The sequence below is a fragment of the Chitinimonas violaceus genome (assembly GCF_052601015.1).
In genome coordinates this window covers 1-115,343 of the sequence record NZ_JBQXDJ010000002.1, presented here as the reverse complement: position 1 = coordinate 115,343, position 115,343 = coordinate 1, and the positions used below count along the sequence as shown (strand labels likewise).

Annotated in this window: 102 protein-coding genes and 2 tRNA genes (1 of these 104 running past the window's edge); 62 read left to right on the top strand and 42 right to left on the bottom strand. The window is 55.2% G+C overall.

The annotated features are described in order from the left end of the window. Positions 1 to 4,196: the 3' portion of a DNA repair ATPase gene (locus tag ACUHMQ_RS01570; RefSeq protein ID WP_445293683.1), read on the top strand. 1,030 nt of this gene lie to the left of the window's left edge; 4,196 of the gene's 5,226 nt are visible here — the last part of the coding sequence; its start codon lies off the left edge, out of view; its stop codon occupies positions 4,194 to 4,196. Between the two features lie 34 nt (positions 4,197 to 4,230). Here the strand turns inward: ACUHMQ_RS01570 and hpnE are convergent, their stop codons facing one another. The 4 genes from hpnE to ACUHMQ_RS01550 all read right to left on the bottom strand — a co-directional run bounded on the left by hpnE (position 4,231) and on the right by ACUHMQ_RS01550 (position 7,825). Next, complete coding sequence (hpnE, locus tag ACUHMQ_RS01565; protein ID WP_445293682.1) at positions 4,231 to 5,517, bottom strand: hydroxysqualene dehydroxylase HpnE; 1,287 nt, start codon at positions 5,515 to 5,517, stop codon at positions 4,231 to 4,233. Continuing rightward, entirely contained in the window at positions 5,518 to 5,967 is a 450-nt protein-coding gene (locus ACUHMQ_RS01560) for a hypothetical protein (protein WP_445293681.1), read from the bottom strand. It abuts the gene before it with no gap. A gap of 10 nt (positions 5,968 to 5,977) precedes the next feature. Then, positions 5,978 to 6,814: a presqualene diphosphate synthase HpnD gene (gene hpnD / locus ACUHMQ_RS01555; protein WP_445293680.1), complete on the bottom strand. Its 837-nt coding sequence runs from the start codon at positions 6,812 to 6,814 to the stop codon at positions 5,978 to 5,980. A gap of 72 nt (positions 6,815 to 6,886) precedes the next feature. Next, a complete protein-coding gene (locus tag ACUHMQ_RS01550) occupies positions 6,887 to 7,825 on the bottom strand; it encodes a DMT family transporter (RefSeq protein WP_445293679.1) in 939 nt (312 codons plus the stop codon). Positions 7,826 to 7,922: 97 nt separating this feature from the next. Between ACUHMQ_RS01550 and ACUHMQ_RS01545 the strand changes: the two genes are divergently transcribed. After that, complete coding sequence (locus ACUHMQ_RS01545; protein ID WP_445293678.1) at positions 7,923 to 8,822, top strand: LysR substrate-binding domain-containing protein; 900 nt, start codon at positions 7,923 to 7,925, stop codon at positions 8,820 to 8,822. 143 nt (positions 8,823 to 8,965) lie between these two features. Here ACUHMQ_RS01545 and ACUHMQ_RS01540 read toward each other — a convergent pair whose 3' ends face one another. The 5 genes from ACUHMQ_RS01540 to ACUHMQ_RS01520 all read right to left on the bottom strand — a co-directional run bounded on the left by ACUHMQ_RS01540 (position 8,966) and on the right by ACUHMQ_RS01520 (position 14,165). Beyond that, the gene (locus ACUHMQ_RS01540) at positions 8,966 to 9,946 is read right to left on the bottom strand and encodes an L-threonylcarbamoyladenylate synthase (protein WP_445293677.1); all 981 of its coding nucleotides are present in this window, start codon (positions 9,944 to 9,946) and stop codon (positions 8,966 to 8,968) included. Between the two features lie 184 nt (positions 9,947 to 10,130). Then, positions 10,131 to 11,720 (bottom strand): DHA2 family efflux MFS transporter permease subunit, encoded by a 1,590-nt coding sequence (locus ACUHMQ_RS01535; RefSeq protein WP_445293676.1) that lies wholly within the window; start codon positions 11,718 to 11,720, stop codon positions 10,131 to 10,133. Between the two features lie 186 nt (positions 11,721 to 11,906). After that, positions 11,907 to 12,167, bottom strand: a complete 261-nt coding sequence (locus tag ACUHMQ_RS01530) for a DUF2164 domain-containing protein (protein WP_445293675.1) — start codon at positions 12,165 to 12,167, stop codon at positions 11,907 to 11,909. 264 nt (positions 12,168 to 12,431) lie between these two features. Then, entirely contained in the window at positions 12,432 to 13,490 is a 1,059-nt protein-coding gene (locus ACUHMQ_RS01525) for an HlyD family secretion protein (RefSeq protein WP_445293674.1), read from the bottom strand. Between the two features lie 48 nt (positions 13,491 to 13,538). After that, positions 13,539 to 14,165, bottom strand: coding sequence for a TetR/AcrR family transcriptional regulator (locus ACUHMQ_RS01520; protein WP_445293673.1), 627 nt, complete (start codon positions 14,163 to 14,165; stop codon positions 13,539 to 13,541). A 375-nt stretch (positions 14,166 to 14,540) separates the two neighbouring features. On the opposite strand from ACUHMQ_RS01520, the gene ACUHMQ_RS01515 reads away from it, so the two are divergent. Next, positions 14,541 to 15,392 carry an alpha/beta hydrolase gene (locus ACUHMQ_RS01515; RefSeq protein ID WP_445293672.1) on the top strand — a complete coding sequence of 284 codons (852 nt, stop codon included), beginning with the start codon at positions 14,541 to 14,543 and terminating at the stop codon, positions 15,390 to 15,392. After that, a complete protein-coding gene (locus ACUHMQ_RS01510) occupies positions 15,389 to 15,994 on the top strand; it encodes a C40 family peptidase (RefSeq protein WP_445293671.1) in 606 nt (201 codons plus the stop codon). Before ACUHMQ_RS01515 ends, ACUHMQ_RS01510 begins: the two co-directional genes overlap by 4 nt. A gap of 172 nt (positions 15,995 to 16,166) precedes the next feature. Here ACUHMQ_RS01510 and ACUHMQ_RS01505 read toward each other — a convergent pair whose 3' ends face one another. Further along, positions 16,167 to 19,148, bottom strand: coding sequence for an Rne/Rng family ribonuclease (locus ACUHMQ_RS01505; protein ID WP_445293670.1), 2,982 nt, complete (start codon positions 19,146 to 19,148; stop codon positions 16,167 to 16,169). A 578-nt stretch (positions 19,149 to 19,726) separates the two neighbouring features. Between ACUHMQ_RS01505 and ACUHMQ_RS01500 the strand changes: the two genes are divergently transcribed. The 5 genes from ACUHMQ_RS01500 (at position 19,727) to motD (ending at position 23,564) form a co-directional block, all read left to right on the top strand. Then, a complete protein-coding gene (locus ACUHMQ_RS01500) occupies positions 19,727 to 20,677 on the top strand; it encodes an RluA family pseudouridine synthase (protein ID WP_445293669.1) in 951 nt (316 codons plus the stop codon). Beyond that, positions 20,670 to 21,326: an HAD-IA family hydrolase gene (locus ACUHMQ_RS01495; RefSeq protein ID WP_445293668.1), complete on the top strand. Its 657-nt coding sequence runs from the start codon at positions 20,670 to 20,672 to the stop codon at positions 21,324 to 21,326. The genes ACUHMQ_RS01500 and ACUHMQ_RS01495 overlap by 8 nt, the downstream gene beginning before the upstream one ends. Continuing rightward, complete coding sequence (locus ACUHMQ_RS01490; protein ID WP_445293667.1) at positions 21,319 to 21,678, top strand: Rieske (2Fe-2S) protein; 360 nt, start codon at positions 21,319 to 21,321, stop codon at positions 21,676 to 21,678. Before ACUHMQ_RS01495 ends, ACUHMQ_RS01490 begins: the two co-directional genes overlap by 8 nt. 64 nt (positions 21,679 to 21,742) lie before the next feature. Beyond that, complete coding sequence (locus ACUHMQ_RS01485; protein ID WP_445293666.1) at positions 21,743 to 22,690, top strand: S49 family peptidase; 948 nt, start codon at positions 21,743 to 21,745, stop codon at positions 22,688 to 22,690. Between the two features lie 55 nt (positions 22,691 to 22,745). Beyond that, positions 22,746 to 23,564 (top strand): flagellar motor protein MotD, encoded by an 819-nt coding sequence (gene motD, locus ACUHMQ_RS01480; protein WP_445293665.1) that lies wholly within the window; start codon positions 22,746 to 22,748, stop codon positions 23,562 to 23,564. Positions 23,565 to 23,607: 43 nt separating this feature from the next. Here the strand turns inward: motD and ACUHMQ_RS01475 are convergent, their stop codons facing one another. Together ACUHMQ_RS01475 and flgM are read right to left on the bottom strand one after the other, a co-directional pair. Then, complete coding sequence (locus ACUHMQ_RS01475; RefSeq protein ID WP_445293664.1) at positions 23,608 to 24,090, bottom strand: flagellar protein FlgN; 483 nt, start codon at positions 24,088 to 24,090, stop codon at positions 23,608 to 23,610. A 123-nt stretch (positions 24,091 to 24,213) separates the two neighbouring features. Continuing rightward, positions 24,214 to 24,519, bottom strand: coding sequence for a flagellar biosynthesis anti-sigma factor FlgM (gene flgM, locus ACUHMQ_RS01470; RefSeq protein WP_445293663.1), 306 nt, complete (start codon positions 24,517 to 24,519; stop codon positions 24,214 to 24,216). Positions 24,520 to 24,717: 198 nt separating this feature from the next. On the opposite strand from flgM, the gene fliW reads away from it, so the two are divergent. The 3 genes from fliW to tilS all read left to right on the top strand — a co-directional run bounded on the left by fliW (position 24,718) and on the right by tilS (position 27,539). After that, complete coding sequence (gene fliW / locus ACUHMQ_RS01465) at positions 24,718 to 25,134, top strand: flagellar assembly protein FliW (RefSeq protein WP_445293662.1); 417 nt, start codon at positions 24,718 to 24,720, stop codon at positions 25,132 to 25,134. Between the two features lie 133 nt (positions 25,135 to 25,267). Next, positions 25,268 to 26,236, top strand: a complete 969-nt coding sequence (locus tag ACUHMQ_RS01460; protein WP_445293661.1) for an acetyl-CoA carboxylase carboxyltransferase subunit alpha — start codon at positions 25,268 to 25,270, stop codon at positions 26,234 to 26,236. A gap of 10 nt (positions 26,237 to 26,246) precedes the next feature. Next, on the top strand, positions 26,247 to 27,539 hold the full coding sequence (gene tilS, locus ACUHMQ_RS01455; RefSeq protein WP_445293660.1) for a tRNA lysidine(34) synthetase TilS: 1,293 nt from the start codon (positions 26,247 to 26,249) through the stop codon (positions 27,537 to 27,539). A 118-nt stretch (positions 27,540 to 27,657) separates the two neighbouring features. Here the strand turns inward: tilS and ACUHMQ_RS01450 are convergent, their stop codons facing one another. Continuing rightward, on the bottom strand, positions 27,658 to 28,611 hold the full coding sequence (locus tag ACUHMQ_RS01450; RefSeq protein ID WP_445293659.1) for an SPOR domain-containing protein: 954 nt from the start codon (positions 28,609 to 28,611) through the stop codon (positions 27,658 to 27,660). Positions 28,612 to 28,818: 207 nt separating this feature from the next. Between ACUHMQ_RS01450 and ndk the strand changes: the two genes are divergently transcribed. The 18 genes from ndk to ACUHMQ_RS01360 all read left to right on the top strand — a co-directional run bounded on the left by ndk (position 28,819) and on the right by ACUHMQ_RS01360 (position 46,218). Beyond that, complete coding sequence (gene ndk / locus ACUHMQ_RS01445) at positions 28,819 to 29,241, top strand: nucleoside-diphosphate kinase (RefSeq protein WP_445293715.1); 423 nt, start codon at positions 28,819 to 28,821, stop codon at positions 29,239 to 29,241. 15 nt (positions 29,242 to 29,256) lie between these two features. After that, entirely contained in the window at positions 29,257 to 30,369 is a 1,113-nt protein-coding gene (gene rlmN / locus ACUHMQ_RS01440) for a dual-specificity RNA methyltransferase RlmN (protein ID WP_445293658.1), read from the top strand. Between the two features lie 3 nt (positions 30,370 to 30,372). Next, positions 30,373 to 31,122, top strand: a complete 750-nt coding sequence (pilW, locus tag ACUHMQ_RS01435) for a type IV pilus biogenesis/stability protein PilW (protein WP_445293657.1) — start codon at positions 30,373 to 30,375, stop codon at positions 31,120 to 31,122. Between the two features lie 46 nt (positions 31,123 to 31,168). Beyond that, positions 31,169 to 32,167, top strand: coding sequence for a RodZ domain-containing protein (locus ACUHMQ_RS01430; protein ID WP_445293656.1), 999 nt, complete (start codon positions 31,169 to 31,171; stop codon positions 32,165 to 32,167). Between the two features lie 7 nt (positions 32,168 to 32,174). Then, positions 32,175 to 33,449 (top strand): flavodoxin-dependent (E)-4-hydroxy-3-methylbut-2-enyl-diphosphate synthase, encoded by a 1,275-nt coding sequence (gene ispG / locus ACUHMQ_RS01425; protein WP_445293655.1) that lies wholly within the window; start codon positions 32,175 to 32,177, stop codon positions 33,447 to 33,449. An 11-nt stretch (positions 33,450 to 33,460) separates the two neighbouring features. After that, the gene (hisS, locus tag ACUHMQ_RS01420) at positions 33,461 to 34,717 is read left to right on the top strand and encodes a histidine--tRNA ligase (RefSeq protein ID WP_445293654.1); all 1,257 of its coding nucleotides are present in this window, start codon (positions 33,461 to 33,463) and stop codon (positions 34,715 to 34,717) included. A 4-nt stretch (positions 34,718 to 34,721) separates the two neighbouring features. Next, positions 34,722 to 34,970 (top strand): hypothetical protein, encoded by a 249-nt coding sequence (locus ACUHMQ_RS01415; protein ID WP_445293653.1) that lies wholly within the window; start codon positions 34,722 to 34,724, stop codon positions 34,968 to 34,970. A 147-nt stretch (positions 34,971 to 35,117) separates the two neighbouring features. Further along, positions 35,118 to 35,756, top strand: a complete 639-nt coding sequence (locus tag ACUHMQ_RS01410) for a YfgM family protein (RefSeq protein WP_445293652.1) — start codon at positions 35,118 to 35,120, stop codon at positions 35,754 to 35,756. Beyond that, entirely contained in the window at positions 35,753 to 36,907 is a 1,155-nt protein-coding gene (gene bamB / locus ACUHMQ_RS01405; RefSeq protein ID WP_445293651.1) for an outer membrane protein assembly factor BamB, read from the top strand. Before ACUHMQ_RS01410 ends, bamB begins: the two co-directional genes overlap by 4 nt. Before the next feature lie 256 nt (positions 36,908 to 37,163). Next, entirely contained in the window at positions 37,164 to 38,576 is a 1,413-nt protein-coding gene (gene der / locus ACUHMQ_RS01400; protein WP_445293650.1) for a ribosome biogenesis GTPase Der, read from the top strand. A gap of 122 nt (positions 38,577 to 38,698) precedes the next feature. Continuing rightward, on the top strand, positions 38,699 to 38,956 hold the full coding sequence (hfq, locus tag ACUHMQ_RS01395; RefSeq protein ID WP_445293649.1) for an RNA chaperone Hfq: 258 nt from the start codon (positions 38,699 to 38,701) through the stop codon (positions 38,954 to 38,956). Positions 38,957 to 39,289: 333 nt separating this feature from the next. Next, a complete protein-coding gene (gene hflX / locus ACUHMQ_RS01390; protein WP_445293648.1) occupies positions 39,290 to 40,414 on the top strand; it encodes a GTPase HflX in 1,125 nt (374 codons plus the stop codon). A 7-nt stretch (positions 40,415 to 40,421) separates the two neighbouring features. After that, positions 40,422 to 41,612, top strand: coding sequence for an FtsH protease activity modulator HflK (gene hflK / locus ACUHMQ_RS01385; protein WP_445293647.1), 1,191 nt, complete (start codon positions 40,422 to 40,424; stop codon positions 41,610 to 41,612). A gap of 1 nt (position 41,613) precedes the next feature. Continuing rightward, a complete protein-coding gene (gene hflC / locus ACUHMQ_RS01380) occupies positions 41,614 to 42,483 on the top strand; it encodes a protease modulator HflC (RefSeq protein ID WP_445293646.1) in 870 nt (289 codons plus the stop codon). A 5-nt stretch (positions 42,484 to 42,488) separates the two neighbouring features. Further along, a complete protein-coding gene (locus ACUHMQ_RS01375; protein WP_445293645.1) occupies positions 42,489 to 42,671 on the top strand; it encodes a DUF2065 domain-containing protein in 183 nt (60 codons plus the stop codon). Between the two features lie 12 nt (positions 42,672 to 42,683). After that, entirely contained in the window at positions 42,684 to 43,835 is a 1,152-nt protein-coding gene (locus ACUHMQ_RS01370) for an ATP phosphoribosyltransferase regulatory subunit (RefSeq protein WP_445293644.1), read from the top strand. 236 nt (positions 43,836 to 44,071) lie between these two features. Beyond that, complete coding sequence (locus ACUHMQ_RS01365; RefSeq protein ID WP_445293643.1) at positions 44,072 to 45,367, top strand: adenylosuccinate synthase; 1,296 nt, start codon at positions 44,072 to 44,074, stop codon at positions 45,365 to 45,367. A gap of 86 nt (positions 45,368 to 45,453) precedes the next feature. Then, positions 45,454 to 46,218: a pyridoxine 5'-phosphate synthase gene (locus ACUHMQ_RS01360; RefSeq protein ID WP_445293642.1), complete on the top strand. Its 765-nt coding sequence runs from the start codon at positions 45,454 to 45,456 to the stop codon at positions 46,216 to 46,218. A 183-nt stretch (positions 46,219 to 46,401) separates the two neighbouring features. Here ACUHMQ_RS01360 and ACUHMQ_RS01355 read toward each other — a convergent pair. Together ACUHMQ_RS01355 and ACUHMQ_RS01350 are read right to left on the bottom strand one after the other, a co-directional pair. After that, positions 46,402 to 46,488 (bottom strand) — tRNA-Leu (locus ACUHMQ_RS01355). 187 nt (positions 46,489 to 46,675) lie between these two features. After that, positions 46,676 to 46,762 (bottom strand) — tRNA-Leu (locus ACUHMQ_RS01350). A gap of 183 nt (positions 46,763 to 46,945) precedes the next feature. Between ACUHMQ_RS01350 and rnr the strand changes: the two genes are divergently transcribed. Further along, a complete protein-coding gene (gene rnr / locus ACUHMQ_RS01345) occupies positions 46,946 to 49,093 on the top strand; it encodes a ribonuclease R (protein WP_445293641.1) in 2,148 nt (715 codons plus the stop codon). Positions 49,094 to 49,162: 69 nt separating this feature from the next. Here rnr and ACUHMQ_RS01340 read toward each other — a convergent pair whose 3' ends face one another. Together ACUHMQ_RS01340 and ACUHMQ_RS01335 are read right to left on the bottom strand one after the other, a co-directional pair. Beyond that, positions 49,163 to 49,936: a substrate-binding periplasmic protein gene (locus tag ACUHMQ_RS01340; protein WP_445293640.1), complete on the bottom strand. Its 774-nt coding sequence runs from the start codon at positions 49,934 to 49,936 to the stop codon at positions 49,163 to 49,165. A gap of 156 nt (positions 49,937 to 50,092) precedes the next feature. Further along, entirely contained in the window at positions 50,093 to 50,437 is a 345-nt protein-coding gene (locus ACUHMQ_RS01335; protein ID WP_445293639.1) for a hypothetical protein, read from the bottom strand. A 111-nt stretch (positions 50,438 to 50,548) separates the two neighbouring features. Here ACUHMQ_RS01335 and ACUHMQ_RS01330 point away from each other — a divergent pair, with 111 nt between their 5' ends. The 3 genes from ACUHMQ_RS01330 (at position 50,549) to ACUHMQ_RS01320 (ending at position 52,601) form a co-directional block, all read left to right on the top strand. After that, positions 50,549 to 50,908 carry a hypothetical protein gene (locus tag ACUHMQ_RS01330; protein ID WP_445293638.1) on the top strand — a complete coding sequence of 120 codons (360 nt, stop codon included), beginning with the start codon at positions 50,549 to 50,551 and terminating at the stop codon, positions 50,906 to 50,908. Between the two features lie 174 nt (positions 50,909 to 51,082). Continuing rightward, entirely contained in the window at positions 51,083 to 51,790 is a 708-nt protein-coding gene (locus tag ACUHMQ_RS01325) for an SIMPL domain-containing protein (RefSeq protein ID WP_445293637.1), read from the top strand. 391 nt (positions 51,791 to 52,181) lie between these two features. Continuing rightward, a complete protein-coding gene (locus ACUHMQ_RS01320) occupies positions 52,182 to 52,601 on the top strand; it encodes a protein YgfX (RefSeq protein ID WP_445293636.1) in 420 nt (139 codons plus the stop codon). 82 nt (positions 52,602 to 52,683) lie between these two features. Here the strand turns inward: ACUHMQ_RS01320 and nadB are convergent, their stop codons facing one another. Beyond that, entirely contained in the window at positions 52,684 to 54,267 is a 1,584-nt protein-coding gene (nadB, locus tag ACUHMQ_RS01315) for an L-aspartate oxidase (RefSeq protein ID WP_445293635.1), read from the bottom strand. A gap of 321 nt (positions 54,268 to 54,588) precedes the next feature. On the opposite strand from nadB, the gene rpoE reads away from it, so the two are divergent. From rpoE to ACUHMQ_RS01245, 14 genes are all read left to right on the top strand, one after another. Continuing rightward, the gene (gene rpoE, locus ACUHMQ_RS01310; protein ID WP_445293714.1) at positions 54,589 to 55,194 is read left to right on the top strand and encodes an RNA polymerase sigma factor RpoE; all 606 of its coding nucleotides are present in this window, start codon (positions 54,589 to 54,591) and stop codon (positions 55,192 to 55,194) included. A 22-nt stretch (positions 55,195 to 55,216) separates the two neighbouring features. After that, positions 55,217 to 55,738, top strand: a complete 522-nt coding sequence (locus tag ACUHMQ_RS01305; RefSeq protein ID WP_445293634.1) for a sigma-E factor negative regulatory protein — start codon at positions 55,217 to 55,219, stop codon at positions 55,736 to 55,738. Between the two features lie 39 nt (positions 55,739 to 55,777). After that, the gene (locus ACUHMQ_RS01300) at positions 55,778 to 56,761 is read left to right on the top strand and encodes a MucB/RseB family sigma factor regulatory protein (protein WP_445293633.1); all 984 of its coding nucleotides are present in this window, start codon (positions 55,778 to 55,780) and stop codon (positions 56,759 to 56,761) included. A 210-nt stretch (positions 56,762 to 56,971) separates the two neighbouring features. Then, positions 56,972 to 58,492 (top strand): DegQ family serine endoprotease, encoded by a 1,521-nt coding sequence (locus ACUHMQ_RS01295; RefSeq protein WP_445293632.1) that lies wholly within the window; start codon positions 56,972 to 56,974, stop codon positions 58,490 to 58,492. Beyond that, the gene (locus ACUHMQ_RS01290; RefSeq protein ID WP_445293631.1) at positions 58,485 to 58,745 is read left to right on the top strand and encodes a glutaredoxin family protein; all 261 of its coding nucleotides are present in this window, start codon (positions 58,485 to 58,487) and stop codon (positions 58,743 to 58,745) included. Before ACUHMQ_RS01295 ends, ACUHMQ_RS01290 begins: the two co-directional genes overlap by 8 nt. A gap of 126 nt (positions 58,746 to 58,871) precedes the next feature. Further along, positions 58,872 to 60,665, top strand: coding sequence for a translation elongation factor 4 (gene lepA, locus ACUHMQ_RS01285; protein ID WP_445293630.1), 1,794 nt, complete (start codon positions 58,872 to 58,874; stop codon positions 60,663 to 60,665). 141 nt (positions 60,666 to 60,806) lie between these two features. After that, a complete protein-coding gene (gene lepB, locus ACUHMQ_RS01280; RefSeq protein WP_445293629.1) occupies positions 60,807 to 61,781 on the top strand; it encodes a signal peptidase I in 975 nt (324 codons plus the stop codon). A 92-nt stretch (positions 61,782 to 61,873) separates the two neighbouring features. Next, a complete protein-coding gene (locus ACUHMQ_RS01275; protein ID WP_445293628.1) occupies positions 61,874 to 62,239 on the top strand; it encodes a DUF4845 domain-containing protein in 366 nt (121 codons plus the stop codon). Further along, a complete protein-coding gene (gene rnc, locus ACUHMQ_RS01270) occupies positions 62,223 to 62,936 on the top strand; it encodes a ribonuclease III (RefSeq protein ID WP_445293627.1) in 714 nt (237 codons plus the stop codon). The genes ACUHMQ_RS01275 and rnc overlap by 17 nt, the downstream gene beginning before the upstream one ends. Next, entirely contained in the window at positions 62,933 to 63,826 is an 894-nt protein-coding gene (gene era / locus ACUHMQ_RS01265; protein ID WP_445293626.1) for a GTPase Era, read from the top strand. The genes rnc and era overlap by 4 nt, the downstream gene beginning before the upstream one ends. Before the next feature lie 169 nt (positions 63,827 to 63,995). Next, entirely contained in the window at positions 63,996 to 64,739 is a 744-nt protein-coding gene (gene recO, locus ACUHMQ_RS01260; protein WP_445293625.1) for a DNA repair protein RecO, read from the top strand. Continuing rightward, positions 64,736 to 65,119, top strand: coding sequence for a holo-ACP synthase (acpS, locus tag ACUHMQ_RS01255; protein WP_445293624.1), 384 nt, complete (start codon positions 64,736 to 64,738; stop codon positions 65,117 to 65,119). The genes recO and acpS overlap by 4 nt, the downstream gene beginning before the upstream one ends. A 143-nt stretch (positions 65,120 to 65,262) precedes the next feature. After that, positions 65,263 to 65,625 carry a SpoIIAA family protein gene (locus ACUHMQ_RS01250; RefSeq protein WP_445293623.1) on the top strand — a complete coding sequence of 121 codons (363 nt, stop codon included), beginning with the start codon at positions 65,263 to 65,265 and terminating at the stop codon, positions 65,623 to 65,625. Continuing rightward, on the top strand, positions 65,625 to 67,337 hold the full coding sequence (locus tag ACUHMQ_RS01245; RefSeq protein WP_445293622.1) for a cyclic-di-GMP receptor FimW-related protein: 1,713 nt from the start codon (positions 65,625 to 65,627) through the stop codon (positions 67,335 to 67,337). The genes ACUHMQ_RS01250 and ACUHMQ_RS01245 overlap by 1 nt, the downstream gene beginning before the upstream one ends. A 67-nt stretch (positions 67,338 to 67,404) precedes the next feature. On the opposite strand, the gene ACUHMQ_RS01240 is transcribed toward ACUHMQ_RS01245, so the two are convergent. The 4 genes from ACUHMQ_RS01240 to ACUHMQ_RS01225 form a co-directional block, all read right to left on the bottom strand. Next, positions 67,405 to 68,079: an alpha/beta hydrolase gene (locus tag ACUHMQ_RS01240; protein WP_445293621.1), complete on the bottom strand. Its 675-nt coding sequence runs from the start codon at positions 68,077 to 68,079 to the stop codon at positions 67,405 to 67,407. Further along, positions 68,076 to 68,660 carry a DNA-3-methyladenine glycosylase I gene (locus ACUHMQ_RS01235; protein WP_445293620.1) on the bottom strand — a complete coding sequence of 195 codons (585 nt, stop codon included), beginning with the start codon at positions 68,658 to 68,660 and terminating at the stop codon, positions 68,076 to 68,078. The genes ACUHMQ_RS01240 and ACUHMQ_RS01235 overlap by 4 nt, the downstream gene beginning before the upstream one ends. After that, complete coding sequence (locus ACUHMQ_RS01230; protein WP_445293619.1) at positions 68,657 to 71,959, bottom strand: S41 family peptidase; 3,303 nt, start codon at positions 71,957 to 71,959, stop codon at positions 68,657 to 68,659. The genes ACUHMQ_RS01235 and ACUHMQ_RS01230 overlap by 4 nt, the downstream gene beginning before the upstream one ends. 66 nt (positions 71,960 to 72,025) lie before the next feature. Continuing rightward, entirely contained in the window at positions 72,026 to 72,820 is a 795-nt protein-coding gene (locus ACUHMQ_RS01225) for a thymidylate synthase (RefSeq protein ID WP_445293618.1), read from the bottom strand. Between the two features lie 239 nt (positions 72,821 to 73,059). On the opposite strand from ACUHMQ_RS01225, the gene ACUHMQ_RS01220 reads away from it, so the two are divergent. Then, positions 73,060 to 74,160, top strand: coding sequence for an extracellular solute-binding protein (locus tag ACUHMQ_RS01220; protein WP_445293617.1), 1,101 nt, complete (start codon positions 73,060 to 73,062; stop codon positions 74,158 to 74,160). A 69-nt stretch (positions 74,161 to 74,229) separates the two neighbouring features. Here the strand turns inward: ACUHMQ_RS01220 and ACUHMQ_RS01215 are convergent, their stop codons facing one another. After that, entirely contained in the window at positions 74,230 to 75,126 is an 897-nt protein-coding gene (locus tag ACUHMQ_RS01215) for a LysR family transcriptional regulator (RefSeq protein WP_445293616.1), read from the bottom strand. Positions 75,127 to 75,227: 101 nt separating this feature from the next. Between ACUHMQ_RS01215 and ACUHMQ_RS01210 the strand changes: the two genes are divergently transcribed. Further along, positions 75,228 to 76,265: an NADP-dependent oxidoreductase gene (locus ACUHMQ_RS01210; protein WP_445293615.1), complete on the top strand. Its 1,038-nt coding sequence runs from the start codon at positions 75,228 to 75,230 to the stop codon at positions 76,263 to 76,265. Between the two features lie 69 nt (positions 76,266 to 76,334). Here the strand turns inward: ACUHMQ_RS01210 and argS are convergent, their stop codons facing one another. The 4 genes from argS to glnE form a co-directional block, all read right to left on the bottom strand. Continuing rightward, on the bottom strand, positions 76,335 to 78,050 hold the full coding sequence (gene argS / locus ACUHMQ_RS01205; protein ID WP_445293614.1) for an arginine--tRNA ligase: 1,716 nt from the start codon (positions 78,048 to 78,050) through the stop codon (positions 76,335 to 76,337). Between the two features lie 266 nt (positions 78,051 to 78,316). Further along, positions 78,317 to 79,627: a 3-phosphoshikimate 1-carboxyvinyltransferase gene (aroA, locus tag ACUHMQ_RS01200; protein WP_445293613.1), complete on the bottom strand. Its 1,311-nt coding sequence runs from the start codon at positions 79,625 to 79,627 to the stop codon at positions 78,317 to 78,319. 162 nt (positions 79,628 to 79,789) lie between these two features. After that, positions 79,790 to 81,925: an AsmA family protein gene (locus ACUHMQ_RS01195; protein ID WP_445293612.1), complete on the bottom strand. Its 2,136-nt coding sequence runs from the start codon at positions 81,923 to 81,925 to the stop codon at positions 79,790 to 79,792. A gap of 76 nt (positions 81,926 to 82,001) precedes the next feature. Then, positions 82,002 to 84,701, bottom strand: a complete 2,700-nt coding sequence (gene glnE / locus ACUHMQ_RS01190; RefSeq protein WP_445293611.1) for a bifunctional [glutamate--ammonia ligase]-adenylyl-L-tyrosine phosphorylase/[glutamate--ammonia-ligase] adenylyltransferase — start codon at positions 84,699 to 84,701, stop codon at positions 82,002 to 82,004. A gap of 231 nt (positions 84,702 to 84,932) precedes the next feature. Between glnE and ACUHMQ_RS01185 the strand changes: the two genes are divergently transcribed. The 4 genes from ACUHMQ_RS01185 (at position 84,933) to tldD (ending at position 92,148) form a co-directional block, all read left to right on the top strand. Then, complete coding sequence (locus ACUHMQ_RS01185; RefSeq protein ID WP_445293610.1) at positions 84,933 to 88,769, top strand: YhdP family protein; 3,837 nt, start codon at positions 84,933 to 84,935, stop codon at positions 88,767 to 88,769. 265 nt (positions 88,770 to 89,034) lie between these two features. Continuing rightward, positions 89,035 to 89,895, top strand: a complete 861-nt coding sequence (locus ACUHMQ_RS01180) for a carbon-nitrogen hydrolase family protein (protein WP_445293609.1) — start codon at positions 89,035 to 89,037, stop codon at positions 89,893 to 89,895. After that, positions 89,889 to 90,686, top strand: a complete 798-nt coding sequence (locus ACUHMQ_RS01175) for a substrate-binding periplasmic protein (protein WP_445293608.1) — start codon at positions 89,889 to 89,891, stop codon at positions 90,684 to 90,686. The genes ACUHMQ_RS01180 and ACUHMQ_RS01175 overlap by 7 nt, the downstream gene beginning before the upstream one ends. Positions 90,687 to 90,696: 10 nt before the next feature. After that, entirely contained in the window at positions 90,697 to 92,148 is a 1,452-nt protein-coding gene (gene tldD / locus ACUHMQ_RS01170; protein WP_445293607.1) for a metalloprotease TldD, read from the top strand. Positions 92,149 to 92,445: 297 nt separating this feature from the next. Here the strand turns inward: tldD and ACUHMQ_RS01165 are convergent, their stop codons facing one another. Beyond that, positions 92,446 to 92,751 (bottom strand): hypothetical protein, encoded by a 306-nt coding sequence (locus tag ACUHMQ_RS01165; protein WP_445293606.1) that lies wholly within the window; start codon positions 92,749 to 92,751, stop codon positions 92,446 to 92,448. A gap of 129 nt (positions 92,752 to 92,880) precedes the next feature. On the opposite strand from ACUHMQ_RS01165, the gene ACUHMQ_RS01160 reads away from it, so the two are divergent. Both ACUHMQ_RS01160 and ACUHMQ_RS01155 read left to right on the top strand, forming a co-directional pair. Further along, the gene (locus ACUHMQ_RS01160; protein WP_445293605.1) at positions 92,881 to 93,657 is read left to right on the top strand and encodes an enoyl-CoA hydratase; all 777 of its coding nucleotides are present in this window, start codon (positions 92,881 to 92,883) and stop codon (positions 93,655 to 93,657) included. A gap of 112 nt (positions 93,658 to 93,769) precedes the next feature. Then, positions 93,770 to 94,846: an enoyl-CoA hydratase/isomerase family protein gene (locus ACUHMQ_RS01155; protein ID WP_445293604.1), complete on the top strand. Its 1,077-nt coding sequence runs from the start codon at positions 93,770 to 93,772 to the stop codon at positions 94,844 to 94,846. A gap of 124 nt (positions 94,847 to 94,970) precedes the next feature. On the opposite strand, the gene ACUHMQ_RS01150 is transcribed toward ACUHMQ_RS01155, so the two are convergent. The 13 genes from ACUHMQ_RS01150 to hemP all read right to left on the bottom strand — a co-directional run bounded on the left by ACUHMQ_RS01150 (position 94,971) and on the right by hemP (position 107,660). After that, entirely contained in the window at positions 94,971 to 97,571 is a 2,601-nt protein-coding gene (locus ACUHMQ_RS01150) for a M1 family metallopeptidase (RefSeq protein ID WP_445293603.1), read from the bottom strand. A gap of 214 nt (positions 97,572 to 97,785) precedes the next feature. Then, positions 97,786 to 98,124, bottom strand: coding sequence for a P-II family nitrogen regulator (locus ACUHMQ_RS01145; RefSeq protein ID WP_445293713.1), 339 nt, complete (start codon positions 98,122 to 98,124; stop codon positions 97,786 to 97,788). Positions 98,125 to 98,199: 75 nt separating this feature from the next. Beyond that, a complete protein-coding gene (locus ACUHMQ_RS01140; protein WP_445293602.1) occupies positions 98,200 to 98,988 on the bottom strand; it encodes a peptidylprolyl isomerase in 789 nt (262 codons plus the stop codon). Positions 98,989 to 99,048: 60 nt separating this feature from the next. Beyond that, positions 99,049 to 99,318: a BolA family protein gene (locus tag ACUHMQ_RS01135; RefSeq protein ID WP_445293601.1), complete on the bottom strand. Its 270-nt coding sequence runs from the start codon at positions 99,316 to 99,318 to the stop codon at positions 99,049 to 99,051. After that, the gene (locus ACUHMQ_RS01130) at positions 99,315 to 99,617 is read right to left on the bottom strand and encodes a YciI family protein (protein ID WP_445293600.1); all 303 of its coding nucleotides are present in this window, start codon (positions 99,615 to 99,617) and stop codon (positions 99,315 to 99,317) included. The genes ACUHMQ_RS01135 and ACUHMQ_RS01130 overlap by 4 nt, the downstream gene beginning before the upstream one ends. A 34-nt stretch (positions 99,618 to 99,651) precedes the next feature. Then, positions 99,652 to 100,386, bottom strand: a complete 735-nt coding sequence (locus ACUHMQ_RS01125; protein ID WP_445293599.1) for a VC0807 family protein — start codon at positions 100,384 to 100,386, stop codon at positions 99,652 to 99,654. Positions 100,387 to 100,536: 150 nt separating this feature from the next. After that, positions 100,537 to 101,337, bottom strand: coding sequence for an ABC transporter ATP-binding protein (locus tag ACUHMQ_RS01120; protein WP_445293598.1), 801 nt, complete (start codon positions 101,335 to 101,337; stop codon positions 100,537 to 100,539). Continuing rightward, positions 101,334 to 102,344, bottom strand: a complete 1,011-nt coding sequence (locus ACUHMQ_RS01115) for a FecCD family ABC transporter permease (RefSeq protein WP_445293597.1) — start codon at positions 102,342 to 102,344, stop codon at positions 101,334 to 101,336. The genes ACUHMQ_RS01120 and ACUHMQ_RS01115 overlap by 4 nt, the downstream gene beginning before the upstream one ends. A gap of 15 nt (positions 102,345 to 102,359) precedes the next feature. After that, positions 102,360 to 102,731, bottom strand: a complete 372-nt coding sequence (locus ACUHMQ_RS01110; protein ID WP_445293596.1) for a VOC family protein — start codon at positions 102,729 to 102,731, stop codon at positions 102,360 to 102,362. Between the two features lie 26 nt (positions 102,732 to 102,757). Continuing rightward, a complete protein-coding gene (locus ACUHMQ_RS01105) occupies positions 102,758 to 103,555 on the bottom strand; it encodes a heme/hemin ABC transporter substrate-binding protein (protein ID WP_445293595.1) in 798 nt (265 codons plus the stop codon). Then, positions 103,545 to 104,570 (bottom strand): hemin-degrading factor, encoded by a 1,026-nt coding sequence (locus ACUHMQ_RS01100; RefSeq protein ID WP_445293594.1) that lies wholly within the window; start codon positions 104,568 to 104,570, stop codon positions 103,545 to 103,547. The genes ACUHMQ_RS01105 and ACUHMQ_RS01100 overlap by 11 nt, the downstream gene beginning before the upstream one ends. 558 nt (positions 104,571 to 105,128) lie before the next feature. Next, positions 105,129 to 107,309, bottom strand: coding sequence for a TonB-dependent hemoglobin/transferrin/lactoferrin family receptor (locus ACUHMQ_RS01095; protein ID WP_445293593.1), 2,181 nt, complete (start codon positions 107,307 to 107,309; stop codon positions 105,129 to 105,131). A 183-nt stretch (positions 107,310 to 107,492) separates the two neighbouring features. Then, entirely contained in the window at positions 107,493 to 107,660 is a 168-nt protein-coding gene (hemP, locus tag ACUHMQ_RS01090) for a hemin uptake protein HemP (RefSeq protein WP_445293592.1), read from the bottom strand. 422 nt (positions 107,661 to 108,082) lie between these two features. Between hemP and ACUHMQ_RS01085 the strand changes: the two genes are divergently transcribed. After that, positions 108,083 to 108,535 (top strand): Hsp20 family protein, encoded by a 453-nt coding sequence (locus ACUHMQ_RS01085; RefSeq protein WP_445293591.1) that lies wholly within the window; start codon positions 108,083 to 108,085, stop codon positions 108,533 to 108,535. Between the two features lie 60 nt (positions 108,536 to 108,595). On the opposite strand, the gene ACUHMQ_RS01080 is transcribed toward ACUHMQ_RS01085, so the two are convergent. Next, positions 108,596 to 109,873: a vWA domain-containing protein gene (locus ACUHMQ_RS01080; RefSeq protein WP_445293590.1), complete on the bottom strand. Its 1,278-nt coding sequence runs from the start codon at positions 109,871 to 109,873 to the stop codon at positions 108,596 to 108,598. A 19-nt stretch (positions 109,874 to 109,892) separates the two neighbouring features. Here ACUHMQ_RS01080 and ACUHMQ_RS01075 point away from each other — a divergent pair, with 19 nt between their 5' ends. From ACUHMQ_RS01075 to ACUHMQ_RS01055, 5 genes are all read left to right on the top strand, one after another. Further along, positions 109,893 to 110,735, top strand: coding sequence for a ChaN family lipoprotein (locus ACUHMQ_RS01075; protein WP_445293589.1), 843 nt, complete (start codon positions 109,893 to 109,895; stop codon positions 110,733 to 110,735). 316 nt (positions 110,736 to 111,051) lie between these two features. Then, positions 111,052 to 112,479 carry a coniferyl aldehyde dehydrogenase gene (locus ACUHMQ_RS01070; RefSeq protein WP_445293588.1) on the top strand — a complete coding sequence of 476 codons (1,428 nt, stop codon included), beginning with the start codon at positions 111,052 to 111,054 and terminating at the stop codon, positions 112,477 to 112,479. Between the two features lie 10 nt (positions 112,480 to 112,489). Then, positions 112,490 to 113,044: a hypothetical protein gene (locus ACUHMQ_RS01065; RefSeq protein ID WP_445293587.1), complete on the top strand. Its 555-nt coding sequence runs from the start codon at positions 112,490 to 112,492 to the stop codon at positions 113,042 to 113,044. Continuing rightward, the gene (locus ACUHMQ_RS01060; protein WP_445293586.1) at positions 113,037 to 114,671 is read left to right on the top strand and encodes a GMC family oxidoreductase N-terminal domain-containing protein; all 1,635 of its coding nucleotides are present in this window, start codon (positions 113,037 to 113,039) and stop codon (positions 114,669 to 114,671) included. Before ACUHMQ_RS01065 ends, ACUHMQ_RS01060 begins: the two co-directional genes overlap by 8 nt. Positions 114,672 to 114,806: 135 nt before the next feature. After that, positions 114,807 to 115,343 (top strand): transposase (locus ACUHMQ_RS01055; RefSeq protein WP_445293585.1); only part of this gene is annotated, 537 nt, incomplete at its 3' end.

Here is a 115,343-nt window from a genome sequence, read left to right as displayed (position 1 = left end):
GCTCACCCAATGGCGAAGACGTGCTGTATGTGTTTTCCGATCGTGAAGCCGGCCGTTATGGTCTATTCCCTTACAACATGATTCACAAGCGGTTAGCCAACCCCATCGTGGCGCATGGCTACGCCATTTACCCTGATGGGCGCATGCTGGTTTTTGCGGCAGACAGCGCTGAAGCCACCCGTTTGCACCCGATGCAGATTTGGGCCACGCCATTCCATAGCGACGAGCATGCGGCGGGCGCGGCAGAACGGCAGAGTTTTCTGGGCCGTCTGGGTAATAGCGAGCTGGTGCGCGGTATTGCCGAGTTGTTTGGTCTTGCGCGGTCGGCGCAGGTCTCGTCACCGGCGCGGGTATTGTATGAAGACCTGGAAAAGCGCGCCGGCAAGGTAGCCAATGGCTATTTCTGGTTGGCGTCACCTGAAGTCGACTTGGCCGAGACGCTTAAGACGTTGGCGAATACCGCTAGGTTGATGCTCGATGAGTTCGACAAGGTCGAGCACTACCGGCGTGCTGCGGCACAGGCGATGGCAGAAGCAGAAGCTGGCCAGACTGTGCTGGTGGCAGAAATCAAACGCACCATTTGGAAGCATCCGCGCCAGTTCACCGAGTTCCTGGATAAGCTGCGCCAGATGCGCGGTAAGCTGCTGACCTTCAAAGACCTGCGTTATATCGACAGCGCCCGCTTGGCGACACTTGATGCAGCCTTGGCAGCCGAGCAGGATTCGCTGGGCGAAAGCACGGTACGATTTCTATCCGAACCCGCCGCGCTGACGGTATTCGATGAACAGCTGGACGAGATTGCCACCAAGGTGCCCGGTGCGGGGAGCGTGGCAGAACTACGCCCGCAGCTGGAAGCGCTGGATGGCGTGGGCGACAGCTTGGACCTGCTTACCGAAACACTGGGTGCGCTCAAAGTAGGCGATGCGGTTCTGCGCACTCAGTTGCTCGATACGATTTCCAGTGTCTACGCCCGTGTGAATCAGCTACGGGCCGAGGCTGGTAACCGTAGCAAGCAGCTGGGCGTGACCGAGGCGCGTGCAGAGTTTGGTGCGCAGCTGAAGCTGTTTGGCCAAAGCCTTGATAATGGGCTGAATCTGGCAGCCACCCCGGAAGCCTGTGACGAGCAATTGGCTCGTCTGGTTGGCCAGCTGGAAGAGCTGGAAGGGCGTTTTGGCGAGCATGATGCTTTCCTGGGCGATATTCTGGGCAAGCGCGAAGCGGTGTTCGAAGCGTTTGAAGCCAAGCGTCAAACGTTGCTGGCGGAGCGTCAGCAACGTCTGGGTACACTCAGGTCTGCGGCGGAGCGTCTAGCTGCTGGCGTCAACAAGAAAGTCGGAAAATTTGCTGATGCTGCTGCATTACAGACTTTCTTCGCTGCCGACCAACTTGTACTCAAGTTGCGCGAGCTGATTGCCGGATTGCGTGGTGCGGGCGACAACGTCAATGCTGACCAGCTCGAAGGCCAGCTCAAAGCAGCGCAAGATCAGGCGGTGCGGGCACTGCGCGATCAGTCCGATATCTTCGAAGATGGTGGCAAGCTGATCCGGCTGGGCAAGCATCGTTTCAGCGTCAGCCAACAAGCCATGGAATTGGCATTGGTGGTGCAGGGCGACCAGCTGTGTGTGCATCTGGCAGGTACGGATTACACCGAGCCGGTGAACGATGCGCGGCTCGATGCATTGCGTCCTTATTGGGGGTTGGTGCTGCCATCCGAGAGCCCTGATGTGTACCGTGCCGAATTCCTGGCGTGGCAGATGTTGCAAGCCGCCAGCGAAGGGCGCGATGCATTGAGCAATGCTTTACTGGATCAGGCCGTGGTGGATGGAACGCTGGCGCAACAGGTTCAGCGTTTTGCCGCACCGCGCTACCAGGAGGGGTACCAAAAAGGGGTGCATGACGAAGATGCTGCCAAGATATTGGCAGCGCTGTTACCTATGCGCACAGCGGCTGGCGCACTGGCGATTCCACCGCTGGTACGTGCTGTTGCGCAGCTGTTCTGGTCGGGCTGCGACGAGATGCAACGGCACGCGTTGAACTTGCGAGCCCGCCAAGCCTGTCTGCTGCAAACCGAGTTTGACGAGCGTGGGGCGTACAAGCAACTGGTGGGTGAGCTGACCGGCCACTTGGACTGCTGGTTGAACGAGCAAGGCTTTGGGGAAGGCGATGCATTGCCTCCATCAAAGGCGGTTGCTGCTTACTTGGTGGATGAGCTTGGGCAGACCAGCTTGAGCTTTGTACTGTCGGCTGAGGCAGATGACCTCGCCCAAGCCTTTGTCCGTACCCTGACCGAACGCGGCCACTTTGGCGACTGGCGCGATGCGCTGGACCATGCAGATTTGTCGCAGCGCTGGCGTACAGTTTTGGCCTGGATTACAGGTTTTGCGCGTCGCCAGAGTATGTCCAACCATTTCGCAGCCGAAGCAGTTGCTGTACTGCTGGCCGAGCTGCCGCGGCAACGGGTGAATGCCGTGTTGGAGGCCACTGTGGAAGGTCTGTTGGGCCAACATGCAAAGATTTTAGAGGGCAAGCTGGTGCTCACCCTGGACGATTTTGCCCAGCGTCTGCGCCATCATGTCGAGGACCTGCTGCCGGGTTACGAACAGTATCAGCATCTGCGTAGTGAACTGCTGGCGGTAGAGCGTGAACGGCTGCGGCTTAAGGACTTTCAAGCTAAACCCTTGAACAGCTTTGTGCGTAATAAGCTGATTTTCGATGTTTATCTGCCATTGGCTGGTGCAAATTTCGCCAAGCAGATCGGCACGGTGGGGGATAGTCGCCGTGTGGATCAGATGGGTTTGTTGCTGCTGATTTCACCGCCGGGCTATGGTAAGACCACCTTGATGGAGTACTTGGCGAACCGGCTGGGGTTGGTGTTTGTGCGGGTGAATTGTCCCTCACTGGGCCATGAGGTCACGTCGCTCGACCCGGCGGATGCGCCCAATGTTACGGCCCGGCAGGAGTTGGAAAAGCTCAATCTGGCGCTGGTGATGGGCAATAACGTCATGCTTTATCTTGATGATATTCAACATACCAACCCGGAGTTCCTGCAGAAATTCATCAGCCTGTGCGATGCCACGCGGCGTATCGACAGCGTCTGGAATGGCCAGCCGCGTACCTGCGACCTGCGTGGCAAGAAGTTCGCCATTGTTATGGCTGGCAACCCTTACACCGAGTCGGGCGATGTATTCAAGATCCCCGATATGTTGGCCAACCGGGCGGATATCTACAACCTGGGTGATGTGCTATCTGGCAAGGACGCGTTGTTCGCGCTCAGTTATATCGAAAACTGCCTGACGAGCAATGTGGCTCTGGCGCCATTGGCTAACCGTGACCCGGAAGACCTGCATCGCTTTCTGCGCATGGCGGCAGGCGAGGAAGTATTGACGTCTGAGCTATCCCACCCCTATGGACAAGCTGAAATCGCCGAAATTGTCGGCGTGCTGCAGCGGTTGCTGAGCCTGCGCAACACGGTGATGAAAGTGAATGCAGCCTATATCGCATCGGCAGCGCAGGCCGATGCCTATCGCACCGAGCCGCCCTTCAAATTGCAGGGTAGCTATCGCAATATGGCCAAGCTGGCTGAGAAGGTGAATGCGCTGCAGAACGAACAGGAGTTGGCCCAGCTATTGGCCGACCACTACCAGGGCGAGGCACAGACTTTGACGGCGGGTGCGGAAGAAAATCTGTTGCGGTTGTCCGAGCTGCGAGGTGGTATGACGGCTGATGAACTTGATCGCTGGTCGCAGATCAAGCGTGATTTCCAACATAAGAAGCGTATGGGTGGTGATGAGGCCGATGGTGCCACCAAGCTGGCGACACAGTTATCGCTTATCACTGGGCAGCTTGGCGATATCCACGGTACGTTGCAGGCAGGCCATAAGCCGCAGTGGGCAAGCGATGTACGTGCTGCGCTTGCTTCCCTGGGTGAGGTGCTGGCTGCCCAGCGGACGACAGTGAACGTGGCACCGCCCGACCTGGGTGAGTTCGCCGCCACCTTGCGTGCTTTGGCGCAAAGTTTCGATACCGGCTTGGTGCCGGTGGTGCGCGCTATGAATCACAAGGCGCGGCTCGACCACGATATCTGGGATCGAGTGCAGGTACTGAACGAGCAATTACAGGCCGTGGCGGGCAAGGTGGGTGCACCTCAGGTGAATATCCGCTTCCGTACGGATGAGCCACTGGAGGATGAGCTCTGATGATGCGCTGAAAGGCATCATCCCTTCATCTCGGTTAAGCCAATACCCCGCGAGCGGCCGCAATGCCGCTACGTATCGCACCTTCCAAGGTGGCGGGGTAGTCGCCCGCGGTATAGTCGCCCGCCAACCACAGGGTTGGGTCGCTGGTGGCGTTGCCAGGGCGCTGAAGCTGAGGGAGGCACGCGAAGGTGGCGCGTTTTTCCGCAATCACCCGGTGCCATAAAGGCGGGGGTAGATGAGGCAGGCAGCGCTGTATTTCCCTTGCGATTGTTGTGGCCAATACATCCTGCGACCACGACTCGTGCGGCCCTTCGGCGCTGATTACGGCGGCCATCAAACCATCCTGCCCACAGAGTTGCCCCCGATCGAACAACCATTGTGTTGTGCTGCCGGCCATACCCAACATGGGTTTGGGCAGACGGGTGCCTGTCGGATAGCGCAAATAGGCGGTATAGATGGGCTGCCATTGCCAATTGGCCAATAAGTTAATGGGCGCTGCCAGGGTTGGGATGCCATTTGCCAACATGTACAGGCGATGTGGGGGCAGGGCAATGATCAACTGATCAAAAGGCACTGTGCTGCGATCCAGCTGCCAACCTATTTCGGTCCGTTGCAGCTGTTTGACCATCGAGCTGGTATGGACCTTCCCGCCCAGCTGACGCAGATAACGCGCAGCAGCCTCGGGGAAGGCGGCGGAGAGATCCGTCTTGGGCAGCAGGAAGTCGCTGGCGGCACGCTCGGCAGCCAGGCTGTCGCGTAGCACATTGAGCAGCACCTGGGCGCTGGCGGTAGCGATGGGGGTATTGAGCGCAGCCAGGGTGAGGGGTTCCCAGAGGCAACGCACCAGAATTTCCGGTTGTCGGTTGGCAGCTAGCCATGCTGCAACGCTTTGGTCCTGCGCCAATTTCCAATTGGTCAGCTTTGCTTTGGTCATGAGGCGAGCAGCAGCCAAGCGTGCTCCCCAGCTCAACCCTTCTGCACGGAATAAACCCGCCATGGTGTGAAAAGGGGCGGGCAGACGTGGGCAAGCCAAGCGCATGGCACGGCGTGGTCCTTCGAATACGTCCAGCTCCATGGGCACGCGGACAAAGGCTTCGTTTTCAGCCATGCCGGCCATATTCAACAGCCGCAGCAATTCGCTGTACGCGCCTATCGCCATATGTTGGCCGTTGTCGAGCACCAAGCCTTCCACCTCGACACGCCTGGCCCGACCGCCTAGCACTGGCCCGGCTTCAAAGACCTCGACTTGCCGGCCTGCGGCGGCCAGCTCCATGGCGGCAGCCATACCGGCATAACCGCCACCAATGATGGCAACACGCATTCAGATATCTTCCCGAAAGATTTCCCGGTATAGCTCGGGATAGCGCGCTAACACTTGGCGTGCTCGGTCGGGTTTGATGGGATGCAGGGTGGTGATGAAATGCAGATTGCCGTCTGGTTCGATAGCGACCAGTTCCAGAATGAAAAACAATCGCCTCTCCGGCATGAAATACAGCCACGATGCAGAGCCATTGCCGTACTTGATGATGTGGTTCTCCAGCTCCAACAGGCGTTTCGAATTCTCGGCGCTGTAAAGGAACAATTCGCTGGTTCCATCTTCCCGCTCGTAGTTACGGGCGATGCGAAAGGTTTCCAGTGCCTGCCGCATCTTGCGGCGACGGACTGCGATACGATCCGCCCGCCGCATTTCTTGCCAGCTGACCACGACAATAGCCACGAGCAGCAGCACGGCGAAGAACAGAAACCACGGCGAGAAGGGGAGCTTGTCCATGGGCATCAGCCTAGGCGAACCACCATGTTTTCCAAGCCAGCCAAAGTTTGCGGATGGGGGTCAGGCTCAGCCGCTGGTTCAGTACTTTGCCAGGGCCATCTGCTTTGATCTCCTCCAACGTAGCCCGGTAAATGGCGGCCATGACTAGGCCCGCGCGTTGGCGTTTACGATCGGGACGCGGTAGCACTGCCAGGGCTTCCTGGTAATAGCCCTCGGCACGTTCGATCTGGAAGGCCATCAGCGCCTTGAAGTTGTCACTTTCGCGATAATGTTGGATATCCGCAGCCGGCACGTTGAAGCGCTGGAGTTCCTCGACCGGCAGGTAGATGCGGCCACGGCGAGCATCTTCACCGACATCGCGGATGATATTGGTCAGCTGAAAGGCCAGCCCGAGCTTTTCGGCGTACACATATGTTTTCTCGTCGCTGACCCCGAAAATACGGGCGGAGAGCAAGCCGACGACAGAGGCGACGAGGTAGCAATACTCCTGCAAATCCTTGAAGCTGTTGTAACGGGCCTGGGTCAGGTCCATTTCCATGCCATCGATGATCTGCAGCAATTGCTCGCGGGGCAGATGAAGGCGTGTGACATGAGGTTGCAAAGCCCGGGTGACCGGGTGCTGCGGATTGCCGGCATACAGGTTGCCGATTTCGCTACGCCACCAGTTCAGTGTGGTGCGCGCCACACCCTCATCATGGGTTTCGTCCACCACATCATCCACTTCGCGGCAGAATGCATACAGGGCGGTAATGGCGAGACGGGTTTCCAGGGGCAGAAAGCGGAAGCTGTAATAGAAGCTCGATCCGCTCTTGGCGGCTTTGTCTTCGCAGTATTGATCGGGCGTCAAGTTGGATCTCTGGGGTTACGCAGACGGGAACCGTGCAATTGTAGCGGTTCCCGAGCCATATGGGCCCGATACCTAGGTGGATTTGCTGCGACCTATCCAACTGACCCCACCAAGAACCAATATCAAACCCAATAGCTGCGCCCAGGAGAAGGGTTCGGCAATAATCATCCAGCCAAAGACAATGGTTAGCACCGGGCCGATGGTACCCATGGCCGCAGCCTTGCCGGCCCCCAAGAGCGCTACCGCACGGGCAGCCAACCAGATGGGCAGCACTGTCGAAAAAAGTGCCATGGCCAATGCCCAGCCCCAGACTGCTATTGGCAGCGTAGTTAGGCTGCTGACGGGGCGAACAAGCAGGAAATGCCCCAGCACGAAACCGCAGGCCATGGCGCCTGCCAACCCAGCCAGCCGCATGGACCCGAGCTGCTTTACGTAGCGGCCAGTGCCCAGATAATAGGCAGAGAAGGTAAGGCTGGAGAGGAACACCCACCCTGCGCCGACTAATACCGCCATGCTGGCTTCGGTATGAATGAGGTCATGCCAGAAGGCAGCAAGCAGACCCAGATAGGTGAGGACCATACCTGCCCATAGCTTGCCGCTGATGGGTTTGCGATACCAGGCGGATTCCAGCAGCAACACCAGTGTGGGGTAGGTGAACAGGATGAGCCGCTCCAACCCGGCGGTAATGGTCTGTAAGCCGATGAAGTCGAACAGGCTGGAGAGGTAGTAGCCCACCATGCCAAGCACTGTCATGCCAAGCCAGTCACGTCGTGAGAGTGGGCTACCGCCGGCTTTGTGAATCAACCAGATGAAAGCAGGCAGCGCGAGCAACATACGCAGTGCCAAGAGGGTAATGGCATCGACAGGGCCCGCTGCATAGGCGAGTTTGACGAAAATCGCTTTCAGCGAGAAACCCGCAGCAGCGAGCAGCGCCGCATTACGGCCATCCAGTAGCCAGGCCATGACTTCAGGTTTTACGAAGGAGCTGGTATTGGGGGCTGAGGCAGCCATAGATGTTGATGCCTTCGTCAATGCCTTGGTTTATGCCACTATTGTCGTGATTCATGTACGACATGAGAATGCTTTATTCCTTGATAGGCCTTCGCGGATGACGAACCCCCTTCGCTTTGATCTGCCCGATTTGAAGCTTTTTGTGGCTGTTGCAGCAGCCGGGTCGCTGTCGAAAGGCGCTGCGGCATTGCCGGTTGCGTTGTCTGCCGCCAGTAGCCGCCTGCGTCAGCTGGAACACCGACTGGGCTTATCTTTGTTTACCCGCCATGCCGGTGGCGTACGCCTTACCTCGGCAGGCGAGACTTTGCTGGAACATGCGCAGCGGATTCTGCGTGCTGCGCACGATGCCCAGCAGGCGATGAACAATCTGAACGGTGAGGTACAGGAAGTATTGCGCCTGTATGCCAATACCACGGCAAACAGTACTGTGCTACCCAGTGCATTGGGGCGGTTTCTGGCGGATCGTCCTTTTGTGAATGTGGTGCTGACAGAATGCCCAAGTCGTGATGTGGTGCTGGCTGTGGAACGCGGTGAGGCAGACCTGGGCGTGATCGATGGTGGTTATGAACCACCTGGCCTGTTGACGCTGCCCATGGGCCGTTACCGCTTGGCAGTATTGACTGCGCCGCAACACCCTTTAGCGCAGCAGGGCGCAACCAGCTTTCGTGAGCTGGCCCGATATGACTTGGTCGGGTTACCGGAAGCAAGTGCGATGCAAAGCTTCCTGAAAAAGATGGCGGACCTTGCAGGCCTTGATCTGCGTATTCGCGCCCGAGCCCCGAGCTTTGCCGCAATTGTCCGGCTGGTGGCGGCTGGGGCAGGGGCTGCGGTGGTGCCTGAAAGCACCGGACGTGACTATTGCGATGCGATGGGTTTGGCGCTTGTGCCCCTCAGCGATGAATGGGCAGCGCGGGAATTGAAGCTATGCCTGCGCCAATGGGAAGACCTGCCAAGCACAGTGAGGACATTGGCAGGTTTTCTGACTGGCCTTCACTGAGTTAAGAGTTTGTTCAAATCTTGCGAGCTAGGGCGAGACAAGGCGAAAACAGCCGAGGAAGCGGAGTTTACAAGTGGTAAATGAGCATTCCGAGGTTGCTTTCAACGCCGTATCGTCGACGCGCAGCAGACTTTGAACTGGTTCTAAGTAAGCCAACCACTGGCAGCCCGCTTAACCCGATCATTCACCGCCAACCAGCTGGCGTCCTGGGGCGGCGTTTCCAACAGCAGCACATCGAACTGGTCACCGTCGAATTCGCGCAGCGTGGCGTACAAATCGCGGGCATAGGCTTCCGTATCCATCGGCATGGCATGCGATTTCACGCCAGCTACAGCGATCAACATATGCGAGCGATGTAACAACGCCACCCGCTCGCCAGCTGCGATGCGGCGATGGGCTTCGTTTTCCAGAGCAGCGAGCGGGCCTACCAGCAAAGGGGTACGCGGTGCGTAGTGTGAGTCGAGCAGGCCGGAGACACGCAATTTTGCGGTACTCGTTTTTTCGTGGTGAATCAGTTTCACGCCCAGTACGGCTTCAATCGCTTCTGCAGAGACGCCACCTGGGCGCAGCAGGGTAGGGTGCTCGCCCGTCAGCCCGACGATGGTCGATTCAACGCCAACATGGCAAGGCCCGCCATCGAGAATCAGCCCCAGCTTTTCGCCAAACTCATTGAATACATGCTGCGCGGTAGTAGGACTGACATGGCCAAACTGGTTGGCTGATGGCGCAGCAAGACCGCCACCAAAACGCTGCAGCAATTCATGGGTGAGTGGATGGGCTGGCGCACGCAGGCCGACAGTATCCTGGCCGCCGGTGACGGCATCGGGTACATGTGGTTTACGTTGCAGGATCAAGGTCAGCGAACCGGGCCAGAAGGCATCCGCCAGTTTCCAGGCGGCATCGGGAATATTCTGAGCCCAGTCTGCGAGCTGGTGGCGCCCTGCAATATGGACGATGACAGGATGATTGGCCGGTCGGCCTTTCATGGCGAAAATCTTGGCCACAGCGTCGGGCCGGCTGGCATCCGCCGCGAGGCCATAGACGGTTTCAGTGGGAATACCGACCAGTTCACCGGCTTTCAACAGCGCGAGCGCCTGGTCGATTTGAGAAGAGGGAGTGTGCATGGGCGTATTTTAACCTGTGGATACACTCCTACCGAAGAACCCGTACACGATCTTACTGCGCAGCTATGATCAGGGCTCATGTGCTGCTCGAAGTCCTCATGTATCTAAGTACATTCCGGTTTATGCGCTTCACTCTGCTGACAGCCGCTCGCGACAGATCGTGAGACTTTGGATAGATCGTTTATTAATGCGCCACCTCCCCTGGCTGGGCCATTCTTGGTGGTGTACGCATCCAGAACAACAGCGGCAGCATAAAGATAATGGCGATGCCGAACAGCAGGTACAGGTCGCTGAAGGCCAGCATCATGGCTTGTTTGTTCACCTGCAGGTTGATGACGGCATAAGCCTTCTGGGTAGCCATTGTCGCGGCTTCACCCTTTTGTATGAACATATGCAGGAATAGATCGAGGCGCTGCGCCATGGCGGCATTGTCATTAGCGAGGTGCTCCACGAGCCCCGAGCGTTTGATGTCTTCGAACTTCGATAGCAGCGTCGCAGACAGGGCAATGCCAACGCTACCGCCCAACTGTCGTACCAGGTTGTAAAGCCCTGTGGCGTTGGGAATCTCATGAGGTTTGATGCGCGCCAGGGTGAGGTTGTTTAATGGCATGAAGATCAGCCCCAGCCCGAGCCCACGTAATAGTAAGGGCATGAAGAAATCCATCATGCCGGATTCGGTCGTGAACAGATGGTGGCCCCACATGGCATACAGGAAAAGGCATGCACCGATGGTGATAAGCATATAGGCGGGTACGCCTCGTGCCATAAGCTGAGCGGCGATAGGCATGGCGAAAGCAGCGGCCATGGCGGAAGGTAGGATGATCATGCCTGTCTGGAACGCATCAAAGCCGATCAGGGACTGGGCATAGACCGGAAACAGGAAGATGGTTGAAAACAGCGCTGCGCCAAGAAAGAAAGTGAAGGTCAACCCGGCTGAGAACTGCAGGTCTTTCATGATGCGCAGGTTGACGATAGGGTGAGCGAACTCCAACTCGCGAATCACAAAGCCAATCAGTGCCAGTACGCTGGTAACCGTGTAGGCGATGATTTCCGCTGACTCAAACCATTCAAGTCTTTCGCCACGCTCCAGCATCAATTGAAGCGCCCCGATACCGACGGCAAGCAGGATGAGACCGATGTAGTCCACAGTAACGATGTCTTTTCGGTGTGCGGAATCGGGCACATAGACCAGTACCAGCAGCAGCGCTATCGCCCCCAATGGCAGGTTGATGTAGAAAATCCAGGGCCAGGACCAGGTGTCGGTAATCCAGCCACCCACGGTTGGGCCCAACGAGGGGCCGAACATGATGCCCATACCGAAGATCGCCATCGCAGAGGCCATTTCTTTGACGGGATAGACTTCGTACAACGTGGCCTGTGCTGTGGCGATCAAGCCACCGCCGCCCAGTCCCTGGACGATACGCCAGAACACGAGCTCGCCCAGCGACGAGGCATTGCCGCATGCCCAGGAGGCAATAGTGAACACCAGGATCGACAGTGCCAAATAGTTGCGTCGGCCAAACTGGTTGGCCAAAAAGCCGGAGATAGGCAGCACGATGACATTGGCGACCACATATGCGATCGATACCCAGGTGATCTCGTCGAGTGTGGCGCCCAGACTGCCCATCATGTGAGGTACAGCGACGTTGACAATGCTGGTGTCGAGCAATTCCAGCACACAGGCCAACGTCACCGTCATGGCGATGATGGCGCGGTTCTGGTAGATCGCGTCGGGGGTATTGCTGCGTAGCAGGCTGGGGAGTATGGGCTTCATAGGGGTATCAGGCTTGTTTTGTGAAGGCCAGCTTTACGCCAAGGAAAAAATAGGTACGAACGTGCCGGCTCCGATGCCGAGTACAGCGGCCGACCTTGCCCGATTACCTTGGATAGCAGGTCGGTTAGCGATACAGAACGAATCCGGACCTGGTGTGATGTTCAGCAGCAGACTTTGAACAGGGTCCTAGCGTTTTTTCTTCTTATTCCAGTAAGGCTGTTCTTCGATATAGCAATCAATATTCAAGTCACTGACCCTGGCTTGCATGTGGTTCTGCGCATCCAGCACGGCCTGGTTGTAGATGTTGGGGCCGATCTCTTCAACGATGAACTGCAATAGGTGCTGGGCGGGCAATGTACCGAGCGGTTGTTCCAGTTCGGTCTGAAAATAGCGTTGCAATGAGGACGTCAGCGCTTCTTCGACGCGTTTTTCCAGTTTGATGCTCATGGTGTGTTGTCTCCCGGAATGACAGGTGATTAGGTTTTATGTATGTATATTCAATCTAGGGCTTGCTTGAGTTGGCGTAATCAGCTTTCCCAAGCAGCTTATTTGCGTTGTTGCACCATTACTGGGTTTGACAGGCTTTACTCTGTAAAACGGTTCTGGCTGGGCTCTTACTGCGCAGTAAGATGTCGCGAGCAGCTGTCAACAGGATGCAGAACAGCACATGAACCCTGATCACAGCTGCACAGTAAGCGCGTAAACAGCTCCTTAATGCAGGCGGATACTGGCCATGACACTCATCCCTGGGCGCAATGGGGTTGACTTGCTGTCAAAGGCATCGAGTTTTACTTTGACAGGTACCCGTTGCACAACCTTTGTGAAGTTGCCGCTGGCATTGTCCGGTGGCAACAGCGCAAACTTGGCGCCTGTGGCTGGGCTGAAGGAGTCGACCTTGCCCGTGAAGGTCTGGCCTGGATAGGCATCGACTTCGATGTTTACCGGTTGGCCGGTTTGCACTCGTCCAACTTCGGTTTCCTTCAGATTGGCGGTCACCCACACATCATTTAGTGGGACCAGGTACATCAACGTCTGTCCTGCCTGCACCAACTGGCCGGCCTCCACAGATTTTTTGCTGGTCATACCGGTGATAGGTGCGACCACTTTGGTATCAGCAAATTGGATAGCCGCCAGATCACGCTGGGCGCGAACCGATTCGACCTTGGCTTGTGCGGATTTCAGACTCGCACCTGCTACACCTATCTGTTTACCTGCGGCGGTTGCAGTGTCTCTGGCAGTTCGCAGCTGCGACTCGGCTGCGCGGGACGCGGCTTCGGCAGCATCAAGGGCAGCTGCACTGGCCATGCCTTTTGCAGCCAACGATTTAGCACGCATCAAGTCGTTACGGGCACGCTCGGCATTGGCTTCTGCGAGCGAAATGGCAGCTTGTGCGGCGGCTGCATTGGCTTGGCTGTAGCTGAGCTGAGCGCCAGCTTGCCCACCACCATCACGATTGCCTGCGTTGGAGAAGGCGATTTGCAGATCAGCTTCGGCCTGGCTTAGCCGGGCAGCGTAGTCACGATCATCGATCTTGATGAGCTCCCCCCCGGCAGCAACTTCCTGGTTGTCGGTGACGCTGACGCTTTTTACATACCCGGTGACTTTGGCAGCTATCGGTACGATATGGCCTTCCACCTGAGCATTGTCGGTTTCGACAAAGGTGCGGCCATGCCACCAGTGGTAGCCAACCCAACCCGTAACACCCAGCAGTGCGAGGGCGAAGACTAGGCGTGCTTTGTTTTGTTTTTGGGCTGGGGCGGTATCACTCATAAAGCGTTCTTTCTATGGACAAACTGGCTGCACGAGGGAAGGAACAGATCAGGGTCGTTGTAGGCCCTGCATCATCAAGTCGTAGTGAAAGCGTGCAAAAGCCTTCAGGTCGACGGGTTCGGTATCGCAAAGCGAAAAGCTTTGCTTCCATACCTTGACCATCATCAAGGGTGAAATGACTGCGCGTGTTGCCAGAACGGGGTCGACCGGGCGGAATTCACCCGCTTCGATACCGCGTTCGATAACGGTGGCGAATAATTTACGGCTGCGCATGACCACTTCCTCAACATAAAACCGGGCCAGGTCGGGGAAGTTATTGGCTTCTGCAATCATTAGCTTGGAAATGCCCGTGGAGGCGGAATACTCCATACGGTCTGCCCAACGCTCCAACAGTGTCCACAGTAGTTCAGCCCATGTACCCTGATGGTCGGCCAACAGGTGTTCGCCAGACTCGATGTTGGGCAATATGGTTTCGCGTACGACTGCTTTGAAGAGGTCCTCTTTATTGGCGAAGTACAGGTAGACCGTACCCTTTGTGACGCCGGCTTGGGTGGCCACATCATCGAGCCGTGTGGCGGCAAATCCCTTGTCGACAAACAGTGCGAGGGCGGCTTGGATAATTTCGGCGGGACGGGCGTCCTTACGGCGTTGCCAGCGTGGTTGGTTAGTATCCATGAGGGTTCCCTGCTAATAACTTTCCGGTAATTTATTGCTTAATGAACGATAGGTCAACAAAATGCAGCTGACTGTTGCGCTGTTTTCATCTGACCTACAACTTAGAAAATATTATAATTAACTAATTATGCGTCACCAACCCGTATCTTTTTATGACGCTTGCTGCTTTATCAGATGCTAAAGATTTGACTATGACAGCATTGCGAACATTAAGTAGGCGTAAGGGAGGGGGGCGATAGGGTTCGCAAAAAATCTGCAGTTGAGGCGGGTCAAGCAGATAGGCGTGCTCGAAGTTTTTTTGGATTGTTTGATTTCAATAGGTTAAGGACGCTATTTTAACTGTTGGTGTAAGTAGGCCTTGCGCCAGAGTCTCAGTTGGGTAAATTCAAACTACGTATCCCCTCTGGTGTTTATAAGTTGGCCTCTGAACTCAATCTGGAAATCCTGTCGGTTAAGCCATTACAAGCACGTGATTGCCCGCCCATTTTGTTTATTCATGGGGCATACGCGGGGGCATGGTGCTGGCAACCGCATTTCCTGCCCTACTTTTCCGATCTGGGTTACCCCTGTTTTGCGCTGAGTTTGCGTGGGCATGGCGATAGCGAAGGGCGCTCGGGTTTGGCCAATTACCGCATCGACGAATATTCCAATGATGTGGAACGCGTTGTACGGTATATCGAAGTGGAAACAGGTCGTACCCCGGTGCTGATTGGGCATTCAATGGGGGGATATCTGGCCATGGCCTATTCCCGCAAGCAGGCTTTACCAGGGTTGGCGCTATTGGCTCCGGTACCCCCGGAAGGGCTGCTGGGTTCGGTCATTCATTTGTTTTGGCGGCATCCGCAACTATTGTGGGAATTAAATGCCCTACAAAATCTTGGTTTACCACCGCGTTTGGATAAGTTGCGGGAGTTATTGTTTTCAGCTGAACTGTCTGACGATGCGCTGCGGCGGTATGTCTTTCAATTTCAGCGTGAGTCTGACCGCGCCCTGATCGACATGAATATGCCGCAATTTGATCAACGACCACCTTGTGGCTCCCCGGCTGTGTTGGTGCTGGGCAGTAAGCAGGATCTTTTGATGCCTCCTCACTTGGTGCACAGTGCGGCCAAAGCGTTGGGTGTGCATGCACAAATGTTCACAGGGGTAGGCCACGTCATGATGCTCGATGCCGCGTGGCGTAAAGTGGCCGAAGCATTGGCACTATGGCTGGAGAGCCTGCTTTGAATCCGCTAAATCTCGAAAGCATTCCTTCAGCGTTGTTTGACCCCAATCTGCCTACCAGCCCATCACACCCGCCTCAATCGCATAAGTCCCTGTTTAAGCGGCTACGCACCCCTTTGATATGTGCTTTGATTGCTTTGCTGCTATCTGCATGCGGCAGCAAACCTATACGGCCTTCAGCATCTTCACGGCCCGATACATCTTTAGCCCGCATTGAAGTAGGCGAGGCGGGTAGGGAGATTGTGATGTATGCGTTGGGGCTGCTTGATGTGGGATATGTGTTTGGCGGCAAAAACCCTGAAGCTGGACTCGATTGCAGCGGTATGGTGAGTTTTATCTACCAGAATGCACTTGGCGTGAAGTTGGTAGGCAGCGCGGCAGATATGGCGCGCAAGGGTAAACCCGTGGAGAGGGATGCGCTACAAGCTGGAGACTTGGTGTTCTTTAACACCCTGAATAGACCCTTTTCGCATGTGGGTATCTATATTGGCGATGATAAATTTGTCCATGCCCCGACCAGTAAAGGCCGTATACGTATCGAAAGCATCAAGAACAAATACTTCGCCAAGCGTTATGAGGCGGCGAGGAGCTACTTCTCGGGTTGAGGCTTTTAGAACAGGTTCTTAGATATCTATATAAGGCCGACAAGACAAGACACGCTTACATAAGAGTGGGACTTCCGAAGCTGCATCGTTGATGTGCAGCAGACTTTGAAGGGTGCTAAGCAAAACAGGGAGCTAGGCTCCCTGTTGCTTACTACGTCTTACCTGGCCTGAGTCAGGCTTTGTCGTGGCTGGTTTCCACCATGACCAATTCAACCTGAGCCGATGCAGAAGCGTCGACTGGCTTCACATCACTACGCCGGCGTCGTGGCGCAGACTCCACCTTGATTTCCACCGGCTCGAAGGACTTCAGCTGTGTGTTGATCTGCACCATACCCACGTCCTCTGGTCGCCCGATTTCCAGCTCAGCCTGCTTTGGACGAGGAACGGGCATTGGACGGGCTTCCATCACCGGCGTTTCCACCGTTGATACTGAAGGTACAGGTACTGCTGTTGGTACGACAGCTTCCTGCACAGGCATCGCGGAGGCTACCGCGGCTTGTACTTTGGTTTCCGCTTGAGCCATGGCAATAGCAGCCACAGTAACGGTTTCAGCTACCGATGCTGGTGACATTACTTCGACAACGCTTGCCACAACCGGTTTGGCTTCCGTTTCTACGGGGCGTGCTACGGGTTCCACTGGCGAGGGTCTGCTTTCAGCAACGACGACTTCCGGGCTGGGTACGGCAATCGGCAGCTTGGCGGCTGGCGCCTCAACCATCGTCATGGTTGATTCTTCTACGGGGGACTCCTCTCCGGCTTCCATACCTTCGTTGAATGGCTGTTGGCTCTCGTTACGATCGCCTCGACCACCACGCCGACCGCGCCGACGGCGGCCTCGGCCCTCGTTGCCTTCCATGGTCTCGGCGTTGCTGGCATCGACAGGCAGCAGTTCCTGCTGACTGGGTTCTGCAGCATTGGCGAGATTGGCTTCTGCCTTGGCCTCCACCACGGGGCGTGGTTGACGTTCTTGACGTGGTTCGCGCTCGGCGCGTGGCTCACGTTCCGCCCGCGGTTCACGCTCTGGGCGTGGCTCGCGCTCGGCCCGTGGTTCACGAGGCTCACGCTCTGGACGAGGTTCACGTTCATTACGTGGCTCGCGCTGTTCGCGAGCTTGGCGTGGCTCACGTTCTGCCTTTGCCTCCTGGTTCTCGCGTGGGCTGCGTGGCTCGCGTTGTTCACGCGCTTCATTTTGCTGGCGTTCGTTACGGTTGTCCTGGCGCTCAGCTCGGGCTTCGCCGCGTTGACGTCCTTCGCGCGACTGCCGTGGCTGTTCGTCTTCCTCAATGCGTGGCTTGCCACCTGGACGACGTTCCTCATTACGACGTGGTTCGTTGCGCGATTCGGCATTCCGCTCGTTGTTGCGTTCGCGGCGGCTATCGTTGCGCTCATTGCGGCGACTGTTGTTACGTTCACGGCCACCGGTTTTGTTGGCGGGGGTGGGTTGCTTAACCTCTACGATCTTGTCGCCCGTGAAGAAACGCACAATACGGTCGAACAGCGATGGCCTGTCGACATTGACTGCCGACTTTTCGGCAGTAACCGGGGCTGGCTGGGTAGGGGTGATGCCCTTGACGGCAGCTTCCTGACGAGGCTTGGTCGGCTCCACCTCCTTGCCATGGTTGTGCGTTTCTTCCACCGGCGCTTCCATCATCTTGTAGGAAGGCAGGACTTCCTCGATATGGTTCAGGTCATCGTGACGCAGGCGAGCCAGCTGGTAATTTGGTGTTTCGAGATGGATGTTGGGAATCAACACCACGCTGACTTTGAGGCGCGACTCTACCGAGAAAATCTCAGCACGCTTCTCATTGAGCAGGAAGGTGGCAACATCGACGGGTACCTGGACATGGATTGCACCCGTATTTTCCTTCATGGCTTCTTCCTGGATGATACGCAGGATATGAAGCGCGGATGATTCGGTACCGCGGATAAAGCCAGTGCCGTGGCAGCGCGGGCAAGGCTGGTGAGCGGTTTCACCAAGGGAGGGTTGCAGGCGCTGACGTGAGAGTTCCATCAGGCCGAAGCGTGAAATCTTGCCGGTTTGAACCCGGGCGCGGTCATGGCGCAACGCATCGCGTAGGCGGTTTTCCACCTCACGTTGGTTGCCGGCTTTTTCCATATCGATGAAGTCGACGACGATCAGCCCGCCGAGGTCGCGTAGACGCAGCTGGCGGGCGATTTCATCGGCAGCTTCCAGGTTGGTGCGGGTTGCGGTCTCTTCAATGTCGCCGCCTTTGGTAGCGCGGGCGGAGTTGACGTCCACAGAAACCAGGGCTTCGGTATGGTCAATAACAATTGCACCACCCGATGGGAGACCGACTTCGCGCGAAAAAGCAGTTTCGATCTGATGTTCGATCTGAAAGCGCGAGAAGAGGGGAACATCGTCCTTGTAAAGCTTCACCCGGTTTACGAAGCCAGGCATTACATGGCTCATGAACTGCTGGGCTTGCTCATAGACGAATTCGGTGTCGATGAGAATTTCACCGATATCGGGCTGGTAGTAGTCGCGAATAGCACGGATGACGAGGCTGCCTTCCTGGTAGATCAGGAAAGGGCCCTTTTGGGCGCTGCCGGCATTTTCAATAGCGCGCCACAGTTGAAGCAGGTAGTTTAAGTCCCACTGCAATTCCTCGGCACTGCGGCCGATGCCTGCAGTACGGGCAATGATGGACATGCCATTCGGCACATCAAGTTGGTCCATGGTAGCGCGTAGCTCCTGACGCTCTTCACCCTCAATGCGGCGCGAAACACCACCACCACGGGGATTGTTCGGCATCAGTACCAAATAGCGGCCAGCCAGCGAGATAAAGGTGGTAAGCGCTGCACCCTTGTTACCACGTTCGTCCTTTTCAACCTGGACGATCAGCTCCATGCCCTCTTTGAGCGCATCCTGGATGCGTGAGCGGCTATCGGCACCTTCCTTGAAATAGGCGCGGGCAACTTCTTTGAAGGGGAGGAAACCGTGACGGTCGGTACCGTAGTCGACAAAGCAGGCTTCGAGCGAGGGCTCGATGCGGGTGATGACAGCTTTGTAAATGTTACTCTTGCGTTGTTCCTTGCCAACAGTCTCGATGTCGAGATCGATGAGCTTTTGGCCATCGACGATGGCAACACGTAGCTCTTCAGCTTGTGTCGCATTGAACAGCATGCGTTTCATGTTTTGTTCTCCCGCCGCCGGACAGGCGCAGGCGAACACACCGACGGTGTAACCGTCGAGGAACAAGTCAGACGTTGGGGCGTTGCGTATTGTTGTGCAAGGCAAAAGTCCTGTGGTTCCGTACTTTCGTCGTGGCCGAAATGTCGTTGCCACGCACGGGTGTGTTCTTAAAAAATTTGCGGACAGGCATCTTGATTCTCAGGGCCTGCCAGCGGATGTCCGGTCGAGCGTATTGTCACTTTGTGTCGTCGTTGCTTAGCGGTGAACGACGTTAACCGCACCGGCTTGATGGGCTTTCCTGTGCTTTTCCCGTGCTAGTAAAGGCACTGGCGTCCGTCTTGCGCACCAGGTGCGGCCGGAAATGCGGCTAGCACGGCAAGAAGGATGAGACGCGGGGAAAAGAGCGGGAAAGACCGCGCGAGCCGGTCGCGCGTGAGATAATCCGCTTTTTTGAGGCCTTTGCCAGGGTTGGCAATCGGCCAGAAAACAGGGCGGCGGCTGGTCTTGTTTTCTCATTTCGGCAGCGCCCTCGGACGTTACCGCATGCATTGCGCAAGACCGACAGAGTATATGACAAGATGGATAATACGAGCAAAGTTTCCTACCTCACTGTTGGCGACGAAGAAGCAGGCCAGCGCCTGGATAATTTCCTGTTGAAGCATCTGAAGGGTGTGCCGAAGTCGCTGGTCTATCGGATCGTAAGGTCAGGAGAAGTGCGAGTGAACAAAGGAAGGGCCGATGTTACCTATCGCGTATTGGCTGGCGATCAGATCCGGATTCCGCCGTTAAGGCTGCCGGAACCCGGTGCTAAACCCAGCCAGGCAAGTATGGTACGGGGGCCGGCATTACCAGTTTTGTTTGAGGACGATGCCCTGTTGGTCGTTGATAAACCGGCAGGCGTGGCTGTGCATGGGGGGAGTGGTGTCAGCTTCGGGGTCATCGAGCAGTTGCGAGCCCTGCGTCCCCAAGCCAAGTTTCTGGAATTGGTCCATCGGCTTGATCGTGAGACATCTGGTGTGTTGCTGATCGCCAAGAAGCGTAGCGCCTTGGTGGCGTTGCATGAAATGCTGCGCACCGACCGAGGAATGGATAAACGGTATCTGGCATTAGTACAGGGACAATTTCCCGACGCACGGCGGCATGTACGATTCAAATTGCAGAAATATGTGACAGCGGATGGTGAGCGCCGGGTTGCGGTGACGCCCGACGGTCAGGAGTCGCACACAGTATTCAACCGAAAGGCGCAATATGCTTTGGCAACGCTCCTGGAGTGTGAACTGAAGACCGGGCGTACCCATCAGATAAGGGTGCATTGCGCACAATCGGGCTTCCCGATTCTTGGAGATGACAAGTATGGTGATTTCGCTCTGAACAAGCGCCTGCCAAAGGAAGGGCTCAAGCGTATGTTTTTGCATGCATGGCGCCTTAGTTTGAATCACCCGTTAACGGGGATGCCACTGAAGCTGGAAGCGCCCCTGCCTGTTGAATTACAAAACTACCTGGATAGTTTGGATGCATTAAATGGCTGAACGTTTTGATCTATTGGTGTTTGATTGGGATGGTACCTTGGCGGATTCGACGGGTTTGATCGCCCAGTCGATTCAAGTGGCGTTTGCCGAGGCCGGTTTACCAGTGCCGGACAGGGCGGCGGCCAGTTACGTGATCGGCTATGGCTTGAATGAAGCCATGCAGTATCTGGCGCCACAGGCAACGACTGCCGAAGTGGCTGATGTGGTGGAGGCATACAAAACCCACTATCTGTCACGCGATGGGGAGATTCTGTTGTTCGATGGTGTGGCGGATGCGCTGGCACGCTACAAGGCTGCGGGCCATGCATTGGCGGTTGCCACTGGCAAATCCCGCCGCGGCTTGGACAGGGTGCTTGAGCAGACGGGGTTGGGTGTTTATTTCGACATAACTCGTTGTGCAGACGAGTGCCATTCCAAACCGCATCCACAAATGCTGGAGGAAATCGGTACGTCGCTCATGGTACCGGCAGAGAGGACGGTAATGATCGGTGACACCACGCATGATCTGCAGATGGCGATTAATGCGGGTGTGGCAGGCTTGGGCGTCAGTTATGGCGCACATCCAAAGGAAAGCCTGGCTGGATTGACGCCACTTGGTTTGTTCGACAGCTTTCTTGAGCTGGATGCGTGGTTGCACCAACATGCCTGAGCGGCGTTGGCGTATTTGTGCAAGCGAGGATTTGCCTGAGGCTGGTTTAGGAAAGCGGTTTCAGGCTGAATGGCATGGCGTGCCTGCACCTGCCTTCGTTGTGCGTTGGGGTGGTGTGGTCCATGGTTATTTGAACGAATGCGCCCATATACCTATTGAACTTGATTTCAATGAGGGTGATTTTTTCGATCTTACCCGTAGCTATTTGATCTGTTCAACACACGGCGCTTACTATAAGCCCGATACTGGGCTATGCCTTGGTGGTCCATGCAAGGGAAGGCGGTTAATTAAGGTGCTGGTGGTGGAGGATGGCGGAGAAGTGTTCTTTCTGCCTGATGCCCAACCACGATGATTCTTCAATTGCGATTGCGAACAGGTTCTTTGATGAGATTTTATTTTTTATGGAAGTGTGATTTATGAGCGAGCAGCAAAATTCGAATTGGGAGCGTCAGGTGTTGGAAAACCTGGTGCTGGCTACCCTTAAGGAGCAAAGAAAAAGCAGGAACTGGCGGATATTCTTCCGGTTTATTGGTTTCGCTTGGCTTTTTCTGTTATTGGCGGCTGTGGTGACTTGGCGTAACGCCAGCACGATTGAAGCCAAGAGCTCCGGGCCTCATACCGCATTGGTCGATATGCGCGGGGTAATTGCGGCTGGTGGCGATGTCGAGGCGGATTCGGTGATTGAGGGATTACGTAATGCCTTCAAAGATCGGAATACCAAGGGTGTTGTCCTTCGTATCAATAGCCCGGGTGGCAGCCCGGTACAGGCGGGCCAAATCGCCGATGAGATACGCCGCCTGCGTAAGTTGAATCCAACAACGCCTTTGTATGTGGTTGTTGACGATATCTGTGCTTCTGGCGGCTACTACGTTGCAGCAGCCGCAGACAAAATCTTCGTTGATAAAGCCAGTCTCGTGGGGTCGATTGGTGTATTGATGGATGGCTTCGGCTTTACCGGCACCATGGAAAAACTGGGAGTGGAGCGCCGTTTGATTACGGCGGGCGAAAACAAAGGGTTCCTGGATCCATTTTCACCACAAAGCACCACGCAGATTGAATATGCGCACAAGATGCTTGATGAAGTGCATCAGCAGTTCATCAAGGTGGTGCGTGATGGCCGTGGCAAACGCCTGAAGGAAACGCCGGAAATGTTTTCTGGCCTGGTCTGGAGTGGCGAGAAGAGTATTGAGCTTGGCCTTGCCGACGGATATGGCAGTGCCGATAAGGTGGCGCGTGAGGTGGTGAAGGCGGAAGACATCGTCGACTTCACACCACGTGATGACTGGACCCAACGATTCGCGCGTACCCTGGGTGCAGCAGCCGGTGCCAAGCTCAGCAGCAGCTTCAATATGAGTCTAAAGTAAGCAAGAGGGCTAGTCTGCAGCTTAGCAGGCTGGCCTACTTCTTTCTGGAGGCTGTATGGCGCGCAGGCGTGTGCATGAAGAGCACGAAAACCATGAACGATGGTTGGTCTCTTACGCCGACTTCATTACCTTGCTATTTGCATTCTTCGTGGTGATGTATGCCATATCCCAGATCAATGAAGGCAAGTATCGGGTACTTTCCAGTTCGCTTACCGTGGCTTTCAGCAAGCCCGATTCAACCTCCCCGTCGGTAATCAAATCCGAGCCGAATGGCAATAACCAGTCGGTGATTGAATTGCCTTATCGCCAGCGAAGGGAGTCCCAGCAGGTCCAGCAGATGGTACAGGAGCGTGCCAAGCAGACTGAAGCCATGAAGGACATGGCGGTGGATCTAAAAAAGGGACTCGCGGATTTGATCGATAATGGGCAGGTCCGCGTGACGGAAAGTAAACGCGGCATTGCGATTGAAGTAAATGCCAGCCTGTTGTTCCCAGTAGGTTCGGCGACGCTCGATACCCGCTCTGCCGAATCGTTGGCAGGTATTGCGCGCAAACTGGCTGGCGCGGAGAACCTGATTCAGATTGAAGGCTATACAGACAACGTTCCCATCAGCTCCCCACAGTTCCCGTCCAACTGGGAATTGTCGGCTGCGCGTGCCGGTACGGTTGTCCGGGTATTCGAGTCCAATGGCGTCGCTGCGCGTAGGCTGGTGGCGTTGGGTTATGGAGAGAATCGCTCGGTTGAGCCCAATGACACGGCAGAGGGGCGGGCGCGTAACCGTCGTGTCACCATCCAAATTTTGGCCGACAGCAAGGACGAGGTAGCGACTTTACCGCTGCCAGAAGAAGCTGCTCGAGCCAGCCCTGCACCCTAAGAGCCTGTTTAAAGTCTCGCGAGCTAGGATAAGGAAGGTGGGTTCAAGCCTTGCCTAATGAGCCGCCTGGCCGTGATAGCTTCGCCTGGCCATAGGCGTCGTAAGACAGGGTGGAGCTCTGGCTATTCTGCAACAAGGTCATCAGCTGCTGATTTTGCTGGTGGCGTGTTTCAATGAGTTTGCCGTTGGTCTGATTAAGCGCATTGGCATGCCGAGCGGCTTGAATCAACTCGCTCCAGATGCTTGCCAGCGATGGCCATGCCTCTTCCGGTAGATTGCGTACCCGTTCAAGCAGGTGGGGTGGGTCAGGCGAGAGCTCGACGCCATTGATGTCAAACAAGCGCTTACGTTCACGGGCCAAGCTTTCCAGGGACTGTGCCCGAGCAGTTTTCTGTTTGGCGAACTCGACCAAGTCCGATAACGCATTGTCGATCAGGGCTTTCTGTTCCTGCTCAAGCAGTTCAATAAATCCCAGCAGCTCGGCGTGTTCATTCTGTAATAGTGACAGCAATGGCAAAGGTAGCATGCGATGTGGCCTATCTCGTTGAGCGGGTGAGTGGCGAATGCAGGAATAGTAAATGCAACGCCGGCGCACCAGATGGCCTGGTGGCCGGCATTATGCAGTATATGCGGTGTTAAGCTTGAGGCGTTAGGACTTGCCTAGCAATTCCTTGATGCTATCCATCAATTTGTCGGCAATAGCATCGGGGTTGATAGTGAAGCGGCCTTCAGCGATGGCCTTGCGGATTTCCTTCACTTTGGCTTCATCAATGACAGGTTGGTTACCAAGGCTTGCTTCCAGCGAAGCCAAACGGGCACTGAAGGCGGTGATGTCAACATTGTCGCTGCGGGTATCGTTGCCGCCAGTTTCCTGAGCAGCTTGCTTGCTGGCAGCCCGGGCCTCAGCACGCGTCAACGCGGCGCTCAGGGGCTTGCCGGAGTTGTCGACTTTCATGGTAAATCCTTTCGCTGGCTACTTGGGCCAGGTCCTGTCACTGGAGCTTACCTGCCTTATCGGCACAATTGTGTAGAACTTTAAGCAAATTATGCAAAATCTGCGTGATTGCCGGATCAAAGCGTTGACTGTCTTGGCGTCGGCGAGGCAAATCGGCTAGATTCCATGGCAGCCCAAAGATTTTTGGAGATCACTTAGATGCTAGTTGTTACGCCCCGTTTTGGTGCCATTGATATCGACGAAAGCTCGCTGATCACATTTCCGGCGGCTTTGCCGGGTTTCGATAACTGCAAGCGTTTCAAACTGCTTCATGAGGAAGTGGCAGAGCCCAAGGTTTTATGGATGCAATCGCTTGATGAGGCGGACTTGGTGATAAGTGTAATCGACGCCAAACTGTTGGGTTTGCATTACCAACTGACGCTAAGTGATGAAGAATGTGCGCAGATTGCGTACACGGGAGAGCAGGATCTTGTGTTGTTGCTGACCTTAACCCGGGTGGAAAGCAGCGATAAGATTCAAGCGAATACTCAGTCGCCAATTGTGTTGAATCTGGCGAGCAGACTGGCGCTCCAGAAAGGTGGAGTGCGTGCCGAGATCGTGTTTACCAACGAATAAGTCCCGGACGGCTGCTCGAAAGCCTTGCTTGTCAATCTTGCGAGGTGGCGGCAAATCGCCATAATGGCGCACTTTTCGCCGTTACGTCCGGCATTACCGGAGATCGTTCGCACTACACGTGCGGCACCCGAGCATGAAAACCACTTTCCTTGACTTTGAACAACCGATTGCCGAGCTAGAAGGCAAGATTGAAGAACTCCGTTATGTGCAAGACGATTCGGCGGTAGATATATCAGTCGAGATCGACCATCTGCAGAAAAAGAGTCAGGAGCTGACGCGGGGTATTTACGCCAAGCTTACACCTTGGCAGATATCCCAGGTTTCGCGTCACCCGCAGCGCCCCTATACGCTCGACTATGTGCGGGAAATCTTCACCGATTTCGAAGAGCTGCATGGTGATCGCAGCTTTGCTGATGATCATGCCATCGTTGGTGGCTTGGCCCGGTTGAATGGTCAGGCTTGCATGGTGATAGGCCACCAGAAGGGACGTGATACGAAGGAGAAGATACTTCGCAATTTCGGTATGCCCCGCCCTGAAGGGTACAGAAAGGCGCTGCGCCTGATGCGCCTGGCGGAAAAGTTTGGTCTGCCTATCTTTACATTTGTGGATACACCCGGTGCGTATCCCGGAGTGGGGGCGGAAGAGCGCGGCCAGTCGGAGGCAATCGGTCGTAATCTTTATGAAATGACCTGCTTGCGTGTGCCTGTCGTGGTCACGATCATCGGTGAAGGTGGTTCCGGTGGCGCGCTGGCGATTGCGGTGGGTGATCAGGTTCAGATGTTGCAGTACTCGACGTATTCGGTGATTTCGCCGGAGGGGTGTGCATCCATTCTGTGGAAGAGCGCAGATAAAGCCCCAGAGGCTGCAGAAACATTGGGTATTACGGCAGCGCGATTAAAAACTTTGGGTTTGATTGATAAGGTTGTGACCGAGCCGATTGGTGGGGCTCATCGCGACCCTCAAGCGATGATGTTGACGTTGCGCAAGGCCTTGCAAGATGGTTTAAAGAATTTGCAGGATAAGCCGATTGATGCGTTACTGAGCACCCGGTTCGAGCGCTTGATGAGTTTCGGAAAGTTCAAGGAAGTTCCCACTGTCTGATCCTGACGTATTGTTTCAGCGCTTTGCGCGTGTCACCGCTGGTCGGCTTCAGCCGGCTTCGCGGGTTGCGGTTGCTTACTCGGGAGGCCTCGATTCCTCGGTCCTTCTCCACTTGCTATATCGTTTGCGCCGTGATCAGGCGTTTGAGCTGCAGGCATTTCATCTTCACCATGGCATAAGTCCAAATGCGGATAGTTGGCTGACTCATTGTGCCGGCGTTTGCGCTCAATTGAATGTGCCTTTTTCTTCCTCTCGTGCTGATCTGGATCGTATTGCCGGTCCCAGCCTGGAGGCACGGGCACGTACAGCGCGTTATCAAGCCTATGAGATGCTGGATGCAGAATTGATAGTGCTTGCGCACCATCAGGATGATCAGGCTGAGACGGTGTTGTATCGCTTGGCGAGAGGGGCGGGCGTGCAGGGTGCTGCAGGCATGCCGGCTAGTCGTAAGCTTGGGTTGGGTAAGCAGATCTGGCGGCCACTATTGGCCGAACCGCGTGCTGCTTTGTTGGCCTATGCACAACAGTATGGATTGAGTTGGGTGGAAGATGAAAGTAATGCCCTGATCGAGTACGACCGTAACTTTCTGCGCCATGAGGTCATCCCTCCGCTGATAAGCCGCTTCCCGTTGGCCCCGGCTGCGCTTGCCCGTGCGGCGCGGCATTTCTCCGAAGCGGCAGGATTGCTGGACAGCTTGGCTGAGATGGATGCTGGTGATGTCTCACCTAGCCTCGATATGGCCAAGTTACGTTGCTTGGATGGCGCAAGGCAGCGTAATTTGCTGCGATGGTTTCTTGCCAAGCATGCTTTGTGGTTGGAAGAGCGCCAGTTGGTGGTGTTGCTTAGCCAGCTTCTGCAAGCTAGGGAGGATGCGACCCCATTCTTGAGGTTAGGCGGTATGTCGGTACGTCGATACAGGGAGCACCTGTGGGTGGTGCCATTGCCGCCTGAAGTGCAACCTACCTCGTTAGATGACGAGGAGCGGCTGCCAGCATCTTGGTGTGGACGATTAAGCTGGTTGCAGCGACAGGGTGGGGTGGCTGATGTGTGGCGTGAAGGCTTGGTTGCACGGCCTCGTGCAGGGGGCGAGCGGATTCAGCCGCGAGTGGGTGGCCCAAACCGACCGGTGAAGGATTTGCTGCAGGAAGCAGGGATTCCGCCCTGGCTACGCAGCTATTGGCCCTTACTTTGGCAGAACGATACGCTGGTGGCAGTTGCCGGGATCGCAGTGGCTGCCAAGTGCCAGGATACCGATGGGCGGTGGCCCCGCTGGCAGCCGGATGGATGGCCGGATGCGCCTTGATAATGGCGGGCGGGGGAGCTGTGAGGCCTGCTTAAATTCCGCTGATGGTTGATAGTGCCGTGTTAACCCGCTCAATAAAACGTTTTTACCAATAAATGCCCCGCACGCTGAGCAGACTCTATGACGATGGGGTTTGTAAGATAGGCGTCACACCAAGTTCACGCAGACGGCGCATGATTAGTGCGGCTTCATCGCGATTTTTGAATGGGCCAACCTGAACGCGTGTTTCAAGCCGGGCAGGTATGCCTGCACCGTTTAGTTTCTCGATCAACTTCTCCGCATTGGCTCCGCTTTGAAATACCCCAGCCTGCACCGTGTACCCTTTGCTGCCGGCAGGCAGCACGCCGGCCGCCAGCGCAGTGAAGGTATGTTCAGGCGTAGGTTTTGGCGCTTGCGCGGCACGCTGCGGCGGCAGCACAAGGGGTGGTGCTGGAGTTTTGACGGATTGCGAGGGAGCAGGCGTGCTGACTACGGCTTGTGGGGTGGGCGTCGGGCTTGGCTGTGCCAAAGTGGGTGGCGGTGATGGTGGTGGAACTGCTGAAGCGCCATCGGGATCGTAGGGCGCCAACTCAGGCTTGGTATGTGGGCGGGCTGCGACCTTGCCGATGTTTTCGACGGCTTTTAGCTTCTTTTCCTCGATATGCGGATTGTTGGCGATAGGTTCGGTAGGCACGGTCGCATTGAGGGGTGCATCGGTTTGAGTCGGTGGGCTGGTGGCTGTATCTGTTGCGGGTGCTGCGGGTGCTGCGGGTGCTGCGGGTGCTGCGGGTTCTGCTATTGGCGGAGGCTCGACGGTCTCCACCTTTTGTGAGGGTGTTTCTGGCGTACTTGCTGCGGCGTGATGAGTGGGCTGGTCAGCTTGAAGCGGATTGATCGCAGGGCCACTTTCATCCATTACGGAAGGGCTTTCCAGCTGGTTCAGCAGTGTGATGGCGATGCCTACCGCAAGGATCAGGCAGACAGCGATCGCTAGCCGTTGCATCAGGCGCTGTCGGATCTCGCGTTGTTCTTCGTCGTCTTCCCGAGTGGGGGGAGGATAGGCTCTGTTGGGACTGGGGCGAATCGCACTCATCGTTCTTGTTGCGCCGGTTGAGGCGCCCTCCCTGAGAATTTGCGTAGACCAGTTGCTTGGGCTTTGCGCGCCGTAACAGCAAAGCTGATAGAATATTCGGTCATTTTTATACCGACAAGCTGCTTGGTTGTAGTGCAGCCCGGCTTGTGGTGCGAAATTATCTGCTTTTTCAGTTTTCCCACTACGAAACTATCGGAGTTAAACAACATGGCCGTTGAACGTACCTTATCCATTATCAAGCCTGATGCTGTTGCTAAAAACGTAATCGGTCAGATTTATACCCGCTTCGAAAACGCTGGTCTGAAAGTTGTTGCTGCCAAGATGAAGCAACTGTCGCGTGCAGAGGCTGAAGGTTTCTATGCGGTGCACAAGGAACGCCCCTTTTTCAACGATCTGGTCAGCTTCATGATTTCCGGCCCGGTGATGATCCAGGCCCTGGAAGGCGAAAATGCCATTCTGGCTAATCGTGACCTGATGGGCTCCACTGACCCGAAGAAAGCAGAGAAGGGCACAATCCGTGCTGATTTTGCTGACTCTATCGATGCCAATGCCGTTCATGGTTCCGATAGTGCTGAAAATGCAGCGATCGAGATTGCTTACTTCTTTGGCACTGAAGTTTACGGTCGCTAAGCGTATATTTTGGCTATGTCTATCAATCTGCTCGACTTTGACGCTACACGCTTTGCTGCCTTTTTGGCCGAGCGGGGGGAGAAGCCGTTCCGCGCCAAGCAGCTGATGCGCTGGATCCATCATTTTGGCGCGTCGGATTTCGCCCTGATGACGGACATTGCCAAGACGACGCGTGAAAAGCTGGCGGCGGAGGCAGTTATTGCGCCGCCCAGCTTGATGTTGGAACAAGCCTCGGAAGACGGTACCCGTAAGTGGTTGCTGGACGTAGGGACTGGCAATGGCGTTGAGGCAGTTTTCATTCCGGAAGATGATCGGGGTACGCTGTGTGTTTCGAGTCAGGTAGGGTGTGCGCTTGAGTGCACATTCTGTTCTACCGGCCGGCAAGGGTTTAATCGAAATCTCACGACTGCTGAAATTATTGGCCAACTATGGTGGGCAAATAAGGCGCTGGGCCGCGACCCCAGGGGTGACCGGATTGTTTCAAATGTGGTTATGATGGGGATGGGCGAGCCGCTGGCTAATTTCGACAATGTCGTCGCTGCGATGAGGCTGATGCTGGACGATAATGCCTATGGTTTGAGCCGTCGTCGCGTTACGCTGTCTACTTCTGGCTTGGTGCCGCAGATGGACCGGTTACGTGAGGCTTGCCCGGTGGCGCTGGCTGTTTCGCTGCATGCGCCTAACGATGCCTTGCGTGATGAAATTGTTCCAATCAACAAGAAGTATCCCCTCAAGGAATTGATGGCCGCATGTTCCCGGTACTTGGAAAAAGCGCCGCGTGACTTCATCACCTTCGAATACGTTATGCTGGATGGTGTCAATGACACTTTCGAGCATGCAAAGCAGCTGGTCGCACTGGTGAAGGATGTGCCGTGCAAGTTCAACCTGATTCCGTTTAACCCTTTCCCGAATTCTGGTTACGGTCGATCGAAGCCTGATTCAATTCGGCGCTTTCGCGATCATCTGATCCAGGCTGGTTTTGTAGTAACAGTAAGAAAAACGCGTGGCGATGACATTGATGCCGCCTGTGGCCAATTGGCGGGGCAGGTCAAAGACAAAACCAAGCGGACTCTGCGGTTGGCTGCAGAGGGCAAGACCACGCAAACTATCCAACTTGTGAGGGACTAAAGCATGAAATACGGCTTGATTGCTGCGCTATTGCTAAGTTTGATGGTGCTGCCTACCCAGGCAGAGGAAAAGACCGATGCGCGTAGCCAGTTGCCGCGATTGCGTACTGAACTGGCAGCAGGTTACTACGCACGCGGTCAGTATGACATCGCATTGCAAGAGATCGAAAAAGCATTGGATGCGGATTCCAGTTATCCCTCTGCTCACTATGTGCAGGGGTTGGTTTACATGGATTTGAAAGAGTTTGACAAGGCGGATAGAAGCTTTAAGCGCGCACTCTCACTGGATCCGAATGAGCCCAATGCAAACCATAACTATGCATGGTTCCTTTGCAGTAAGCGCAAAGCCTACCGTGAAGCAATGGGCTATTTCCGGGCTGCATTGAAAAACCCACTATATAAGACACCTGAAAGGTCGCAGCAGCAGGCTGGCCTGTGTGCGCTGAAGATGGGGGATGTGGCGACTGCGCTGGATTACCTGCGTAAAGCAGATTATGTGCAGCCGGATGATCCTCAAACAATCTATGGCTTGGCCATGGCAGCCTATTTGCAAGGCGACTTTGCAGGTGCACGTGGGTTGTTGTTGCGTCAGGCCCGTTTAGGGACGCCTACCGCTGAAGCATTGTGGTTGAATGTCCGTCTGGAGCGAAAACTCGGCAATGCGGATAATGAGGCTGGTTTCGGCAAGGAACTGCGAACCCGCTTCCCAGAAAGTGAAGAGGCTGTTTTGCTGGCTTCCGGCAAATACGACTGAATCCCCTATTAACAATTAACATTACTGCGTCGGCATGTTGTCCGAGATGAGCCAAGATCAAGCGCCCGCTCCCCCTCCTTCTGAACTGGTTACTCCTACGACAGGCGCAATTCTGGCGAGTCATCGTCGCGAGCTTGGTTTGTCGGTTGAAGATGTTTCCGCCAAGCTCAAGCTTTCCTGCCGCCAAATAGAGGCCCTTGAAACCGATCGCTACGATGCGCTGCCGGGCAATACATTCGTCCGTGGTTTCGTACGGAATTATGCCCGGTTGTTGCAGATCGACGCTCAGCCGCTCATTCATTATCTGGATACGCATCTGCCGGTCGAGCCTCCGCAATCGGCCTTGCCGCGTTTGCAGAACGAGGTATTGCCGACCTTACGCCCTGTCGGTTCGATGGATCGGCCGGCTTTTTTCCTGGCGATGGCAGGAAGCCTGGTATTGGTACTGCTGGTAGTGGGTGGGTTTTGGTATATGCGTAACTTTGGCTCGGACCCGGTGCTGACGTTGCCTGCCGGTAATTCCCCTGCCCCTCTAGTGGCGTCTGGCCCATCGGCTACTTCATCGGTGCAGCCTGAGCTCGTCATCAACGCTACAGCTAAAGAAACCGGTAAGCCTACTGTATTGCCAGAGGGGCAGATTTCCGTGGTGCCTGCTCCTGCTACCAGTCCGGCTGTGCCTCCGCCTTCTGCAGCAATATTGCCTAATACGCCATCTACAGTGGCTTCTTCCAGTGCAGTACCAGTTATCGGTAAACCAGAGGCACCGCTTGCCGCTGTGCCTGTGCCTTCGGCACCTATCCTGCAACCTAAGGGAGAGATTCGTATCGTGGCCAAGGCGGAGAGTTGGGTGCAGATTACAGATTCAACCGGCCGTCGCTTGATCAATGAGTTGATACCTGCTGGTCAGGTCCGCGCCGCGGATGGCAAGCCACCCTATCAGGTCCGGATTGGCAATGGTCGCCAGACTGAACTCTATTACAAGGGTAAGGTCACTGACCTTGCCCCATATATCAAGGTTGACGTAGCCAACCTGGAATTGAATTGATTTTCTCATGAGTAATTTACCTCGTCGTATCTCTCGCCAAGTGATGGTTGGCCGTGTGCCAATTGGCGGTGATGCACCTGTTGTTGTCCAATCGATGACCAATACCGATACCACTGATGCCGCGGCTACCGCACAGCAGGTGTTTGAATTATGGCAAGCGGGTTCGGAGATCGTCCGTATAACGGTGAATTCACCGGAGGCCGCCGCCCAGGTTGCTGAAATTCGACGTCAGCTCGATGCCATGGGGTGTGATGTGCCTCTGGTAGGTGACTTCCACTTCAATGGTCACAAGCTGCTTACGCAGTACCCGGACTGTGCTGCTGCGCTGGGGAAGTACCGTATCAATCCAGGCAATGTGGGTAAGGGCGCCAAGCGTGACGAGCAATTTGCCGCCATGATCGAAATGGCGATCAAATACGGCAAGCCGGTGCGGATTGGTGTGAATTGGGGTAGCCTCGATCAAGCCAAGATGGCGCGGATGATGGATGAGAATGCTCAGCTTCCCAATCCGTTGTCTGCCGATGCGTTGATGCGTGAAGCGTTGATTCAGTCAGCGCTGGAAAGTGCCGCCCAGGCCGAGGCGTTGGGTCTTCCTGGCGACGCAATTACCATCTCCTGCAAGGTGTCGGATGTGCAGGATTTGATCAAGGTATATCGTGATCTCGCCAACCGTTGTGAATACCCTTTGCACCTGGGGTTGACTGAAGCCGGCATGGGGTCGAAGGGTATTGTAGCGTCGACTGCGGCGCTGTCGATATTGCTGCAGGAGGGCATAGGCGACACCATCCGTGTCAGCCTCACACCCGAGCCCGGTGAGCCGCGGACAAAAGAAGTCGTGGTGGCGCAGGAAATCCTGCAGACCATGGGTATCCGGTCATTCACGCCATTGGTGACTGCCTGCCCGGGCTGTGGTCGGACGACATCGACCTTTTTCCAGGAGTTGGCGCAGAAGATCCAGCGCTATCTGCGTGAACAGATGCCAGTGTGGCGTGCGGACTATCCCGGCGTTGAGACCATGAGTGTTGCAGTGATGGGTTGCGTGGTCAATGGGCCGGGTGAATCCAAATTGGCCAATATCGGCATCTCTCTTCCGGGTACGGGGGAAGTGCCTGTGGCGCCAGTTTATGTCGATGGTAACAAGACGGTTACGCTCAAGGGCGAGGGGATTGCCGAAGAATTCCAGGCTATCGTCTACGACTATGTACGTACCAATTACAGCACGGGCGGGAAGCTGCGCCGGCAGTTTGATGCGCCCAAGATTATCCCGCTCAAGAATATTTGATTCCTTTTCTCATGGCTGACAAGTTTCAAAGCATCAAAGGTTTTTACGACATCCTGCCTGGTAACACTGCGTTGTGGCGTAAGCTCGAATCGGTGACAAGCGAGGTATTGGCCCAATATGGCTATCGTTATATCCACTTGCCCTTAGTCGAACCCACAGGACTTTATGTGCGCGGTGTCGGCGAACATACCGATATTGTCGAAAAGGAAATGTATTCCTGGACGGATGCGCTCAATGGAGACAAGTTGACCTTGCGACCTGAGGGTACGGCCGGGTGTGTGCGGGCGGTAATTGAGCACAGCCTTACCTACAATGGCCCGCAGCGTTTGTGGTACATGGGCCCTATGTTCCGGCACGAGAATGTCCAGAAAGGCCGCCAGCGGCAATTCCACCAGATTGGCGCCGAAGCATTTGGTTACGACGGTCCGGACGTGGATGCTGAGTTGATCATCATGTTGGCGCGACTCTGGAAGGTGCTGGGCATTGCTGATGTTGAACTACAGATCAATACGATTGGCGACGCGAGTGAACGTGCTGCCTATCGCCAGACCTTGATCAGTTACTTCGAACAGCATGCGGATCTGTTGGACGAGGAAGCCAAGCTCCGGCTTCACACCAATCCGCTGCGCATCCTGGACAGTAAAAATCCAAGGATGCAGGCAATGATTGAGGCAGCGCCCAAGTTGTTTGATGTATTGGGTGCTGAGTCACGGGCACATTACGACGGCTTATGCCAATTGTTGACCGATGCTGGTGTGCCCTACATTCTGAATACCCGTTTGGTGCGAGGGCTGGACTACTACAACCGCAGCGTGTTCGAGTGGGTGACCACCAAGCTGGGTGCCCAGGGTACGATTGCAGGCGGTGGTCGGTACGACAGCCTAGTCGAAACCTTGGGCGGCAAGCCGACCACGGCGTGTGGTTTTGGGATGGGCATGGAGCGCGTTTTCCTATTGATGCAGGAATATGGCGTTAGCGCGAGTGATGCGCCAGATGTTTATCTGGTCAACGCGGGTGAACGAGCACAACGCCAAGCGCCGTTATTGGCAGAGCAGTTACGCAATGCTGGACTTGCCGTGGCAGTGCACAGCGGTGGCGGTAGCTTCAAATCCCAAATGAAAAAGGCGGATGGCTCAGGCGCTCGCTTTGCCGTCATCCTGGGTGAAGATGAGGTAGCCACAGGTACCGCGGTGGTCAAGCCATTGCGTGATGGTGGTGAACAACGGAATGTCGCCCAGCCTGAACTTGCTGCAGCTTTGATGGCCTGATGCCATGCAGAACCAAAAGCTAAAGGTTTCGCTCAAGTTGTTTGTGCTCGACATTATCGGTGCCATCATGGCGGCCTTTGGCTTACTCAGCGTGGTGGGAGAGGGTGGTCAGGTGCACCCTTGGTTGGTGGATAAAACCCATGGCGCAGTACTGATGATCGTGGGCCTGGGTTTGATGGCCTGGTTTATGTTTGATCTTCTCAAACGTATCCGTACACAGCGTCAGTCGCGCGTCCGTCAGTCGGTTGGTTGACGGAATGCTGGCGCGATGGCCATACCCGATATGCAGTTGAAGGAATGGTACAGGCGTAAGCCGTTCTGTACATTCAATGATTTTTAAAATATCTGTGCGCCGTTGTTCGCGCACTTGTCAACATTCTAGCTAACGGAAAAATGCAAGATGGCCGCATTTGATTTGCAGGAACAGGAACAAATCGCCGAGATCAAGGCTTGGTGGGCGCAATGGGGCAAGCTGTTAATCACGGTAGTGGTGGCGTCGCTGGTGGCTTTTGTTGGCCAGTATGCTTGGAAGGCCTACCAGAAGTCGCAAGGAGAGGCGGCCTCTGCTGCTTACGCCGCAGTGGAGAAAGCATTTCAATCCAAGGACGCCGCAAAGACGCGCGCTGCTGCTGACACTATGGCGCAGCAGCAGCCGGGCCATGCTTTGACCAGCCGAGCTATGTTCCTGGCAGCCAAAGCTGCCCATGATGGCAAAGATTTGGCCAAAGCGCGTAGCGCATTGGAATGGGTTGTCGCCCACAGCAAGGAAGAAGGCATGGTGGATGTCGCAAGCCTTCGCCTAGCTGCTGTGATGCTTGATCAAAAGCAGTTCGATGCCGCATTGAAGGTATTGGATAAACCCAAATCCAATGAGTTTGGTGGTCAATTTGCAGAGGCCCGTGGCGATGTGCTGGCGGTGAAGGGTGATATGCCCGCGGCGCGCAAGGCCTATGAGCGTGCATTGTCGCTATTGGAAAAAGATTCGCCCGCACGTGAGTTGATCGAGATCAAGCTCTCCTCGTTGGGGGCCGCTAAGTGAAGCAGCTTTGGGTTTTAGGTTTGGCAGGTTTGTTGGCGGCTTGTGCAGGAACTGATAATAGCCCTGTACCGACTGAACTGAAGGTGATTCAGCAGTCCGCGAGGCTGGTGCCGCTTTGGGATAGCGATTTCCCTTCGACAGGCCTCTTCCGGAGTGCATTTGAAAAGACACCTAAGGCTGAACTATTCCGTTTTGCGTTGGATACAACCGGCGATGCCATTTATATGGCGGATGTGCGCGGGGTGGCTGGTTTTGGCGGTACCAATGGCCGTCTTTCTGTAAAGATGCCGAGTGATCAACCCCTGGCTGGTGGTGTGGGTGCGGCGGATGGTGTGGTTGCGGCGGGTACCCTGAAGGGAGAGCTGTTTGCGTGGGATGTGGATGGAAAGCGTAAATGGCAGGCACGTGTACCAAGTGAAGTGATTTCTCCACCAGTGATTGCCGAAGGCGTGGTGGTGGTGCGTACGGTCGATGGCCGTATCACCGGCTTGAATGTCGACGATGGTAAGCAGCGTTGGCAGTTTCAGCGTACCCAGCCTGCGCTTATCCTGCGTAACTATGCCCCCATGACTGTGGCTGACGGGGTGGTCTATGCCGGTTTGGCAGCAGGTCATCTGGTTGCGTTGTCGTTGGCGGATGGCCGGGTACTGTGGGAGTCACCGGTAGCTCAACCCAAAGGTGCTACCGAACTTGAACGTATCAGTGATGTGACTTCCGCACCGGTGGTCGACAATGGCCAAGTCTGCGCAGTGGCTTTCCAAGGGCGTGTTGCCTGCTTTGCAGTAAACAACGGCTCGCTTCTCTGGGCGCGTGATATTTCCAGTTACGCAGGTTTGGCAATCGATGCAAACCATGTGTATGTCACCGACGATGTTGGCAATATCCAGGCTTTTGAGCGTGCAGGCGGGCGTAGCCTCTGGAAGAGCAACGACTTGTACGGTCGGCGGGTAAGCGGTGCTACGCCGATTGGCGACTATATTGCAGTAGGCGACTTTGAAGGTTATGTCCATTTGCTTGCCGCGTCGGATGGCCGTTTGGTTGCCAGGCAGCCTACCGATAAGAGCCCTATCGTTGTGCCGCCTAAAGTGATAAGTAATCGGTTGCTGGTACAAACCCAAGTGGGTGGCTTATTCGCTTTTGGCTTGAAGTAGGGCCGGTACGGTAGACGTAGAAAAACCTTCATCAATGAAGCGCAGCACATAAGTCTGAAGCCTCATGTACTTTGGTGCATGGGGCTTTGAGTTCGATGATAGGTATACAAAGCTGTGGTGACTTGCCTTCAGGTTGGAAGCCGAACAAGTAGTAGATGAACCGACACGGTTGTTTTCGTATTGCCTCTATTTCTTGGCGGTACATGATGCAGATTTGTGTGGGCTGTAAGTAAGAAGAAGCGCTGTTAGGAAAATAATGAAACCCACGATTGCCCTGGTCGGTAGACCCAATGTCGGTAAGTCAACGTTGTTCAACCGGCTTACCAAAAGCCGGGATGCGCTGGTGGCCGACCAGCCGGGCCTGACCCGGGATCGCCATTACGGTCACGGGAAGGTGGGCAGCAAGCCCTATCTGGTTGTTGATACGGGTGGATTTGAGCCTGTTGCTGACGATGGCATTCTGCATGAAATGGCACGTCAGACGTTGCAGGCGATCGACGAAGCCGATGCAGTTGTGTTCATTGTGGATGGCCGGGTTGGCCTGACGCCGCAGGATAAGCTGATCGCCAACCGCTTACGCCAGCTTGATCGGCCTGTTCGTCTTGCCGTCAACAAATCCGAAGGTATGCCCTCGAATGTCGTTATTGCGGAATTCTTCGAGCTGGCATTGGGCGAGCCATGGCCGATTTCCGGTGCGCACGGCGAAGGTGTGCGTGGCTTGGTCGAAGATCTGTTGAGTGGTTTTGAGGTCGAAGAGCAAGAGGAAGATCTCGACTATCCAAAGTTCGCCATCATCGGTCGGCCCAATGTAGGGAAGTCGACACTGGTTAACGCCATTCTGGGTGAAGAGCGGGTTATCGCTTATGACCAACCAGGTACAACACGTGATTCAATTTACATTGATTTTGAGCGTAATGCTCGCAAGTACACGGTTATCGATACGGCAGGTGTGCGTAAACGTGCCAAGGTGGATGAAGCGATAGAGAAATTCTCGGTCGTGAAAACCATGCAGGCGATTGAAGACGCCAATGTGGTGGTTTTGGTATTGGATGCCCGCCAGGACGTTGCTGAGCAGGATGCCCATATTGCTGGGTTCGCGTTGGAAGCTGGTCGCGCCATGGTGGTGGCGGTGAATAAATGGGAAGGGCTTGATCTTTACACGCGTGATCAGATCAAGCGAGATATTTCGCGTAAGTTGGGGTTTCTCGACTTTGCCCGCTTCCACTTTATTTCAGCCTTGGAAGGGCAAGGCGTGGGTGATTTGTTTGCCAGTATTGATGCCGCTTACAAGGCTGCCATGGCAAAGTTGCCTACCCCGCGTTTGACACGTGCAATGCAATTGGCGATGGAAAAGCAGCAACCGCCGCGTGCTGGCTTGGTCCGGCCGAAATTGAAATACGCGCATCAGGGCGGTACCAACCCGCCTGTTGTGGTTGTCCACGGTACAGCGTTGGAGCATATCCCGACCAGTTATTGGCGTTATCTGGAACATTCTTTCTTGAAGATGTTCAAATTGCAGGGCACGCCATTAAGGGTGCAGTTTAAAAAAGGTGAGAATCCTTACGATACTAAGCCGGGTGAATTCAAGCCCGATCGCAAAGGCGTAATGCGCGGTGAGCATAAGCCAGGCAAGGAAGTCATTAAGCGGGTTCGTAAGAAAACTAGCTGATCTTGTTTGTGGTTGGCTGAAAAACTGCTAAAAGTGACATTGATAACCAAGAATTGGTTTGCGCAGGAAAACAAACTGGACGGACTTCCGTCGTTTTTTAATTGCATAGTGGAGAATTACCAATGAGTGCTAAAGGGCAAATGCTACAAGACCCGTTTTTGAACATCCTGCGCAAGGAACATGTGCCGGTTTCGATCTATCTGGTCAACGGCATCAAGCTGCAAGGTCAGATCGAATCCTTCGACCAATACGTTGTGTTGCTGCGCAATACGGTGACTCAGATGGTTTACAAGCACGCCATTTCCACCGTTGTGCCAGCGCGTCCCGTATCTATTCCTTACGACAAGGACAATGCTGCAGCCCCAGCTGCTGAAGCCTGATCAAACCCGATCAAGCCAGCGCGGGGCACTTCGGTGCCCCGTTTGCTGTGCGGTGGCGCATTGCGATGAATCTGTGTCTGCTCCCTAAGCTGCCTGCTTGCAGGCCGACGTTCTATGTCAAATTAGGCTGGTGTGTGGAGCGTTGGGCTTGTCTATGAAGCGAAGTAAATAAAAAGCTTGTGTGCTGGAGTTTTGGCCATATCTAGTTGTAAAGCAGAATAAGTATTTGCAAGGTCGGTTGCGAGCAGCACATTTGCCCTGAACACGGTTGCTCAGCAGACTTTGAACAGGTTCTAAGAATATACAAGCGCTAAGCCGCATTTGCGGCGCTTTATGGAGTTACCCCTCAGCGTGTTTGAACGCCATCAAGGCGGGGACAAAGCTGTCCTCGTGTGTCTCGATTTCGGTGAGCCGGACTATCTGGAAAACATCGAAGAATTCAAGCTTCTGGCCGAAGGTAATGGCTACAAGGCCTTGGCTGTCATCCAGGGCAAACGTCAGCGGCCAGACCCTAAGCTGTTTGCCGGTTCCGGTAAAGTGGAGGAGATTGCGGCTGCAGTCGCAGCTACTGGTGCTAGCACCGTATTGTTTAACCATGCTTTGTCTGGTGCGCAGGAACGCAATCTGGAAAAGGCCTTGGAGTGCCGGGTTTCGGACCGGGTCCGGTTGATTCTCGATATCTTCGGTCAGCGTGCCCGCTCGAATGAAGGCAAGCTGCAGGTCGAGTTGGCGCAGCTCCAGTACATGTCTACCCGCCTTGTGCGTGGTTGGACTCACCTGGAACGTCAGCGTGGGGCGACCGGTACACGCGGCGGTCCCGGTGAAACCCAGCTGGAGATGGACCGGCGCATGCTCAATGAGCGGGTTATCAAGCTCAAAGCCAAGCTCAAGGACCTGCAGCGCCATCGCGATACCCAGCGCCGCGCGCGGGAACGCAGCAGGCAGTTTTCAGTTTCACTGGTGGGTTATACCAATGCGGGTAAATCAACGCTGTTTAATGCGCTGACGCATGCAAAAACCTATGCGGCAGATCAATTATTTGCCACGCTGGATACGACTAGCCGTAAGCTGTTTTTAGATCCGCAGCATTCAATCGTGTTATCCGACACTGTGGGATTTATTCGCGACTTACCCCATGGTCTGGTAGCGGCTTTTCGCGCTACGCTGGAAGAAACGGTACGGGCTGATCTACTGTTACACGTGGTAGATAGTGCAAGCGATACCCGAGAAGCGCAGATTGAAGCGGTCAATATCGTTTTAAAGGAAATTGAAGCAGACGCGATTCCGCAAGTCGTCGTCTTTAATAAGATTGATCTTAAATCGGGTGAGCCTGAGGTTGAGCGTGACGAATATGGTAGGATTCGCGCCGTCCGCATCAGCGCGAAGAACGGACTGGGCCTGGATTTATTGCGGCAGGTCCTGGTCGAATTAATGCCCGACAATTCAACGACGGAATAAAGCCTATATGTCGCAAGACCCGCAATGGGGCCGCCGAGGCAAGGATGGCCCTCCTGATCTGGACGAAATCGTCCGGCAGTTCAGCAACAAACTCAAACAGTTCTTTGGTGGAAGACCCAGTCGACCTAGCGAGCCCTCGGGCCAAGGTCCGACCGGGAAAGCAGATATGCGTGCAATGGCAGGTGGTGCCACGGTAGTACTGGGTGTATTGGGCCTATTGTGGGCTGCCAGCGGCTTTTACGTGGTGGATGCCCGCGAGGAGGCCGTAGTGCTGCGATTTGGGCGCTATGTCGAGACGACGGGTTCCGGTTTGCACTGGCGCATGCCCTGGCCCGTAGAGCAGCATGAAATTGTGAAGCTCTCGGAAGTGCGGTCGGTGGAAGTCGGCTTTCGTGGCGATGCAAAGACTCGTCTTGAAGATGAGTCGTTGATGCTGACCCAGGATCAGAACATCATCGAGATGCAGCTCGAAGTGCAGTACGACGTCAAGTCGGCTTACGACTTCGTCTTCAATAACGCCACGACCGATAGCGACGCGCGCGATCTGGTCAAGCAGGCTGCTGAAACGGCGATTCGTGAAGTGGTGGGGCGCAACAAAGTCGACTTTGTGCTGAATGAAGGTCGCGGCCAGGTTGCTGCCGATACCACGCGCCTGATCCAGACCCTGCTGGACGACTATGGCTCCGGTATACGTGTCAGCCGTATCAACATCAATGATGTGCAGCCGCCAGAGGCTGTACAGGCGGCGTTTGCCGATGCCGTCAAAGCAGGCCAGGACAAGGTCAAGCAAACGAACGAAGGCATCGCTTATGCGAACGATGTGATTCCCAAAGCCAAGGGCCATGCCGCCCGCCTTTTGCAGGAAGCCGAAGGCTATAAGCAGAGTGTGATTTCACGTGCGGAAGGTGAGGCTTCGCGCTTCAAGCAGGTTGCGGCTGAGTATTCGAAGGCGCCCCAGGTGACGCGGGATCGTATGTATCTCGATGCGATGCAGCAGATCATGACCAACAGCACCAAAGTCCTGGTCGACCAGAAAGCCAATGGTGGCTTGCTCTATCTGCCGCTCGATAAGCTGATCCAGATGAGTAGCCAGTCTGCTCCTGCGGTGGAAAGTGTCGAACCACGGGTGAGTACTGAAGTGCCTGTGACAATAGTGCCGCGCACGCCGCCGTTACGTGGTGATAGGGAGGGGCGTTGAAATGAATCGATTTATTCCGGCGCTTGTCGTCATATTGCTCGCACTGTTGGTGTTGAGCATGAGTGTCTTTTCGGTGGATCAGCGCCAGGCGGCCATGGTCTTCCAATTGGGTGAAGTGGTGCGGGTGGTCAAAGAGCCGGGTATCCGGTTCAAGGTACCTCTGCTGCAGTCGGTGCGTTACTTCGATCGCCGTATCCTGACGATGGATGCGGAGAGCCCGGAGCGCTTCAATACGATTGAGAAGAAAAATGTCCTGGTCGATAGTTATGTGAAGTGGCAGGTCATTGATGTCGAGCAGTACTACAAGAGCGTGGGGGGTAACGAACGCGTTGCTGCAGCCCGCTTACGTAAGACGGTCAATGATGTGTTACGTGCTGAATTCGGTAAGAAGACTGTTCAGGATGTGATTTCTGGCAAGCGCGACGAAGTCATGGAAGTGGTGGGCCAGGTGGCCGATGCGGATGCGCGCAAGATTGGTATCCGTATTGTCGATGTCCGCCTCAAGCGTGTTGATTTCCCCGATGACATCAGCAATGCGGTTTTCGACCGGATGATTTCCGAGCGCAAGACCGTCGCTAATCAGTTGCGGTCGGAAGGTTCTGCCGAAGCAGAGAAGATTCGTGCCGATGCCGATCGCCAGCGTGAAGTCATTCTGGCTGATGCTTACAACCAGGCCCAGCAGTTGAAGGGTGATGGGGATGCTAAAGCTGCCGCCATTTATGGCGCTGCCTATGGCCAGAATGCCGAGTTCTATGCGTTCTACCGCAGCATGGATGCTTACAAGCAGACCTTCAAGTCGAAGTCCGATGTGATGGTGGTGGACCCGAGTGCAGCCTTCTTCAAATACATGAAGGACCCACGGGCGAAGTGAGCGGCTTGTGGGATAATTTGGGTTTCGCTCTGGCCCTCGTGCTGATCGCCGAGGGCCTGTTGCCGTTCTTGTCACCACGTTTGTGGCGCAGCACCTTTGAGCGGATGACGGCGCTTGCAGATGGCCAACTTCGTTTTATCGGGCTTGCCTCGTTGTTGGCGGGCTTGTTGCTTTTGCTGGTTTTCTGAGCACCTGTATCAATGAGAAATTGGATTCTTCCTGAAAACATCGCCGACTTGCTTCCTCCTGAAGCGCGGCGAGTTGAGACGTTGCGGCGAGCCTCGCTGGATTTGATTGCCGGCTTTGGCTATGAGTTGGTGCAGCCGCCGTTGATCGAATATGTGGATTCGTTGCTGACGCTGGACGATGCCGCGCTGGATTTGAAAACGTTCAAACTGACGGACCAACTGTCGGGCCGGCAGCTTGGCCTCAGGGCCGATATCACGCTGCAGGTAGCGCGTATCGATGCGCATCTGCTCAATCGCCAGGGTGTGGCGCGCCTGTGCTATGCCGGTCCTGTCGTCCATACCCTGCCCGATGGCATCATGGCGGCACGAGAGCCTTTGCAGCTCGGTGCTGAGATCTACGGTTACGCGGGTGTTGCCGCAGATGTGGAAATCGTCGAGTTGATGGGGGAATGTCTGCGATTGGCGGGTGTCAGGCATGTGCATCTTGATATCGGGCATATCGGTCTCTTCCTGGCTTTGGCGGATGCTGCGGGTTTGCAAGGCGATGCCCGTGAGTCAGTGTTCCGCACGATTCAGCAAAAGGATGTCGCAACATTGGCGACCTTACTGGTTGGCGTGCCGCAAGATTTGCAGGTTGGCCTGCTGGCCTTACCTAACTTGTATGGCGACGTCAGCGTGTTGGCTCAGGCTGAGCGCATATTACCCGCGCTTGATGCAGTGAAGGCGGCCTTGCTTGAACTACGTGCGTTGACTGATGCGCTGGCAGCACGAGGGATTGCGCCTAATTTTGATCTGGCGGAATTGCGGTCTGGTTACTACCACACCGGTCTGGTATTTGCGGCGTATGCCGAGGGGTGGCCTAATGCCGTGGCGCGTGGCGGTCGTTACGATCATGTTGGTGAACAGTTCGGTCGTTCGCGGCCTGCCACGGGTTTTAGCCTGGACCTGAAAGAGCTCGCGTGGCGCTTGCCGCCGACACCTGCTCGTCCGGCTATTTTGGCGCCATCCGATTTTGATATCGACTTGGCGGCCGCTATTCGGCAGTTACGGGCTGATGGCGAAACCGTGGTGGTGCGCCTCGGTGATGTGATCGACTTGGGAGAGTTGCACGCAGACCGGGAATTGGTACGGATTGACGGCAGCTGGCAAGTTAAGGTGATCTGATCGATATGATTACTGCTGAAATGGCCAGCAGGCTTTAGTTTGCAAGATGACGAACATGTGCCAAGGGTTGGCTCTATGCTGTAGAGGTTGGGCGCGGCCTGTTTGAGCGTGTCCGGCTTTGAATCCATGGGTTGCGGCTTGAAGTCTATTCTGGCGGCAATCTTTTCTACGTCCTTGATCCGCTTTGCGGCGGAAGGGGACGAATGTTTGATTTCATAGGTAATGAAGGAATATCCATGAGCCGTAATGTCGTGGTGATTGGCACCCAGTGGGGTGATGAAGGCAAGGGCAAGATTGTTGACTGGCTGACTGACCATGCTGAAGGTGTGGTGCGTTTCCAGGGTGGCCACAATGCGGGCCACACCCTGGTGATCGGCGGCAAGAAGACTGTGCTCCGGCTGATCCCCTCGGGCATCCTGCATGAGGGCCGTGCTTGTTTCATCGGCAATGGTGTGGTGATCTCGCCTGAAGCATTGCTGAAGGAAATCGATGAGCTGGAAGCAGCAGGCGTCGATGTGGCGAGCCGCTTGAAGATTTCCGAAGCATGCCCATTGATCCTGCCGTACCACATTGCATTGGATCAAGCGCGTGAAGCCGCCAAGGGCGATAAGAAGATCGGTACCACCGGTCGTGGCATCGGCCCGGCTTATGAAGACAAGGTGGCGCGTCGAGCCATACGTATTCAGGACCTGTTCTTCCCAGACCGCCTTGCTGCCAAGCTGGGAGAAAACCTCGCGTACTACAACTTCCTGCTCAAGGAATATTTCAAGACCGAGACCGTGGATTTCCAGAAAACCTTGGAAGACACGCTGCGCTTGGCCGAACGCATCAAGCCTATGGTGGCCGATGTGTCGCGTACGCTGCACGATTTGAACAAGGCGGGTAAGCCCTTGCTGTTCGAGGGCGCGCAAGGCACCTTGTTGGATATCGATCATGGCACCTACCCTTTCGTCACATCCAGCAACTGTGTGGCGGGCGCGGCTTCGGCGGGGGCTGGCGTAGCGCCGCAGATGCTGCAGTATGTGCTTGGTATCGTGAAGGCCTATACCACCCGTGTCGGTTCCGGTCCATTCCCTACGGAGTTGTTTGATGATGTAGGTTCGGGTCTGGCCAAGCGCGGCAATGAGTTCGGTTCGGTTACCGGCCGGCCGCGTCGTTGTGGCTGGTTTGACGCGGCGGCGCTCAAGCGTTCGATCCAGATCAATGGTGTGTCGGGCCTGTGTGTGACAAAGATGGACGTCATGGACGGCATTGATGTGATCAAGCTGTGTACGGGCTACCGTATCAATGGCGAAGTGGTCGATATTCTTCCTGTTGGCGCGGAAGAGCTGTCGGGCTGCGCACCCGTCTATGAGGAATTACCGGGCTGGTCTGAGTCAACCTTTGGTGTGAAGCGTTATGAGGACTTGCCGCAGAACGCGCGTAACTACCTGAAGCGGATTGAAGCGGTGACCGGCGCGCCGATCGATATCATTTCCACCGGCCCGGACCGTGAGGAAACGATTGTGCTGAGGCATCCGTTTAACCACTAAGCTATCTGAACGCCCGGTGGTTTGCCGGGCGTTGTTGTATGTAACCTGTCTAATTGATTTGTTTTTGCCATAACGGACCTGACTGCATGACCGTACTTTCCGTCAACATCAACAAGATTGCTGCGCTGCGTAACTCACGTGGCGGTGATATGCCTAGCGTTATGGCTGCCGCAAAGGCCAGTATTGCTGCCGGTTGTGGTGGCATTACTGTTCACCCCCGCCCTGACCAGCGCCATATCCGCCCTGGCGATGTGCGTGAGTTGGCAGGGCTGCTTGCAGGCGGGCCTATTGAATTCAATATCGAAGGAAATCCGTTTGCACCAGCGCGGGACGAATACCCTGGGCTGGTAGCTTTGTGTACAGAAGCCAAGCCGGCACAGGTGACATTGGTGCCCGATGCTGATGGGCAGATCACTTCTGATCATGGCTTTGACCTGCGTGCCGATTTTTCCCGCTTACGTCCTTTGGTTGCGCAATTGAAGAGCCTGAATTGCCGGGTAAGCCTATTCATGGATGCGGGATCGCCAGATATTGAACTGGCGGCCGAGGTGGGGGCGGATCGTATCGAACTTTACACGGGCCCATATGCCGACGCATTTGCTGCCGGTGATTACAGCCGTGAGCTCGAACAATGCGCAGAAACGGCGAGGAGGGCATCTGCGGTGGGTTTGGGCATCAATGCCGGGCATGATCTTAGCCAAGCCAACCTGGGGGTGTTTTTGCGTACCGTTCCTGATGTTGCAGAGGTGTCGATCGGCCATGCGCTGATTGGCGAGGCCTTGTATGCTGGGTTGGATGCAACGGTACGCGCGTACGTTGCTATTTGCTCGGCTAAGGGCGGGCAGCAGTGAGTGTTGTGACCTTGCTGGCCCGTATAGAGGAGTGTGCTTGAGCTGTTTCCACGATTCGTTGCAAGAGAATGGGCGGGCATGTCTTGACATGCCAATGGCCCGTGCTGAGTACGGAACAGCCTGTGAATGTACGAGCTTGAAAAACAACAAAGCCGATACATTTGTATCGGCTTTGTTGAGTATTGGTGCCCAAGAGAAGACTCGAACTTCCACGGTGTTGCCACCGCTAGGACCTGAACCTAGTGCGTCTACCAATTCCGCCACCTGGGCTTCGATTGCTGCTGCTGGGACCGCAGCGCGTCGAGAGGTGCGCATTATAGAGAATCAAAACTTCGTGTCAACCCTGACTGCTGCTTGTGTTGCGATGTGTAGGCAACGAACGATGGGGTCGGGTGCGATTGCAAGAAGATGCAACAAAAAAGCCGATGCTTACGTATCGGCTTTTATATTTAATACTTGGTGCCCAAGAGAAGACTCGAACTTCCACGGTGTTGCCACCGCTAGGACCTGAACCTAGTGCGTCTACCAATTCCGCCACCTGGGCTTAGGGCATCGCTGCATTTGCAGCAGCGCGCCGAAAGAGATGCGCATTATAGAGAGACAAACTGCTGTGTCAAACACGAAAACAAAAAAAACGGATAAAACAATCAAGCTGCCCCGTGCCGCGCTGAAGCTGCGGCAGGCCGATCCTTTTTATGAACAAGAACTTGCGAAGTATGCGCGGCCCATGCCAAGCCGTACCTACATATTGAAAATATTGGCTGAAAACGGCATGCCTATGTTGCCGGAAGAACTGGTGGCGCTGTTTGCTATTCAACCTGATGAGTCGGAATTATTTTCACGTCGCCTCAACGCGATGGCGCGTGAGGGTGAGGTGGTCATTAACCGCAAGGGCGCTATCTGTATCGCCGAGAAGTTGGATCTGATCAAAGGTCGCGTACAAGGCCATCCGGATGGTTTCGGCTTTGTCGTGCCGGATGATGGGACGCCTGACTTGTTCATTGGCCCCAAGGAGATGCACAAGGTATTGCATCGGGACCGGGTGATGGTGCGCGAGATCGGTGTGGACCGCCGTGGCCGGCGTGAAGGCAAGGTTGTCGAGGTGCTTGAGCATGTGAATAGCCGGATTGTGGGGCATTTGCATGTGGAGAAGGGGGTCAGCTTTGTGTTGGCGGAAGACCGGCGAATTGGTCAGGAGATCATGATTTCGCCTGAGGGGAGTTTGGCGGCAGAGACAGGGCAGGTGGTGACCGTTGAACTGATCAGCCAGCCGAACAAGTATGCCAAGCCGATCGGTAAGATTGTCGAAGTACTGGGTAACTATGCTGATGCCGGGATGGAAATCGAAATCGCCCTGCGTAAGCACGACTTACCCCATGTATTTTCGGCTGCGGCAGAGCAACAGGCGCGAAAGACAGCAAAGAAGGTATTGAAGAAAGACTGGCGTACCGTCGAAGGTCTGAAACGGGAAGACCTGCGGGAAGTGCCCTTGGTGACCATAGATGGGGAGACGGCAAGGGACTTTGATGATGCTGTTTATGCGGAACCTGCAGGAAAAGGGTGGCGGTTGGTAGTGGCGATAGCAGATGTAAGTCACTATGTGCAGCCAAAAGACGCGCTGGACCAGGTGAGCTATGAGCGTGGCAACTCGGTTTACTTTCCGCGCAGAGTCATTCCCATGCTGCCTGAAGCATTGTCGAACGGCATCTGTTCCCTTAACCCTGATGTGGAACGTTGCTGCATGGTTTGTGACATGCAGATCGATACGAAGGGGGTGGTGAAGGAATATCGCTTCTATCCCGCGGTAATGCTGTCAAAAGCGCGCTTTACCTATACCGAAGTGGCAGAGATCCTGAAAAAGCCACGAGGGAAGGCAGCCAGGGCACGCAAGGGTCTGGTCAAGCATTTGCAGAATCTCTATGGCTTGTATCAGACCATGCTGAAAGCCAGGAGCGCACGGGGTGCAATAGAATTCGAGACCACCGAAACCCAGATGATCTTCAACGATGCTGGCAAGATCGATCGGATTGAGCCGGTACAACGTAATGATGCGCATCGATTGATCGAAGAATGCATGCTGGCGGCAAATGTCTGTGCTGCCAACTTCCTGGGGCAGAACAAGCATGCGTCGTTGTATCGCGTACATGAAGGGCCAACCGAACGTAAGCTGGAAAACCTGCGCCGCTTCCTGGGTGAACACGGTTTAAGCCTTGGCGGTGGGGATGAGCCGCATGCCAGTGACTATGCGGCTCTGATGGGGGTAGTGAAACAGCGGCCGGATGTCAGCCTGATGCAGACCATGTTGTTGCGTTCCATGCAGCAGGCTGTTTACAGCCCGGAGCAACAGGGTCATTTTGGCTTGGCTTACGATGCCTATACCCACTTTACCTCACCCATCCGCCGCTACCCCGATCTATTGGTGCATCGCGCTATCAAGGCGGTGTTGACCGGTAAAACCTATATACCTGGTAACTGGATAGAGATCGGTGCGCATTGTTCGAGCACCGAGCGGCGCGCGGATGAGGCGACGCGCGATGTGCAAAACTGGCTCAAGTGCTATTTCATGCGCGATCGCATCGGCGAAGTCTACGAAGGCGTGATTTCAGCGGTTACCAGCTTCGGTGTATTCGTGCTGCTCGATGGCTTGTTTGTAGAAGGACTGGTGCATATCTCTGAGCTGGGTAGTGACTACTTTCACTGTGACGACGCCAAGCATGTATTGCGGGGGGAGCATAGCGGCAAGTCATTCGGTTTGACCGACCGTATCACCATCAAGGTGGCGAGGGTCGATCTGGAAACCAGCAAGATCGATTTCGTTCTTTACGATAAATCGTCAACCAGCACGAAGCGGCGGGCCAAACGCAAGCAGGTGTGAGACCTGTGTCCGCAACAGATTTTAAAGGTTCAAGCAAGGGATGCAGCGATCAGGCAAGCAACGGCATGACTACTTGAATTGCTGCACCTGCTTTTTGTATTCCGGGGACTCTCGCACCTCGGCGATGGCATCCCATATCTGTTTGGAAAACTCACTGTACTTGGTGACAAAGGGCTTCGATAGCATCAGGAAGTAGGGTTTCTCAGCCAGTGGCGGGTTCAGGCGCTCTATCTTGCCACGCATTTCCGCATTCCCTGCAACACTGACGTCACCTTCCTGTGTTTGAAGCGCAACGGCTGAAACCCGGCCTATCATCAGCTTCTTCAGGTTTTCATCGACGATGCGGGTACCGTCATCCACGTTGACGCCCATGCTTTTGAGCTGGTCGACGATGGAAAAACCAGCCTGGGCACCGACGCCCGCTTCGACATTGCGGATCACCTTGCCATCCCATTCGACATTGCTGCTTTTCAAACGGTATAGGCTGTAAGTATCGTCAAACATGCGTTTGCTGGCATCGGGCTTGTCGCCGATCATGGGGAAGTTACCCAACTCCATGCGGTCTGTTTTGAAGCTGATCTTGAACAGGCCATCAAAGGCGCCATGCTTTACCACTTCCATGCAGCGTTTCCATGGCAGTGGCTGGATATCCAATTTCACCTCCAGACGTTTTTCCACCATTTGCATCATGATGATGCTTAAACCCGGGCGGTTCTTCAACAGCCATGGGTAGGAGTCTTCATCTTCAATGCAAAGCTTGATGATAGGGGGCTTATCGGCCGAGAAGGCAGAGCAGGTTGTCAGCAAAATGACAAAACTGAGCCGATAAAACCATGCCGGCATTGTTACCTCCTGTTGCAAGGACATTCAAACTTATAACCTTGCAGAACTGCCGTTTTCACTTGGGGGTGGTGTTCTTCATACCCAAAGCATTTCACCCAGTATGCGCATCATAGTGATGCAATACAGAAGAATCCTTTGTCATTGCCGTTGTTTTGATCACCCCATGCCACGTAATAGTTGATCGAGCTTGGTCCGGTATTCGTTGCTCGTATCGGTAATACGCATACCGGTGCGAAATTCACCCATGGACCCAACCAGGGAGGAAAAGATGGGCTTGCCCTGTACATCGACATACGAAACGCTGATGTGCATGGAATCTGGAATTTGCAGGATGACCTTGTAAGTAATGTGTGGAAAAAGCTGTTCTTTGCAAAAAAGTGAAATACCTTTTTGCGCAACCTCGGTTGCCTGTGCCTGAATGACCCGGTCCGGTTCATTTAGCGGAATGACAGCGGCCTTCCAGCGAACCAGTCTGCGGCCAGAGGTGCGTTGGTCAAACATGCTTAGCCCTGGTTTGATGTGCTTGTCATTGATTCTAGGTCATGATCGGTAGTGCTGCAAGGCGTGGTGTGTGGTCGTGCTATGCTGAACCGCTTTATTGTGGAGACCTATATGTATTTTGTTGATCGTTCGATTGCTGTGATCAAGCCCAAGCAGCTTTTTCTGGACTGGCTTAATGGCCTGCCGGATAACGAAGTGACATTGAGCCTGGATGATGTACGCAGTGATTGCACTGTTTTGATGATTCCTGAGGTCAATGAGCAGGAGGATGGGATCGCCTATATCGATGATATGGCGGACAAGGTGTTCGAAATGGAACTGGCGTCGTGGAGCCAGGACGAGAAGCATTGGCCCAAGGCACGCAACCTGAAGACGTTTTGGGAATGGTTTGATGTAGAAATCCATACTGTCCTGATGGACAGCGTTGATCAGGACATTCGCAACAGTCCTGCTGATCATGGCCTGCATTAGAACCAGTTTACGATTCTGCTGTGCCGCTGTATCAGGGCTTCTACGCTGCGCTATGCCCTGCTGGCAGTAGTTTGTAGCAGATTGCGAACCTGTTCTGGCGCTATTTGAAAATTCAGTCCTGATTCAGGCCGGCTCATTAGACTGGCCAGAATTCAACCAAGGAGGAGTAGCAGTATGAATCGAATTGCCCGCGTGGCGCTGGTAGGGTTGCTTGCCACAAGCGCATTGGCTGAAGAGACCATCGCCTACAACATCGTGAGCCTGCAGGCTGAAGCGCGTCGAGAGGTACAGAACGATCTGGCTCAGGCTTCTCTTTATGCCGAATTCAGCGACCCCAATGCCGCGCAGCTGTCAGATAAGCTCAATCGTGCCCTTTCCGATGGCTTGAAAGTGGCCAAAGCTTATGCGAGTGTCAAAGCAGCCAATGGTGGAAACAGTGTTTATCCGTTGTATGGCAAGAACAATAGGGCTGAAGGTTGGCGGGGGCGGGTAGAGATTCGCCTGGAAAGTACGGATTTCAAGGCCCTGGCTGAACTGGTGGGCAAGTTGCAGACCAATATGCAGCTTGGGGGAATGAGCTTTTCCGTATCACCTACTGCGCTGGAAAAAGCTGAGACCGAATTGATTGATGAGGCGGTTAAGGCATTCCGTAGTCGTGCTGAGGTGGTCAAGCGCAGTGTGGGTGGCCGGGGCTACAAACTTGTGAACATGAACGTCAATACGCAAGGTGGCGGTGGTTATGCGCCACCCCCGATGATGCGTGCCAAGGTGGGCATGATGCGAGCCGAAGCCATGGATGCGGCACCGCCTCCTATGGAAGGTGGGCAAAGCGTTGTGACGGTGGGGGTTGCGGGTAGTATCCAGATCGACCGGATGGACTAAGAGCCTGCTTACGATTTTGCTGCGCAGCTGTGATCAGGGCTTATGTGCTGCTCGCAATCCTCATGTACAAAAGTACATTCCGCTTTCTGCGCTGCTCTGCACCCTGCTGACAGCTGCTCGCGGCAGATCGTGAACTGGCTTTAGGAACTGGTTCAAAGTCCGCGGCGCGTCGGCAATACGGCGTTGAAACCACCCTTAGAATGCTCATTTACTCTATGTAAACTCTGCTTCTTCGGGTGTTTTTGTCTTGTCTTCCCTTAGCTCGCGAGACTTTGATCAGGTTCTCCGAACCTACCATGATTCTTACTGTGCAACTATGGTCCGAGCTTATGAGTTGCTCTCCACCCTGCTGAAAATTGGATCGCTTGTTACTGAATGCAAGGGGTGACTAATGGCACGGCTTGGTATGCCCAATCTGCGCGTACAGTTGCGCCCCTCTCGCTACCCGCTTTGGGGTGTCGGTACATTGTATGTTGTTACGTTGCCGATGATTTGGCTGAACAGCTTGGCTTGGCAGGGTAAGTTTGTATTGCTATTGCTGCTGTTGGCATCGGGTGCGTGGTATTGGCGGCAGCTGCGTAAGCTACTGTTGCCAACAGAGATACGCTTGTTGCCCGATGGTAGTTGGGCGTTGCTGATAGACGGCAAGGAGGTGGAAGCCAGTCTGAGGAACGGGGTCTACCGCAGCCTTTGGTTGATGCGTCTGCCTTTGCAGCTTACAGATGGCCGCCGTCTGCAGTTGATGCTTTGGCCCGATAGTGCAGAACCCGATCAGTTACGCCACTTGCGCAGTTGGTTGCGTTGGGGGTGATGAGGTAACGGTAGAACGAAAAAACAGAGCCAATTTAAATTGGCTCTGTTTTTTTGGTTCTGCCATCAAGGTGCTGAATCAGCTAATGGCTGCCGCGAGGGGGCAGAATCGTGGGTGAAGCGGTGCTGAGCGTTTCCGGATAGTCACGGCTGAAGTGGAGGCCCCGGCTTTCTTTGCGTTGCTGGGCGGAGCGGACGATCAGGTCGGCGGTGTCCACCAAGTTACGTAGTTCGATCAGATCATTATTCACGCGGAAGTGGGTGTAATACTCGTCGATTTCGCTACGCAGCAACGCGATACGGTGAGCTGCACGTTCAAGGCGCTTATCGGTACGGACGATACCCACGTAGTCCCACATGAAGCGGCGTAATTCTTCCCAATTGTGGGCGATGACAATCTGTTCATCGGCATCGCTGACTCGGCTTTCATCCCATGCCGGAACTGCCAGCAGCCTTGCTTTGGGGGCTGCGGTAATCGCTTTGGCTGCAGCACGGCCCAGTACCAACGCTTCCAGTAGGGAATTGCTGGCTAGCCGGTTGGCGCCGTGCAAGCCTGTGTACGCGGCTTCACCGATGGCGAACAGATTAGGGATGTCGGTTAGTCCTTGCAGATCGGTAACGATGCCGCCACAGGTATAGTGCGCTGCCGGCACCACGGGAATAGGCTGCTTTGTAATGTCGATACCCAACTCAAGGCAACGCTGGTGGATGTTGGGAAAATGGCTGCGGATAAATTCAGCAGGTTGGTGGCTGATATCAAGATGAACACAGTCGAGACCGTACTTTTTCATCTCAAAGTCGATGGCGCGTGCCGTGATGTCGCGTGGTGCGAGTTCTGCACGTTCATCGTGCCGCGGCATGAAGCGGGTGCCATCCGGCAATTTCAATTGTCCCCCTTCGCCGCGTACCGCTTCTGAGATCAGGAAGCTCATGGCATGAGGGTGGTAGAGGCAGGTAGGGTGGAACTGTACGAACTCCATGTTCGCTACCCGGCAGCCTGCACGCCAACCCATGGCAATGCCGTCACCCGTAGCGGTGTCTGGGTTGGTGGTGTAGAGGTATACCTTGCCTGCACCACCGGTAGCCAGAATTGTGTGATCGGCCAGCAGGGTTTCTACTTTGTCAGCATTTCGGTTGAGCACATAGGCACCTAGGCAACCGACATCAGGCTGCCCGAGTTTCTTGCCGGTAATCAGATCGAGGCCGATATGGTTTTCCAGCACGGTGATTTTGCTGTGCGTCAGCACTTGGGCGGCCAGGGTAGCGATGACCGCTGCCCCGGTGGCATCTGCTGCATGGATGATGCGACGATGTGAATGGCCGCCTTCGCGCGTCAGGTGATAACCGGTTTCGTGGTTGGCGTCGGGCGTAAAGGGAACGCCGAGTTCAATTAACCATTCGATGGCTTCCCGTGCTTCGCCCAGAATATGCCGGGTAGCAGTTTCGTCACATAAGCCGGCGCCGGCGATAAGGGTATCCTGAACGTGTTCTTCGATACTGTCGGCTTTGTCGAGGACGGCTGCAATGCCGCCTTGCGCCCACTGGCTGGCACCGTCTGTCAGTTGGCGTTTGGTGACGAGCGCGACCCGATGGGTGGTAGCCAACTGCAGGGCCAAAGTCATGCCGGCGAGGCCGCTGCCCAGTATCAGTACATCGTAGCGTTGCATGGTAATCAAAAAGAGATGAAGTCCACGTACTATACCAGTCCGGTTTGCGCTTCCATGACGAGGAGCTGGGGAACTTTTTTAAAGCAGCCCCGTCCATAGCATGTGCCCGTAAGGGAGGACACTGGGTAAAGGCCTACAAAACATATGGATTCCATTACACTCCGACCCGCGAATTTGCTTGATATTTGGGAGGTGGGCCCAAAATCTACATCTAAGACGTTGCCGACGCTTGAAAAAGCGCCGGATAACACGCATGTTGACCCGGTTGCAGCGACGCAAGCGCAAGCTACGGGCGCGCTGACCGAGGGGAAAACATCGACTATGTCGAGTGAGCGGGACATCGACCATGAATTGGTACTGCGCGTACAGCGCGGTGACAAGAAAGCCTTTGAGCTGCTGGTCGCTAAATACCATCGCAAGATTGCACGGCTTTTGAGCCGGATGATCCGCGATCAGACCGAGATTGAAGACGTCTCGCAGGAAGCCTTTATCAAGGCCTACCGTGCGCTGCCGTCCTTTCGCGGCGAAAGTGCGTTCTATACGTGGCTATATCGCATCGCCATCAATACTGCTAAAAATTACTTAGCCTCGCTTGGTCGTCGTCCGGTGTTGTCTACCGAGTACGAGGATGAAGATGGTGAGACGCTGGACACCGCTACGCAGTTGCCAGACATGAATACGCCGGAAACCGCCTTGATGAACCGGCAGATCGTCACGACGGTGAATCAGGCTGTTGAAGCTTTACCAGAAGAGTTGCGCACCGCGATTACTTTGCGGGAAATGGAAGGTTTGTCGTATGAGGACATCGCTGCAGTGATGAATTGTCCCATTGGTACGGTCCGTTCGCGTATATTCCGCGCCCGTGAGGCCATCGCGGTACAGCTGCGGCCGCTTATCGAGTCGGCTGGCAAAGACCGGCGCTGGTAAACAGACAGGGTGATGGGTGTTGATGATGCAGGAAAAACTCTCTGCAATGGTGGATGGCGAGTGGGATGACCATGAGCTCGATAAGTTGATTGCTGCCTTCGATGAGGATGAAGCGTGCGCCGGTGCGTGGCGTGACTATCATCTGATTTCCGATGCGCTCAATCAGCAACCTCTATTGTCTGACAATTTTTTAGCCAACTTTTCCGCCCGGTTAGATGCGGAGCCTGTGGTATTGGCGCCAAGTGCAATGCGCAGGCGTGCTATGAAGCCACGTAAGCAATGGGTGGCACTGTCCATGGCGGCTTCTGTTGTCCTGGTGAGCGCTACCGCTTGGTACGTTGACCGTGGGCAGGGTGATACGTCTGCTGTGGTGGTCAATGATTTACAGCCCGCAGCAAATCAACCCCTGGTTGCTACGCGTGCTGCCGACACCGTTAATCCTTATTTGCAAGCGCATCAGGCACTGGTTGGAAATCCCGGTTTCAATCATCGCCCCGTTGTATTGACGGGTGCTGAAGCCGAACGTGTTACCGCTGGCCGTTAATCTTCTATCAGCCTTTACACTTTGCTTGCTAGATACGCCATGAAGCTGCGTTTTGGGTTGTGTAGTCTGCTGCTGGTGGTTTCGGCCCAAGCGGCAGAACTGCTTACAGCGTCCGAGTCTGTCAACTTGCTGCACAGAATGGGGATGGCGGCCCGCTCGCTGAATTACAGTGGGGTCTATGTCTACCAGCATGCCGAGATGTTGGAGACGTTTCGTCTTGTACATGCCTTTGATGCGAGTGGTGAGCAGGAGCGGCGTGAATCGCTCGATGGATTACGGCGTGAATTTGTGCGTACGAACGATCAGATTGTCTGCTACTTGCCGGACAGTAAACCTTTTGTGCTTGATAGACGGGCAGCCAACAAATTCTTCCCTGGCGTGATGCCTGATCAGGCTGCTGATGTACTGAGCAGCTACGCATTCAAACGTTTGGATACAGAGCGCGTGGCTGGCTATGATTGCCAGTCCATACTGATGGAGCCACGCGATAAGTTGCGCCATCCTCATAAACTCTGTGTCGAACCGAGTTCCGGGCTACTGCTTAAGACTACTATGTATTCTACCGGCCGGCGTGAGCCGCTGGAGCAGTTTGCTTTTACCCAATTGGAAATTGGTGGCCAGATCAACAAGCAGCTTTTGAAGTCTGTATTGGCCAGCAAAGCCCTGCCGCTGGAAATGCCTGCTACGCCGGCTGGCCCACGTACTGCGCCTGTGGTTAGTCCGGAACTGAGTACTGCCCAGTTCGTGGTGGATAATCTGCCTGGCGGCTTCCGTTTGGTAACTGAAACCCGTAGTCAAATTCCGGGCAAGTCAGCACCTGTCCTTCACTACCTCTATAGCGATGGTATGGCTACGGTGTCGGTATTTATCGAGCCAGCAGGGAATGGGCCGGTCAGCTTGCCGTTGACTCAAGGAACAGTGAATTTCTTCTCCCGCCAAATTGATGGTTGGCGGATCACTGCACTGGGTGAGGTGCCCCTGCGTACCGTTCAATTGTTTACCCAGGCGTATTCCCAGCGCTGACCTGGTATAGTCAACCAGATTGCCATGCCGCAGTTCGTCCTTCTCTTTCACCGCTCATCCGCTTGTCGGCCGGTTTGTCGCGCCGACTTCTTTGTGCTGGAACTCAACCCAATTTCATTGCTCGAAATCACCGATTGTGTACATGCACAAGCCCGTGATTTCTGAATTTGTCTACCTATCAGCTCGTCAACATAGAAAAAGGATCAAATTATGATGAAAAATAGCCTGTTGACCGCCGCGTTGATTGCTTGTGGTCTTATCGCGTGTACTGAGGCGGCCAGTGTCGCTTCAGCACCTAAACAGGTTGTTGCTACCGCCACTGCGCCTGCGGTTGCTGCCAGCGCCCCCCTCGTGACGGGATTGCCAGACTTTACTGCTTTGGTGGAGCGTGAGGGTAAGGCTGTCGTCAACATCAGCACATCGCAACTGCGGCGTAATGCTCGCAATCAACAGATGCCGGGTTTTGATGGTGATGATCCGTTCGATATTTTCCGACGCTTTGGTTTCCCTGTTCCTCCTCCTAATCAGCGAGGCGCCCCCCCCCGTGAAGAGCGTTCCCAATCACTGGGTTCTGGGTTCATTGTGGAAGCAGATGGTTATGTGTTGACCAATGCGCATGTGGTGGCGGAAGCCGATGAGATTACTGTCAAGCTGGGTGATAAGCGTGAGTTCAAAGCCAAGGTGGTGGGGTCGGATGCGCGTACTGATGTGGCGGTATTGAAGATCGAGGCAAAGGGATTGCCTACCGTGGACCTGGGTTCCAGTGACAAACTGCGTGTTGGCGAGTGGGTTGTGGCCATTGGTTCGCCATTTGGACTGGAAAATACGGTGACAGCGGGCATTGTCAGCGCCAAGGGCCGTAATCTACCGGATGAAAACTATGTACCGTTTATTCAGACCGATGCAGCGGTGAATCCTGGTAACTCGGGCGGCCCACTATTCAATGTTCGTGGTGAGGTTGTCGGAATCAATTCGCAGATATTCAGCCAGTCCGGCGGTTACATGGGCTTGTCATTCGCCATTCCTATTGATGAGGCGATGAAGATAGTCAGCCAGCTCAAATCGACCGGCAAGGTGACCCGTGGCCGTATCGGTGTTGGTATTCAACCTATGACCGATGAATTAGCCGCGAGTTTTGGTCTCAAAGATAACAAAGGTGCGCTGGTGAGCAACGTGGAGGCGGATGGGCCCGCAGCCAAGGCTGGGTTGAAGGCGGGTGACGTAATCCTCAAGTTCAATGGGCGCGAAGTAACGCAGTCTTCCGACTTGCCGCGTATTGTTGGCGAGACAGCCCCAGGTGTCAGTGTGTCGATCGAGGCATTGCGTGATCGCACCCCCAAGACGTTCAAGATCATCGTGGGTGAGCTGGAACAATTGGCCGACGGCCGCTCTGCGCAGCGTGAGCTCAAGCGCGACAGAGGCGGCGCGGATTCGCTGAACAAATCCGGCTTGACGGTTCGTGACGTCGATCCGCGCATGCTCAAGCAGATGGGGTTGAAGTTTGGTCTGCAGGTTATCAATGTACAGGGTGCGGCTGCCCGTGCCGGTATTCAGTCCGGCGATATTCTGATCGGGCTCGGTAGCGAAGAAATCACCTCTTTCAAACAACTTGAGGAGGCTATCAGCAAAGCCAAACCCGGTACGTCGATCCCTCTGCGTTTACGCCGGGGCGAATTGTCGCTTTTTGTGAGCCTCAAATTGCCGGCAAAAGGTGAGTCAACGGATGACTGAGCGGGCATTATTGACGCTGTTTGGTCGAGAGTATTGTGGTCTGTGCCAGCAAATGCGGGAAGAATTGAGTTTGCTGGCACCGGACCTGAATCTGGACGTTATCTGGTTTGATATTGATGACGATGATGTAGCCGAGGCCAAATATAACGATATGGTTCCAGTGTTGACCGGGTTAGCGGATGAGGTGATCTGTTTCTACCATCTGGACCGCAACAAGCTCGAGGCTTATCTCGCCCGTCAGTCCCTTGGTTGATGTAGCAGCCAAGCCTGGTTTAATCCGGTAAAATCCCTGGAAATCAACGTGGGCACGTCGCAACGTGCCCATTTTTCATGCCGGTTTCCAGCTGCTTGTGGCTGGTAAAGTACCTATAGAAGTTTTATGAACCATATCCGCAATTTCTCGATCATCGCTCACATCGACCACGGAAAATCTACCTTGGCCGACCGATTCATTCAATATTGCGGCGGCTTGGAGCTGCGCGAAATGAGTGAGCAGGTCCTTGATTCCATGGATATCGAGAAGGAACGGGGTATTACCATCAAGGCGCAGACCGCAGCGCTGCACTATAAGGCGCGTGATGGACAAATCTACAATCTGAACCTGATTGATACGCCTGGCCACGTGGACTTCAGTTATGAAGTTTCCCGTTCGTTGGCCGCCTGCGAAGGGGCATTGCTGGTTGTGGATGCTTCGCAAGGTGTTGAAGCCCAGACGGTTGCGAATTGCTATACCGCGATTGAGCAGGGTGTGGAAGTGGTGGCGGTATTGAATAAGATCGACCTGCCGGCTGCTGAACCCGAGCGGGTTATCGAAGAGATCGAAGATATTGTCGGCATTGAGGCAACGGATGCTGTGCATGCGTCCGCCAAGAACGGCATAGGCATTGAAGATATTCTTGAAGCCGTTGTGGCCAAGATTCCTGCCCCAGGTGGTAATCCGGAAGGGCCGCTCAAAGCGCTGATTATCGATTCCTGGTTTGACAATTACGTCGGTGTGGTGATGTTGGTCCGGGTGGTGGATGGTGAAGTCAAGCCTAAGGACAAGTTGTTGTTCATGTCTACCAAGGCGCAGCATCTTTGCGAGCAGGTTGGCGTATTTACGCCTAAGTCGATGCAGCGTGATTCGCTCAAGGCTGGTGAGGTGGGTTTTATCATTGCGGGTATCAAGGAACTCGCTTCCGCCAAGGTTGGCGATACGATTACTTTGGTGAAACCTGCGGCAGCTGAGCCTTTGCCCGGTTTCAAAGAGGTGAAGTCACAGGTTTTTGCCGGTCTTTATCCGGTAGAGAGCCATGACTATGATGCGCTTCGCGATTCCTTGGAAAAGCTGAAGCTTAATGATGCGTCGTTGCATTTCGAGCCTGAAGTTTCGCAAGCCCTGGGTTTTGGTTTCCGCTGTGGATTCCTTGGCTTGTTGCACCTGGAAATTGTGCAAGAGCGGCTGGAGCGTGAGTTCGATATGGATCTCATCACCACCGCGCCTACGGTAATCTACCAGTTGCTCCTCAAAGATGGCGAGGTGGTTGAGATTGAAAACCCATCGCGTCTGCCTGAGTTGTCCAAAATCGAGGAAATCCGCGAGCCGATCATCACGGCGACTATTTTGATGCCGCAGGATTATGTTGGCCCAGTGATGACGCTGTGCAACCTTAAACGTGGTGTGCAGAAGAATATGCAGTACATGGGCCGCCAGGTGATGTTGACCTATGAGTTGCCGATGGCTGAAGTGGTGATGGACTTCTTCGATAGACTGAAATCCGTATCACGCGGCTATGCCTCGTTGGACTATGACTTCAAGGAATTCCGTGCTGATGACTTGGTCAAACTTGACGTTCTGGTCAATGGTGAGCGAGTTGATGCGTTGAGCCTGATGGTGCATCGAGCCAATAGCATTTACCGTGGGCGTGAGCTGGTCAGTAAAATGCGTGAGCTGATTCCGCGTCAAATGTTCGATATTGCGATCCAGGCAGCGATTGGCGCACATATTATTGCGCGCGAGACAGTCAAGGCCATGCGTAAAGACGTGTTGGCCAAGTGCTACGGTGGGGATATTTCCCGTAAGCGTAAGCTGCTGGAAAAACAGAAAGCCGGTAAAAAGCGTATGAAGCAGGTTGGTAACGTCGAGATACCACAAGAGGCTTTCCTGGCTATCTTGCAGGTTAGCGACAAATAACAAGACGCCGGGGCGACCCGGCGTTTGAATTTTCCCAGAAGTTTTGCCTGCTCGACACTGCTACCCTGGTCACAAGCTGGGTAGCGCTCAGAACAGGCTGTTACAGCTTAATTGTTTTCTTTCAACGCAACGAAAGCCCTCATGAACTGGACACTGCTAGCGATTGCCGCACTGTTTATTGGCCCTATTCTGATTTGGCGTGCAAGACGTAACGCTCCACCAGTGTTTGATGCGGAGCAAATGAGTGAAAGTGCCCTATGGGGTTATTTCCTGATACTGGTCGGTGCCTGGGGTGTGTTGTCTCAGTTTGCTAACCCAAGTGACTTGTTCTTTCTGGTGATGATGGTTGCCGCCGTTTTGGTGTTATTTGCCAAGTTGCGTGGATATAAGGCCAAAGGTAATGAACGTCCCTTGCCGGATTGGGCTGCATTTGGTTTTTCGAATGCTTTGGTGCTTGCGGCAATCGGAATAGGAAAGACCTTTGTGGTTGAGCCTATGCAGATCCCCTCCAGTTCGATGCGACCTGGTCTGGTGGTTGGTGACTTTATTTTGATTAATAAATTTGCCTATGGTATGCGTATCCCATTCTTGAATGAGACCGTCGTGTCGATTGGAAAACCACAACGCGGTGATGTTGTTGTGTTCCGTTATCCTTTGGATACACGTTTGAATTACATCAAGCGGGTTATCGGCGTCCCTGGCGATAAGGTGGAGTACCGTAATAAGCTATTGACCATTAACGGTGTAAAAGTCGATAGCATACCCGTTGCGGAATACCGTTATTCGGATGGTGGTGAGAGTACAATGCAAGCTGTGCGTATGCGTGAGACATTGGATGGTAAGGCGCACGATACGCTGAATGTCCCCGGTGCTCCTACCTTGATTCCACCGAGTGTGTTGGATTTTCCGGGCCGTGAAGAGTCTTGCCAACACGATGAAACAGGCTTTAGTTGTACAGTGCCTGCAGATAGATACATGATGCTGGGGGATAATCGCGATAACAGCAATGATGGGCGTTATTGGGGATTTGTGCCGGATAACCACTTGGCAGGAAAGGCATTTATGATCTGGATGAATCTGGGTGAGTTGGGCCGTATTGGCACCAAAATCGATTGAACTATTTATGCATATGAAATATATGCAAACAGACACTAAAATAGCGCGAGGCCGGTACGGTTGGCGCGCCGGTTGCACAAAGCGAGGAAAATATGCGTAAACAGTCGGGTCTTACATTTATCACCATGCTCTTGCTGGCTATTGTTTTAGGTGCCGGTTTCATTCTGACTATCAAGTTGATCCCGGTATATACCGAATTTTTTGGGATTAAGGCCGCGATCAAAGCGTTGGTGAAAGAAAAGGGTGGGGCACCTGTTGCAGATATTCGCGAAGCTTTCATGAAACGTGCGGAAATTGAGAATATAAGATCGTTACGTGCAGATGATTTGGATATTGTGCAAGCTCAGGGGGGGACGACGATTGGTGCAGTCTATGATGCATCTGTTCCGCTGGTAGCTAACGCTACTTTAGTGCTTCACTTCGAGTTGGAAGAAAAAGCCGGTGCAGTGGCGGAATAAGGTGAGTGGAGACATTCCCCGGCTTGAAGCGGCGCTTGATTATCGTTTTCGAGAACAGGCGTTGTTGCGTCAGGCGTTGACGCACCGTAGTTTCGGCGTGCCACATAACGAGCGGTTGGAGTTTTTGGGTGACAGTATTCTGAATGCTGTCACCGCTTGGTTGTTGTTCGATGCTTTTCCGGATCGCAGCGAGGGTGAGCTGTCGCGCTTACGCGCCAGCTTAGTCAAGAAAGAGACCTTGGCTGAATTGGCGATCGACCTTGGATTAAGCGAGTATCTGCGTCTGGGCGATGGTGAGGCTCGTAGTGGGGGTTATCAGCGGCCGTCTATATTGGCGGATACTCTGGAAGCTTTGTTCGCCGCCATTTGTCTGGATGGTGGTTTTGATGCAGCCAAACGTTCAGTATCCCGCTTGCTTGGCCCTCGTATTGCAGCAATCGATCCGGAAACCCATGGGAAGGACAGCAAGACCCGCCTCCAGGAATGGTTGCAGGCGCAGCGGCTGGCTTTGCCTGAATATCAGATTGTCAGTCAGCATGGTGAGGCGCACGATCAGCATTTCGTTATTGCTTGCAAAATTCCTGCACTTGATTTGATTTGTCAGGGTGAAGGGGGGAGTCGTCGTGCTGCGGAGCAAGTTGCAGCAACGCGTGCGCTAGCTGAGCTGCCGGTTGTTACTAAAGGAAAGAAATCATGAGTGAAGCCAACGTTTTTCACACGGGCTTCATTGCCATTGTTGGTCGACCCAATGTTGGAAAGTCCACGCTGCTGAACCGTTTAATCGGGCAGAAGATCAGTATTGTTTCCCGTAAGGCACAGACGACCCGACATCGGATTACGGGTATTCGGACGGATGCTGATACACAGTTTATCTTTGTCGATACGCCAGGCTTTCAGACCAAGTACAAGAGTGCGCTCAATGACGCGATGAATCGTGGGGTTACGACCACGTTGTCGGATGTTGATGTGGTGTTGTTTGTCATTGAAGCCAGCAAGTTCGATGAGCGCGATATCGAGGTCATGAAGCTGCTGCCCAAACATCGGCCCGTCATCCTTGTGTTGAATAAAGCAGATCTGCTGAAAGATAAAGGACAGTTGCTCCCCTTTATCCAACGTATGTCTACCCAGTTCCCTTTTCATGCCATCGTCCCTGTTTCTGCCAAAAAGGTAATGAAGGTTGATGTGCTGGTTGATGCCATCAAGCCCTTGCTGCCAGAAGGTGAACCGATGTACGAGGAGGATCAGGTTACCGATCGTAGCGAACGCTTCCTTGCGGCAGAATTGATTCGGGAAAAGATTTTCCGTTTAGTCGGTGATGAACTGCCCTACTCGACGACAGTTGAAATCGAACGTTGGGAAGAGGAAGGCAATCTTCGGCGTATTTTTGCTGCGATTCTGGTCGATCGTGATGCCCAGAAGGCTATCGTCATAGGCCATGAAGGTGAGAAGCTGAAGGAAATCTCCACTCAGGCCCGTACCGATATGGAAAAGATGTTCGGTTCCCGCGTATACCTGGAAGTGTTTGTGAAGGTGAAGAGCGGGTGGGCAGACGATACTCGTTTGGTGCGCCAGTTTGGTTACGAGTAGTTTGTAAGAACCTGTTTACAATCTGTTGCGAGCAGCCGTCAGCAGGGTTTAGGGCCGCACATAAGCCCTAATCACAGTTACGCAGTAAGATCGTAAACAAGCCCTAAGGCTGCTTGAACGTATCTCAGCGATTTAGCTAAATTCGCACATAAATTTATTTACACGTCGAATGGCAGCAACCTCTGCACGCACCAAGGAACGGATCGAAGCCAGTTATTGCTGGTTACTTCATAGCTACCCCTATAAGGAAACCAGCCTCATTATCGAGGTATTCAGTCGCGAGCATGGGCGGGTTGCCATGGTAGCGCGGGGTGCGCGCAGGCCTGCTTCTGCGCTGCGTGGCTGTTTGATGGCGTTTCAGCCTTTGGCCTTGTCCTGGTTCGGTACTGGGGAGTTGAAAACTTTACACGCAGCAGAATGGCAAGGTGGCGTGCCTCAGCTGGCGGGTTTGCCATTGATATGTGGTTTTTACCTGAACGAGTTGTTGCTTAAGTTGTTGCCGCGGGAAGATGCGCATGCCCGTTTGTTGGCCGCTTACGACGCAGCTATCCGTACTTTGGCTGATCAGGGACGATTTGAAGTCGAGCCGATCTTGCGTAAGTTTGAACTGACGTTGCTGCGTGAGCTGGGGTATGGGATTGTGCTCGATTGTGATGCGCAAGGCATGCCGGTGCAGCAGGATGCAACTTATCGCTTTCTTAGCGGCCGGGGCTTGTTGCGAGTGAAGGATGTCGGCTCGGATGGCGGGCTGGTGCTATCAGGGCGCACACTTGTGGCGATGTTGGCGGAGGATTTCTCTGAAACCCAGGTTGCACAACAGGCCAAACAATTGATGCGTATGTTACTCGGGGAGTTGCTTGGCGACATGCCGCTTCATACCCGCCATATTTTGCGTGATCTGCATAAATTATGATCTTTGGCATCGGTACGGATCTGGTTGAGATTGCCCGGATCGAACAAGCCTACCAGCGGCATGGGGCACGTTTCCTGACCCGTGTTTTAGGGCCTGATGAGCGTGCGAATTTTGTAGCAGATGCCAATAGTGGACGATTCCTTGCTAAGCGATGGGCGGCAAAGGAAGCTTTTGCAAAGGCATTGGGAACAGGTATCAGGCCGCCTATTACGTTGGCCGGCATTCAAATTGCTCATGATTCAGGAGGTAAACCTGGGCTTTATTTTGATGCTGCCATTGATGCGTATCTTGCACAACACGCCATTGGTCGAACGCATCTCTCCCTCTCTGATGAACGTACACAGGTGCTTGCATTCGTAGTGTTAGAACTCACAGTTTAAGTACAGCCATGGCGGACATAGGCCGGCTTGCTTATAAAGAATGGTGTGTGGCACCGGTTGGTTATTGACCTACTTGATTTATTTTGGGCTGAATGTGTCAATAGCAAGGCGTTTGTCATAGTAGTGCAAGATGGAGAAAGCTCATGATCGCCATTGAACATAAACCAGTCGGTGTGTTGGCTAGCGTAGTGGGTGAGTTTACTTTGGCTGATTACCGGGAGTTCGAGGAGAACGTGCTCTATGAAGTGAAGTTTCATGGGCAACCCAATCTCCTTTTCGACCTGACCGATATGCTTGGCTATACAGTCGACTTGGTATGGGAAGAGCTTCGTTTTTCGCGTACCCACGGACATCATTTTGGCCGTGTGGCAGTGGTGACGCGGGATGAGTGGGTGACCTGGGCAACCTGGGTGTCCCGATTGTTCATCGATAGCGAAGTTCGTGTTTTTGATGATGGCGCACAGGCAGAAGCATGGCTGTGTGAATCGATAGCGGTGATCGACTGATGCTGAAAATTTTTTCAGGTTTGGTAAAACGTGATGGCGATCCGTTGTCGGATGCGCGTGCCGCAAACCAATGGTTCAAGGATATCAGCCATGAGGATTTGGGTGGTCGCCTTGCTGCGGTGCGCGCCCAACTTGTTACGCTTGTCGGTCGAACGGAATATCACGTTGAGAACCTGCAGGCGTTGTTTGTCATTGACGAGAAGATCCAGCTCACCTATTTGCAGGTTTGCCAGCAGTATGTGCAGAACCCGAGAGCCGGGAAGGCGATCGAAGAGAAGCTGTGGAACGACATCATCGGTTTCTCACGCGATATGTTGGCGGCGTATCAACCTTTCGTTGTAATGGAAGAACTGGTACCCGAAGAAGCGAATGGTTTTCGCCAGATTACAGCCTTAATGCTTGCCCGTGCGCTGCACTATGTGGGTATCCAAGTTAAATGGCACTTCTTCCGTTTTCAGACCCCGCCGGTGCAACTGTGGGCTGCAACTAATCAGCTGTATCGCTTGGCCGAGATCAGTGGGGTTGATTCCGATCCATTCCCGCTTTATCCCAGCGAGGACCCGACACCAACCTCATGTGCTGATGAATTTATCCGCATCCAGATGTTGGCCACGTTGAACAACGGTAACTTCAGCTTGCGTCAGTTCGATTGGGCGGACCGCTGGTTGACCGGCTGGTCCCGTCATGTCCAGATCGAGCGCAAGTGCCGTGAGCAGGTACACCAATACTGTGTGAACCTTACTGAACCCACGGGTCCAGCAAAGATTCATGGCTTTATCGAAGGCGAGATGTTGCGCTTTTGGGGGGTAAGTGAGTTATTGGCCGAGATGAGCCGTACCATGCACCTCTTGGAGGCGGGTGATTCTCCGTCCCGTTTAGGTCTGGGCGATGATGCCCGCATGCCAGCCTGCCTGGACTTTATGCGGCAGCTGGAAATTCTCTGGTCGCGTGAGCGTAATCAGCAAATGGCGCGTGATGAGCGTACGCACGTCAATAAGCTGGTGCAGGTTGTAGCGGGGCTTGACCATATTTTTTCCGCAATACGCTTTGATGATGAGCGCGCCATGGCCAGAGCCACCGCCCGGCATGCGCCAGACAGCGATGAAGTGATGGACATGAAGTTGTATGGCTATGTGACCGAGCGGACGCGGCAGAAGGCCGCCACCATGCAGTCACGTAACTATGCATATGGCAGCAAGGTCAAGGAGATCGAACACACCGACTGGGTGGTGGAGAACCAGTCCGCCGGCGGTTTTGGTGCTGTACTGCCCCTGAATGGCCATGACTGGGTGCGTTTGGGGGTGCTGTTGGCTGTTCGTAATGATGCAAACAGTAATTGGATGATTGCGGTGACGCGCCGTTTGAATCGCATTGATGCGGAACATCTCTATGCCGGGGTGCAAGTGCTTTCCACCACGCCGGTCGCGGCCAGCTTGAAGTCACTGGATGGGGAGAAGCAATCGACAGTCTCGTTCGATGGTGGTATTGATACGTTGGGGCTTACCGCACCGAAGAGCGCGCTATACATCCCTTATGTTGGCGATGGAAAGCGGATGAACAGCTTGCTGATACACGCGGCAGACTATGCGCCTGCCAAGATTTATCAGGTGGCGGCACGGGAGAAGGTATTCATGGTGCGTATCAATGAAACTCTGGAAAAGGGACCTGACTGGGTATGGGCATCGGTTGAGGTGCTGCGCCGGGACATATGACAGTAAAACGTTCAAAAACAAATAGGCCGATTTCATAAATCGGCCTATTTGTTTTTGAGCTGACAGGCTAGCCAGCTATACGGGCTTTGAGCCAAGCCCCAATCGCTTCGATTTCCTCGGTACAAACAGAATGCGGCATTCTGTAACTGTGCCAATCGACGGTCCGTGAAGATTGCGCTACCACGTTTTTGGCGGCTTCGCCCAGCACAAAGGGCACGATAGGGTCCTGCAATCCGTGTGCTGCGAAAACCGGGGTGTCTCTATTGGCGGGGTGGGTCTCGGCGTCTAGCAGTGCTGCAGAGGGAATATAGGTCGATAGGGCGATCAGACCCGCGAGCTTATCGGGGTGGGTAAGGCCGGTGCTGTATACCATTGCACCACCTTGGGAGAAGCCTGCCAGGAAGATACGATGGTTGGGAATGCCCCGTTTGTTTTCCCGCTCGATCAGCGCCCGGACCGCCTCGCGGCTTTTGCGGATGCCTGCTTCATCCACACGGCGGCTGATGGAGTCCAGTTCCAGGATGTCGTACCAAGCGCGCATGACATAACCGTTGTTGCAGGTCACCGGTATCATCTCCGCATGTGGAAAGACAAACCGCACGCCGGGGGCATCAGCCAAGCCTAACTCAGGTACTACCGGCACGAAGTCGTTGCCATCTGCACCCAGGCCATGCATCCAGATGACGGCCCATTCAGGCTTTGGCTTGGTTTCAATCTCGATCATTTCCAGTAGTGTGCTCATGCACGTAGATCCTTCACTTGTTGGTAGCGAAAGCAGCTGACAGCATGGTCATTGACCAGGCCGCTGGCCTGCATATAGGCGTAGATAATGGTGGAGCCGACGAACTTGAATCCCCGTTTGGCCAGGTCCTTGGAAATCTGGTCTGATATTGCAGTCTTGGTGGGTGCATGTCGGTAGTCGGCAAACGCATTCTGGATTGGCTGGCCCTCAACGTAAGCCCATAGGTAGCTATCAAGCGTCAACCCGCTTTCACGCAGGCGAAGATAAGCCTTGGCGTTATTGATTGCCGCGGCCACCTTGAGCCTGTTGCGTACGATAGCCGGGTTCGCCAACAGCTCTGCCACTTTGGCGTCGTCATAACGGGCCACGGTTTCCGCATCCCAGTTCGCGAAAGCCTGTCGATAACCTTCACGTTTGTTCAGAATGGTTTCCCACGAAAGACCAGCCTGTGCACCTTCCAGGTTGAGCATCTCGAACAGGCGGACTTCATCGTGATTTGGCACACCCCATTCCTCGTCGTGGTAGGCGATGTATAGGGGGTTCTTGGGGTTTGCCCAGTTACAGCGGCAAGGTTCTGTCATGGGTACTCCGCTTGCTTGGGCAACGTCAATGGCGGTACCTTCTGCCCCCGTAGCGGGGCGATAGGCTCAGTTTGCAGCTTATCGTTAAGGTAGCGGATGGCAGCATCCAATTGGCGATCCTCTCCTAGGAACGTGGCATGGGGAGGATTATCCACTTCAATATCAGGTTCCACGCCCACGCCTTCGATCAACCAGCGGCCGTCCATCCCGAATTGGCCGGTTTGGGCTACCCGAGGCTTGCCTTCATCGATCAGACGGTTGTTGTCCGATAGCCAAACGCCCGCACCGGCTGTGCGGTTGCCGATGACAGGCCCGAGTTTAAGCGCCTTGACGCCCGCGGCGAAGGTTTCGCCATCGGAATAGGTCAGCGCATCAGTCAACACCACAAGATGGCCACGAAACGTTTGCTGCATATTGGTGTAAGGTCCGACACCCGGCGGTGCCCAGAATGCCCAGGCACGACGTAATAGTTTTTCGATTACCCAGCTGTCGATGTTGCCACCATTATTGCGGCGTACATCGATGATCAGCCCTTCGCGATCGTACTGGGCATAGAACTCACGGGCAAAGCTGGCGATATCGTTGCTACCCATGGCGCGTAGGTGCAGATAACCCATCCGCCCTTTACTGGCCTGTTGTACTGCGGATAGGCGGCTTTGCTCCCAGTCGGTGTATCTGAGCGAAGCCTGCTGGCGTGGATTTAATGGAACCACCACGCGCTTAACCCTGGTTTTACCGCGTTGTACTTCGAGCAAAATCTGCTGCCCAGCCTGGTTGCGCAACAGGTCGGATAAATCCCGGCTGTCGGCGGCGGTGCGCCCGTTGATACTGACGACGATGTCTCCTTCACGTACATCTACGCCTGGCGCTTGCAGGGGTGACCGCTCGGTCGGCAACTCAGCCTCGCTGTGGTAGATGCGCGCCACTTTCCAGCCCTGTGTTACGCGCTCCATCAAAGCACCCAGGCCAGCAGCTGCGACGGTGTCGTCAATGTTACGCATCTCGCCGGGAAGGATCTGCGAATGCAGCGTACTGACTTCACCGATCATCTGTGCAAGAAGATCATCCAGTTCAGCCCGGTCGGCAACCCGCGGCAACAGCGGCGCATATTTGTCCTGCATCGCCGGCCAGTTCACACCGCGCATATCTCGGTCGAACAGGGTGTCGCGGTGGGTACGCCAGGCATCGGCAAACATCTGCTGCCATTCCTGGCGCGGCTCGATTTGCAAACGCCAGTCACCGAACCGCACGACAGCCTTGGCTAGCTCATTGGGGACTTTCGAGCCAGCCGGCACAATCAGCATTTCTCCGCCATCATCACCGCCTTTGCGGTAGAACAGCTTTTTTCTGTCCTGCGACAGTGCATACTCGCGCACTTCACTCGCAAAGACTTCGGGCTTGGGGTTCGTGTTTTCGAGCGCCAAAGTTTTCAGCTGAGCCTTGCCGTCATCACCTTCCAGGTAATACAGGCGTTTGTCATCGACATTCACTGAACTGTAGTTGCTGGCGGGAAGCGGCACTTCATATAACCGGGTCGCCAAGCCTTCCCAAACGATGTCGGGCAGCTTGCTCGGCTTGTCTTTGGCAGATTTGTTACTTACTGGTTTGTTGTCTTCATGCTCATCGTTGTCCGATGACTTCTTGTCAGTGTTCAGTTCATCCTTGGGCTGAAATGGAAAGCGGTTGTCTGGCTGCAAAGCCAATGCATACACCTTGCTCCGCTTATCGAAGTAGGGCCCTAGATTACGATCCCCCCAAGGAGTACGGTTGACGAGATTGAAGCTGCGGTCGGACAGGAAATACAGCCAACGGCCATCAGGGCTGAATGCGGGTGAGCCGGTATCGTACTTGTCGCTGGTCAGCCACGCGGTTTGCCTGCCGGGCAGTGAATATATGGCCAGTTGGTTGAGTCCTCGTGAATTATTGCTGCGTATAAACGCCAGATTACGGCTGTCGGGCGACCAGACGACTTCGCCGTATTCGTCGGTATTTGCACTGCTGCCATCATCGATGATCTGATTCTTGCGGCTGGTCAGGTCCAGCAGCCATAGCCGGCCTCGTCTGTCGGTATGGGCGAGCGCTTTACCATTGGGCGAGGGGTACAGATTGGCACGATGGATATTGCCGTCATGTGTCAGTTGCTCGGCCCCGGCACTCCCGTCACTGGGAAATCGCCAGATTTCCTGTTCTCCGCTGGCATCGCTGATGGCGTAGACCCATTTTCCATCGGGGCTGACGGCGGCTTGCCAAAGACGGCTGCCGGCAGGGCGTGCCAATTCGACCCGTCGTAATGTGCCGGTTCCTGCCAGAGCAACCTGACCACGTGCCGTTACCGCTATCCGCTCGCCATCGGGTGAGAAGCGGGTGCTGCTTAGATAACGCAGCGGCTTTTCCAGCCAACGGGTTCTTTGCTGGTCGAAGTCGGACACAAGCTGGATATCCACCATCTGGTCCTGTTGGCTGACCAAATCGAACACCCGTATATCCGCCCCGAGCTGGTAGCTGACTTTGCCTTGCCCCAGCGATGCCGTACGGATGTCAAAGTCCTGATGTCGAGTAAGCTGGCGCATATCGGTGCCATCGGCAGCCATTGACCATAGGTTGTCGCGCCCGCTGCGATCGCTGACCACAAGCAGTCGGCCTTGCCACCACATCGGACGACGCACATTGGCGTCCTGCGGGCCGATACGTTCCGCTTCGCCATTGCCATCGAGCCGGTAGCGCCAAAGCTGTGCCATGGCGCCGCCACGGTAGGCGCGTGCATTGTCGCCGGTCAAGGCAAGCCCAAAGCGTACGAAATAAATCGTTTCGCCACGCTCATCGAGCACCGCATCATTGGCGTCCGCCAAAGGAAAGACCCGGCGGGTCAGCGTATTGGGGTCAACGGCCACCACAATACGCAAGGACGAGGGGCCGCTCTCATGTTGTGCACTCAGCAGGACTTCGCCGCGGGGGGTCCATCCGAGTGCGAGAGACCGGCTGTTTTCAAAGCTGACGCGTTTGGGCAGACCGCCAGTCACGGGCATGACGTAAACCTCTGTCGCACCCTCGTAGTTGGCTGAAAAAGCCAACCAACGCCCATCGGGAGAGATGGCGGCGCGGCTTTCCTCTGCCATATGGGAAGTAAGCCGCTGGGCTGTGCCGCCTGTTGCGTTGGCAAGCCACAAGTCCCCCTCGGCAGTGAAAACCAGTTTGTCCTGGTGGATCGTGGGGAAACGGAAATAACCGCTGGTGGCTGCCACGGTGTGTATGGAAAGTAACAAGCCCGTCAGGCCTGCGACAAGGCGTGACGACGTCATCGTCAGTTCCTTCTTTTTGTTTTGTTTAGCTGCTGATCAGAGATTGCAACGCGTACGATCCGGTGTTTAAACCGCTACTGCCCCTTTGATGGCAGGGTGACTTTCGTAAGCTTCCAACACAAAGTCTTCATACTTGAAGCTGAAGATATCCTTCACATCCGGATTCAGCTTCATCGTGGGCAAGGGCAGTGGTTGGCGTGACAGCTGTAGCCGTACCTGTTCCATATGGTTGGAATAGATATGGCAGTCGCCGCCGGTCCAGATGAATTCACCCGGCTTCAAGCCGCAAACCTGGGCAACCATCAGCACCAACAGCGAATAGGAGGCGATATTGAATGGCACGCCCAGGAAAAGATCGGCGGAGCGCTGGTACAGCTGGCAGCTGAGTTTTCCATCTGCGACATAGAACTGGAAGAACGCGTGGCAAGGCGGCAGCGCCATGTTGTCGATCTCGCCGACATTCCAGGCGGAGACAATCAAACGCCGGGAATCCGGCGTCCGCTTTATCTGTTCTATCACCTGGGTGATCTGGTCGATATGCCGGCCATCTGCTGTAGGCCAGCTACGCCATTGCACACCGTAAACGGGACCCAGGTTACCTTCAGCATCGGCCCATTCATCCCAGATGCTTACGCCGTTCTCTTTCAGGTAGCTGATATTGCTGTCACCCCGCAGAAACCAAAGGAGTTCATGGATGATGGACTTGAGGTGGACTTTCTTGGTGGTGACCAGCGGAAAGCCGTGTGACAGATCGAAGCGCATCTGGTGCCCAAATACCGATTTGGTGCCGGTACCAGTACGGTCGGTTTTTTCGGTGCCGTGGTCGATGACGTGCTGAAGGAGGTTCAGATAGTTTTGCATTGTGAATGTATCCAGGAATTACCCCGTATCTTACCAGTCGGCGAGGGGGATGACAGGCTTGTGGCAAATGCGGACAAGGTACTGAACCACAGCAGAAAATATTCCCAATTCAAGCTTTCTGCGTGGTCTAATACGCGCTCGAAAATCCAGTGTTCAAACGCTTAGAACCCAATTTCATAGGGTGGCCTATTTCCAATAGGGTCACCCTTGTTTCATGCTTTTCCGGAGTCCCCATTCACATGGCCCACTTCTGCATCAAGCCGACTGTGCTCGGCAGCGTACTTGGCTTGTTGTCTGTCACTGCTGCGTATGCTGCAGGCACCGTGAACGTCTACAACTACAACGACTACATTGCGCCAGACACGATTGCCAATTTCGAGAAGGCCTCAGGCCTCAAAGTAAAGTACGACTTGTTTGACAGTGTCGAAACGCTGCAGTCGAAACTGCTGACTGGCAAATCGGGTTATGACGTGGTCTATCCGTCGGCCGACTACGCAGGCAAGTGGATACAGGCCAGCATTTTTCAGCCTATCGACAAGACCAAGCTACCCAATCTGGCCAACCTGAATCCAGAATTCCTGAAGAAACTGGAGACGGTAGACCCGGGTAATAAGTTCCTGGTGCCCTATATGTGGGGCACCATGGCATTTGGCATCAATGCAGACAAGGTGAAGAAGGCGTTGGGTAATGAGCCGATGCCGGCAGACCAATGGGAGCTGCTTTTTAATCCCAAGTACACCAGTAAGCTCAAGAGCTGCGGTATTTCGTTCATCACCATGACGAAGAATCTATTCGCCATGTTGAACATCTATAACGGCAAGCCGGCCAATGACTTTTCCAAGGCCAACGTGGCGGCTTCGCTTGAGACCTTGAAGGCCGTACGCAAGGACGTGCGGGTATTTAATGACTCTCCCATCGATTTGTTGGCCAATGGCGATGTGTGCGTAGCGATGGCGTACAACGGAGATGTGTACATTGCCCGTGATCGCGCCGCAGCTGCCAAGAAGCCACAGAATGTTGAGTACGTGGTCCCCAACAAAGGCACCATCATGTGGTTGGATGTGATGGCGATTCCGAAAGACAGCAAGAATGCGGAAAGCGCCCACAAGTGGATCAACAATATTCTCGACCCCAAGGTGGTGGCTGCGATCTCGAATACGGTGAGCTACGCGAACCCGAATGCCAAGGCGACTGCCTTGGTCAACAAGAAGATCAGTGGCGATATCAAGATCTATCCCGCTGCTGACGCGCTACAGAAGCTTCAGCCATTGGCAGTGATCGACCAGCCGACGCAAATGACGTTGACCAAGGCGTTCAACCAGTTCAAGACCGCCAAGTAGGTCCGATGCCCCCCATAAAAACGGCCAGGTTACTCTGGCCGTTTTTTATTGCCTGAAAGCTGTATAGGTCTATGAGGCTTTCAGATGCTGATCGATAAACTCAATAAAAGCCGCTGTCTTACGAGGCAACCATTTGCGCGCCGGGTAGACGACGTGGATAGGAAAGCCCGGCGTAGGGCGGTATTGCGGTAGTACTTCGACCAGCGCACCACTGGCGATTTCTGGTTCGAGCAGAAAGCGATCGAGCAACACAATACCTTGACCACGTACAGCAAGGCGTACCAGCGCTTCAGTATCGTTCAGGGTGATATGCGGTTGGACCTGTACCTCGAGTTGCTTTGAACCGGTATCGAACACCCACTTGTCCAGGCGCACGGCAGATTTGCCATAGACGAGGCAGACATGTTCAACAAGGTCGGCAGGCCAGGTCAATGTACCGGCGTTCGCCAGATAGCCAGGGGCAGCCGCCAGTAGGCGGGGGTTTTCGCACAAAGGACGTGCTATCAGTATAGAGTCGGGCAGAAAGTGCGAATGACGCAGCGCTACGTCTATATTTTCCGCGACCAGATCAGTAAAGCGGTCTTCAAACTCTAGTTCAAGCTCGATTTTGGGATGATTACGTAAAAACGTATCGATGATGGGTAAGAGCGCTACGCGCCCAAAGCCGGACGAACACGATACGCGCAATACGCCCATGGCTTCGCCCGTATAGGTTTCGGCGTAGCTTTCCAGCATGTCGAGCGATTCATCGACCTTTTGCGCCTCAAACCAGACCGCCGCGCCTGCATCGGTGAGATGCAGCTTGCGTGTGTCGCGATAAAGGAGACGCATGCCGAGCTGCTTCTCAAGCTTGGCCACGGCACGGCTGACTGCCGACTTGTCGACATTTAAATGAGCAGCGGCGCGGCTGAAACTGCCAAGCCGCACAACCCGGGAAAAGATTTTGAGTAGCTGAGGATCGATCATTGTTGCCAGTTTGGCAACAAACTATTGAGATGCCAACGACTGCTGGAATTAAGCGCACCGAAATAGACTGGGTGCTGTACTAAATAGCGGAGTAAGAGTCTATGAATCGCACATCTTCCACATTGATTTCCAATGAAATCCGTCTGAAGTCTCGGCCTGTTGGCTTACCAACACTGGCCAATTTCGTCATGGTTGAGGTTCCACTTCCTGTACCCGGAGAGGGGGAAGTCCTGGTAAGAAATCTTTGGATGTCGGTGGACCCTTACATGCGTGGACGTATGAATGAGGGACCAAGCTATATCCCGGCTTTTCAACTGGGCCACGCGCTGGAAGGCAGCGCAATCGGGCAGGTAATTACTTCCAATACGGCTGAATTGAAGGTTGGGGACTACGTAACAAGCATGTTCGGGTGGCGTGAAGCGTATGTGGCAAAGGCAGCCAATGTGCAACGCCTAGACATTTCGTCTGCCATGGAGGTACCGATCGAATCGTATCTCGGCGCACTTGGTAACCCGGGTTTGACGGCATATGTTGCCTTGTCCCGAGTCGCAAAACTTGAACCGGGCGAACGGGTATTCATTTCTGGCGCGACAGGCACAGTGGGGGTAGTTGCATGTGCGTTGGCGAAAGCGAAAGGTTGTTACGTGGTGGGTACTGCCGGTAGCGAAGAAAAGCGATTGTGGCTGGAGAGGGAGGCGGGTATTGATGTCGCCGTTAATTACCGTGCACCAGACTTTGAATTAGCCGTTAAGCGCGCTTTCCCCGATGGAGTCGATGTCTATCTGGACAACGCCGGTGGCGAGCAGCTGCGTGTTGCGCTTGACCATATGCGGGAATTTGGCCGTATCGCTTGTATCGGAATGATCGACCAGTACAACGATGCGGCGCCAAGGCCCGGTCCATCCAACCTCTATAATGTCGTGACACGCAAATTGCGCATGGAAGGTTTCATCGTGATGGATCACTTCGACCTGACTGGGCGCTTTCAGCAGGTAGCTACGGAGCTTGTACGTGAGGGCAAGCTTAAGTGGCAACACACGATTACAAATGGCATTGCTGCGGCGCCACAGGCACTGATTGATCTGAACACCGGTAAGAGTTTTGGTAAGTCTTTGGTCAGGCTCAATAGCTTGGAATAAGAAAGCCAATAAAAATGGTCGAGTTAACTCGACCATTTTTAGAATCGGTTCAAAGCCCGCTGCTTTCGCTCACATGACCTCCAATACTTGAATACCCAACAGCCCAAGACCCGTCCTGAGCGTTTCAGCTGTCAACGCACATAAACGCAAGCGGCTGGTATTGGCGGTACCGTCTTGCAATACCGGGCAGGCTTCATAGAAGCGAGAGAAGGCTGTCGCCACGTTGTAGAGATAGCTGCACAGGAAATGCGGCAGACTGTCGCGCGCGACTTGATGGATGACATCGGCAAAGCGTGCCAATTCCAATGCCAGGGCATGTTCCGTAGGTTCGGTCAGGTTGATGGCTGCCTTTTGGTCCCAGTCACCCACCTTGCGGAAAATGCTCTTTACGCGGGTGTAGGCATACTGCAGATATGGCGCGGTATTGCCTTCGAAAGACAGCATGGCATCCCAGTCGAAGATGTAATCGGTATTCCGGTTCTTCGAGAGGTCTGCGTATTTCAGCGCGCCAATGCCGACAGCAGTGGCGATTTCGCGGCGTTTGGCTTCGTCCTGATCCGGGTTCTTGCTGCTGACCAGCGCATAAGCGCGGTCGATAGCCTCATCAAGCAGATCACCGAGCTTGACCGAGTCGCCGGAGCGGGTTTTCAGTGGCTTGCCATCCGGCCCCATGATGGTGCCGTGGGCAATATGTTCGAACTGGGCGTGCTCGGCCAGGAACCCCGCCTTACGGGCGGTGGTGAACAGTTGTTGGAAATGCAGGCCCTGCCGCGCATCGACGACATACAAGCAGCGGTCCAGCTTTAATTCACGGGTACGGAAGCGAATCGCGCCCAGGTCGGTCGTGGCATACAGATAGCCGCCCCCTTGTTTTTGCACGATAAAGGCAGCCGGTTCGCCATCTTTGTTCTTGAACTCATCAAGGAAGACAACCTGTGCACCTTGGTCCTCGGTCAGGATGCCCTTTTCACGCAGTTCTCCCACCAATACGGGCAGATCGTCGTTGTAGAAACTCTCGCCGCGCACATCACCATCATTTAACAGCAGTCCCAGTTTTTGGTAGATCGCATTGCAGTGGGTCAGCGAGATGGCAACGAACTGCTTCCAAAGCGCCAACACTTCCGCATCACCCCCTTGCAGCTTGACCACATATTCGCGGGCGAGGTCGGCGAAGACTGGGTCTTCATCGAAACGCACCTTCGACTTTTTATAGAAGCTGTCCAGGTCCTTCAGTTCGAAATCTGCCTCGCCGGCCTTGCTCGACTCGACCATATAGGCCACTAACATACCGAACTGCGTACCCCAATCGCCCACATGGTTCTGGCGGATGACTTCCTGGCCGACAAAACCCTGGATACGGGCCAGTGCATCGCCAATGATGCCGCCACGCAAGTGGCCGATATGCATTTCCTTGGCGAGGTTGACCGAGGAGTACTCCACCATCACCTTTTGGCGCGGCAGGTTTTCTACGCCGAGGTGGGTATCGTTCAGCGCAGACGCGACCCGGGCGGCGAGGAATTGATCAGCCAGCTTGATATTGATGAACCCGGGGCCGGCAATCTCCAAGCTGGCGGCGATATCGGCAAGGTCGACCGCATCGATGACCTTTTGCGCCAGCTCACGCGGATTGAGCTTGAGCGCTTTTGCCGCGCCCATCACGCCATTCATTTGATAGTCACCGAACTCGGGACGGCCAGCCTGTTGAACCAGGGGGTGGGCGTTGGGGGCACCGACTTGCGCCAGGGCGCTGGCGAAGCGATCGTTCAGTAGAGGAAGCAAGGACATAAGTGCCTACGGCCAACGTACACAACCTAGCAGCCACGGGAGAGGGGCGGCGCGAGGGGTGCGTTGGCGGAAAAAGTTCAAGCGGTGCTCCTTCACCCTGGGCATTGTTGACGTACTGACTCGAATCATTTGAGCGCGCCCAGGAGCTCGGCGCTGCGATTCGAAGAAAATACGCCAATAGCACCAAGCCCTCTCCCAAGGGGAGAAGGGGCGGACCGCGATTGGTTAATCGCTAATTCTACCGGTGCAGACGGTACGGGGCCAACTCAATGCGCAACCCGGCCCAATACTTCGAAATACTCAGGGAAGGTTTTGCCGACACACTTGGGGTCGTTGATGCGGATGGGTGTACCAGCCACCGCCACCAGGGAGAAACACATGGCCATGCGATGGTCGTCATAGGTGTCAATAACGGCATTGGGCACCAAGGCGGCCGGAGGTGTGATGCGAAGGTAATCTGTCCCTTCTTCCACAGTAGCGCCCACTTTGCGCAGCTCTGTCGCCATTGCGCTCAGGCGGTCGGTTTCCTTCACACGCCAGCTGGCGACATTACGGATCGTGGTGATGCCATTTGCGAACAAGGCGAGCACCGCGATAGTCATAGCCGCATCCGGAATATGGTTGAGGTCGGCATCGACTGCCGTGAGCTTCTTGCCCTGCGCCACAATAGGGCCCGTTGCTTCGATCCAGTCCTCGCCCATGGCAATCAGCGCGCCCATCTGGGCCAGGGTCTCGGCAAACTTCACATCGCCCTGGATACTGCTGTTGCCAACACCCTCGACACGTACAGGTCCGCCGCCAATAGCACCGGCAGCCAGGAAGTAGGAGGCGGAACTCGCATCACCCTCCACACGTATGGTTTTGGGGCTGTGGTAACGCTGGCGGGCTGGGAGGTGAAACTCGTTCCAACCGCGTCTGTCCACGTGCACACCGAAGCGGCGCAGCAGATTAAGGGTGATCTCGATATAGGGCTTGGAAATCAATTCGCCGGCTACTTCGATGCGGGCATCCTCGCCGCCAAGCGGCAATGCCATCAGCAACGCTGTAAGAAACTGGCTTGATACATCGCCGCGGACGCTCGTGTGCAGACCCGGCGTGACATCATGCGGATTCTGCCAAGGGCGGATACGCAGCGGCGGGTAGCCTTCCTGTCCCAGGTAATCGATTTGTGCGCCGAGTTTGCGCAGCGCATCGACCAGATCGCCAATCGGCCGTTCATGCATTCTGGCGACGCCCTTGAGGGTGTAGTCACCCTCCATCAGCGCCAGCGCAGCGGTCAGTGGACGGAAAGCGGTACCGGCATTGCCCAGGAAGAGCTCACACGTCTTGACGGGGAAGGCGCCACCAACGCCATGCACTACATAGTCGCGTTCCGTGATCTTTTCCCATTTCACACCCAGGGTTTCCAGCGCCTCTAACATGCGACGCGTGTCGTCGGAATCCAGCAGCCCACGCACTTCAGTTGTGCCTTGCGCGAGGGCGGCGAGCAGCAGCGTACGGTTGGAAATGCTTTTGGAGCCTGGAAGTCGGATGGTGCCGGTGGCGGCGCTGCAAGGGGAGAGATCGAGGTATTCCATGAGGTGGTCAGGAGTATGTTGCACTGCAATGTGTGGGCTGTGAGTGTAGCTGTTGCGAGGGCGTGCTGGAAGCGGTTGCAGGCAGAAACCGAACCTATCCAAAGTCCGGTTCACTAGTCTTTGGATAGGTTCCTGGTGTGCGCTGCCTGATCGTTGCTTCGCTTACTTGAAGAGACTCTTCAATCCCTTCTTGATCGCATCGTTGGCTTTCTCTTTCAACTCCTGCTTCACTTCGGCTTTTTTCTCTTCCAGTTTCGCACCGGCGTTTTCTTTCAGTGCCGCGCTAAGGTCGAGCGAATAGCTTGGTGCGGCGAAGCTACCTTTGATGCGTACGGGGATGGTCAAGCCACGCAGATCATCCCGGCTCGCGCCTTCCTGGCCTTTGCTGGTGGCAACCAAGGCCGCTTTGACGAGGTAATTCACCGTTTCGGTTTTCAGGTCCGCTTCGCCTTCGCCATTCACCCGAAGTAATGGTGACTTGATGCTCAAGTCTTTGTTGGTGGCGAGACCGTTGTTCAGCTGCAGGCTGGCGGTGAGTTCCGTGAAATCGGTCTTCTCGCTTTGGCTGCTGGCGATGGTCTTCTCACCTCCCTGGAAACTGGCCAACGTGGCTTTTGCATCACGCAGTGTCTTGCCGATATTGATACCCTTAAGTGCACCATCAAGCAGCTTGGCATTCAGGTTGCCGCTGACGCTGTTTTTCATCGCTACCACATCACCACCTTCCACAGTCAGGCTGCCATCGACAAAACCACGGCCTTCCAGACGATCGAAATTGGCAAACTGGTGGAGTACCGCATTGATATCGACCCCTGACAATTTGGGTTTGACGGTGATGTGGGGCGTGGCGGAGGCCGTTGCCGTGGCGCTGGCATCGATGTCGCCACCAAACGCCTTCATGGTGGCGGTGGGAATGACCAACATGCCATTCTTTGCGTTGAGGGCAACGCGAATATCCCGCGCGTCGATCTGGCCTTTTTTCATTTGGCCGATGCTGACACGGCCGTCGACATTCAATGGCTTGAGGGGCGAGAGGTCGATCTTTGCCGGTGGCGTTACTGCTGCAGCCACGCTGGTTGGCTTGGGCGGGACGATATAGCGATCAAGGTCGATAGCATCCGCCTTCAGGTCAAAGCGTACAGTCGGTTGGCTGAAGTCTTTGACGGAAGCATTCAAGGTCAGGCCATTATTGTCGAGCTTGCCGGCAAGCGCGGTATCGACTGCCTGGGCTTTGATGCCGATATTCAGGTGGCCGGATAGATCCACGGGTGCCGCCTTGGCCGGCCCGGCAGTGATATTGCCTTTGATCGCCAGGCGCGACAGGCTCAACGCCAGGGTTTCTGCATCCAACCCCAGTGGGCTGCTGATGACGAGCTTCGCCGCTGTACCGGCCTGTTTGGCATCCAGGTCCAGCGCAAGGGAGTGGGCGGCGATCAGCTTGGTATCGCCTGACAGGCCTTCGAGTTTGAGCTTGGCATCAATCTGCCGGTTTGCGCCGTTCAGCAGCGCAGTCAGGTTGACCGTCTCTGCACTGGCGGCCTGGCTGGCCAGACTCAGCTTGGGCGCACTCAGGTTCAACTTGATGGTGTCGGCAGCCAGCTTGCCATCCATATTGGCTTTGAGGTCATCCAGCTGAAAGCGCTTGGCATCGGTATCCATGTCGAGCTTATCGAGCTTTGCCGCAAGCTGTACGTCCAGCTTTGGCGTGGAAAGCTGCGCACGGGTGCTGAAGTCGACATTACGCGCGCCCTTGATGGTCAGCCCATTTGCAGAAAGGGCCAGGTCGTACAGGTTGATCTGGCGGCTGTTTTGCTTGTCGGCGAAATCAACAGACACCTTGTCGACACGGATGCGCGATATGTCGAAATCGACAGGTTTGTTTTCTTCTGGTGTATCTGTTTTGCTAAGCAAATCCGCAAAGTTGAATTTGCCATCTGCTTCACGTACCAACCGTACGGAAGCGCCATGTAACTCCACCGCGTCGACAACAACCTTTTTGCTCAAGAGCGGCCAGAACTGGAGCGACACGCGCGCGTCGGTAATCTGGGCAAATGGCATATCTGAGTTGCGCTCGGACAGGCTGACATCGGAGAGCGTGGCGCCGATGTTGGGGAAGATCGATAACTTGATCGGGCCGGTCAACTTCAGGGTACGCTGCTTTTCGTCCTTGACCAGTTGTTCCAGCTGCGGTTTGAGCATGTCCGGCTCGAACGTGGCGGCGATATAAGCGATAGCGACCCCGCCCAGGACCAATACACTGCCGGTGCCATAAAGTGTGTATTTGACGATCTTGTTCATCTATCTGCGTTCCTCATGATTGCTTCATTTTATCGCTCGAGGTTGGTACGGTGCTGAATGCTCGGTTGAATGGAAACTAGCCGAATACGGCCTGCCAGAGTTTGCGTACTGCTTCACAGTAAGGCGCCACAGTGGCAAGCGCTGCTTCGCTGGGCGAGGTGCCATCCAGCCGCTCCTTGTGCTGCAGCGCCCGCAGGCGGCGATAAGCCTCCTGTGCATCGCCTGCCAAGTCCTGCGGAATCAGGCCTGCATCGGCCGCCAGCCGCAGGAGGGCGATATTACCGCTATTGGCCAGTAGGGCGGGATGGGGGTTTGCGTAGGCTAGGACAAGATACTGGACGATGAATTCCACATCGACCAGGCCGCCACGCAGATGCTTTACATCGTTGGGCTTGGCGGGATGGGTCGCGAGCATTTTCTCGCGCATCGCAACGACTTCCTGCGCCAGCTTTGTCCGGTCGCGTTGCTGGCTGAGGATATTACGGCGTACGTCTTCAAACTTGGCCCCGACGGCATGGTCGCCCGCTGCGAAACGTGCGCGGGTCAAGGCTTGGTGTTCCCAGACCCAGGCGTTTGCCTGCTGGTATTGGGTCAACCCCTCGATGCTCGATACCAGGAGGCCAGATGCGCCATTCGGCCGCAAGCGCAAATCGACCTCATACAGAGTGCCCGCAGCGGTGGCGGTATTGAGCCAGCTGATGATGCGACGGGCCAGTTTGGTGTATTTCTCGCCGGCTTCCGCATCGTCGTCTTCGTAAACGAAGATGATGTCGAGGTCCGAACCATAACCCAGCTCTTTGCCACCCAGTTTGCCGTAGCCGATTGCGGCGAAGGCCGCATGCGGTTTGTGCTTGCCCGGCAGCTCTGCCCAGGCACGCTCTATGGTGACGGCCAGAATCAGGTCGGCCAGGTCAGACAGATGGTCCGACAGCGTTGTGAGGCTGTATTGGCCTGCCAGATCCTGGGCGCACAGCCGGAAAACCTGCTGGTGCTGGAAGTGGCGCAACACGTCCATTTCGGCTTCCTGGTCGTCGGCAACTGCGGCGAGGTCGTCCCGCAGTTGCTGGCCCAGTCGCTGCCAGTCAGGCGGGCTGTACAGCAAACGGGCATCGAGCAGTTCGTCGAGCAGGATAGGGTGGCGGTTCAGATAGTCGGCCACCCAGGGGCTGGCGCTGTGCAGTGTGGTAAGCCGGTTAAGGGTTTGCGGGTGTTCCACCAGCAGGGCCAGATACGACTCACGCCGGCTGATGGTCTCCAGAAAGCGCAGGATGCGCGCCAAGGTGGCGTCGGGGTTGCGCTGGTGGGCAGCCACCTCGACCAGCGGTGGAATCAATGCATCGAGCCGGCGACGGCTTTTATCGGCAAGGTTCTGATAGCGTGTGCCCTGAGCAATGGCGGCCAGTTGGCGCTCGATCTCGGCGGGAGATTGGTAACCCAGTGTGGCCAGTTTCTCGTTGCCCGACTGTCCGTCTGCAATACCCAGCCACACACCAGCAAGCGGATGTACAGCTTCTCCCTCGGCTTGAGGCAGGGCGAATACCTGTTCGAAGTGGCGCGCCACCGTTGTGCGGTGCGCATCCAATGCGGATGAAAAAGTCGGCCAGTTGGCGAAGCCCATGCTCTCGGCGATCAGCACCCGGTCTGCTTCGTTGCCGGGCAACATCTGGGTCTGGTTGTCGTCCTGATATTGCAAGCGGTGTTCCAGATCGCGCAGGAACATGTAGGCGGCGGTAAGCTCAACCACAGTCAGTGCTTCCAGTTGCCCCATGCTTGCCAGTTCCGCCAACACCTGGCGGGTTGGACGCATGCGCAGGGCGGGGCGGCGGCCACCGCGAATCAGCTGAAAGACCTGGGCGATGAATTCCACTTCGCGTATACCGCCTGGGCCGAGCTTGATATTGTCAGCAAGATCCCGGCGGGTTACTTCACGGCGGATCTGCCCGTGCAGGTCGCGCATGGAGGCATAAGCCCCGTAGTCCAGGTATTTGCGGTAGACAAAAGGGGTGACCAGTTGCATTAATCCTGCTGCATCGCCACCCAAGGGGTGGATGCCGGTATTGGCGTAGCTACCGGTTTCGTCGGTAATGGCTCGTCCTTTGATCCAGGCATAGCGCTCCCATTCACGCCCTTGGGTCAGCAGGTAGTTTTCCATTGAGGCAAAGCTCGACACCAGTGGGCCGCTGTCGCCGTAGGGGCGCAATCGCATGTCGACGCGGAACACAAAGCCGTCGGCCGTCACATCGTTGATCAGACTGATCAGCCGCTTGCCGGCGCGACTGAACCACTCCTGGTTGGATATCGGTTTTGCGCCATTGGTCTCGCCATCCTCCGGGTAGATGAAGATCAGGTCGATATCGCTGGAGACATTCAACTCGCGTCCACCGAGCTTGCCCATGCCAACCACGATGAGCTGTTGTACCTCACCGCTATCTGCACCAATCGGTACGCCGCAACGTTCGTCGGAACGGGTAACGCATTCCAATGCCGCCAGAATGGTCACCTCGGCGAGATCGCTGACGGTGGCAATCACCTCGTCCAGATTCGCAAGCCTCAATAAGTCGCGGCAGAACACGCGCGCCATAACGGCCTGGCGTAGTTTGCGGACTGCGACTTTTAGCGACGCTTCGTCCATTCCCGGTGGCAGCATGGTTTCCATATCGGCGCGGGAGAATGCGGTTTGCAGCGATGCCTCGGTCGTTGCCTGCAAGTCCGGCTGGGCGGCAAACAGGCGTTGTAGGTAACGGCTATGCTTCAAAGCAGGGAGTGTGGAGGGCATGGAGCAATATAATTGGGTGATTATTTAAGAATACGAGAGACGTATCGGGCGCCGTGCAGCTAGAATCCGGGTATTCATTCTAGCCTGTGCCTTTACTGTGGCTGGTCTGGAACTGATTTGTTGCGTAATAAATAAAAATACAAAGTTCTTGCCTGGCTTTTCCGAATTTACGGGGGTGCTTGCCTAGCGCTGCTTGGTCTGCAAGATAGACAAGCCATTCTCTACCGCCCGATGTCCACCCCACACCCTCATTCCTTACGTTCCCGTCTGGTGTTTCTTCGCCGGCTTACATTACGTCTTTTGCACCTGCATTTCCGTGGCTTGATCTGGCTGGTTGCGTTTGCACTACTGCTTTGGCTTGGGGCTGCAGCATGGTTGCAATGGTGGTTTTTCCCTAATCTTGAAAGCTATCGGCCTGCGTTGATGAAGGAATTCAGCCAGCGGGTTGGACGGCCGATTGGTGTGAGTGCCATTCGGGGCGGTTGGCACCATGGCAAACCGTATCTCGATATGCATGGTGTGAGTTTGCGCAGTACCGATGGTGTGCTGGCGTTAAAGCTTCCGCGCGCGGAAGCGACATTGTCGTGGTGGCCTTTACTGCTTGGGCAGCTGCGTTTCGAGCGCATTGCCGCTATTGAACCCGATCTTGTCCTGAGCCGCGACCCGCGTGGCACGATCCGCCTCGCAGGGTTGCCTTTGAATACTGATGATGAGGATGACAGTCTGACCGAATGGGTATTGCGTCAGCACGAAATTGCCATTGTGAATGGCAAGCTGCGTTGGCAGGATGATTTGCGCCGAGCACCGGAGCTGCAGCTCGATAAGGTGAATATCCGCCTGGAAAACCTGTTGTTTGGCCGCCACCGCGTACAGTTTACCGCTACGCCGCCTGTCTATCTCGCCGCGCCAATAAGCATTGATGTGCAATGGCGTGGTGATGACCTGGATGACTGGGCCAGCTGGCGTGGTAGTGCTCAAGCCCGGTTGGACCAGATTGATGTGGCGGGGTGGTCCCGTTGGTTGCCGTACCCCATTGAAGTGATGCGGGGGCGTGGGCATGTCCATGCAAAGTTGGACTTTACCGGCAGCACGTTGAGTGCATTTGATGCCAACCTCAGCGTGTTGAATACCCAGCTGCGCTTTGCGCCGACATTGTCGGTATTGGATATCAACCACCTTGCCGGTCGCGCGATCTGGCGTAGGACGGCGAAGGCAGACAATCTGCGCCTGGAAGGCCTGAAGCTGGATATGGCCGAAAAGTCCCAGCTCAATGGCACCGAAGCCAACCTGAGTTTATTTGCCACGGGTGGTGGACAGCTCGATATCAATGGTTTCTCGTTGACTGGTCTGGGCGTGCTGCCGGGTAGTCTGCCTTTGTCCGAAACATGGCGAACCCGGCTTGCCGGCATGCAGCCTAGTGGTCGTATCGACCGCTTGAATGCCAGCTGGCAGGGCAGTTGGCGTACCCCCACTGCTTACGAGGGCCAGTTGGCGTTTACAGGCATAGGTTTGCTGGCTCCCCAGCCTTGGCCGAGTACCAGTGGGCTCGATGGTGAGCTGAATTTCACTCAGCAGGGTGGCCATCTGGCATTACGGGGGAATCGTGTCCAGCTGGATGCCAGTGCATGGTTTACTGCGCCGCTGCAATTCGACCGTATGCGCCTGGCTGCGGATTGGACCCGGCAGGGCAGAGGTCTGACCGTCAACCTGCAGGACTTCGCTGCTACTAATCCCGACCTGGACGCCAATGCCACCGCAGACTGGCATTGGTCCGGGGAAGGTTTGGGTGATTTGCGGCTCGACGCGAAAGTAACGCGTATGCAGGCCAACGCGATAGCGGACTATCTTCCCACGGTGTTAGGCGAGGATACGCTGGGATGGCTCAAGAGCAGCTTGGTTGCCGGCGAAGGGCGTAATGCCCAGTTCACCCTCAAGGGACCGTTGGACCAATTCCCATTTGCCGACGGGCATGCCGGTGTATGGAAGGTCAATACCGGGGTCCACGGGGTAAAGCTTGCCTATGCCGAAGGATGGCCCAGTGTGGACAACCTGGATGGCAAGGTCAGTATCGAGGGTAACCGCCTGGAGGTAAATGCCCATGGAAAGATACTGGGGACGGAAGTCAGGCAGGCGAAAGCACTGATTCCGGACTTGGCGCAGAGTAGCGCGGTAGAGATAGATGGCGCTGTGGACGGCCCGACAGCTGAGTTCTTTCGCTTCATTGCCAAGAGCCCCTTGGACCCTATTCTGGGTGGGGTAGGCAGCAGCGCCCAGTCTGCTGGTTCGGGCAAGTTGGCCTTGAAGCTGTCCATTCCGTTCGAGAATCCGGAAAAAACCAAGGTGACTGGGTTCTATCGCTTCGAGAACAACCAGCTGCGCATAGGCAATAGTATGCCGCCTCTGACGGAGCTCAATGGCAAGCTGCAGTTCACCGAGGGGGGTATGCACGCCGAAGGTTTGCTGGCAAGCGCGCTGGGCGGACCATTGCGCGCCAATATTGGCAATCCGCCTGACGGTGCGATCCAAATCGCAGCCCAAGGACGCGCCGACCTGCGTGAGATAGCCCTATTGTATGGCTTGCCACAACCCGAGCGGCTTAGTGGCAGCAGTGCCTACCAGGTTATGGTGAAGCTGCCGAAGGATGGGTTGCAGTTACAAGTAGAAGCACCGCTGACGGAAGCGAAAATGGACTTGCCCGCACCCTTAGGGAAGCCTGTGGGTGAGCCCCGTTCGCTCAGATTACAGTTTGATGCGGGTAAGCAGGAGGAACGCTGGCGGTTGAGTCTGGGAACATTGATCAACGCCGAGATATTGCGTACCGGCAGCCCCAACAATTTAAAGATTACCCGTGGTGATGTGCAGGTGGGGGGGGGCACAACGACGATGGCGAACCCCGGCATGTGGTTGACGGTGAACCTGCCGGAACTCGACTTGGACCCGTGGTTGCAGATACAGGAACAAACCAGCAGGGCCAGGGAAGGCGGTAGCGCTATGCCTGATCTGGCAGGGGTTGATGTACGACTGGGTAAAATGCAAGTGCTGGGCAAGCAGATCGATGACCTGAGTTTGCACGCAGTACCACAGCCCGATGCCAGCTGGCAGGTGACAGGGACTAGTCGTCAAGTGGAGGGCAAGCTCAGTTGGTCATCTCAAGCGAGGGGCAGGGTATTTGCCCGCCTTGGCCGCTTGCAAATGCCACTGCCTGATGTCGCCGATGCGCAGGCCAAAGCGCCCGAAAGCAAGGGGAGCTCTCCCAAGCTGCCAGCTATCGACCTGGTTGCCGAGGATTTCTTGTTCAAGAAGAACTCCTTGGGCAGGTTGGTACTGCAAGCCCAGCAGCAACGCGAGAATTGGCAGATCGACAGCCTGAGCCTCATCAACCCGGATGGACGTCTGAATGCGTCCGGTGTATGGCGTGATCTTGGTGCAGACAGCAGTACGCGTTTGAAGCTGGAAATTCAGTCAGACAATGTAGGCAAGCTGCTGGGGCGGTTTGGGTATCCAGAAACTGTGCAACGTGGCCGTGGCAAGTTGAGTGGTGAGGTGAGCTGGAATGGTGCGCCGACATCGCTGGATTATCCAAGCCTTGCCGGTTCGCTGAAGCTGCAAGCCAACAGCGGCCAGTTTGCCAAGATCGAACCGGGTGTGGGCCGGCTGCTGGGCATTCTGAGCTTACAGTCCTTGCCACGCCGGCTTTCGTTGGACTTTCGCGACGTATTCAGCGATGGCTTTGCCTTTGACCGCATCGAAGGTGATAGCAAGATTGTGCGGGGGGTAATGACGACGGATAATCTGGTCATTGTTGGGCCTGCTGCACAGGTGCTATTCAGAGGCGAGGCCGATGTGGTGCACGAAACGCAAAAGCTGCGTGTCCGTATTGTGCCCCTCATTGGCGACAGCATTGCAGTTGGCGTGGGCGTCGCGTTGGTGAACCCGGTCGCAGCCGTAGGCGCTTTCCTGTTGCAACGCGTGTTGAAGGACCCGTTTGGCCGGTTGATCGCCTATGAGTACGACATTACCGGTAAGTGGAGTGATCCGCAGATCAAGCGTACGAGTAGCCGCCCTTAGCGCTTGCTTTTGTCAGTACTGGTGTTTGCATTATGTCAGCTAGATCGTGAGTGCTGGGCAGGTGTGGCGTCAGAGAGGGTTTGATATGCCACTCGTCGGGTGCAATATCGCCGGTACCGCGGGTTTGCTCGCGATCAAAAATCTTCGTCGTCAGAACGCCAGCAATGGCGTTTTTGCCGCGCTAATCTTTCAGTAGGGCACACGCAATTTGTCTGTGTCCGCAGTCATCCCCCTCGGCTGAGGGTAAATCCCAGGAGTCTTTACGATGTCTACCCGCGCCCGTAGTTTGCAAGCTGCTGCCACTCAAGCTGCAAGCCATGGAAAGCTTCGTATTTCCGCTATTCAGATGGCGTCCGGCCCTTCGGTGGCGGCCAATCTGTCTGAAGCCGAAGTATTGATCCGCCTAGCAGCCAAGCAGGGCGCCAAGCTGGTTACCTTGCCCGAGTATTTTGCGATTCTGGGTGTGAAAGATACGGACAAAGTAGCGGTGCGCGAAAAGCCGGGAAAAGGCCCGATTCAAGACTTCCTGGCGCGCATGGCCAAAAAGCACCGGATCTGGATTGTAGGCGGCACCATACCGCTGTGGACCGAAAACCCTGCCAAGGTGAAGAACAGCACCCTGGTTTATAACGACCGCGGTGAAGTCGCAGCCCGTTACGACAAGATTCACCTGTTCGGCTTTGAGATGGGAAACGAGAAGTACCGTGAGGAAGCCACCATCGAAGCAGGTAACGAGGTGGTGGTATTCGATTCCCCATTCGGCCGTATTGGTCTCGCGATCTGCTATGACCTGCGCTTTCCGGAACTCTTCCGTCGTATGCAGCCGGTCGACCTGATCATCGTACCTGCAGCCTTTACTGAAACGACAGGTCGTGCCCATTGGGAAACCCTGGTTCGCGCACGGGCGATTGAAAACCTCTGCTATGTGGTGGCCAGCGCACAGGGTGGCTTCCACCGGAATGGGCGGGAAACACATGGCGACAGTATGATCGTGGACCCCTGGGGTATTGTGCTCGATCGCCTGCCACGTGGCTCCGGCGTTGTGGTTGCCGATATCGACCAGGACTACAAGGCGAGACTGCGCCAAGGGTTGCCTGCGCTGTCACACCGGGTACTGACATGCTGATACGGGTCTGTCTGGCGTGCTTTGCGGCAGTTGCCGCGTTTGCCGCGCCGGCTGACTATGGTTGTACTGCGCCGCTCAAGGTGGCGTATTTTCGATTTGGGTATCTCTACAGCAAAGACAGCACAGGGCGTAGTGTCGGAGTCGATGTTGATTTGATTCGTGAACTGGGCCGTCGTACAGGTTGCGAGTTTGAAGAGCGTGAGTTGTCCCGGGTGCTGATCTGGCAGGCGCTGGAAGCAGGGCAGTTGGATGTAGCGACAGTAGGAGTGGCGACGCCGGCGCGGCTGGTCCATTCGGCGTTCATTCCCTACTTTACGTCTCGTAACGATTTTTTGTTGGGTAGCGGGTCCAGCAGAATTCAGACGCCAGAAGAATTTGTGGCGGAGCCGGAAGCCATGCTTGGGGTGGTCAAGAGTTTTCAGCATGGCAAGCCCTACGATGAGCTGGTGGAAAAGCTGCGCAAGCTCAATCGCGTTTCGGAAGCGCCGGACCAGGACGTGCTGGCCAACTGGATGCGTCTGGGCAGAGTGCAGGGGATGATGTCGCACCCAGTCATTTACCGTCAGCTTTTTAGCGAACGTGATATGCAGCAAATTACAGTGCGCCATTGGGCCGACCAAAGTGATCCACTGATAGGTAGTCTGGTTCTGTCGCGCAAGCGCTTTAGCGCGGCTGCTTTACAGCGCTGGGAAAAATTATTCCAGGAACTTCGCCGTAACGGCACAATCGAGGGTTTGTTTGCCCGCTATCTTGGCCCAGGACTCGCCAAGACGCTTATGCCTTCACCCTGATGGGATACCTATGAATACTGCCGCCATGTCGGCGATTGCGACTGCCGACCAATATCTACTGTCGCCTTACAACCTGAACGAAGCCGCCTTGGAGCAGGTCTTTGGCGAGATCATGCATAACGATGTCGACTACGCCGACCTTTATTTTCAGTACAGCCGAACCGAGGGGTGGAGCCTGGAAGAGGGTATCGTCAAGGCGGGCAGTTTCAGCATCGACCAGGGCGTAGGGGTGCGTGTCGTCAGTGGTGAGAAAACCGCTTTTGCCTATTCCGACGACATCGGCCAAGCCGCCTTGATGTCTGCCGCTCACGCAACGCGTGCCATTGGCCGCCAGGGTGGTCGTGGTGTGGCGGGTAAGACCACGCATGGCAAAGTGCATACGCTGTATCCCAATATCGACCCCTTGGCCAGTTTAAATGAAGCTGCCAAGGTATCGCTGCTGGAAGGGGTGGAACGCTATGCGCGTAGCCTGGACCCAAGGGTAACTCAGGTGATGGCGAGTGTCGCTGGGGAGTACGATGTGGTGTACATCGCCCGGCACGATGGTCACAGGGCTGCCGATGTGCGCCCCTTGGTGCGAGTGAGCCTGCAGGTAATTGTCGAGCAGAATGGCCGGCGTGAATCAGCCCATGTGGGTGGCGGCGGCAGGTTCGATTACAGCTATTTCGACGAAGCCAAGCTGCAGGGGTACGCGCGTGAGGCAGTGCGCCAAGCGTTGGTCAACCTGGAAGCCCGCCCCGCTCCAGCAGGTGAGATGACGGTGGTGCTGGGTTGCGGCTGGCCCGGCATTCTGTTGCATGAAGCCATTGGCCATGGTCTGGAAGGCGACTTCAACCGCAAGGGCAGCTCTGCATTCGCTGGCAAGATCGGGCAGCGTGTGGCAGCCAAGGGTGTGACGGTGGTCGACGACGGCACGATTCCCGATCGACGTGGTTCATTGAATGTGGATGACGAAGGCAATACAACCCAGCGCACGGTATTGATCGAAGATGGTATGCTGCAGGGTTACCTGCAAGATAGTCTCAATGCCCGCTTGATGGGTGTGGCATCCACCGGCAACGGCCGGCGCGAGAGCTACGCCCATATCACCATGCCGCGCATGACCAATACGGTCATGATGAATGGCGATAAATCTGCGGATGAAATCATCGGTTCAATTAAGCAAGGGCTTTATGCCGTTAACTTTGCTGGTGGCCAGGTCGATATCACCAGCGGCAAATTTGTTTTCTCCGCCAGCGAAGCGTATTGGGTAGAGAACGGCAAAATCCAATATCCGGTAAAAGGCGCAACGCTGATCGGCAACGGCCCGGATGTGCTGACACGCGTAGGCATGATCGGCAACGACATGAAGCTCGATCCTGGCGTAGGCACCTGCGGCAAGGAAGGCCAAAGCGTCCCTGTTGGCGTTGGCCAACCTACGATTCGTGTGGATGGCGGGTTGACGGTGGGCGGAACGGCTTGATAGCGTGGTTCAACTGATGGTCGTTGCTTTAAATGACTGAACAAGCTTTTTTCGCTACGGCTATCTAATAAATACGAGCCATATAAAAAACGGCCTCTTGTTGATATTGAACAAGGGGCCGTCTTTTTGTTCTAAGTACCTGTTCACGATCTTACTGCGCAGCTGTGATCGGGGCTTATGTGCTGCTCGAAATCCTATTGTACTTAAGTACATTCCGGTTTCTGCGCTGCGCTGACCCCGCTGACAGCCGCTCACGACAGATCTTGAACAGGTTCTAAGTACTTAAATGAGTACCGACTAGGCGTTGTTCTCGTCGTTCACCTGTTTCACGTAGGTGTTGTATTCGCTGATAGCGGCGTTGCCGGCATCATTGGCGGCCTTCATGGTGGCGCTTTGCTCATCAATGTACTTCTTCATGCACTCGCCGTATTCCTTGAAGCGCTTGGTGAAGTTCTTCTTTTTCATCTCGCTGGCCATTTTTCCGGGCAGTTCCGGCTGAGTGCAGCTGTGCTTGGCTGCGATTGCCGGTGCGGCGGGTGCCGCAGTTTCATCGGCCAAGGCGGCGGTGCTGATCAGGGCTGCGGCAATAAGCATGTACTTCATTGGCTGAACTCCCTTGCGATGGTTGAAGGGAGCGAGTGTGGCGGTAAATTAACGTACACGTCAATCATTCCCAGCTTGAGTGCACTTGGCGCTATAGTCTGCCCCATAGAAAACCAACAAGGAGACGCTATGACTGAGCAGTTGCAACTGGAATGCATTGGGCATACGGCCTTGATCACCATTCAGAACCCGCCAGCCAACACATGGACCGAAGAGAGTCTGCCGGCATTGCGTCAGATGGTGGAAAAGCTGAATGCCGATGCCGAAATCTACGCATTGGTGATGACCGGGGCGGGACAGAAGTTCTTCAGCGCTGGGGCCGACCTCAATGTATTTGGCGATGGCGACAAAGCCCGAGCCCGGAAGATGATCACTTACTTTGGCCGGGCATTTGAAGCTTTGGCGCAGTTTCGTGGCGTCAGCATAGCGGCTATCAATGGCTATGGAATGGGTGGTGGTCTGGAGGCCGCGCTTGCGTGCGATATCCGTATTGCAGAGGAACAGGCTGTGATGGCGTTGCCGGAAGCCAGCGTAGGCTTGCTTCCTGGCGGCATGGGTACCCAGCACCTGCCTTGGTTGGTAGGCGAGGGTTGGGCCAAGCGTATGATTCTGTGCGGTGAGCGTATCGATGCCCAGACAGCATTGCGCATTGGGTTGGTAGAGGAAGTGGTGCCAACAGGGCAAGCACGCCAAACGGCCCTTGCCTTGGCCGAGAAGGTTGCCAAGCAGAGCCCAAGTTCGGTGACTGCGTGTAAGCAGCTTATTCAGGCTGCACGTAAACAGCCGATGTGGTCGGCATTGAATCTGGAACGCGAGATGTTTGTGGACTTGTTTGACACCGAAGACCAGCAGGAAGGGGTGCGTGCTTTCTTGGAGAAGCGGGCCCCGGTTTGGAAGAATCGCTAGAACCTGGTCCGAATCTTACGGCACAGCTGTGGTCAGGGCGTTTATCCCTGCCAACAGCTGCTCGCAAACCTCGTTCAGCACTCAGTATCACGTTTCATTTGGGTAAAACATCATGACGGATGCAGTTCATTTCACCCTGATTCCTACTGAAAATGGTCGGCAGATCGGCCAGATCACCTTGAATGCCGAGAAGACGCTCAATGCGCTTTCTCTGGCAATGATTCGCCAGATTGCCCCAAAGTTGGAAGAGTGGCGTAACGATTCGCGGGTGGTGTGCATTGTGTTGCGTGGTGCGGGCGAGAAGGCATTCTGCGCCGGGGGTGATGTTGTAGCCATTCAGGCTGCTATCGAGGCCCGCGACTTTGCGAGTACCGATGCGTTCTTCAAGGAGGAATACGCGCTCGACTACACCATCCATACCTACCCCAAGCCGATTCTGGCGTGGGGGCACGGCATCGTCATGGGGGGCGGGGTGGGCTTGATGGTAGGGGCAAGTCACCGCGTGGTTACCGAGCGGTCCCGCATTGCCATGCCAGAAGTCACCATTGGCCTCTATCCCGATGTTGGCGCGTCGTGGTTCCTCAATCGCTTACCCGGCAGGCTGGGTATTTATCTTGGCCTGACTGGTGCAAGTTTCAATGCGGCAGATGCCTTGTTTGTCGATTTGGCTGATTTCGCTTTTCCAAGCGCCCAGCGTGATGCCGTACTCGGTGGATTGATGGGGCTGGCCTGGCAAGGAAATGCAGGGGCCGACCAGCATGTGCTTGGCAGGTATCTGCGTGAACAGAGTCGCCACTATTCGGTTGAGTTGGCACCATCGCCGATCCGAGACCACCTGGATGCGATTCGTGCCTGTACAAACTACGAGAATCCAGAAGAGATCGTCGCTGCCATCACCCACTACAGTGGCCCGGATGATTGGCTACGTGCGGGTGCGCAAAAGCTCAGTGTTGGTTCGCCAACGTCGATACGGTTGATACTGGCCGCGCAGCAACGGGCCCGACATATGTCGCTTACTGAAGTGTTTGCCATGGAGTTCAACCTCTCACGACAATGTTGCCGCCACCCGGATTTCGCGGAAGGCGTGAGGGCGCTGTTGGTTGATAAGGACAATGCACCACGTTGGTTCCCTACGACCCTGGCAGAGGTTAGTGACGCTTATATCGAAGGCTTTTTTGCGGCGCCGTGAAATGGCTACGGTTTGAACAGTACCAGTCAGTGATATGAAAAAAGGGCGGCTCATTGAGCCGCCCTTTTTTTAGCTACGTACAGAATGCCTGTTAATGCTCTGTAACGAGCAGCCGCCAGCAGGCTTAGTGCTGGGCTAAGAGTATGCCTAACTCATCCTGATTACTCTCGCGGTAGGTAGCGCAGAGCCGGATCGATTCCAGCGTTTGCTTCAACGCTGCCTCACCACCGTCATAGCGCTGTGCAATCGGGCTGAAGAAGCGTTCCATTTCTGCAGCCTTGGCCTGACTGCAGAAGCCATTCAAGTCACGTGGAAAGCTGCCCGGCGCGTCTTTGGCCATACGTTTGGTCAACGGTTTGTATTCCCGTTCTACAAAGCGCAAAGCCCCATCACGCAAAGACTCATCCTCATTCTGGCTGCGCAGAAGCCGTTTGGACTCGCGGATGTCGTGGCGGGCATCCAGCATGAGTTTACGAGCCGCTTCCGCCAATGCTGGGCTCTGAAAACTACCCAGGGCGGCGTACAGGTCATCGCGCTCGTTCCGGTTACTCGTAGTCAACGCCATTGCCGCCATTGCATCGAAGAGCGTCTGGTCGCCATTCAGGGCAGCGGTACGCAAAACAACGCGACGGTTGGTGGGGTCGAGCTGATTCCGGTCCTTAAACCACGCATGGGTCAGCTTTGTTGCCTCTTCTTGCAAGACATGGTCCTGGCCCAGTTCGGCTACTCTGTCCATGATGCTGGCACGCAGCATGCGGTCTTCATCGGACTCGTCAGCTTTGTTGGCAAAGCCCAGTTGGCGTGCCCGTGTGCCAAAGGCACGCTGCCACAGGGCTGCATAACTGGCTTTCTGGGCTGATCCTACCAATGGCTTGGCCTTGAGCAGGATGTCGCGCGCTGTTTCGGCAACTTCACGCCGTGAATGTTTGGCAAACTGCTCGGCCAGTGATAGCGCATCTGCCATGGGTAGGTCGGCAGATTCCGTTAAGGCCGCAGCATCGTCAAGATTCGCCATGATCTCGTTGACGTTCAGGTCTGCCGTACGCATGAGCTTGGTCAGCGCACCAGATGTGTAGACCGGCCGGTAATAGCCTGCGCCGTTTACATTGGCTTCAACCCAGGCTGGGCAGTGCTGGTCTGGCAATGCCATTTCGCCGGTGGCTTCCTTGAGCAACATCTGGGTCATACCAGCCGGTGTACGCACCGTCATAGGTATATCCCAATGTTGTGCGGTGCTGGCTTGTGAACCCTGTGGTACGAAGCGCGACTGGCTGAGCTTCAGGCGAGGTGAGCTGCTGCAATCGAGCTGTACTGCGACGCGTGGGATGCCGGGCTGGTCGGTAAAGCTCTGGAACGACGCTGCCAGTTCGACGTTGCCATTGCTGAGCGCATTGATGAAATCCTTGCCTGTGGCATTACCCCAGGCATGGCGGGCCATGTAACGGCGTACGCCGGCTTGGAACTGATCCGGACCAAGCCAGGTTTCGAACATGGCCAATACAGTCTGGCCTTTGTCGTAGGTGATGCCATCAAAAGCGCTGCCAAGATCCTGCGTATTCAACACGGGCTGGTGGACGCGCCGCGTGGTATTGAGGCGGTCAATACGCATGGCGTTGGCACGGGAATACTGCGTGCTGGTGTTCCAGCGCCATTCTGGCATGACCTGGTCGGTGATTTTGTCACCCATCCAGGAGGCGAACGATTCGTTAAGCCATAAGTCATCCCACCATGCCATGGTCACATAGTTGCCAAACCACTGGTGTGATAGTTCGTGCGCAGCAACCGCTACATAGTCGCGTTTGAAGCTGCCGGTTTCCTCTTCGGGTTTGGCCAGCAACAACCGTGAGGTGTAGGTGATCAACCCGGCGTTTTCCATGGCGCTGAAGCCTACGGTAAGCGGCAGTACAAGGCTGTCGAGCTTCTCGTAGGGGTAGGGCATGCCAAAATAGGCTTCAAGCTTTTGGACGATAGTCGGAGTGATACTGGCAGCGTAACGCGCATCAGCAGCCCGGCCGCGTGGGGTAATGTAGCGCAGCGGTGTATTGCCTACCTTACCGCCATCGACAATATCGAACGGGCCGACCGCGAAGGCCACCAAATAGCTTGGTAAGGGCTTGGTGGTTTGGAATTGCACACGTTTCCAACCCGGGGACGTCGGTGTTTCTTCCGCGACTGGGGCATTGGCAACTGCGGTGAGGGCACTAGGCACCGTTAGCGCTAACGACCAGGGTACTTTCCAGCCCGGTTCATCAAAGCATGGGAATGCCATGCGGGCGCTGGTGGCTTCAAATTGGGTAAACGCATACCAGTCACCGCCTTCTTTCTGGCGGAATAGCCCTGCCACGTCACGGTCCTGTATCTGGCCGGAGAAGCTGATTTTCAATTGGCCACGCCCGGCAGGCAGCGGCTTGGCGAAGTTCAAGTCAAGCAGGTCGTCGTCCAACACCTTGGCTCGCGCTTTGTATTGCTGGCCATTGATTTCCAGCAGAGCAGATTTGACCAGAATGCCTGTGGCGTTAAGCCGCAAGCTGGGGGTAGGGCGCTTGATGTCGAGATCAACCATAACTTCGCCGGTATGGCGTGTCTCATTCGGATCGACCTTGAGCGAGACTTGATAGGCCAATGGGGCCGCCACATCAGGCAGCCGCATAGGCAAGGGTGCCTTTGCTGCCAGCGCGGGTAACGCCAGCAAGGAAAGCAAGGAGAGAGCGCTTTGCCACTTCATGGTTCTTCCTCGGGGAGTTTCGGCGGTGGCCGAAGAAGCCGAGGACTATAGCAAACTGATGGGTATGGTATATAAGCCAGGCATGATGCGCTGAGCAAAAAGCAACACCAAAAGTACAATGCGGCCTGTTCTGGCCGCATTAGAGAACTATCGCAAGTAGGTGGTGTGTACAGCCGCGGTGGACTCAGCACAGAAAATGGTTTTTGTGTTCAGATCAAACGGCGTCCGGACCCGTTTCGCCAGTACGGATGCGCACTACCTGCTCAACCCCCGTCACAAAAATCTTGCCGTCACCGATTTTGCCGGTACGTGCGGCTTTGACGATGGCATCGATGGCGAAGTCGACCTTGTCGGCAGTGATGACGATCTCGATTTTCACCTTGGGCAGAAAGTCCACTACATACTCTGCGCCACGGTAGAGCTCGGTATGCCCTTTCTGACGGCCAAAGCCTTTGACTTCAGTTACGGTCAGGCCGGTTACACCGACTTCTGCCAACGCTTCGCGTACTTCATCGAGCTTGAATGGCTTGATGATTGCTTCGACTTTCTTCATTTCCATTTCAGTTCTCCTCGTGACAAAGGGCCTTACGGCCCTTTGTTTTGTCTTGCAATAGAGAAAAGCTGACGCTTACTCTACCTTTGCCTTGGCGCGCAGATCGGCGATCAGCTTGTCCAGAGCCTGGCCTTGCATTTGTTGTTGGAGGTTGCCCTTCACTTCATCGTAGCTTGGGCCCTGGGCTGAACGAACGTCTTCCAGCTTGATGACGTGATAGCCGTATTGGGTCTTCACGGGCTCCTGGGTAACCTGGCCCTTGGCCAGCTCGCGCATGGCTTTATCGAACTCAGGAACGAATTGGCCTTCCTGCACCTTGTCGTACAGACCGCCATTGTCCTTGCTGCCAGGGTCTTGTGACTTGGCCTTGGCGATGTCGGCAAACTTCTTGCCTTTCTTCAGGTCAGCGATGATAGTCTTGGCTTCTGCTTCGGTCTTCACCAGGATATGGCGAACGCTGTATTCCTTGCTGGCGGCAGCCTGGGTCTTGAGCTTGTCATACTCGGCCTTCAGGTCGGCTTCTGGAATCACAGCTGTCTTCTGGTAGCCCTGTACGAAGGTTTTGAGCAAGACGTTTTGGCGCGCCATGGCCATTTCATTTTGTACATCGGCGCTCTTGTCCAGACCTTGCTTGACGGCTTCCTGGGCGATCACTTCCTTGGTGATCAGATCGTCACGGATCTTGGAGCGTAGATCAGGACTATCCTTGGCACCGCGCTCGGCGAGCTGCTTGAGGATGAAGTCCATCTGGGCTTGAGGGATAGCAACACCGTTAACGGTGGCTACCGGCTTGTCGGCAGCGAATACGGCGCCGGCCACGAGGGCGGCGATCAGTGCTGGGGCGAAGCGAATCTTGGTTTGCATCGAATACGTCCTTCTAGGTCTTAATGGCTAGTTTGCAATTGTTTGCAGGTTAAGAGAGGTTCAGCTGTTTGCTTCGCCTGGTGTTCGGGCTTCGATGGCGAGCGCGTGTATATCGCGACGCATCATCTCACCCAGTGTTTCGTAAACCAATCGATGGCGCTCAAGTGAATTGAGACCAACGAATCGCTCGGACACGATTTGCAGACGATAGTGCCCGCCACCCGATGCGGCACCAGCATGACCAGCATGTTTAGCGCTGTCGTCGCGTAAATCAAGCACCGAAGGATTCAAGTTGGCAAGTTTCGCACGGATTTGGTCGGGAATGTTCATGCAGGCAACACCTTCTTGAAGGGGCGGACATCCACATGTGCATAGACACCGCCGATCAGATAAGGGTCTGCATCTGCCCACGCCTGTGCTGCGGCAAGGTCGGTGAACTCCGCCACAATCAAACTGCCTGAAAAGCCGGCAGGGCCAGGATCGTTAGCATCGATGGCGGGGAACGGCCCAGCCAGCAACAACCGGCCTTCGGTCTGTAAGGCCTGCAGTCTTGCCAAATGGGCTGGGCGATGGGTTTGACGGTTTTCTAGAGAGTTTGCGGTATCGTGGCCGGTAATAGCGTAGAACATGGTGTCTTAGCGGGTTGTATTCAAGGTCGCAGATTCAGTTTGAGCCGATCATGATGTCTTCCATCTTCAGTTGAGTCAGCTTTTCGATATTGCTGATCAAGTAGAAGAGCGACCCTGTCAGGATGACAGTGCTGGGCAGGACGATGACAGGGTAGCTGAGCAGGGTCATGCGGCCCAGCTCGGCGGTGAATTCGGGCGTGCCAGGTTGGCTTACCACCACCCATTTGGCCAGCACGTAGTTGAGTATGGACGAGAGCACAAACGAAAAAGCGATCATCCAGGAACTGATCTTGAGCGTACGCGCGAAGGCTGCCTTATTACCCAAGGCTTCGAGCGCAGCATTGATCTTATCGACCTGCAGAATCTCGTCGTTGAAAAGCAGTGTGCGTACAAAAGGGTAGGGCGTGTACATCGAGATTACGGTGGCAAGGCCCAGAATGCCGGGAATGGCAGCTTCCTTGATGGCGATGTACTGTGGCGGTAATTTTAACAGGGCCATACCACCGGTGAGGGTGATAGAGATCAGACCCAGGACAGAGATCATATTGGTCTTACGTGTCTGCCAGTACTGGTGCAGGCCGTAACCAAGTGGAAAAGCCAATGCGATCAACATGCTCCAGACAGGTCCCAGACGGTTTTCGTCGTTGAGCTGGGTCATGATGATTGTAGGGATGATGATGTTCATCATCAGATTGCCGAGTACCCCCTTCTTTTTGGGAGTGGGCTGAGCCGGCGTAGTAGGGCCCGGTTCGATCGGCGTTTGAGCCAAGATGCATCTCCTGCGCTGTGGCGGCACTAAATTTTAAAGCCGCCACTATAAGCGCTTTGTCGGTGATTGCCCACTCCGGTACGCCGATAGTCAAATCCGTTTGTCATTTCGCTGAATGGACAATTTGAACGAGCTCTCATCGTGGATGTTTCAAGCGACCTCACCTACCGCCACCTGCCAGCATCCTTCCTGGCTTTGCCAAAGTCTTACCGGCCATTGGTATGCTTGGCTAAGGGATACAGATTCGAGACAGCTTGTCGGTTCGCCCTGGGCAAGCAATCGACCATTTCCCAACAACAGTACATGATCCGCCCAGCGCGCTGCCTGGGTTAGATCGTGTAGCACCGCAACAATGGTGCGGCCTTTGGCGACTTCGGTACGCAGACGGCGAAACAGCAGGGCTTGGTGTTTCAGGTCGAGGTGATTGGTGGGCTCATCCAGCAGCCAAATCGGTGCATCCTGAGTGAGAAGTCTTGCAAGACCTGCCCGTTGCCGTTCGCCGCCTGAAAGGTTGCGCCATGGGCTGGTACTGCGGGTGTGCAATTCAACGCTTACCAGCGCTTCGTTGACACGAGCGAGGTCATCACTGCTGGCCCGGCCGAAACTGCCCAGACTGGGGCGACGGCCAAGCAACACGTAGTTGGCCAGGTTCAAGGGCAGCTCATTGGGTGGAAACTGCCCCAGCCAACCAAGCTTGCGGGCGCGATCTGATTGATTAATGGTGTTCAGCGGAATGCCATCGAGCAGGATTTGGCCTTGCTGGCCGGTGAGCAAGCCCCCCAGCAGCTTCAAGAGCGTGCTTTTCCCTGCACCGTTGGGACCGACAATTGCAGTGAATTGGCCACGCGGCAGCTCCGCGTCGATTTTGTCCAGCAGGTAACGCTTCCCCGCTTGCAAGGTGAGTTGACGCAACTGGAAAGCGGGCAGCATGAAGGTGTGGGGTGCGTTCATACATTTCCTCTTCTGCGCAGGCGGAATAGCCAAAGGAAGAAGGCCGGGCCAATGAAGCCCACCAACAAGCCCACGGGCAGATTGACCGGGTAAGCAACCCCGCGGGCCAGCGTATCCATGCCCAGCAGGAAAAGCGCGCCAACCACAGTTGAAACGATGATGAGCTTGCGTCGTCCACCGCCCAGCACTAGTGCGCAGGCATTAGGCACCATCATGCCGATAAAGCCGATGATGCCACTCACTGATACGGCCGCACCCACAGCCAATGCAGCGCCAATCGCGCAAATTACGCGTACACGCTCAACCGGTACGCCGAGGCTGCGGGCATCGTCTTCACCCAGCAGTAAGCAGTCGAGATCGCGTCCCAGGGCAACCAGAATCATGATGCCCAAGAAGGCAACGGGCGCGGCCCATAGCAACGGCGCACCGGTTGTTGATCCGAGCTGACCGGACAGCCATACCATGGCGCTACGCAGGGTCAGGTCGTCAGACAGGAACAAAAGTATGCCGGTAGCGGCACTCGCTAAACTACCCAGTAGCAGACCGATCAATAACAGACTGATTTCACCGCCCCCCATAAGCCTGGCCAGCCCAAGCAGTACCCAGGTTGTCAGCAGCGCGCCAGCAAAGGCTGCCAATGGCAAGCTCATGCTGCCTAAACCCAGTGCCATGACGGCGACAACGGCCAAGGCGGCGCCGCTTGAGGTACCGATCAGCGTCGGATCGGCCAAGGGGTTGCGGAATAAGGCTTGCAGGGCTGCGCCTGCCGCTGCAAGCGCACCGCCGACCAGGAGGGCGGCCAATACCCGTGGCAGTCGCAATGCGTAGACCATAGGGTCCTGCAAGTCAGGCCATTGCCAGCCATCGCCTTGAAACCCTAGTGCAAACAACAAAAGGCCACCTGTACCAGCGACCATCAAGAGACGGAGGGTGAAGCGTTGGCAAAACGCTAGGCTGCTTGAAAACGGGGTGGGTCGGCGTAACCAAAAGGCACGGACGGTGGACATGAGGCTTGGTCGGGGCTAGGTCAGTCGATTACCGATGTGCCATAACACGCCGGACGGGTCGACTAGCGATAATTGGCGTAATCCCCAGGGCTTGTCTTCCGGAGCGATGGCACGGCAACCGGCATGTTGAGTAAGAAGATTGCTGATTGTGATGTGTTGCCACCAGGTATCGGCATCTTCTACCAATAGATGCATGACGCAGTTTTCAGCCCATTGCTTGTGATAGAGGTTCTGCAACAGAAAAGCGACGCTGCCAAGAAGCATCTCGACCAGGGTTTCCCCATGCGGGTACTCGCTGAAACCCAGATCGCGATAAAACCGACGCGAAGCCTCGAAATCGAGGGCGGGCAAAAAGGACTTGAGTTCCAGTGCTTGGGTAACTGTCATAGGAGCAGGCGGGTTGACCACTGGATTCAACTCATACCCTTGAGCTTCTTCACCGCTACTGGACTACCCAGGTTGACGCTGAAAAACTCGTGTGCAGGCACTTCGTACACCTTGCCGTTCTTTCCAGCTGGTGTGCTGGCGATATCCGGGCGGGCCTTCAGCTGGTCGATGCCGCCGTACGCAGCCTTGTTATGGTCTGCAACCAGGATAAGGTCTGGTGCGAGTTTGGCGATGGCTTCGGCATCGAGCGGCTTGTAGCCCACCACGGTTGCCGCCGCATTGATGCCACCCGCCGCCCGGATCAGCGTATCGCCAGGGGTATCCCGACCGGCGACGGTTTTGCCTTCATAACTGATCAGTATCCGCTTACCCATTGGCCCTGCCGGCTGCATGGCGTTTTGCCAGTCTGTAGCCAGTTTGTTGGCAGCGGTGGCGGCGCCAATAAGGCTACCTACATTGCGGATGGTATCGGCGTAGTCAGCACCGTCCTCACGATTGCTGACCTGAACAGCTCGCAAGCCGAATCCATTGAGCTGACCCCAAATACCTGCCGGCATGGCCATACGGCTGCCGATCACCAGGCTGGGCTTGAGGCGCAGGATGGGTTCAGCACTAAGCGAACGCGACAGACCGATGTCCACAGCTTTGGCCAATGCTGGTTGTTTGGCAGAACGGTCGCGACCGACGACTTCATCAGCCTTGCCCAACACCACCAGGATCTCGGCAACATCCGCTGTCAGCGCCACGATGCGTTCGGCAGCCTGAACAGGCGTGCTGAACAACAAACCCAAAAAAAGTGTGCTGAATAGATGTTTACGCGGCATAGGCTACCTCCTTATCGGGCAGACTATGTGCGAGCGCTGCCCAGGCACCGAGCTCCGGCTTGCCGGGCTTGCGTTCACCGAAGAACTGCACAATCAATTCCCCTGCAGCGTCGTAGCACTCCAGCGAGGTTACATCGCCATCGCGGGTGGGTTTGCGTACAACAAACGCCTTGGCGAACATATCGGTACGCAGGTGCAGGTTGAAACCTGGGTCGAGCACATTCAGCCAGGGGCCGATGGCGGCGATTTTTTGTACCGGGCCGGTATGGATCTGCAAGCAACCATGGTTGCCGGCAAACACCATGATGGACAGCTGGGTGCGTGCCGCATGGTTGAGCAGCATCTCGATCGAATCTAGATCCACTTCCCGTACGAAGCCATGAGGAGCCAAGCGCAAAGCTTGTGGCCGGCTGACTTCGAATTTACGTAGCAAGGGGTAAAACTCGTGCGTGTCCTGCAAGTTGAGCCAGCCTTGGCGGAATGCGACCTGGTCGATGGCGGCATCCGGCTGGTCAATTTGGCGCTCGCGTGGGTCGTCCACCTCAACGTGGGCGTGGCTGCTGGCGTAATGGCTGACCAGCTCGTCATAGGCAGCGGCATCGGACTGCGGTGTCAGGAATATCTTGTGTACGGCATCGCCGTGGCGGTCGAAAAACTGGAGGGATGATCTATCGCCACGCACGGCAAAGCCATAGCGCCAGCTGTGCAGGAAGAAACGCAGGTCGATTTCCGGATTCAGCGCCAGGCCCATCTCGCCTTGAATGCGGACGTTGGCGTAGACGCCAGTTTTTTCGTGAACGGCGGCTTCATTGCGGGTCAGCGTCATCACGACCCCCAGCTTTTCAAGCTCACCCAGGATGTCTGCCCATTTGGGGAATAGCGTGATGGACAACGGGTCTGCAGCCACCAGCTCCGCTTCGCTGACCCCAAGCCGTGCTGCGGCATCACGGGCGCGGATTTTCGGTTCACTGGCTTTCAGGTGCAGGTAGCTTTGCCATAGGGTGTTTGCGTTCATATTTTTCTCCTCGTCTAAGAACCTGTTTATGATCCTACTGCGCAGCCGTGATCAGGGCTTATGTGCTGCTCGAAATCCTCATGTACCTAAGTACATTCCGGTTTCTGTGCTGTTCTGCACCCTGCTGACAGCTGCTCGCAACAGATCGTAAGCAGGTCCTAAGAGCCTGTTCAAAGTCTGTTGTGCTAGCGTGTGTAACAGGGGCCTACGTACTACGTGGCATACATGCCGATTTTCACGCCATGACCCACTCTGCTGACAACTGTTTGCTGCAGTCCGTAGGCAGATTCAAACGGTTATGGCTAAGGGCAGCGCCGGCTTCCCGGGCGACGCTGCCCCTGCCAAAGGCCATTTCTGGCCCCTTACTTGGTTAATCTTTGTGGCTCGGTCGGCGACCAATCCTGTACAGGTTCATAAGTGCCTGTTTGCGATCTGTTGCGAGCAGCTGTCAGCAGGGCACAGAGCAGCGCAGAAACCGGAATGTACTTGAGTACATGAGGCTTTCGAGCAGCGCATAAGCCCTGATCACAGCGGTGCAGTAAGATCATGAACAGGCTATTAGAAGCGGTAGTCGAAGTTGGCACCTACCGTCCGACCCGCCTGGGTATAACGGTCCAACACATTGCTGCTGGCGGCTTGCCCTTTGACGTCGCTCCACAGCCAGTACTTTTTATCGGTAAGGTTGTAAACGCCGGCTTGCAGGCTAGCTTGGCGGCCCAGCTGCATGCGTGCGGACAGATCAAGCACCCCATAGCCCGGAGCCTTGAACAGGCTGGCGGCGCTGGTACGATTCTTGGCTTTGGCGCCGCGTAATGCCAGCGTACTGCCCCACTGTTCGCTGTCGTAGTCCAGCGCGACCGAGCCATTCAGGGGCTCCACGGCGTCATAAGCCTGGTTGCTGCTAAGGTCGTCCGCCTTGGCGTAGGCCATTGCGCCGCGTAACTTCAGCTTGGGTTGCATACGCCATGCAGCCTTCATCTCCAGCCCACTGATACGAACGCGACCGATGTTCTGGGCTTGGAATTCATTGGCAACACCATTGCCATTGGTGTCCACTGCGGAAACCAAGGTGGAGGCAATGAAGTTTTTGTAACGGTTCTGGTAGACAGTGACCGAAAATTCGGTTGTGCTGCTGCGGTAACGGGCCCCGAATTCGGCGCTGCGGCTGGTTTCCGCTTTCAGGTTGGGGTTGGGTTGGATTTCATACCCATGCGCTGGGTTGACGAACACCAATACGCCATCGTCGAAATTCGGTGTGCGGAAGCCAGTGCCAACCTGTGCGAAACCCGTCCATTGCTCGTTAAACGGTAGGCTGAGCATGAGACGGGGTGAAATGGCCGAGTCTGAAGACTTGCGTACATTGTCCGGATTCGGGTTGGCGTTGACGTACATTGCGTCGGTCTTGGGTTCCAGACTGTAACGGTCGTAGCGTAGTGACGGCGTAATGCTCATACCCGAGGCAAAAGTGATTTCATCCTGCACGAACAGCCCCAGGCGATCGCTGTCGTTATCGGGGAAGGTCTTTTGAGGGAAGACTTCGCCACCCACGGTGGTGATTACGCTGCCATTGGGGTTGATCTGGGTACGCATCCGTGGCCGGCTGGTTTCGGTGCGACTGAAGTCGCCACCCCAGACGAGGGTGTGGAGCAGATTGCCCTGATCGAAACGGTGCGTTACCTGACCGTCGAGTCCCCAGGCGGTTTGCTCGAAGCTGGCGTTGGTAGTGCGACGGATGTTGCCGGTACGGCCTTCAAGTGTGTCTTCAATACTCTTGCCGGTTTGGCGGTAAAAACCGAGGTGTGCACCAACCAAGCCGCTGCCGGTAGCGCCGTAGTCGTAACTGACGCTGCTGCGGTCACGCTTTGCTTTGTCGGTACTGGTTTGCGACAACACCGCACCACCGCGACTGCTCAGATAGTCTCCATCGCTCTTACGGCGGAAGCTGTCTTGGGTAAAGCCGATTTTGTGGCCATTACCCAATTCCCAGCCCAGTTTGGCCAGGATGGCGTCACTGCTCCAGTCCAAGGGATTGGCGGTTGTACGTGCACTGCCGGCTGAATCGTTGTCGCCCTGGGTCTTGTTGTTTTCCCCCTGGCGGCGGGTGTAATTGAATAATGCGTTGAAGGCACCACTGCGCATACCGGCAGCAGCGCCAGCGCGTTTACTGTTGTCGACGCCATAGTAACCAAGGCGAAGACGGCCGCCCTGGGTGGCATTCTTGGCCAGCAGGTCTTCGATATTCAGGCTGCGATAGGCTACTACGCCGCCTAGTGCATCGGCACCATATAGGCCGGAGTAAGGCCCTTTGATGACTTCCACGGCGCTCAGGTTGTCCAGTTCGACCATGTCACGACCGGATATGGCCGCACCACCACCCATATAGACCTGCGGTAGATTGATACCGTCGATGGTCATCTGCACCCGGTTGCCTTCGATGCCGCGGATAGTTACGCCGGCATTGCCACGCCGGGCTGGGTCACGGCTTACCGATACGCCGGGCTCGTCGACAAACAGGCTTTGAATGTCATGCACTCGGCCTTTGTCGCTGCCTTCAGGAGGGAGAACTGCCACGTTAGGCGCTACTGCATCGGCATCTTTTGGCAGGCGCGTTGCGGTAATCGAAACGCTGGGCAGGGCTTGGGAGTGGGTACTAGGCAGCGCGGTATCTGCAAAAGCAGGCAGGATAGCCAATGCGGTGGCCAAGGGAGTGAGACGGGTGAAGAGAGTGTTGCCGGTCATAGATTCTGCGTCCAAAAAAAGCCCCGCCGCCTGGATGCGGCGGGGACTCTCAAATCGCTGGCTGGCCAGTGGCGGGCACCGGTTGGCTGGCTACATCGTCATGGAAAGGGTGCTGCTAACTGTTACGCACAGTACATAGGGTGCTGTGCCTTGATTGGTGCAACATCACGCATACAAAACGTCTTACTTGGTCAGGATCAACTTGCCGTTGCGGGTAAGGCGCAAGCGATAGACCTCCCCACGATGAGCAATCTCAAGTTCCTGATGGCCCTGCAATAGCGCAAGTACATCCATTCTTGGTTTGGCGCGTGGCTCGGCAGATCTGTTGAGAGTTAGTGTGCGTGAGTTCATTGTTGTAATGATAATGCTTATCATTTAAAAAATGCAAGACGCAACGCAGACACTTTCAGGTACTGGAATAGTTGGCTTTAGACTTAAGACCCGGTTCGAAGCTCTGTGCTTCATTGAAAAGTAAGGTGAGTACGGTGCACGGAGCCGTACCTACAAAGACAAAGAATGCGCATGCTGATGGTGCTTTAGGTGTCGTATCACCCGTATGAAGATGGAGCTGAAAGCCGGCAGGGGACTTAACAGCACTCGGTTTGGCTGCCACTGCTTACGTGAATGAAAAAGGGGGGGCTACACAAATTTTGTTTTCGGTTTGCAAGAGGGGGCTTGAAAACCAAAAAGCCCATACCTATCTAGCCCATGTGGGTGCTCAAGAGAGGCTCACGAAACAACCTTATCGCTTGATTTTTCAGAGGATATTCACCATGCGTAGCTACGACTTTACCCCCCTGTACCGTTCTGCCATTGGCTATGACCGCCTGGCCCATATGTTCGACGAGGCACTGCGCAACGATGCGCAGCCGAGTTACCCTCCCTACAACATTGAATTACTGTCGGAAAACGAATACCGGATATCCATGGCGGTTGCAGGCTTTGAGCGTGCAGAGCTGGATATCGAAGCGGAAAATGATGTGCTGAAGGTTGTCGGCCGCAAACAGCGTAGTGAGACCAAGTCCACCTATTTGCACCGTGGCATCGCGAGCCGCGACTTCGAACATCGCTTCCGGTTAGCTGAGCATGTCAAGGTAGCGAGTGCCTCGTTGGATAACGGGCTCTTGAATATCCAACTGGTGCGTGAGATCCCTGAGGCTTTGAAACCACGCAAGATCGCGATTGATGGCGACAACGTGCATATGCTGGAACGCCGTACGGCCTGATAAGCCATAAATGAAAACGGCCGGGGATTTACCCGGCCGTTTTTTGTTTCCGCCAACCCTTCAACTGGCTTGCAGCTTGCGCATGGCAGCTTCCAAGCCCGCTGGTGTGAGCGGGTACATTCTTTCCCCCATCAACTCACGTGTAATGCGCAGGGATTCGGTATAGCCCCAGCGTGCTTCCTCGACCGGATTGAGCCATACCGCATGGGAGAAATGTGCCAGCAGGCGTTCCAGCCATACCTTGCCTGGCTCCTCATTCATGTGTTCGACAGAACCACCTGGATAGACAATCTCATAGGGGCTCATGGTGGCGTCGCCCACGATGATCAACTTGTAGTCGCTGGGGTAGGTATGCAGCAAGTCGAAGGTCGAAAGCCGCTCGCTGTTGCGGCGCTGGTTGTTGCGCCAGACCGACTCGTAAAAGAAGTTGTGGAAGTAAGCGTGTTCCAGATGCTTGAATTCACTGCGCGCCGCAGAAAAAAGGCTCTCGCACACTTCGATATGGTCATCCATCGATCCGCCGACATCCAGGCAGAGCAACACCTTCACTGCATTGTGCCGTTCCTGGGCGAACTTCAGATCCAACCAGCCTGCATTGTCTGAGGTGGCACGGATAGTGGCATCCAGATCAAGCACATTGGCTTCGGATTGCCGTACCAGCTGGCGCAGGCGGTGTAACGCAACCTTGAAGTTGCGCGTTCCCAGCTCGCGAGTGTCGTCGAAATCCTTGAATTCCCGTTGGTCCCATACTTTTACTGCGCGGCGATGCCGAGACTCGTTCTGCCCGATACGGACACCTTCCGAGTTGTAGCCATAGGCGCCGAAAGGGCTTGTGCCACTGGTACCTATCCACTTGTTCCCGCCTTGGTGGCGCTCTTTCTGCTCAGCCAGCCGTTCCTTCAAGGTTTGCATCAGCTTGTCCCAGCCCAAACCTTTCAGCTGTTCTTTTTCCTCCTCAGACAGCTGTTTTTCAATCAGCTTATGTAGCCAGTCTTCAGGGATGGCGGTTTCCAATTTCTCCAGCAGGCTGTTTACCCCCTTGAAGTACTGGCCGAAGACTTGGTCGTACCGGTCGAAATACTTTTCATCTTTGATCAGGATGGCACGTGAGAGAAAGTAAAAATCGTCGAGACTGCCGTTTACCACTCGGGAGTCCAGTGCCTCCAGCAAGGTCAAAAGCTCCTTGGTTGAAACTGGCAGCTTGGCATCACGCAAGTGGTAAAAGAAGTCGATCAGCATGGGGGAGGGAGATTGAGGCAGTTCCGATATTGTCGCTGCTATTGGCTTGCGTTGCCATGGCTTGGCGTAGGGCAGGGTTTTATTGATAATTACTCTCAATAAAGTATCGAGGGTCGCTATGTCGCATTCCTCCTCTTTTCTCTTACTTGCGGTGGGATTGGTAAGCACCAATCTGATTGGGTGTGCGCATGCACCCAATATTCCTGGGCCGCTATCGAAAGCATTATCAGGCCCGCATGCAGTGTTGTTGGGTGAGGTGCACGACAATGCTGCGGTACACGCATTTCGTTTGGCTGCGTTGCGCGAATCATTGGAAGCGGGTTGGCGGCCGGCAATTGCCCTGGAACAGTTCGACCGAGAAAAGCAGACGGTGCTTGATCAAATCCGGGCGACACCGCCGGTGGACGTCGACCGCCTGATTGCAGAGGCAGCCCCTTTCGGTAAAGGATGGAACTGGGACTACTACCGTCCTGTGCTAGCACTGGCGATTAAGTACAACTTGCCTATCGTGGCGGCCAATTTATCGCGTGCGAATGCTGCCAAAGTGGCTAAGCAAGGCTTTGCTGCGGCGCTGTCAGATCAGCTGATTGCACAGTATGGCCTCAAAGATGACTTGCCAAGTGTCGTACTGAATGGACAGCGGCAAGCCGTGGACAAGGGGCATTGTGGGCAGCTGCCAGCGGCGATGCTGGAAAGCATGGCCAAGGCGCAGATTGCGCGCGATGTAGTAATGGCCGAGTCGATTAAGCCCTATCTGGGCAACAGAGGGGTTGTGCTGTTGGCGGGCAATGGCCATGTACGGCGAGACATTGGCGTGCCTTACTGGTTACCCGATACCGTATCGGTAGGGTTGTTAGAACAAGCCGAACCGGTTGCTTTTGACCAAAGCGTTGTACTACCCACCCAGACACGTGCGGATCCTTGTGCCGGCTTGTCTGTAGCAACCCTTTCGTCGAAATAAAACTTATCGGTATAGCCTTTTTTCTTGCCTGCAGAACATTCTGGCAAAGGTTTGTTGGCGTAATGTCAGGGCTTGTCGGTTTTTATAAACAAGCGGGTAATCGCCCCACCGCACAACACAGCCCTGTTTTAGAATGATTCGAACGATTTATACCGCTTTGCCGGCTTGGCGTTTAGCAAGTAGGTATAAGCAACCATAAGAGCCTGTTTACGATCTGTCGCGAGCAGCTGCCAGCGTGGCACAGAGCAGCACATAAGCCCTGATCACGGCTGCGCAGTAAGATCGTAAGCAGGTGCGAAGACTACGAGGAGGCACTATGCATGCCATGTTCGAACCCCATGACAGCCAGGCGGAAAAAGCACGGCTTGCTGATTTGTATACGCGGCAACGTAAGGCATTTGCTGCCGAACCATTCCCCGCTTTTGAAATAAGGCTAAGCCGGTTGAGCCGGCTGCGGCACGCACTCCTGCAACATCAGGATGCGCTTGCGACAGCGATCTCCGCAGACTTTGGGCATCGGTCGGTGCATGAGACGCGACTCCTGGAGCTGTTCCCAAGTATTGCCGGCATCAAGCATACAACCCGCAAGTTGGCGAAATGGATGAAGCCCAGACGGCGTGGGGTGTCGATCTGGTTCATGCCAGCCAGTAATACCGTCATTCCACAACCGCTGGGTGTGGTCGGGGTCATCGTCCCGTGGAACTACCCCTTGTATTTGGCTATCGGCCCGCTGACTGCAGCATTGGCGGCGGGAAATCGGGTCATGATCAAGATTTCCGAGTACACCCCCCGCTTTGGCGAGGCGTTGCGGCGGGCCCTGGCCGAGTCTTTTGATGAAGGCGAGGTGGCGGTGTTGAACGGTGGGGTGGAAGTAGCCCAGTCATTTTCAGGTTATACCTGGGATCACCTGCTGTTTACGGGCTCTACCGAGGTGGGTAAGCATGTGATGCGGGCCGCGGCTGCCAATCTGACGCCAGTAACGTTGGAGTTGGGGGGCAAGTCGCCGTGCATAGTGCATCCGGATTTCCCTATCGCCACCGCTGCCGAGCGGATCATGCATGGCAAGTGCCTGAATGCCGGCCAGACTTGTGTTGCACCAGATTACGTATTCATCCCTGAAGGTAAACAAGCCGAATTTATCGATGCCGCAAAGGCGGTGGTAGCCAAGTGGTACCCGAATGCGGCGCAAAATCCGGATTACAGCGCTGTGGTGAACAGCCGCCATCTTGCGCGCCTGCAAGGGTATTTGCAGGATGCAGAGCAAAAAGGCGCGAAGGTGCAACCGCTTGCAGCAGTGGATGCGGCTTCCGGGAAATTGGCGCCGACCGTGGTGCTGGACGTGAACGACCAGATGACGGTGATGCAGGAGGAAATATTTGGTCCGATTCTGCCTGTACTGACCTACCGCACGATGGATGAGCCCATCGACTATATCAATGCCCACCCACGCCCTTTGGCGTTGTACTACTTCGATTACAACAACCAGCGTATCAACAGAATGCTGGCGGCTACGGTTTCTGGTGGTGTCGGCATCAACGAGACGGTGATGCATGTTGGGCAGGATGACTTGCCCTTTGGTGGTGTCGGTGCTTCGGGTATGGGGCACTACCATGGACATGAGGGCTTTGAGACCTTTTCCAAGATGAAGCCTGTCTTCGCTCAGAGTCGAATCAACGGTATTTGGATGATGCGCCCACCTTATGGGTCTTTGGTTGCACGGCTGCTGAAGTTCATGTTGCGCTAGGGCATGCGCCATGCTTACCCGACGTCAATTGCTGCAAACGGGCTTCGCCGGTGCTGCTGTGTTGGGGTTGGCCCGTTTTGTCTACGGGCCGTTCAAGCCAGATGCATTGTATGCAGCATCACAGCTGCATCACTTTAAGGTACTCGATGCCGAAAGCCGTACCGCGATTGCGGCAATCGCCCGAGTGATGCTTCAAGGGGCGTTGCCCTTTGGTGAGGCGGAGCGAGAAACCGCACTGCAGGCGGTAGTAGCGGGGTGCGACACCGTTATTTCCGGTTTGCCTGAACTGGTGCAAGGCGAGGTGGAAGAGCTGCTCGCTTTGTTGGCAAACCGCTTCGCCCGTCGTTGGGTTGCAGGTGTCAGCAGTGCCTGGGCGGTAGCCGGCGATGATGAAATCGCCCATTTTCTCAATCGTTGGCGTTATTCCTCTCTTCCTCTGTTACGCAGTGGCTATCAGGCGCTGCATCAAATCATCTTCGCTGCCTGGTATGGCAACCCGCAAGCCTGGGCTGACATCGGCTATACAGGCCCACCCGAATTCGTGAAAGGCTACTGGCATGCCTAAGGACCTGATTGCCGAAGGCTTGGCTTCCGGCAAGTGGGATGTGCGTGATGCATCAGCCTTGATGCAGGACCAAACATTGGAAGCCGATGTCGTTATCGTTGGTACGGGCGCGGGCGGTGGTATAGCTGCTGAAATACTGAGCATGGCTGGTCTTAGGGTAGTGATGGTGGAGGAGGGGGGGCTGAACTATGCCTCCCGGCATTTCAAGCTTAAGGAAGCGGATGCCTATCCACAGCTCTACCAGGAGTCCGCCGGGCGACAGACTAAAGACAAAGCCATCACGATTCTGCAGGGGCGTACTACCGGTGGGTCGACCGTGGTGAACTGGACCTCCAGTTTTCGGACACCGCCAACAACCTTGCAGTATTGGAATAAGCGTTTTGGCTTGGAAGACCTGACGGTAGAGGAGTTGGCCCCTTGGTTTGACCGTGCCGAGAAGCGCCTGAATATAGTCGACTGGCAGGTCGAACCTAATGCAAACAATAGTGCCCTGGCCCGTGGGGCAGACCGCTTGGGCATTCACTGGGCCAAGATTCGCCGTAATGTGAATGGCTGCCTTAACCTTGGTTACTGTGGTATGGGTTGCCCGGTCAATGCCAAGCAATCGATGCTGGTTACCACGATTCCTTCAGCATTGGGTTTGGGCGCAACCTTGCTGATTCATAGCCGGGCAGAGCGGGCGCTATGGGAAGGTGATAAATCAGCAGGGGTCGAATGCGTTGCTATGGATGTAAGTGGACGGTATCCCATCGGTGTGAAGCTGACGGTTCGTGCCTCTACCGTGGTGCTGGCGGGCGGCGCAATCAATACACCAGCGCTGATGCTGCGTTCCCAACTGCCAGACCCTTGTGGCTTGATCGGCAAGCGTACATTTCTACACCCCGTGAATATCTCTGGCGCTGTTATGCCCTCCAAGGTGGAGGGGTGGCAAGGTGCGCCGCAAAGCATCTATTCCGATCACTTTCTCGACACCATGCCGGTAGACGGCCCTATTGGCTATAAGCTGGAAGTACCGCCATTACACCCTGTGCTGACGGGGATTACGATGAGTGGGTTCGGAGAGAAACATCGCGGTTTGATGGCGAGTTTTGATCGGTTGCAGGTGGTGTTGGCATTGCTGCGCGATGGATTTCACGAGGGCAGCCGGGGTGGGACGGTGGGGCTGAAATCAGACGGCAGTCCGTTGCTGGATTACCCTATCAGTCATTATGTGTGGGCTGGCGTGCGGCAGGCTTATCTCACCATGGCTGAACTTCAGTTTGCTGCAGGCGCAACCCACGTCATGCCGATTCACGAAGATGTAGCCGCGGAAGGCTATGCCAGCTGGGCAAAGGCGAAGTCAGCCATTCTTGCTCTGCCATTGGAAGGACTGCGCGCCCGGATTGTGTCTGCGCATGTGATGGGGGGGGCAGGCATGAGTGCGAAGGCAGAGGACGGCGTGGTAAACAGCGCTGGCCGGTTTCATCACCTCGATGGTCTGTATGTGATGGATGGGTCGGTCTTTCCGACTTCCATCGGAGCCAACCCACAGCTGTCGATATATGGTCTGGTGGCGCGCAATGCTAGTTTGCTTGCGACAAAGCTCACGGGTAAGACGGTTGTTTGGCCTGTAGCAGCAACGGTATAGCTGATTGCTATACAAGAGCGTGTTCAAGTCTAAGAACCTGTTCAAATTCTCCGCAGAAGAAGAGTCAGGAAGGCAAACTGAAGGGTCTGTCAGTAATTTCGTGTTCAAGGCATATCATGCTCCCAAGGAGAATGTATGCCTCGCAAACCGAAAGCCAAGCCGGTGGAATTGCCGGCAATTCCCGCCGAGCTCCTAGCTCAGTTCGGCAACGGACCCATGACCGCGGAGGCCATCAATACCGCTACGGCGGCCCTGAAGAAAGCCTTGATCGAACGGGCACTGGGGGCCGAGATGAACCACCATCTTGGCTATCCACCCGGCGCCACTAAACCCAACACCGTTACCAATCAACGCAACGGCAGGGGCGTCAAGACCATCCTGACCCAAGATGGCCCAATCCGCATCGAGGTCCCTCGCGATCGCGACAGCAGCTTTGAGCCGCTGCTGATTCCCAAGCATGAACGCCGTTTTACGGGCTTCGACGACAAGATTGTCGCCATGTATGCCCGAGGTATGACCGTACGTGAGATTCAGGGCTTCTTGCGCGAGCAATATGGCACTGAAGTCTCACCAGAGTTCATCAGTTCGGTGACCGACGAAGTCATGACAGAAGTCGCTGCCTGGCAGGCTCGACCGCTTGAACCGATGTATCCGGTTGTGTTCTTCGACGCA

Coding starts and splice junctions, on each gene's coding strand:
- fliW (WP_445293662.1), top strand. CDS start 24,718: ATGCTAGTTGTTACGCCCCGTTTTGGTGCCATTGATATCGACGAAAGC.
- ACUHMQ_RS01360 (WP_445293642.1), top strand. CDS start 45,454: ATGACCGTACTTTCCGTCAACATCAACAAGATTGCTGCGCTGCGTAAC.
- flgM (WP_445293663.1), bottom strand. CDS start 24,519: ATGAAAGTCGACAACTCCGGCAAGCCCCTGAGCGCCGCGTTGACGCGT.
- rpoE (WP_445293714.1), top strand. CDS start 54,589: ATGTCGAGTGAGCGGGACATCGACCATGAATTGGTACTGCGCGTACAG.
- ACUHMQ_RS01220 (WP_445293617.1), top strand. CDS start 73,060: ATGGCCCACTTCTGCATCAAGCCGACTGTGCTCGGCAGCGTACTTGGC.
- ACUHMQ_RS01495 (WP_445293668.1), top strand. CDS start 20,670: ATGGCTGAACGTTTTGATCTATTGGTGTTTGATTGGGATGGTACCTTG.
- lepB (WP_445293629.1), top strand. CDS start 60,807: ATGAACTGGACACTGCTAGCGATTGCCGCACTGTTTATTGGCCCTATT.
- ACUHMQ_RS01530 (WP_445293675.1), bottom strand. CDS start 12,167: ATGAGCATCAAACTGGAAAAACGCGTCGAAGAAGCGCTGACGTCCTCA.
- ACUHMQ_RS01175 (WP_445293608.1), top strand. CDS start 89,889: ATGCTGATACGGGTCTGTCTGGCGTGCTTTGCGGCAGTTGCCGCGTTT.
- ndk (WP_445293715.1), top strand. CDS start 28,819: ATGGCCGTTGAACGTACCTTATCCATTATCAAGCCTGATGCTGTTGCT.
- hpnE (WP_445293682.1), bottom strand. CDS start 5,517: ATGCGTGTTGCCATCATTGGTGGCGGTTATGCCGGTATGGCTGCCGCC.
- ACUHMQ_RS01135 (WP_445293601.1), bottom strand. CDS start 99,318: ATGAACATTCCCGACCAAATCCGTGCGAAACTTGCCAACTTGAATCCT.
- ACUHMQ_RS01165 (WP_445293606.1), bottom strand. CDS start 92,751: ATGAAGTACATGCTTATTGCCGCAGCCCTGATCAGCACCGCCGCCTTG.
- ACUHMQ_RS01485 (WP_445293666.1), top strand. CDS start 21,743: ATGAGCGAGCAGCAAAATTCGAATTGGGAGCGTCAGGTGTTGGAAAAC.
- ACUHMQ_RS01545 (WP_445293678.1), top strand. CDS start 7,923: ATGACGAACCCCCTTCGCTTTGATCTGCCCGATTTGAAGCTTTTTGTG.
- nadB (WP_445293635.1), bottom strand. CDS start 54,267: ATGCAACGCTACGATGTACTGATACTGGGCAGCGGCCTCGCCGGCATG.
- hflC (WP_445293646.1), top strand. CDS start 41,614: ATGAATCGATTTATTCCGGCGCTTGTCGTCATATTGCTCGCACTGTTG.
- ACUHMQ_RS01075 (WP_445293589.1), top strand. CDS start 109,893: ATGTCGCATTCCTCCTCTTTTCTCTTACTTGCGGTGGGATTGGTAAGC.
- ACUHMQ_RS01450 (WP_445293659.1), bottom strand. CDS start 28,611: ATGAGTGCGATTCGCCCCAGTCCCAACAGAGCCTATCCTCCCCCCACT.
- hflK (WP_445293647.1), top strand. CDS start 40,422: ATGTCGCAAGACCCGCAATGGGGCCGCCGAGGCAAGGATGGCCCTCCT.
- ACUHMQ_RS01110 (WP_445293596.1), bottom strand. CDS start 102,731: ATGACAGTTACCCAAGCACTGGAACTCAAGTCCTTTTTGCCCGCCCTC.
- ACUHMQ_RS01095 (WP_445293593.1), bottom strand. CDS start 107,309: ATGACCGGCAACACTCTCTTCACCCGTCTCACTCCCTTGGCCACCGCA.
- hfq (WP_445293649.1), top strand. CDS start 38,699: ATGAGTGCTAAAGGGCAAATGCTACAAGACCCGTTTTTGAACATCCTG.
- ACUHMQ_RS01410 (WP_445293652.1), top strand. CDS start 35,118: ATGGCCGCATTTGATTTGCAGGAACAGGAACAAATCGCCGAGATCAAG.
- ACUHMQ_RS01250 (WP_445293623.1), top strand. CDS start 65,263: ATGATCGCCATTGAACATAAACCAGTCGGTGTGTTGGCTAGCGTAGTG.
- ACUHMQ_RS01475 (WP_445293664.1), bottom strand. CDS start 24,090: ATGCTACCTTTGCCATTGCTGTCACTATTACAGAATGAACACGCCGAG.
- era (WP_445293626.1), top strand. CDS start 62,933: ATGAGTGAAGCCAACGTTTTTCACACGGGCTTCATTGCCATTGTTGGT.
- ACUHMQ_RS01415 (WP_445293653.1), top strand. CDS start 34,722: ATGCAGAACCAAAAGCTAAAGGTTTCGCTCAAGTTGTTTGTGCTCGAC.
- ACUHMQ_RS01115 (WP_445293597.1), bottom strand. CDS start 102,344: ATGTCCACCGTCCGTGCCTTTTGGTTACGCCGACCCACCCCGTTTTCA.
- ACUHMQ_RS01460 (WP_445293661.1), top strand. CDS start 25,268: ATGAAAACCACTTTCCTTGACTTTGAACAACCGATTGCCGAGCTAGAA.
- ACUHMQ_RS01060 (WP_445293586.1), top strand. CDS start 113,037: ATGCCTAAGGACCTGATTGCCGAAGGCTTGGCTTCCGGCAAGTGGGAT.
- argS (WP_445293614.1), bottom strand. CDS start 78,050: ATGTCCTTGCTTCCTCTACTGAACGATCGCTTCGCCAGCGCCCTGGCG.
- lepA (WP_445293630.1), top strand. CDS start 58,872: ATGAACCATATCCGCAATTTCTCGATCATCGCTCACATCGACCACGGA.
- ACUHMQ_RS01370 (WP_445293644.1), top strand. CDS start 42,684: ATGAGAAATTGGATTCTTCCTGAAAACATCGCCGACTTGCTTCCTCCT.
- hflX (WP_445293648.1), top strand. CDS start 39,290: ATGGAGTTACCCCTCAGCGTGTTTGAACGCCATCAAGGCGGGGACAAA.
- ACUHMQ_RS01210 (WP_445293615.1), top strand. CDS start 75,228: ATGAATCGCACATCTTCCACATTGATTTCCAATGAAATCCGTCTGAAG.
- ACUHMQ_RS01325 (WP_445293637.1), top strand. CDS start 51,083: ATGAATCGAATTGCCCGCGTGGCGCTGGTAGGGTTGCTTGCCACAAGC.
- ACUHMQ_RS01340 (WP_445293640.1), bottom strand. CDS start 49,936: ATGCCGGCATGGTTTTATCGGCTCAGTTTTGTCATTTTGCTGACAACC.
- pilW (WP_445293657.1), top strand. CDS start 30,373: ATGAAATACGGCTTGATTGCTGCGCTATTGCTAAGTTTGATGGTGCTG.
- recO (WP_445293625.1), top strand. CDS start 63,996: ATGGCAGCAACCTCTGCACGCACCAAGGAACGGATCGAAGCCAGTTAT.
- ACUHMQ_RS01235 (WP_445293620.1), bottom strand. CDS start 68,660: ATGACAGAACCTTGCCGCTGTAACTGGGCAAACCCCAAGAACCCCCTA.
- ACUHMQ_RS01320 (WP_445293636.1), top strand. CDS start 52,182: ATGGCACGGCTTGGTATGCCCAATCTGCGCGTACAGTTGCGCCCCTCT.
- ACUHMQ_RS01180 (WP_445293609.1), top strand. CDS start 89,035: ATGTCTACCCGCGCCCGTAGTTTGCAAGCTGCTGCCACTCAAGCTGCA.
- ACUHMQ_RS01195 (WP_445293612.1), bottom strand. CDS start 81,925: ATGAACAAGATCGTCAAATACACACTTTATGGCACCGGCAGTGTATTG.
- ACUHMQ_RS01430 (WP_445293656.1), top strand. CDS start 31,169: ATGAGCCAAGATCAAGCGCCCGCTCCCCCTCCTTCTGAACTGGTTACT.
- ispG (WP_445293655.1), top strand. CDS start 32,175: ATGAGTAATTTACCTCGTCGTATCTCTCGCCAAGTGATGGTTGGCCGT.
- rlmN (WP_445293658.1), top strand. CDS start 29,257: ATGTCTATCAATCTGCTCGACTTTGACGCTACACGCTTTGCTGCCTTT.
- der (WP_445293650.1), top strand. CDS start 37,164: ATGAAACCCACGATTGCCCTGGTCGGTAGACCCAATGTCGGTAAGTCA.
- ACUHMQ_RS01225 (WP_445293618.1), bottom strand. CDS start 72,820: ATGCAAAACTATCTGAACCTCCTTCAGCACGTCATCGACCACGGCACC.
- rnr (WP_445293641.1), top strand. CDS start 46,946: ATGCCAAGCCGTACCTACATATTGAAAATATTGGCTGAAAACGGCATG.
- ACUHMQ_RS01560 (WP_445293681.1), bottom strand. CDS start 5,967: ATGGACAAGCTCCCCTTCTCGCCGTGGTTTCTGTTCTTCGCCGTGCTG.
- ACUHMQ_RS01290 (WP_445293631.1), top strand. CDS start 58,485: ATGACTGAGCGGGCATTATTGACGCTGTTTGGTCGAGAGTATTGTGGT.
- ACUHMQ_RS01505 (WP_445293670.1), bottom strand. CDS start 19,148: ATGAAACGCATGCTGTTCAATGCGACACAAGCTGAAGAGCTACGTGTT.
- ACUHMQ_RS01155 (WP_445293604.1), top strand. CDS start 93,770: ATGACGGATGCAGTTCATTTCACCCTGATTCCTACTGAAAATGGTCGG.
- ACUHMQ_RS01490 (WP_445293667.1), top strand. CDS start 21,319: ATGCCTGAGCGGCGTTGGCGTATTTGTGCAAGCGAGGATTTGCCTGAG.
- motD (WP_445293665.1), top strand. CDS start 22,746: ATGGCGCGCAGGCGTGTGCATGAAGAGCACGAAAACCATGAACGATGG.
- ACUHMQ_RS01240 (WP_445293621.1), bottom strand. CDS start 68,079: ATGAGCACACTACTGGAAATGATCGAGATTGAAACCAAGCCAAAGCCT.
- glnE (WP_445293611.1), bottom strand. CDS start 84,701: ATGCCCTCCACACTCCCTGCTTTGAAGCATAGCCGTTACCTACAACGC.
- ACUHMQ_RS01550 (WP_445293679.1), bottom strand. CDS start 7,825: ATGGCTGCCTCAGCCCCCAATACCAGCTCCTTCGTAAAACCTGAAGTC.
- tldD (WP_445293607.1), top strand. CDS start 90,697: ATGAATACTGCCGCCATGTCGGCGATTGCGACTGCCGACCAATATCTA.
- ACUHMQ_RS01295 (WP_445293632.1), top strand. CDS start 56,972: ATGATGAAAAATAGCCTGTTGACCGCCGCGTTGATTGCTTGTGGTCTT.
- ACUHMQ_RS01535 (WP_445293676.1), bottom strand. CDS start 11,720: ATGAAGCCCATACTCCCCAGCCTGCTACGCAGCAATACCCCCGACGCG.
- ACUHMQ_RS01105 (WP_445293595.1), bottom strand. CDS start 103,555: ATGCCGCGTAAACATCTATTCAGCACACTTTTTTTGGGTTTGTTGTTC.
- ACUHMQ_RS01120 (WP_445293598.1), bottom strand. CDS start 101,337: ATGAACGCACCCCACACCTTCATGCTGCCCGCTTTCCAGTTGCGTCAA.
- ACUHMQ_RS01275 (WP_445293628.1), top strand. CDS start 61,874: ATGCGTAAACAGTCGGGTCTTACATTTATCACCATGCTCTTGCTGGCT.
- ACUHMQ_RS01520 (WP_445293673.1), bottom strand. CDS start 14,165: ATGGATACTAACCAACCACGCTGGCAACGCCGTAAGGACGCCCGTCCC.
- ACUHMQ_RS01065 (WP_445293587.1), top strand. CDS start 112,490: ATGCTTACCCGACGTCAATTGCTGCAAACGGGCTTCGCCGGTGCTGCT.
- ACUHMQ_RS01100 (WP_445293594.1), bottom strand. CDS start 104,570: ATGAACGCAAACACCCTATGGCAAAGCTACCTGCACCTGAAAGCCAGT.
- ACUHMQ_RS01070 (WP_445293588.1), top strand. CDS start 111,052: ATGCATGCCATGTTCGAACCCCATGACAGCCAGGCGGAAAAAGCACGG.
- ACUHMQ_RS01160 (WP_445293605.1), top strand. CDS start 92,881: ATGACTGAGCAGTTGCAACTGGAATGCATTGGGCATACGGCCTTGATC.
- ACUHMQ_RS01185 (WP_445293610.1), top strand. CDS start 84,933: ATGTCCACCCCACACCCTCATTCCTTACGTTCCCGTCTGGTGTTTCTT.
- ACUHMQ_RS01525 (WP_445293674.1), bottom strand. CDS start 13,490: ATGAGTGATACCGCCCCAGCCCAAAAACAAAACAAAGCACGCCTAGTC.
- ACUHMQ_RS01140 (WP_445293602.1), bottom strand. CDS start 98,988: ATGCAAACCAAGATTCGCTTCGCCCCAGCACTGATCGCCGCCCTCGTG.
- ACUHMQ_RS01145 (WP_445293713.1), bottom strand. CDS start 98,124: ATGAAGAAAGTCGAAGCAATCATCAAGCCATTCAAGCTCGATGAAGTA.
- aroA (WP_445293613.1), bottom strand. CDS start 79,627: ATGGAATACCTCGATCTCTCCCCTTGCAGCGCCGCCACCGGCACCATC.
- hisS (WP_445293654.1), top strand. CDS start 33,461: ATGGCTGACAAGTTTCAAAGCATCAAAGGTTTTTACGACATCCTGCCT.
- hemP (WP_445293592.1), bottom strand. CDS start 107,660: ATGAACTCACGCACACTAACTCTCAACAGATCTGCCGAGCCACGCGCC.
- ACUHMQ_RS01245 (WP_445293622.1), top strand. CDS start 65,625: ATGCTGAAAATTTTTTCAGGTTTGGTAAAACGTGATGGCGATCCGTTG.
- ACUHMQ_RS01540 (WP_445293677.1), bottom strand. CDS start 9,946: ATGCACACTCCCTCTTCTCAAATCGACCAGGCGCTCGCGCTGTTGAAA.
- ACUHMQ_RS01085 (WP_445293591.1), top strand. CDS start 108,083: ATGCGTAGCTACGACTTTACCCCCCTGTACCGTTCTGCCATTGGCTAT.
- acpS (WP_445293624.1), top strand. CDS start 64,736: ATGATCTTTGGCATCGGTACGGATCTGGTTGAGATTGCCCGGATCGAA.
- ACUHMQ_RS01305 (WP_445293634.1), top strand. CDS start 55,217: ATGATGCAGGAAAAACTCTCTGCAATGGTGGATGGCGAGTGGGATGAC.
- ACUHMQ_RS01500 (WP_445293669.1), top strand. CDS start 19,727: ATGGATAATACGAGCAAAGTTTCCTACCTCACTGTTGGCGACGAAGAA.
- ACUHMQ_RS01335 (WP_445293639.1), bottom strand. CDS start 50,437: ATGTTTGACCAACGCACCTCTGGCCGCAGACTGGTTCGCTGGAAGGCC.
- ACUHMQ_RS01215 (WP_445293616.1), bottom strand. CDS start 75,126: ATGATCGATCCTCAGCTACTCAAAATCTTTTCCCGGGTTGTGCGGCTT.
- ACUHMQ_RS01230 (WP_445293619.1), bottom strand. CDS start 71,959: ATGACGTCGTCACGCCTTGTCGCAGGCCTGACGGGCTTGTTACTTTCC.
- ACUHMQ_RS01150 (WP_445293603.1), bottom strand. CDS start 97,571: ATGAAGTGGCAAAGCGCTCTCTCCTTGCTTTCCTTGCTGGCGTTACCC.
- ACUHMQ_RS01330 (WP_445293638.1), top strand. CDS start 50,549: ATGTATTTTGTTGATCGTTCGATTGCTGTGATCAAGCCCAAGCAGCTT.
- ACUHMQ_RS01365 (WP_445293643.1), top strand. CDS start 44,072: ATGAGCCGTAATGTCGTGGTGATTGGCACCCAGTGGGGTGATGAAGGC.
- ACUHMQ_RS01130 (WP_445293600.1), bottom strand. CDS start 99,617: ATGTTCTACGCTATTACCGGCCACGATACCGCAAACTCTCTAGAAAAC.
- ACUHMQ_RS01300 (WP_445293633.1), top strand. CDS start 55,778: ATGAAGCTGCGTTTTGGGTTGTGTAGTCTGCTGCTGGTGGTTTCGGCC.